This is a genomic window from Brevibacterium metallidurans, from assembly GCF_037101285.1.
Taxonomy (GTDB): Bacteria; Actinomycetota; Actinomycetes; order Actinomycetales; family Brevibacteriaceae; genus Brevibacterium; species Brevibacterium metallidurans.
Window position 1 is genome coordinate 1 of record NZ_BAAAAF010000010.1, and the last position, 115,343, is coordinate 115,343.

The window sequence follows — 115,343 nt, forward strand, 5'->3', positions numbered from 1 at the left end:
CTCACCACCATCGCCGAGGAGATCAACAATCGACCCCGCCGCCGACTGGGCTATCTCACGCCCACCGAGGCATTCGCTCGACTGCTCGCCGGCGAGCCCCATGTTGCTTCGACGCCTTGACATCGCCGTGTTCCTGTTAGCTCGTGTGAGCTGGCCAGAGAACTACTTCGACAGCTCTCGTAGAGTCACGCACTGGTTCTTAGACGCACCAATGAAGGTGGTGATCTGGAGGACAGTGCCCTATTTCCTGTGTGCGCTTCTCCTTGTTGCTCTTGCTGAGGCGTGGAAAATGAATACAACCGTCTCACTATGGACGTTTTTGACGGCTCATCTAGTCACAACTAATCTATATTCTATCGTGACTTCTGGGTCGAAGCGGGCAAGTTATTCGGCACAGTTTCTGTACTTCTTAGTCATGGCCATCATTCTTGCTGGTTTAACCTTTTTCGTATCTATTAATTCGAAATATGTTGTCTATTTCACTCCGGACGCCAGGGGAGTGGTTTTGGGAATCTGGACGGCGATATTCACCGGAATCGCATTCGCTGGATTTCAGGCTATTACGAATGCTGGTGGTTCTTCTGCGGGAGCAAACTCCACGCTTGGTGGTCTCAAGATTAAGGATTTTTATGTCGGCGCCGCAGCTGAGAGTGCATTGAGGCACAATGCAAATCTGCCGTTGATGCTGGCTGTGATTGAAGTAGAGTCAAGAAATCGTCCTACGCCATTACGGCGCATCGAATTGTGGCTATTTCGGGTCATGCCTGATGGTATCGGTCCGAAGAGTTTAGGGATTGCCCAGGCTGACGACTTTGAGAAATCTTTAAAATCTTCAGAGCGAGGAATGTCTGAAGATGGCCAAAATGTCTCGCTAGGTGAGGTTGATGTGAAGTCAATAGAACTGCTTGCGAAGAAACTGTCAGGGACTGCGGGTGAACAGTTCGGAGAGCGGCTTGGTCCGTTCGAAATTAAGTCGTACGCCAATAGGGTTAACAAAACTCCCCAATACCTGAGCGCCGTCGCACGAATCTACGACGGTATGCACGACGGAGAGTTCGGATTCATGCAGAATCTATCTCTGAAGCCCCAGCGTTCAACTGAAGACGACATGACGATGAATGACTCTGGAGTCGCGATCTCTGATGCAATTCCTATTGAAGAGTCGGAAACAATTCAAGATATAGAGCAATTCGATGCTAACGATTCTCCGATTGACAGTGGAGATGATTGGATCATATTAGAGGAAATAGAATTGATTGCACCGTGGGCTGTGCGTTACGGCGACAAAGTTTACGTTCAGATGAAAATTTCCGTTGATGCGATTCAGGAAGTTAAATTTGAAATGTTGGGTGATTTTGATGGTCGGTTCGTGGTGGATTGGTTGAAAGTTTCAAAAGAGCGCGAATGTTTCAAGCAGGGTCTTTTTGAGCTGAGTGCTAAAGGTGTCGGCTTGCGAGTGAGTCTATTAAGCGCCGATGGGGCTGTTTACGTCATGCCACCGCTTGAGTACTCCGCCGACCGTGACTTTAGCACCGTAGAAAGCAGTGACGGTTAGCTGATCGGTGGTGCAGTCTCCATATGTCTTGAACCCTGTTATTGAAGTTTGTGCGGTTGCGTCGACGTTCGGCGAGGTCTTTCGCAATCACCCCAGCGTGAACGACGCGGACTTGAGCTTCAGCGAGCTGCGCAGCTGCGCGCCCGTGCGCGTAGCAGTCTTGCCCTTCGTCGAGGTGGCCTTCGCGGATGTCACGAGCCCCGAGGACGAGCGGGTGAGGTCGACACGGGCGACGTCGGGCAGACCGAACGCCTTCGCCATCGCGGCCTGTGAGGGCTTCACCGTCCACGAGGCGTTCGGATTGCGGGCGGCCGCGGTCTTCGAGGCCGCATCGTCACGGGAGCGCAGGTAGGGGATGTCGCTGCCCCATACCTCGGCGGCGGAGTTCGTCTTCCCACCCGAGGACGAGGAGTACACGGCGTCGATGAGCCCGCCCTTGTACATGACGACCTTCGCGTTCCTCACACTCGCCCCCGACCCGGACTGCGTGTCCTGTACGGCCCGGCGCCACGGCCCGCTGTCCTTCGCGTTCTCATGCGCCCAGCCCTTGAAGTGCTGCGAGGTGACCTCGTCGTAGACGTTGCACGCGCACGCAGCTTTGAGCGGTCCGAGGTTGCGGTACGCGTACGTCCGGGCGGCGATCGCCTGCGCCTGGAGGGCCGCCGGCTTCCACGAGGTGGGCACCTCGGCGATGCCGGGCAGGTATTCGCTGTTCGTCCTCATGATGCCGAGCACGTTGAGTGCGTTCTTCAGCTGCCGGATCTCGATCCTCCCGTGCCGGTAGGTCCCCGTCGACCCGCTCTGCGCCTTGGAGACCGCGACCGTCGTCTTCTGCGACCCCGACCAGTACCGGGTGCCCTGCCATTCGACGGTCAGCCACGTCGACTCGTACGACTTCGACCCGACCTTCGCCCTGACTGTGCCTGCCGAGGTGCGCTCGACGGTGATCGTCGACCCCGACTCGATCGTCCTGCCGGAGACCTTGACGCGCAGCCTGCCCGCTGACGGGGTGAGCGTCACCGACTTCTGCCCGGCGAGCAGTTGGACGGTGATGTCCGCGTTCGCGTTCGACGCGGTCTGCGTCACCGTCGCGGGATTGTAGTAGTGCTCGAGGATCTGGGTGGCGCTCTTTCCCTGGGCAGCCATGCCCTGGGCGCCGTACTGGCTCATGCCGACCCCGTGCCCGAACCCCGAGCCCTTGAGCGTGAATGTCGACGGTGCCGTCGTCACTTGGACCTTTGCTCCCGATTTCGCCGTCCACGTGATGCGCCCGTTCTGGAAGTCCTGACGGGTCTCGGAGCCGGACCGGTACTCGTTGCTCGTCGGGTAGCCGAGCTTCCCGTTCTCCCATCCGGATTTCTGCCACGCGGAGCGGATGGCGCCCCACGTCGCCCGCGCCCCGGTCGCCTTCGTCCAGTGGATCGTGCCGGAGCGGAACGTCTGATAGCAGCCCTTGTCCTTGAGCGTGCATCGTTCGGGACCGACCGCGGGACCGAGCCGCCCCTTGTCTCCGCCGAGCGAGCGGTGCATCGACCCGATCGCCCCCTTCGTCGGATAGGCGGCCGCTGCCGGGGTCAGTGACCCGGTGAAGACGACGAGAACGGCGATGAGCAGGCAGGATACGAGGCCGGACGCAGTACGCCCGGGGGAAGAAGCACGCATGGCATGATCTTATGCGCACGTGTCAATACCAGCGGACAGACAGCAGGTGACGACGAGGCGAACTCCCCGGACCGCACCGATCCGGGGAGTTCGTCGATCGTGCTCAGTCTCAGCTGAGCTTCTCGGCGATCGCCTGGTTGAACGCGGCGAGATCGCCGGGGTTGCGGGAGGTGATGAGGTTGCCGTCGACGACCACCTCGGCGTCGGTCCATTCCGCCCCCGCGTTCTCGAGATCGACCTTCGTCGACTCGAACGAGGTGAGCGACCGACCCTTGGCCACGCCCGCCTCGGCGAGGATCCACGGGGCATGGCAGATCGCGGCCACCGGCTTGTCGGCGTCGAAGAACGCCTTGACGAACGCCACCGCGTCCCCGTCGGTGCGCAGGGTGTCGGCGTTGATCGTGCCGCCGGGCAGGACGAGGGCGTCGTAGTCGGCGGCGTTCGCCTCCGCGAGCGGCACATCGACGTCGAAGGTGTCCGCGTGGTCCCAATCGCCCTCCATCGCCTGGAGCGTGCCCTCGGAGGGGGAGATGAGCACCGTCGTCGCCCCGGCCTCGTCGAGGGCCGCGCGCGGGCTGGTCAGCTCGACCTGCTCGACGCCGCGGGTGAGGAGGAAGGCGATCGTCTTGTCTGAAACGGCCATGGTCGTTCTCCTTCGGATCTGCGAATTCGGATCTGCGAGTTCTCGGTTGCGCAATGACGGCAACGTGCATTGCCATATCAGAGTGCCATCGAATGCCCGCGATGTCGAGACCCCGGGAGGCCGGAGGGCCGTCTGTGCGTGGTGTGGGCTCAGTCCCCGAGGCCGACGATCGCCTGCGCCGAGGCGGCCACCGCGTCGTCGACCCAGGCCGGCACCTCACCGCCGATGAAGGGGCGGACGATGCCGTAGGGCGCCAAGCGGGTGCCCATCGACAGCAGCTCCCGGCGGTGCGGCGTCGGGTCGGGAAAGCGCCGGAGAAGCAGGTCGTCCATCGCCGCATCGATGTCGTCGTTGATGTGCGCCGCCTCGTCGCGCACGCCCGCTGGGCCCTCGGCGGCCAGCGTCGACTGCCGGTGGAGGAGCATCGAGCGGGCTGCGAGCGGATCGTCCCGGCAGAACGCGGAGACGTGCCGCGCCGAGGCGGCCACCGCCTCCCGCGGATCCGGCAGGCCGTACGCAGCGAGGAGTCCTGCGTGGAAGCGACCGATCGAGCGCAGCCACAGCCGGGCGAACACCTCGTCGCGGGAGGCGAAGCGGTGATAGATCGAGCCGGTCGGCCCACCGATCGCGGCCGCGACATCGGCGATCGTCGCCCGCGGGCCGTGCTCGGCGAGTGCCGACGCGGCCCCGTCGAGGATGTCGTCATCGGAGAAGCGCGCAGGTCTTGCCATGGCTCACCATCATAGCTAGTTTTAGAGCATGAGTTTTAGAACAAGAGATTTAAAACCGTTGACCGCCTCCCCGAACCCCTTGCCGAGGTGGGTGCGCGTCGCCGGGTGGGGGAGTCTGCTGCTGCCGCTGCCGAGCGTGGCCTGGCGCATCGCCATGCTCGCCGGACTCGACGTCGGGTTCGGGATGAGCAGTGAGTTCCGGTCCTCGGGCGAGGCGATCGGCTACGTCCTCGGCCTCGAGGTGCTCACCCTCGTCGTCGCCGTCCTCGGTTTCGGACTCATCCGGCCGTGGGGCGAGGTCGTGCCGGACTGGGTGCCCCGCCTCGGCGGGAGGACGATCCCGACCGGACTCGTCCTCATCGTCGGCGGCATCGGGTGCGCTGTGCTGCTCATCCTCATTGGCTCCGTGCTGGTGAAGTTCGTCCTCGTGTGGACGGGCGCCGAGGCGGGATGGACTCCCGACATCGGCATGAGTCCCGGTCAACGGACGCTGCTGCTGACCTGCTACATTCCGTTCTTCGCGTGGCCGCTCGCGATCGCCGCAGCCCTTATCGGCTATGGGCGCAGACGACTCGGGACCCGACGCAGCGGTGATGCTGCCGTGCGGGTCCCGGTCGCGTGAGTCCAGGCGCTGCCCGAGCAGGACGTCGTCAGCTGGTGAGGAAGGTCCGCTGCTCCTCGGTGAAGGGCTTCGGCGCCATCTTCAGCAGCACCTTGCCGATCGGGTGGCCGGCGCGGAGGAACCGGTAGGCGTCCTGGACCTCGGTGAGCGGGAAGACGCCGCCGATGGGCACGAAGACGTGACCGTAGGCGATCGCCTTGGCCAGCCACGCGAGGTCACCGCGCTGAGCGACGGCCTCGCCGGAGGTGTGGACGCCGAACTTCTCGGCGACCTCGGGGCCTGCGGCGATCGAGTTGATCCGATCAGCAGGCACACCGAGTCCGAGCAGCAGTGCGATCTCGTCCTCGCCGCGCGTCGAGTAGGCGGCCTGGATGCCGTTCGGGGCGGCCGCCCGCAGCCGGTCCTCGAGACCGTCGCCGTATTCGATCGCGTCGATGCCGAGCGCCCGGAGCAGCTGGAGGTTGTCCGCGCTCGCGGTGCCGATGACCCGGGCGCCGAGACCGAGGGCGAGCTGGGCGGCGATGATGCCGACCCCGCCTGAGGCACCGGAGACGAACACGGTCTCCCCGGCAGCAGGGGCGATGGCGCGGATGCCGGAGATCGCGGTGCGCCCGGCGATGTAGAGGCCGCCGGCGACATCGGTGCCCAGTCCCTTGGGGATCGCATCGAGGCGCTTCTCGGGGTCCTTGATGAGCAGGGTCTCGGCCTGCGAATGGTTGGGGTAGCCGCCGAAGACGAGCTGGCCGGGGGAGAAGTCCTCGACGCCCTCACCCACCTCGGCGACGATCCCGGAGAAGTCCATGCCCACACCCCGGGTGCCCTTCGCGGGCCCGAAGCCGCCGGAGAGGATCGTCAGGTCGACGGGATTGAGGCCGGCGTAGAGCACCTGCACCCTCACCTGCCCGGGCCCGGTCTCGGGAACCTCGACCTCGGCGGTATGGAGTTCGTCGATGTCTCCGTTGCGATCGAATTGGACGCGTGTGGTCATGGTGCGCTCCTCGCTGTCGATGTGAGGCGGTCGTGGGGCCGGCCGTCACTGGATCAACGACGGCGGCGGCCGCATTGTTCCATGGGTGCGGATGCTCTCACCAGTGCGGGGAGTGCGGGCAGGGATTATTCTGAGGAGGATCTCGCCGAGGATGTCGAGAATCCGATCACAGCTCCGTCTCAGGGGTGTCAGCGGCCACCACCCGGTGAGCGGCGGCACCGAACAAGGAGAATGTCATGGCCAAGTACCTCATGCTCAAGCACTACCGCGGGCACCCGGACTACATCGACTTCGTGCCGATGGACAAGTGGACTCCTGCGGAGATCGACGCCCACATGCAGTACATGAACGACTTCGCCGACCGACTGCGGGAGACCGGCGAGTTCGTCGATGCGCAGGCGCTCTCACCCGACGGCGTCTTCGTCCGTGCCGACGGTGCGGGCAGGCCCCCGGTCACCGACGGTCCGTTCCCTGAGACGAAGGACCTCATCGCCGGCTGGATGGCCATCGACGTCGAGTCCTATGACCGGGCTCTCGAGCTCGCCGCGGAACTCTCCGCGGCCCCCGGCTACCAGGGCAAGCCGATCAACGAATGGCTCGAACTGCGCCCCTTCCTCGACAACACGCCCGGCTCCGACGGCTGGGAGGGCTGAGGGGAACGGGTCACGATGAGCGGACAGCGGCGAGCGGGTTGATCGACGATGACGGCGGACGTCGACGAGGAGGCGCTGCGCGATCTCGTGCCCGCCGTCATCGGCGTCCTCTGCGCTCGGGGAGCGGAGTTCTCCGACGCCGAGGATGCCGTGCAGGAGGCGCTCATCGCCGCCCTGAGTGCGTGGTCGGCCTCGCCGCCCGATGATCCACGGGCCTGGCTGATCACGGTGGCCTGGCGCAGGCACCTCGACCTCGTTCGGTCACGGAGCGCCCGCACCGACCGTGAGTTCAGGGCGGCACGGGAAGAGCTCGGCCCCGCGGACGGGGCGGTCGCCTCGGCGAGGGAGGACACCCTCGACCTCTTCATCCTCTGCGCCCATCCCGATCTCAGCCCCGCCTCGGCGGTGGCCCTGACCCTGCGGGCCGTCGGGGGACTGACGACGACGCAGATCGCGGCGGCGTTCCTCGTCCCCGAAGCGACGATGGCGCAGCGGATCTCACGGGCCAAACGGGCGATCGCGGGCACCCGCCTCAACCGGCCCGGCGACCTCGGGGCGGTGCTCACGGTCCTCTACCTCGTCTTCAACGAGGGCTACACCGGTGAGATCGACCTCGCCGTCGAAGCCATCCGACTGACGCGGCGGCTCACCGACCTCACCGACGACGCCAAGGCGGCCGGCCTGCTCGCCCTCATGCTCATCCACCATGCGCGACGTCCGGCGCGGTTCGGGCCCGGTGGGCGTCTCGTGCCGCTTGCCGAACAGGATCGTCGGCTGTGGGACACGGACTCCATCGCCGAGGGCATCGGCCTCCTCCAGGCGGCGCTGGCTCGGGACCGCCTCGGCGAGTTCCAGGCGCAGGCGGCGATCGCCGCCGTCCATGCCGACGCACTGCGGTTCGAGGACACCGACTGGCCGCAGATCGTGAGCTGGTACGACGAACTGCTCGCCCTGCGCGAGAACCCGGTCGCGCGGCTGGCCCGGGCGGTCGCCGTGGGGGAGGCAGACGGTGCGCAGGCGGGGCTGGCGGACCTCGCGGACTGCGATGAGACGCTGCCGCGCTTCGACGCGGCCCATGCGCATCTGCGCGAACTCGCCGGGGACGACGCGGCGGCCGTGGAACTCTATGCGCAGGCGGCGGAGAAGGCGACGACAGTCGGCGAACGCGACCATCTCCTCCGGCAGGCGGCGCGGCTGAACGCCGGCGCTAGGTCAGGAGAGGGGCTCGGGCCGGTGGAAGGCTGAGGCTGCCGACGGCCCAGTCACGACGAACCCGGGCGCTATCATCGAGCCAGGCAGGAGCACGGGTAGGGGCCCGGGCAGCGGAGACCGAGATCGAGGGGGAATCAATGGTCGAGGCAACGGTGGAGAGCGTGACGGCGGCGCTCGCGGAACTCGAGGATCCCAAGGCGCGGGCGGTCAACGAGAAGCATGGGGATGACCACGGGGTCAATCTCACGAAGCTGCGGGCGATCGCGAAGGAGCTGAAGAAGAACGACGAGCTCGCCCTCGACCTCTGGGCGACCGGTGACACGGCGGCCCGACTCGTGGCGATCCTCATCATGCGGCCGAAGTCCTACGACGAGGACCAGCTCGATGCGATGCTCCGTGAATCCCGCGTGCCCAAGGTCCACGGCTGGCTGGTCAACTACATCGTCAAGAAGTCACCGCACGCCGAGGCGCTGCGACAGCGGTGGATGGCCGATCCCGATCCCGTCGTCGCCTCGGCCGGGTGGGCGCTGACCTCGGAGCGGGTGAACAGGTCGCCCGAGGGGCTCGACCTGCCGGGCCTCCTCGACGTCATCGAAGCGGAGATGAAGGACGCACCCGAGCGACTCCAATGGGCGATGAACGAGACGTTGGCCTCGATCGGCATCGAGAACCCCGACCTGCGCGACCGCGCGCTCGACATCGGCGAACGCCTCGAGGTCCTCAAGGACTATCCGACCCCGCCGAACTGCACCTCGCCGTTCGCGCCGATCTGGATCACCGAGATCGTCCGCCGCCGCGAGGAGGGCTGACACCCGCCCAGTGCGGATGCCAGCCCTCGTCTGCAGGCGATCTCCTGCATGTCCTTGCCCGTGGATCCTCAACCGCCGGCGATCTCCCGCAGGGCCTGGACGTGGCCGTCGAGGCGGCGGATCCCGTCCTTCGTGATCGAGACCCACGTGCGGGGTCGTTTGCCGACATAGCCCTTCGCGACGGAGACCAGCCCGGCCTTCTCGAGCGCGGTCACATGCCGTGAGAGCACGGAGTCGGAGATCCCGAGGGAATCGCGCAGCAGCTTGAACTCCGCGCGGTCCCGGTTCTTCAGGCTCGCGACGAGTCCGAGCCGGGTGGGATTGCCGAGGTCCGGATCGATCCGGGCCAGGGATTCGCCGAGGTGGGGGATCGTCTCATCCGCATCGTTGCTTGAAGCGGCTGGGGTGGCATTCATCATGACTCCTGTCTCACTCGTCCACCCTGGCCTCAGCGGCGCAGGCCGAGGAGGGCGAAGACCAGCGAGGCCACCCAGATGACTCCGGCCGCGGCGAAGGTCACCCACGAGCCCGGAGTCATCGAGTCGGCGACGACGCCGGCGATGAAGGCGAGGGCGGTGACCGGCAGCCACGTGACGAGGAGGAACGTCGAACGGCGGCTCCAGCTCAGCGCCGAGGTGAGGTAGACGGCGAACGCGGGGATCATCCACGCCGCAGCGGCGCCGAGGATGACGAGCTGCGTCGTCGGATCGTCGATGACGGCCATCGCGAAGAGGCCGATCGAGGCGGCGGCGCTGATGACGATGAGGAGGATGACGAGCGGCCATGCGTCGGTGCTGCGGGCCTGCTTCTGGGTCGAATCGATCTGCGCGAGGAGGTCGGTGGCTTGCTGCGGGGTGGGCGTGGTCATGGCTGCTCCTTCGGAGGGATCCTGGGAAAGCTCGCTTCCGGGGTGGAAGTGATTTCAGCCTAGCAACTACTTTCCAAATTGGAAAGTAGTTTCGCAAAACTTTCTCACAGTGCCGAAGCGGCCACCGTCGCCGCGAGGTCCGTGGCCGTCTCGAGGTCGGCCTCGGTGACCTCTCCCGTGCGGATGAGCGGGTCGAAGACGAGCGACCAGCCCAGCCCCGTCGTGATCTGACCCATCGCCGTCTCGGCCCCCGTCGTGTCATAGCCGCCGTGGATCCAATACGAGAACGGACGTCCCGCGGTCGGCTCGCGCACCGCGTAGTACGTGGTGTCGAAGAAGTGCTTGAGCGCCCCGGAGATGTAGCCGAAGTTCACCGTCGTCCCGAGCACATAGGCATCGGCGGCGAGCACATCGTCGACCGTGGCCTCAAGCGCCGGCCGGATGACAACATCGACCTCGCCGAGCTCGGGCAGACGCAGACCGGCCTCAGCCGCCTCGGCGATTCTCTTCGTGGCAGGTGACGGAGAGTGATGAACGAGCAGTACGCTGACCATGGGACCACCCTAGACCGTGGCCCTGGGAAGGGGTGGCGCGCACACGGCCGACCGGGGGAGCCCATGAGCGAGGAACCAGAGGAGACCATGGCAGTCATCGTCGATCCGCTGCGCGGCCGGACCCGGCCCGTGGCCAGCCACCCCGACGCCGAGATCATCGACGTCCTCACCGGGGACCACGACGCCTCCGACTGGGCGGTGCTCACCGGGGCAGGGATGAGCACGGATTCCGGGATCCCCGACTACCGCGGTCCCGACGCCGCCCCGCGGCAGCCGATGACGATCCAGACCTTCCTCTCCACCCCCGAACAGCGCGCCCGCTACTGGGCCCGGTCCTGGGTGGGCTGGCCCCGGATGCGGTGGGCGAAGCCGAACGCCGGACACCTCGCCCTGGCCTCCCTGCCGGTCGCGGGCATCATCACCCAGAACGTCGATGGCCTCCATCAGGCCGCCGCCGAGGAGGTCGGCAGTCCCAGCCCCGTCGTCGACCTCCACGGCAGCCTCGACCGGGTCGTGTGCCTGAGGAACGGCCACACCTTCGACCGCGACTGGGTGCAGGAGCAGCTCACCGAACTCAACCCGGACTTCGCGGCGCTGACCGGTCTCGACCCCATCGACGTCGAGACCGCCCCCGACGGCGACGTCGACCTCGAGGAGACCGCGCACTTCCGCGTCCTCGACTGTCCGATCTGCGGGGGACTGCTCAAACCCGACGTCGTCTACTTCGGCGACGCCGTCCCGCCGGCCCGGGTGGACGCGGCCAACCGGATCTGCGAGGCGGCCTCCGGGCTCGTCGTCCTCGGCTCCTCCCTCGCGGTGCTCTCGGGCCTGCGATTCGTCCGCGCCAGCGCCAAGGCCGGAAAGCCCGTCGTCATCGTCACCGACGGCCCCACCAGGGGCGATGATCTCGCAACCTATCGTTCGACCTCCCGCGTCGGGGACTTCCTCGCACAGTGGGCGTCCAGAGGAATCCAAGGCGACACTGAGAGACTGCTTCCATGACCAGTCTTGCTCGCACCGAACGACTGCGCCTCGTCGCCGCCGCCCGCGCCGCCGGTGAGGACGCCCCCACCCTCTGCGAAGGATGGACGACACGGGACCTCGCGACCCACCTCGTCATCCGCGAACGCGAACCCGTCGCCGCCCTCGGCATCGCACTGCCCGCGTTCGCCGGGCGCCTGGCGGACAAGGAACGCGACTACGCGTCGCTGCCGTATTCGGAGCTCCTCGGGCTCGTCGGCGCCCCACCGAAATGGACGCCCGGCGCCTGGCCCGGGGTGGGTGCGGTGATGAACACGACCGAATATCTCGTCCACCACGAGGACATCCGCCGCGCGCAGCTCGAATGGTTCCCCCGGCGGCTGAGCCGCAAGGACAACGAGACCGTGTGGGCGCAGTGCCGCATGGCGCTCGTGCCGGCAGCGGCGAAGGCGAAGGGACGCACCGAGATCGTCAGCCCGGGCTTCGGCCGCCACGGTGCCGGACGCGGGGAGACGACGACGGTGACCGGTGAGCCCGTGGAGATCCTGCTCTGGCTCCTCGGCCGGAAGGACCATGCCCTCGTCGACGTGCGCTGAGCGCAATGTGCGGTCGGCAGTGCGCTGTTGGCGGTGCACTGAGGGCAGTTCGGGGTTCGCAGTGCGCGGTCGGGGTGGGGTAAACCTCCGCCGAGGTCGATGGTTACGTCCATTCCGCTCGCTCGTGCCGATTCCTAGGCTGAGGGCATCAGCCGGATCACAGAGAAGGGCACGACGATGAGCACTCCACTCGCACCGCAGGGCAACCAGCACACAGGCCAGTCGCAGTTCGACCAGCCGCAGTTCGACCAGCACAGGGACCCGTACACCGGCCCGCAGCCGCTCTACGCACCGCAGACCCAGATGCAGGCTCGCACGAGCGAGGATCCCGGGAAGGTGCTCGGCATCATCTCGCTCGTCGCCACGCTCTCGACGTTCCTCGGCTTCAACTTCCTCGGCCCCGCCGTCGGCATCGTCACCGGCTACATGGCCCGCCGCGCCTCGAAGGAGGGCGGCTTCGGTGACAACGAGATGGGCAAATGGGGATTCATCCTGGGCATCGTCTTCATCGGCATCGCCGTCGTCGGTGCGATCCTCGGCATCTCGATCAGCGCGATCGCCGCGATGATGGGCTACTTCTGAGCGGTCCGGCTCAATAGCCGACCCACGCCCCGCGTTCCTGATCGAGGACGCGCGGGCGCAGGAGCGTCGAGGGTTCGACCTGGCCGACGGAGGCGCGGTTGCGGTCGGGAGGGAACGTCGTCGAGGCGGCGAGCACCTCGGCGGTGGCGAACTTCAGCCCCGACGGAGCGTCGGCGGGCATCGTCACGACGGGCCCGCCGTCCTTCGTCGTCGTCACGGCCGGGTCACCCGGAGCAGCGGCGAGGAAGTACCCCCAGTCGCCGAAGCTCGGCACATCGACGTGGTAGGGCGTGGTCGTCATTCCCGCCTCGGCGACGGCCTCCCCGATGCCCCAGTACGCGGCCGGGGCGAAGTACGGTGAGCCTGCCTGGACGACGAGGCGGGCGCCGGGGGCCATGACCTGGCGGATGAGCCCGTAGAACTCGATGCTGTAGAGCTTCGAGGTCGCGACGTCGTCAGGGTCGGGCAGGTCGGCGATGATCGCATCGTAGGCCGGGTGCTTGGCCTCCCGCAGCCAGGTGAACGCGTCGGCGGCGATCGTTCTCACCCGCGGATCGTCGAGCGAATCCTTGTTGAACTCCGTGAAGCGCTCCGAGGTGCGGGCGAGTTCGAGGATCCGGGGGTCGAGGTCGACGAGGGTGACCGATTCGACGTCGGGGTACTTGAGGATCTCCCGCACCGCGAGCCCATCCCCGCCGCCGAGGACGAGGACGTTGCGCTTCGAGCCGTTCATCAACGGTGTGACCAGTGATTCGTGATAGCGGTACTCGTCGGCCGAGGCGAACTGGAGGTCCCCGTTGAGGTAGAGGCGGGTGTCCCCGGTCAGCGGTGCCTCGGTGACGACGATCTCCTGATAGTCGGTGCGCTCGGAGATGACGATGGGGTCGCGGTAGAGGCGCTGCCGGGCGGTGACCTCGATGTCGTCGGTGAAGACCCAGACCACGGTGAGGCCTGAGACGATGAGGACGAGGAGGCCCGCGAGGATGACCTGCGTGCGACGGCGCACCTCGGCGCGGAAGAGCCACAGGACGATGAGGATGCCGACGACGGTGTTCGTGATCCCCACCGCGAGCGCCCCGCGGGTGAGCCCGAAGACGGGCAGGAGGACGAACGGGAACGCGAGCCCGCCGACGAGCCCGCCCACATAGTCGGCGGCGAAGAGGTCAGCGACCGCGCTCGAGGCCCGCTGGGCGCGGATGCGCTGGACGAGCTCCATGAGCAGGGGGATCTCCGCGCCGATGAGCGCGCCGATGACGAACGCGAGGGCGACCATCGCGACGGTGTAGACGTCGGCGAAGGCGAACGCGAGGTAGAGGAGGATGACGGAGAGACCGCCGATGACGCCCAGGGCCGCCTCGATGAGGGCGAAGGCGACGGCCGCGAAATGGGTCAGCCGCTTCGTCGCGAGCGACCCGATGCCCATCGCGAAGACCATGACGGCGAGCACGATCGAGGCCTGGACGATCGTGTCGCCGAGCAGGTACGAGCCCAGGGCGACGAGCGCGAGTTCGTAGACCATGCCGCAGCTCGCGCAGATGAAGACGGCGAGGAGGACGAAGAAGCGGGCGGGGCCGGGGCTGAGCGGAAGGGTCAGCGGCGCGCCCGCGGTCACAGCGCCGGAGTCGGTGGGCCCGGGGTCGGTGGGCACCGGCGCGGTCACAGTGCGAGGCTCACAGTGCGGGGCTCACAGCAGTGCGGCCGCCATGATGCCGGCGATGCCGATGTGGGCCGAGGCGTTGACCCACACCTCGGGGTGGAGCTGGTCGGAGTGGACGATGTCCCCGCGCTTGCCCGGGGTGAGCGCGTCGATGAGGAGGAAGCTCACGGCCATGAGCGCGATGCCGATGAGACCGAAGATCAGGGTGGTGAGGATGCCGGCGACGAGGTCGTCCGCGCTCGCCCGGATCGCGGCGATGACGATGATCGCGACGCCGATGAGGTCGGAGGCGACGAGGACCGCGGCATTGCGCGACTTCTGCTCCCAGAGGACGATGTGGAGTTTGCCGGGGGTGAGGAGGTCGACGACGAAGTAGCCGACGAACATGAGGACGACGCCGCTCACCGCGTAGGAGAGGACGACCCCGATCTCAATGAGGAGTTGTATCAACATGACTGCCTTTCCTGGTGCTGGTCGTCCGCCTGGTCATGTGCGCTCGGATTCTTCCGTGTGTTCGGGCCGCGCTGTGCGCTCGGGTCCTGTCATCGCTCATTTGCCCGATCCCGGTCCGCCGCCGCGGAAGCCCGAGCCGTCCCCGTAGTTCGAGCCGGTCCCGCCTCCTCCGCCGCCGAAGAAGAACGGGAAGAAGAAGAATCCGCCGCCGCCGGAACGGGAGGTGTCGCAGCCGACGTAGTCGTAGCTGTCGCCGTTCTTCTCGTAGTCGCCGGCGTTCGGGGCCGAGACGTACTGTCCGTTCTCGAGGTTGTAGTCCCCGCAGTCGGCATTGCCCGAACCGCCCGAGCAGCTCTGGATGAGCAGACCGATGAGGAGGAGGACGACGACGAGGGCGACGATCGTCCCACACCCGAACTTCCGACCCGACCGGCCCGAGCCGCCGCCCGGCCGACCGGGTCCGCCCGGGCCGCCGGGGCCGTTCGGTCCGCGCCCGCCGGGGCCGTTGTTCCACGGCCCACCCGGGCCTCCCGGTCCACCGGGGCCTCCTGGTCCTCCGGGGCGGCCCGGCCCTCCGGGACGGTTGCCGCCGGGGCCACCAGGTCTGCTGGGGCCGTTCGGTCCGCCTCGGCGATGTTCGGCGTCGAAGTCGAAGCTGCCGCCGCCCATCGAGACGTTCGGATCGTTCGACATCAGCGCTCACCCCTCGCCGAGGCGGCCGTGAGTTGGCTTCTGCTGTGGACGATCTCGTGGTGCTGGGGGTAGGCGTGCCACGTCTGCCAGGCCACGTCACCGGGACCCGCCGAGGTGAGCGCGAGTGCGGTGAGCGCATCCGGGTCGCCGGGGAACCCGACGAGGAGATGACGGTCGTGGGAGCGGACCGAGTCGAGCGCCTCGGCGAGGCGGGAGCGGAACGTCGCGGGATCGGCCGAGCGGTGGGCGCGGAACTCATGCCGGCTCAGCCCTGCCCAGACGCCGGTCGTGCTCACCGTCTCGTCCCACCGGGGAGCCTCGGTGGGGACGGTGGCACCGGTCTCGGGCAGGCACGCGAAGGTCTCGATGAGGAGGTCGCGGTCCGCCTCGGCGAGGACGACCTGGTGGGAGGACCCGATGACGTGGAGTTCGAGGCGCAGACCGGGCAGGGCGAGGTCGACGATCTCCGTGGCCAGGGGCGCGATGCGGGGACGGGACAGGGAGAAGCGGAGCTCTGCGGAGCTCGTGTCGGCGAAGGCGACGTCGAGGGGAAGGGCGAGGCTCATCAGCTGCTCGAGTAGATCGTGAAGGAGCCGACGGGGATCGACTCTCCCGTGCTCACTTCCCAGCGGCCGTGGTCGAAGCGCTCGAAGGCGAGCATCTTCCCGTTGGGGGCTTCGTAGTCGACGTAGTCGAGGCCGCCCTTCTCGTTCAGTCCTGTCGTGCCCTCGGAGCGGTAGGAGGCGGTGCCGTGCTCGACGATCTCATAGTCGGTGCCGTCGATCGTGATCGACTTGCTCGTCGGTTCGATGTCGAGGTCGGGGCGGTCGCGCCAGCGGGAGACCTGCAGGTCCGGGTCGTGTTCGACGGTCAGCCACAGGCGGGTCGCGGAGTCGTCGGACTGGAAGAAGTGCTCGGCCCAGTCGTAGCCGCCCTCGGAGATGCGCAGGGTGCCGCGGACGAAGAACTTCTCGTTGCCGAACTCGAGGAGGTCACCGGCCTTGATCTGGGCAGGGTCCCCGCCGGTGTTCTGATCGGCGGCGAACGGGTCGCGGGGAGTCGCAGGGGCCGCCTGGGCCTCCCTCTCCCGTTTCGCCTTCGCGGCCCGGCCGCGCACGATGAGGATCGTCACGAGCGCGACGACGACGAATACGACGATCATGATGATGACGTTGGAGGACACGGTAGCCTGCTTCGCTTCGTTGCCGGTGCGGTCACTGGTCAGTGTAGTCGAGAACGGGGCCTTCGAGGGCGGTCATCGTGTCCGCGACGACGAAGCCGAGGTCATCGTTGAGGGCAAGCATCGCTGTGTTGTCGACGGCGGTGTAGGTCTGCAGCCAGCGGGACCCGCCGGCTTCGGGAACATCGTGGAGTTGACGCATGTTCGCGACCTTGAGCGCACGGCCGATGCCCTGGCCGCGATGGGCGCGATCGACGAGGGTATCCTCCTGGATCGCGAACGTCGGATCGTGCCGGGAGACCATGATCTCCGTGTAGCCGACGGCAAGCGGCCCGGACTCGGCGCCGGATTCGGCCGTGTCGATCTGCGCCAGCGAACTCACGAGCACCCAGCCCTGCTCGTCCATCCGCTCCTCGTGCGTGCGGATCGCCGCGACGTCGGCATGGTGGTCCGGGCGGGTGAGGTCGCCCAAGGGGACGTCCTCGTCCATCTGCGTCCGCAGCCTCGCCCACGCCTCGACGAGGTCCTCCGGGCACATCCCGATCCACGAGGTGATCGTCCAGTCGGGGTCCGGTCGCACCGTCGTCGGGTCGGCCGGACCGACCGGCGGGGCGGGGGTGCGCGGGCGTTTGTACCGGTTCGCATCGGCGTCGAGGTAGGCGGGCAGGTCGAGGAGGAGACGCTGCTCCCGGTTGCCCACGTGCATGCCCCGCGCCTCGGCGAAGGCGATGCCCGCAGGCGTGTACGTCTCGGTCTGGACGACCTCGGCGGGGGAGTCGCGGAGGATCTGCTCGACCGCCTCGGCGAGGGCCGTGCCATGACCCCGACGTCGGTGCGGCGGGAGGACGGTGAGTTCGACGTCGGCGGGGGAGTCGGCGATGAGGGTGACCTCCGCGGCCGCGATGGGCTCCTCGCCGAGGCGGGCGATGAGCGCGATATCGGTCTTGTCCCGGCGGGGCAGGGCGAACTGGGTGAGCATCGCCGCCTCGCTCAGCCACCAGGGTGTGGTGCGGTCGGCACCGTAGCCCTCGCGCATGACCGCATGCCACTGCTTGAGGCCGCGGACATCGTCGGACGTCACACGGGTGATCCGGAGCTCGGCCATGGGAGCAGTGCATCACGCGCCGACCCGGTTTTTCAAGGTGTGCGATCGTCAGGGTCGCCGGTCCCGGCGTTCGGGTCAGCGCTTGGGATCCCCGCCGAGGTGGTCGTCCCCGTCGTCCTGGTCGGGTCCCTCGTCAGGGTCGTCGCGGGGGTCGCGGGGGCCGAGGTCGCGGTCGCGGTCGGGGTCGTGTTTGGGCAGGCGGGAGCCGATGTGCATGCCCGGTTTCGTCATCACCGTGTAGACGAGGAAGAACCCGACGGAGAAGACGACGATGATCGCGAGGGTGAGGAAGATGATCGCCCCGAGTCCGGGAGGCATCACTTGGCCATTCGCCGGCGATCGAAGTAGTTCGCGAAGCGGGCGCGGAACGAGCCCATGCCCACCGAGCCGCTGACGATGACGGTGGGGGCGCCGCCCGCAGGCACGGCACTGACGGCCGAGCGCACGCTGCCCCACGACTTCGAGAGCTCGGCGACGTCGACGCCCCAGTCGTCGGGGACCACGACGACGACGGTGCCGGCACCGGCGATGACGTCGATGTCGATGGTCTCCAGATCGGTCTCGACCTCGAGGAAGTTGAGTTCGATCGTCGACATCGAGGGTTCGCAGCGGATGTAGGGCGGGACGTTCCACCGGCCGCGGCGGTGCTCGGACTCCCAGCCGGCCCTGACGACGAGCGGGTCGATGGGGTTCCAGCCGCGGGCCTGCTGGGCGGGAGGCAGGTTGCGGACCACCTCGGCGCGCGGGCGGTAGCGGTCAGAGGGCAGGTCCGTGGTGAGGTCGGCGAGGACGGCGTCGAGGTCGACGGGATGCTTCGCCTTCTGCACGGCCTCCATGCGTTCGTCGAGTTCGTCGACGGTGATGCGGCCGTCGCCGGCGGCCTCGCGGAGTATCTCGATCGCCTCGTCGCGCTCCTTGTGGCCGATGCGGAACGTGCGGGCGGGATCGGAGTCCTCGGGTCGGGGGTCGGCGTCGCTCATACCGACTATCGTGCCCGAAACGAGTGTGCGGTCACAACGACCTGTGTCGTGTCAGAGGGTGGCATTAGGCTAGGGGCGTGTCCACCGCACTGTACAGACGATACCGCCCAGAGACCTTCGATGAGGTCATCGGTCAGGAGCATGTGACCGAGCCGCTCAAGGCCGCGATCGAACGTGGTCGCATCAACCATGCCTACCTGTTCTCCGGGCCCCGCGGCTGCGGCAAGACCACCTCGGCGCGCATCCTCGCCCGGTGCCTCAACTGTGAGAAGGGACCCACCCCGGTGCCCTGCGGGGAGTGCCCGAGCTGCCTCGACCTCGCCAACGGCGGACCTGGCTCGCTCGACGTCGTCGAGATCGACGCGGCCAGCCACAACGGCGTCGACGATGCCCGTGACCTGCGTGAACGCGCGATCTACGCGCCGGCCCGCGACCGTTACAAGGTGTTCATCCTCGACGAGGCGCACATGGTCACCTCGCAGGGCTTCAACGCTCTGCTCAAGATCGTCGAAGAGCCCCCGCCGCACATCAAGTTCATCTTCGCGACGACCGAACCCGAGAAGGTCATCGGCACGATCCGGTCGCGCACCCACCATTATCCGTTCCGGCTCGTCCCGCCCGAGGCGCTGGGCAACTACTTAGAAGAGCTGTGCCGTCGTGAGGACGTCCAGGTCGACAAGGGCGTGCTCCCGCTCGTCGTGCGCGCCGGCGGGGGATCGGTCCGCGACACCCTCTCCGTGCTCGATCAGCTCATCGCCGGTTCGGGTCCCGGCGGAGTCGACTACTCCACGGCTGTGGCCCTGCTCGGCTACACGCCGGATTCCCTGCTCAGCGACATCGTCGATGCGTTCTCCGCCGGCGACGGTGCCGGGGTCTACCGCGCGATCGAGCGGGTCATCGAATCGGGGCAGGATCCGCGGCGTTTCGTCGAGGACCTCCTCGAGCGGATGCGCGACCTCATCGTCATCCATGCCGCCCCCGAGGCGGCGCACGCCTTCCTGCCGGAAGTTCCCCCGGATCGCCTCGAGCGCCTCACCCTGCAGGCGCGCGGATTCGGTCAGGCCGAACTCTCCCGGGCCGCTGACATCCTCAATCAGGGGCTGACGGAGATGTCGGGGGCGACCTCGCCGAGGCTGCAGCTCGAACTCATCGCCGCCCGCATCCTCCTCCCCGCTTCGGGTCGCAGTCGCGATGCCGTGCTCAGCCGCGTCGAGCGGATGGAACGGCGCATCGGCATGTCCGCCTCCGGGTCGGGCGGCACGGTGCCCGCGCAGGCCGGTCCCGAGGCGACGGGGGCTGGGTCGACCGGTGCTGGGTCTATGGGCGCTGGGCAGACGGGTGCTGGTCAGGGCAGCGGCGCTGGTCAGGCCGGCGGTCAGCCTGGTGGTGGTCAGCACGGAGGCGCGGGTCAGCCTGCTGGTGCGGGGTCGCAGGGCTCGGCGCAGTCCGCGCAGTCCGGCGGGCAGTCGTCAGCCGCGGCACAGGCGCCGTCTGGTGGGCAGTCGTCGGCTCCCGATGACTTCGACGAACTCACCGCGATCGCGGCCGCCGCCGAATCGATGCTCAACGACACCCCTGCCGCAGAACCTCGCGGTGCTGCTCAGCCCGGCGGTCCGCAGCCGGGCGCAGGACAGCAGTCTGATGCACGTCAGCGGCCTGATGGCCGATCCGGTGGTGCCCAGCAGGGCGAGCCCTCGTCGCGCGAAACCTCCTCGCGCGATTCCCTGCCGCGCGAATCTCGGCCCGATTCCGAACCCGGCCCATCGCGGCACGATTCCTCGCAGCGAGAAGCCCGGCCTGCTCCCGAGCCCGACCGTTCTCAGCAGCAGGCCACCTCCGGACCAGAACGAGATTCTCGGCCCGCGGCAGACCCGCGACCGGAGACGGGCTCGGGGCCAGCACAGTCGTCCAGTCAGCGCTCGGATCAGCGCGGTGGCGATCGTGCCGACGGCAGCCGCAATCACGCTGACGGCCGCGCTCATAGTGCGGCTGGTGATCGTAACGGGGCACCGAATCAGACGCGCACCGAGGAATCGCCCTTGGCGCAGGCTGCGCAGCGCGGCAACGGGAACGGGTCGTCCGATTCCCGTGACCGCAGTACCGGACCTCAGACTTCGACCGCGGCTGACGAGCCCACCTCGGCGGCCGCACCGGCATCCTCTGCCTCACAGTCATCAGAAGGCACGGGCACCGGCAGCACGGACGGTGCAGGGGCCGGTGGCATCGGCGGAGAGATCGAAGCGATCCGCCGAGCCTGGCCGAACATCCTCGCCGCCGTCGAGAAGCGCAGCCGTCTGACCAGGGCGATCATCGCCGCAAATGCGATTCCGCAGTCGTTCTCCGACGGGGTCGTCTACCTCGGCTTCAACAATGCCGGGTCCGTGCAGGGCTTCCAGCAGCGGGACCATGCGGCGAAGCTTGCCATGGCGATCAACGACGTCCTCGGCATCGAGGCGCGCATCGACATCGGCGACGTCGGCCGCATCGGCGGCAACTCGGGCGGACCTGTGGCCTCTGGCGGTTCGGCACCCTCCAGTGGTCAGGGATCACCGGCGTCGCAACAGAATCGGGGACCCGGGTCGGACTTCCGCCGACCGAGTCCCGAAGAGGTCGCCGCGGTCGTCGGCACCCGAGAGGTCGACAAGCCGCAGGTTGATCGGGAGAAGTTCTGGGAGACCGGCGACGTACCCCAGGGGCCCTGGTCCTCCGACGACGAGGAGGGAGAAACAGGCCCTCGCCCCGAACCGGCGGACGATTCTGCCCTGACCGCCCCGACTCCCGATGAAACCGAGGTCGAAACCGACAGGGACGTTGCACAGGGCGTAGACGGCGAGGCTACGGGCGTCGATGGCGTGGCATCGAGCGTCCCCGATGCGGCCTCGAACGTTGAGGACGCGTCTGCACGCGAGGCCGTGCAGGCGGCGGCTGGCACTGAGCCAGTGGTCGCCGGCGACTCTGACGATGCCGGACCAGGCGTCGACGGCTCGGGAGCCGCCCACCGGAATGCGGATTCCGCCGCGTCGAGCGACGACGGCCTCGTCGTGCCCGACCTCTCCGATGAGGACTTCTTCGGACCGTCGACCGGAAGCGGCCACGCGACCACCTCCGAACCACCGGCATCGCAACGGGACGCCTCCGACTCGGTTCCAGCGCGTGATGCACAGTCGACAGATGCCGAGTCGGCGATGGGACAGCCGCCGCAGTCAGCTGACCCGGGGTCCGCGAGTGACGCATCGACACATCGCGCAGACGAGGTCGGCGACGAGCCGATGGAGTACGTCCAACCGCGGTGGGAAGAGCCCGTCTGGCATGACGCTCCGCAACAGTCCGACCCAATGGGCGGGGAGACGGATTCGACGAGCGCCGGCAGCGGCGCGGTCGACGTCGGCGCCGTCGTCGTCCCACCGCCCGAAGACGACGATCTCGACTACCTCGGCGCATATGCAGATCCCGACGCCGACTTCACCGGTCAGGGTGGTGCCGCACCCGGGGCAGGTCAGGCCGACGCCGCGCCGGGCAGCGATGGCGCGTCGAACCGGACGGGGAACCAGCCCTCAAGTCAGCCCGCAGGTGGTGGCGCGAAGCCGTTCAAATCGCGGTTCGCCGCGATCGCCGAACGCCACGGCATGGACACGGGAGCCTACTCGGCCCCGAGCGCGCCGCCGCGGAACCCGGCACCGGCACCCGCCTCGGCGAGTGAGGCCCCCGGTTCGGGACCGGTCGAGGACGAGTATGATCCGGAGACGGACCTCGACATCACCGACGCACCACAGGTCGGCGTCGCCGTGATCGCCAAGGTCCTCGGCGGAGAGATCATCGATGAAAGAGACGTATGAGCGCAGTGTATGAAGGTGCCCTCCAGGACCTCGTCGAGGAATTCGGCAAGCTCCCGGGCATCGGGCCGAAATCGGCCCAACGACTCGCGTTCCACATCCTCCAGGCCGATTCCGGTGATGTGAACGCGCTGGCTCAGGCTCTGAGCAACGTCAAGAAGCGTGTGCGCTTCTGCGAGATCTGCGGCAACGTCTCCGAAGAGGCCGAGTGCACCGTCTGTCAGGACCCGCGCCGCGACCGGACGATGATCTGCGTCGTCGAGGAGCCCAAGGACGTCGTTGCCATCGAACGCACCCGTGAGTACCGGGGTCTCTACCACGTCCTCGGTGGGGCGATCGACCCGATGGCCGGCATCGGCCCCGACAATCTGCGGATCAAGGAGCTCATGCCCCGCCTGCAGAATGGGGAAGTCGCCGAGATTGTCATCGCCACCGACCCCAACCTCGAAGGCGAGGCCACGGCAACGTACCTCGTGCGGCTGCTCAGCACCCTCGGGGTGACCGTCACCCGTCTGGCCTCCGGACTGCCGGTGGGCGGAGACCTCGAATACGCCGACGAGGTGACGCTCGGTCGGGCGTTCTCCGGTCGACGCGAGATCGACTGAGCGCAGATCTACCGAGCAGAGATCGACTGAGCACAGATCGACTGAGCAGAGATCGACTGAGCGGAGATCCACCGCGCAGAGATCGAACGAGCAGATAAGGACGCCGATGGATCGCACGAGGATCTCGAGCACGGACAGGCAGAAATCGACGCGCCTCGCGCGCTGGCAGACCATCGTCGCGATCGTGCTCGTCGTCTGCGGGTGGATCGTCGCCGCAGTGTTCGTGCGCCTGGCCCTCGACTGGTCCGACTCTCAACCGTATGAGGGCCAGACGACCGAGCAGCGCTACCTCATCATCGCGGCGATCGGCATCGGCATCGGACTGAGCAGCACGGTCGGTGCGGGCCTGTGGTGGTGGACCATGAGGCGCCTCGGACGCAGGCGCTGAGCCGCCCGCTGACGTCGCGCTCAGCCGCAACGCAGCTCAGCTCACCGCATCGACGGCACTGTCATCGATCTTCTCTCCAGAACCCGTTGACACCTTATCGATTATCGTGAAAGATATTGTTTATCGATATATCGATAGTCGATAAACGCTGACGGCTCGTCGCAGCCGAGAGCGGTGGAGACACCGACTCCGCCCTTGGGAGGAAGCCATGAATATGAACAAGGACAGGGAAGTTCAGGCCACCAACGTCGAGAAGAGTGTGTGGGGGCCGGCCTCTGGCTGGGGAGTGATGATCGGAGTGGCACTCGCGTTCTATGGACTGTACTCAATCGTGCTGCTCGTGAAGGGACTGATCTGGGGAGAGGTCAGCGTGCGCTTCGATTTCCTCGATTCGGGTGTCTCCTCTCTCGACCTCGGCGGAACATCGGCCTCACTCAGCGGGATCACAGAGGTCACCGTTCCGACTGCAGCGCTCTCACCTGAGGCGATGACGTTTCTCATCATTGCGAAGCTGGTGTTCGCGCTCACTCTCATCGGGTCGGCGATCGTGCTCGTGCCCGTCATCAAAGGCATCTCCAAAGGTGACCCCTTCACTGATCGATCACTCAAGACGTTCTCGATCCTCTCGTGGGTCGTTTCGATCGGGTTCGTCATCTTCGTCATTGCGACTGTGCTGGGATCGAATCTGGCGTCTCGTGATCTCGGCATCGCCGATGAGGTCGGGGCGAGCACCTCGCTTGCCCAGCTGTATCTGTATCTCGGCATCTCCGGAGGCATCGAACTTCTCCGACGCAGCTTCGTCTCCGGACGCCGGGCGCAGGAAGAGCTCGAGGGGCTCGTCTGATGCCGGCCGATCTCGGAGAGGGGCGAGTGATCTGCCATCTCGACGCACTCCTCACCCAGAGGGAGATGACGCTCACCGAGCTGTCGGCCGCCGTAGGCGTCTCGCTCGCCAACCTCTCCGTGCTCAAGAACAACAGGGCCAAAGCGATCCGGTACTCGACGCTCGTCGCCCTCTGCACCGCGCTCGACTGCCAGCCGGGAGATCTCTTCACAGTCACCTCGGCGCAGGACTGATCGGGACTAGCCGGCGCCTCGATCAAGCCGGCCACCACTTTTCGATGCGAGGAACTCTCGAAAAGTGGCGGTCGGCTTGAACGAAGGCGCGAGACACACCCCTGCAACCGTGAGACAGGTGTCTGTATGACGGGCACCCCCTCGGCCGCCGAGGCCCACCTCCTACAATGGATGGGACGCCGGTCCGCCGACGCCGCCTGCACCGTGAGCACCACCGCGGGCTTCGGCACTGCGAGAGCACACGACCGGCACTGTCCGCATACGCGACCAGGAAGAGACTTCAGTGAGCATAGTCGTCCAGAAGTTCGGCGGGTCCTCCGTCGCCGACGCCGAATCCGTCAAACGGGTGGCCCAGCGCATCGTCGAATACCGGCAGGCCGGGCACGAGGTCGTCGTCGTGGTCTCCGCCATGGGTGACAGCACGGACGATCTCATCGACCTCGCCCAGCAGGTCTCCCCTCTGCCGCCGGCCCGCGAACTCGACATGCTGCTCACCGCCGGTGAGCGGATCTCGATGGCCGTGCTCGCCATGGCGATCGCCAACCTCGGCTTCGAAGCCCAGTCGTTCACCGGCTCCCAGGCCGGCGTCATCACCGACGAGCAGTTCGGCAAGGCCCGGATCATCGACGTCACCCCCGGCCGCATCCGCTCAGCTCTCGACGACGGCAACATCGCCATCGTCGCCGGCTTCCAGGGCGTGAGCCAGACCGCGAAGAACATCACGACGCTCGGCCGCGGCGGCTCGGACACCACCGCCGTCGCGCTCGCCGCAGCCCTCGGCGCCGACGTCTGCGAGATCTACACCGACGTCGACGGCGTCTTCACCGCCGACCCCCGTATCGTCTCGACCGCGCGCAAGATCGACGAGATCGGCTTCGAGGAGATGATGGAGATGGCGGCCTCCGGCGCCAAGGTCCTCATGCTCCGCTGCGTCGAGTACGCTCGGCGCTACAACGTCCCGGTCCATGTGCGCTCGTCCTTCTCCCGCAAACAGGGCACCTGGGTGACCGACTCGGCCATCCCCGAAGCATTTCTGCCCGCACGCAGTGCGAAGGCAGCGGAATCAGAAACGGAGTCCACCATGGAACAGGCAATCATCTCCGGAGTCGCCCACGACCGCTCCGAGGCCAAGGTCACGATCGTCGGCGTCCCCGACATCCCCGGCAAGGCCGCCGAGATCTTCAAGACGATCGCGGCCCAGGAGATCGACATCGACATGATCGTCCAGAACATCTCCACCCGCGAACCGGGCAAGACCGACATCTCCTTCACCCTGCCGAAGACCGACGGTTCGAAGGCCATCGAGGCCCTCGACTCGGCGAAGGCGAAGATCGGCTTCGACCAGGTCCGCTACGACGACCAGATCGGCAAGCTCTCCGTCGTCGGCGCCGGCATGCGCTCCCACCCGGGCGTGACCGCCACGCTCTTCGAAGCGCTCAGCGACGCCCAGGTCAACATCGACATGATCTCCACCTCGGAGATCCGCATCAGCGTCGTCACCCGGGCAGACCTGCTCGACGACGCCGTCCGCGCCGCCCACGCGGCCTACGGACTCGACACAGAGGACAACGAAGCAGTGGTCTACGGAGGGACAGGACGATGAGCGTTTCAATCGGAGTGGTCGGAGCCACCGGCCAGGTCGGCGGCGTCATGCTCGACCTCCTCGCCGAGGATCCCGGCTTCGAGATCGAGAACCTGCGCCTCTTCGCCTCGGCGCGCTCAGCCGGCAAGGTCGTCGAATTCCAGGGCCGTGAGATCGTCGTCGAGGATGCCGCCGAGGCGGACCCGAGCGGACTCGACATCGCCCTGTTCTCCGCCGGCGGGGCGACCTCGCGTGCCCAGGCCGAACGGTTCGCCGCGGCCGGGGTCATCGTCGTCGACAACTCCTCGGCCTGGCGTTCGGACCCCGAGGTTCCCCTCGTCGTCAGCGAGGTCAACCCCGAGGCGCTCGACACTGTGCCCAAGGGCATCATCGCCAACCCCAACTGCACGACGATGGCCGCCATGCCCGTGCTCAAGGCCCTCGACGCCGAGGCGGGACTGACCCGCCTCATCGTCTCGACCTACCAGGCCGTGTCCGGATCGGGGCTGAGCGGCGTCGAGGAGCTCGCCTCCCAGCTCGAAGCCGGTATCGCCGATGCCCGGGCGCTCACCCGCGACGGATCCGCCGTCGACTTGCCCGCACCGGACAACTACGTCGAACCCATCGCCTTCAACGTCCTGCCCCTGGCCGGCAGCATCGTCGACGACGGTGAGTCCGAGACCGACGAGGAGAAGAAGCTGCGCAACGAGAGCCGGAAGATCCTCGGACTCCCGGACCTCCTCGTCGCCGGCACCTGCGTGCGCGTTCCCGTCTTCACCGGGCACAGCCTGAGCATCCACGCCGAGTTCGGCTCCGACATCAGCCCGGAGAGGGCCACGGAGATCCTCGCCGAGGCGCCCGGCGTCGTCCTCGACGAGGTGCCCACCCCGCTCAAGGCCGCCGGCACCGATCCCAGCTACGTCGGCCGCATCCGCGCCGACCAGTCCGCACCCGCAGGCAAGGGGCTCGTCCTCTTCGTCTCCAACGACAACCTGCGCAAAGGGGCCGCACTCAACACCGTGCAGATCGCGGCCCTGCTCGCCGCGAAGCTTGAAGCGCAGGCCGCCTGAGCGCGGGCAGAGCTGAGCGCAGAGCAACCTGAGCGCAGGGATGCCTGCACCTATAAACAGGTTGCTATATATAAATATTTATATTAGTGGCGGGCCTTTCGGCTGAGTAGGGTGATCGAGGAGATCACCGACTCGAGCAGAAAGGCCCGCCATGCATGTGCCCCGACCGACCCTCGCCTTCGGGGCAGCCGCGGCCCTGAGCCTCGTGCTCACCGGCTGCACCGGGCCCACCGCCTCGGGGTCGGCCGAACTCTCGATCGTCACCTCGACGAACGTCTACGCCGACATCATCTCCCAGGTCGCCGGGGACACCGCGAAGGTCACCGCGATCATCGACGACCCCAACCAGGACCCGCACGCGTACGAGGCGACGACGCGGGATCGGCTCCGACTCTCCAAGGCCGACCTCGTCGTCATCAACGGCGGCGGCTACGACTCCTTCATGACGACGATGCTCGAGGCCTCCGATGCGAAGCCCGAGGTCATCGACGTCGCTGCGATCTCCGGGCTGCCCGGCTCCGAGACCGCCGGCGCGGACGCGCAGGGAGGCGACGGCGACCAGGGCCACGGGGACGACCACAGCCACGAGGACGACCACGAAGGTGCGGCGGGCGACCATGCCGGGCACGACCACGGCGAGTTCAACGAGCATCTCTGGTACTCCGTGCCGACGATGGGCAGGCTCGTCGACGACGTCGCCGACCACCTCGGCGAGGCGATGCCCGAGCAGAAAGCGAAGATCACCGCCGACGCGGAGGCCTACAAGGGCGAGCTCGCGGGACTCGAGGAGACGATCGGGACGGTGAAGGCCGAACACGGCGGGGAGAAGGTCGCGACGACCGAACCCGTGCCGCTGTGGCTCTTCGACGACATGGGGCTGGAGAACATCACGAGCCCCGAGTTCCTCGCCGCCGTCGAGGAGGGCAACGACGTTCCGCCGCTCGCCCTGCGGGACGCCGACGCCCAGATCAGCTCCGGTGAAGCGGTGCTGCTGGCCTACAACACCCAGGCCGCAGGCCCGCAGGCCGAGCAGCTGCGAGCCACCGCGGAGGAATCGGGGGTCCCCGTCGTCGACCTCGCGGAGACGATGCCCGCGGATGAGCAGTACACGGAGTGGATGGGCGGCAGCATCGACCGGATCGCCACGGCACTGAAAGGGCACGGACACTGATGGACGCCACGACCGACACCGCAACGACGGACACCGCGGCACCGCTGACCGAAACACACCCCGATGGCTCGCCCCAGCCCGGCCAAGCGCCGGTCATCGAGCTGCGGGACGCGCAGCTGCGCTTCGGCGACCGCGTCCTCTGGCACGATCTCGACCTGCAGGTCGCCCCGGGGGAGTTCCTCGCCGTCCTCGGCCCCAACGGCACGGGCAAGACCTCGCTGCTCAAGGTCCTCCTCGGCCAGCACCACCTCTTCGCCGGCAGCGCCGAGATCGACGGCAGACCCATCCATGCGGGCAACCCCGCCATCGGCTACATTCCGCAGCAGCGCGGCATCGACCTGCACACGCCGATGCGCGGGCGCGACATCGTGCGCATGGGCATCGACGGGTACCGCTGGGGTCCCGGCTGGCCGTCGCGGCGGCGACGCCAGCACGTCGACGAACTCCTCGCCGCCGTCGGGGCGAGCTCCTACGCCGATGCTCCCGCCGGCACCCTCTCCGGCGGTGAACTCCAGCGGCTGCGCGTCGCCCAGGCGCTCGCGAGCAACCCGAAGGTGCTGCTCTGCGACGAACCCCTGCTCTCCCTCGACATGCGCCACCAGCAGGTCGTCGCCGCCCTCATCGACGAACAGCGACGCGCCCGCGACGCCGCAGTCCTCTTCGTCACCCATGAGATCAACCCGATCCTGCCCTACGTCGACCGGATCCTCTACATCGTCGGCGGGCATTTCCTCATCGGCACCCCCGCCGAGGTGATGACGACGGAATCGCTCACCCGCCTCTACGGTTCCCCGGTCGAGGTCGTCCGGGTGGGTGGGCGTCTCATCGTCGTCGGCGGTGAGGACGAATGCACCGACCACCACGTCCACCACGGTCGCGACGCCCACGCGGACGTTGCGCCCACCGATCCGGAACGAGGTGCCATCTGATGTCGGCCGCAGAGATATTCGGCAGCCTGTTCACCTTCGAGGACTACGGCGAACTCGTCGCCCTGCTCACGAACTCCCTCATCGCCGCGGGCCTCCTCGGCGTCGTCGGCGGGCTCATCAGCGTCTTCGTCATGGCCCGGGACATCCCGTTCGCCGTGCACGGAGTCTCCGAGCTCTCCTTCGCCGGGGCCGCGTTCGCCCTCCTCGTCGGCTTCGACGTCGTCACCGGGTCGATCGTCGGCTCCATCCTCGCAGCCCTCATCATCGGCGTCGGCGGGGCCAGGGCTTCGGAGAAGAACGCGATCATCGGCGTCCTCATGCCCTTCGGGCTCGGGCTCGCGATCCTCTTCCTCGCCCTCTACGACGGACGTTCGGCGAGCAAGTTCGGCCTTCTCACCGGGCAGATCGTCGCGATCACCCCCGCCCAGATCACGACCCTGGTCGTCTGCGCGTTCATCGTCCTCATCGTGCTCGCGATCGTGTGGCGGCCGCTGCTCTTCGCCAGTCTCGACCCGGAGGTCGCCCGCGCCAAGGGCGTGCCTGTCTCGGTGCTCACGATCGTCTTCATGCTCGTCCTCGGTCTCGCCGTGGCGCTGAGCGTCCAGATCGTCGGGGTGCTCCTCGTCCTCGCCCTCCTCATCACCCCGGCCGCCGCGGCCACCCAGGTCTCGGCCTCACCGCTGTGGGTGCCGATCCTCAGCGTGATCTTCGCCGTCACCGCCTCGGTGGGCGGTATCCTCATCGCGCTGGGATCACCCGTCGTGCCCATCAGCCCGTTCGTCACGACGATCTCCTTCCTCATCTACCTCGTCTGCCGGGTCATCGGCCACCGTCGGCTGTCCTCCCTCCACCGGCATCGGGCGGCCCGGGCCGAGCACCAACAGCAGCCCACCGCCACGTCATGACTCAGGCTCACGGCAAGGTCGGTTGGTGCATCGGTGGTCCCGGCACCGACTAAACTGGGTCGAATGAAGAAACGCGCACTCGCCGCCGGCGCCCTCGCCGTGCCCGCCGCCGCCGGCATCTGGGCGGCGGGGATCGAACCCCACCTCTTCGCGATCCGCCGGCACACTCTGCCCGTGCTGCCGGCCGGTCATGAGCCCATCCGCGTCCTCCACGTCGCCGACCTCCACCTCACCTCGTGGCAGAAGCATCGCGCGGCGTGGGTGAGCGGACTCACCCGCCTCGAACCCGACCTCGTCGTCAACACCGGCGACAACCTCTCGGCCGACATCGTCCCCGAAGTTCTCGAGGTCTTCGACGGGCTCCTCGACGTCCTCGGAGTCTTCGTCCTCGGGTCGAACGACTTCTTCTCCCCGCAGGCGAAGAACCCCGCGAAGTATCTGCGCTCGCCCTCGCAGGTCAAGCACCGGACGACGCCCGACCTCGACGTCGACGGCCTCATCCGCGGTTTCACCGACCGCGGGTGGGTCTTCCTCGACAACGCCGAGACGCAGTTGACCATCAAGGGGACCAGGATCGACTTCTCCGGCCTCGGGGATGCCCACATCGATCGCGACCGGATCCGCTGGAGCGAGGACGGCGACCTCGTCCATCCGCGCTTCGACTCCGCAGTCGACCTCAAGGTGGGCGTCACCCATGCGCCGTATTCGCGCACCCTGGAGGCGTTCGCCTCGGCGGGGGCGGATCTCATCATGGCCGGGCACACGCACGGCGGGCAGATCCGGGTGCCGTTCTGGGGTGCGCCGGTGACGAACTGCGACCTCGATCGGACACGCGCACGCGGCGTGTTCGGCTACCGGGAATCGCTTGTCGAGATCTCCGCCGGACTCGGATTCTCACCGTTCTCACCTGTGCGTTTCGCCGCTCGCCCCGAGGTGGCCCTGCTCACCCTGGTGCCGAAGGGCTAGCGCTTTCACCGTTCTCTGAGACGACGCTCAACTCGAGTTGGTTAAACTTGGTTTCATGGTGTCTCCTGAGTCAAATCCCGAACCGACCAAGATGGCAGCCTTCCTCCAGTTCGTCGCGGTCAGCGCGGTGGCTGGAATCGTGGCTGCCGGACTTGCCATCCCCGGAGTCGGTGTCGCCACAGCCAGCGCGAACAGCGCCGTCGAGATCTTCAACGCCCTTCCCGCGACCCTGGAGGAGCGCGACCTCGGCGAGAAGTCGACGATGCTCGCCGCCGACGGGTCGAAGATCGCCGACTTCTACTGGCAGAACCGCGTCGAGGTGCCCCTCGACCAGATCTCACAGGAGATGCAGGACGCCACGATCTCCGTCGAGGACTACCGGTTCTTCGAACACGGCGGTATCGACCTGGAGGGCATCGCCCGTGCCGCGGTGCACAATATGGTCTCCTCGACGACGCAGGGCGGATCGACGCTGACTCAGCAGTACGTGAAGAACGTGCTGGCGGAGAACGCCAATGCGGAGGCGAACAAGGAAGGCGTCGAGGCAGCCAAGGAATCCGAGGGAACAGCCGGTTACGCGCGCAAGCTGCGTGAGGCCAAACTCGCCGTAGCGGTGGAGAAGAAGTACGACAAGAAGGAGATCCTCAACCGCTACCTCAACATCAACAACTACTCGGGGTCGCCCAACGTCTACGGCGTGCAGGCCGCGGCCTACCGGTACTGGGGCATCGACGCGAAGGATCTCAACATCCAGCAGTCCGCGATGCTCGCCGGCATCGTCCAGAACCCGGCCGCGTTCAACCCCGAGCGGTTCCCCGACGCCACGCTCAAGCGCCGCAACACCGTGCTCGGGCAGATGCTCAAGTACGGTCACATCACGCAGAAGCAGTACGACGAGGCGATCAAGACGGGCCTCGACCTCAAGATCAACCGGACGCCCAACGGCTGCTCGGCAGCGGACAACGGTGCGGGATTCTTCTGCAACTACGTCGTCAACGTCATCAAGAACGATGAGACCTTCGGCAAGACCGTCGAGGACCGCATCGCGACCCTGCAGCGCGGCGGTCTGACGATCAAGACCAGCCTCAACCCCGACATCCAGAAGGTCGCGGACAAAGAGGTCAAGAAGCGCGTTCCCGTCGGTGACCCCTCGGGTGCCGGTCATGCCCTCGTGACGGTCGAACCCGGTACGGGTGAGGTCGTCGCCATGGCCCAGAACCGTGAGTACACGGAGGGCGAGGTCAGCAAGAAGGACAAGAACAAGAAGACGAACATCAACTACACCGTCGACAAGAAGCACAACGGCGGCAACGGGTTCCAGGTCGGTTCGACATGGAAGCCCTTCGTGCTCGCCACATGGCTGAAATCGGGCAGAAGCCTCAACGCCACGGTGAATGCGACGAAGCGGAACTTCCCGGCCAGTTCGTGGAAGTACAGCGGCTGTCCGAACATGGGCGGCGACTGGGATCCGAACAACGCCGGCGACGGTTCGGGCAACGGGTCGATGACCGTGCTCAATGCCACGAAGAACTCGGTCAACACCGGGTACGCGGCGATCGGCAACCAGCTCAACATGTGCAAGATCATGGACACGGCGATGGACCTGGGCATCCGCTACGGCAGCGGAGAGAAGCTGGACACCGCCGACAGTCAGGGCTTCATCCAGGCGCTCTCGCCGTCGTCGATCCTCGGTACGACCGAGACGACGCCGATCGCCATGGCCGCCGCATTCGCGACGTTCGCCAACGACGGGGAGTTCTGCGGACCGCGGCCGATCACCGAGATCAAGGACCGCAACGGCAAGAAGATGGACGTTCCCGGCGAGGCCTGCAAACAGGTCCTCGACAAGCAGGTGGCGCGCGGTGTCGCGTACGCTCTGACGCAGACGTTCAACGGCGGTACGACCAGCGGTCTGGGCATCGGAGTCCCGGCCGGTGCGAAGACCGGTACGACGAACTTCGAGGTCGGCCACACCTGGCTGCTCGGCTTCACCAAGACCCTGTCGACAGCCGTGTGGACCGGTGACCCGCGAGGCACCCGCGACTGGCGCCGCAACGGCAAGGGCAAGGTCAGCGGATCGATCTACGGTGCGACGATCTCCGGTAAGACCTGGCAGGCGTACATGAGCAAGGCCGTGAAGTTCACCAAGGGCAACACCGGCTTCCCGAAGCCGAGCTCGAAGTACTTCCAGGGCGGCGGCTCCGGCGGCAGCGGCGGTTCCTCGTCGACCGACACCAACCGCGGAGGCGGTGGCGGCGGCAACGGCGGCGGAGGATCCTCCAACGGCGGTGGCAACGGCGGTGGCGGTAACGGCGGCGGTGTCGGCGGCGGAAACGGCGGTGGCGGCGACGGCGGAAACGGCGGCGGAGACAACGGCGGCGGTGGGGGAGACGACGCTCCCGGCCTCGGCGGGAACTGACCGCACGCCGAACAGCTCGTACTGACAGTCTCTGACTGACAGTCTCGGACCGACAAACGGGGCGGAACGATCTTCAGGATCGTTCCCCCCCGATTGCATTCAGCACTCGGCGACCCGACACCGATCGCCCGTCGCCACGCGTCGCCCATCTCCGCTAGTGTGGGATCGGGCAGCCGCCGACGCTCCGTGCTGCCAGCCCGCCCGGTTCCGCCGGGCGCCGACGACCGAAGTAGGAGAGACATGACCAAGTGGGAATACGTCACCGTTCCGCTCATCGTTCACGCGACGAAGCAGATCCTCGATCAGTGGGGTGAGGACGGCTACGAACTCGTCCAGGTCGTCCCGGGACCCGACAACAACGGCCTCGTCGCCTACCTCAAGCGCCCCAAGGCCTGAGGCTCGGGGCCGGATCGGCCCCAGCGCCAGCAGCACCTCACCTATCACGACTCTCGTAGGAGACCACCCATGTCGACCGTTCTCGACCGCATCAGCGAACTCGGCCTCGAACTGCCGAAGGTCGCAGCCCCCGCCGGCGTCTACGTCCCTGCCCTGCGCACCGGCAACTACGTCTACACCTCCGGTCAGCTGCCGGTCGTCGACGGTGCCCTGCCGACGACGGGCCACCTCGGCGCCGAGGTCGACGTCGACACCGGATACCAGCTGGCCAGGATCGCTGGACTCAACGCGCTCGCAGCCATCGCCTCGGTGATCGGAGACCTCGATAGGATCGTGCGCGTCGTCAAGGTCACCGGTTTCGTCAACTCCACCGACGACTTCACCCAGCAGCCTGCGGTGATCAACGGCGTCTCCGAACTCTACGGGGAGATCTTCGGCGACAAGGGCCAGCACGCCCGCAGCGCGGTGGGCGTGAACACCCTGCCGCTGGGCACGCCCGTCGAGGTCGAGGTCGTCGTCGAGGTCGAGGACGATGCCGCTTAGCGGACGCTCTCTGCCGGTCTCGGACGAACTGACCTGGCTGCTCGACCTCTGGCATTCGGAGGGCCGGCAGCCGGTTCCCGAACCCCCGCGACCTGCCTCGGCGATCATCCTCGTCAGGGACACTCGTGCGGGGCTCGAGACGTTCGTGACCCGTCAGCTCGACGCCCGCGGCGTCGAGGACCGCAACCGCTGGGCCTACCCGGTCGGCGATCTGCGGCCCAGCGACCTGCGCAAACTGCCCGTCACCGGATGGAAGTCCTCGCGCTGCGCGATGACGCTGAGCATCGAGAACAAGTCCCGGGCGCTCCAGCAGTTCTCGGCGGCCGCCCGGGTCGCGTTCGCCTCGACGGGGGTGCTGCTGGCCGAGAACGTCGACCACGACCTCGTCGCCACCCCGCAGACCGAATGGCAGTCGACCCGCTACCGCCTCCTGTCGAACGAGGTGTCGTGGTCCCAGGTCCTGCGTGAGCGCGACCTGCGCCTGCGGCCGGACCTGCTCAAACCGTGGCTGCGGTGGATCAACACGGCCACCCAGCTTCACCGCTTCGACACCACGTACTTCCTGGCGGCCGTTCCCTTCGGTCAGGACGTCGACTTCCTGTCCTCGAACGAGAGCTCCGGCGGGTGGAAGCGGCCCGAGGAGATCCTCGCCGACGCCGAGGACGACCCCAACCGGATCAGTGCGAGCACTCGGCTCATCGTCGAGAGCCTGCTCACCGTGCCCACCGTCGGTGCTGCGATGGCCCAGGTCCGCGACGTCCACCCGCTGCGTCCGGAGATCGTCGACGAGGACGGACAGTGGCGCCTCGTCATCCATCCCCGCCGCGACTTCCACCGGAAGGGCACGCTGCGCGACCGCGATGTGGCCGTGGGCGATGACGAAGAGGACGATCGCACCGGGCTGATGAGCCTGGGCGTCGACGACGATGACGACGCTGTGGACGAGGACACCGACGACTCATGAGGATCCGCGCGAACAACCCCTCCCCGATGACCCTGACCGGGACGAACACGTATGTGCTCGCCTCCCGGGACGACTCTGCGGCCGTGCTCATCGACCCGGGCCCGGAACTGGCGGAGCATCGAGAGAACTTCCTCGCCGAGGTGGGGGAGAGGCGGCTTGCCGCCGTCGTCCTCACCCACCAGCACGCCGATCACTCCGAGATGCTCGGCAGTATCGAGCAGTGGGCGCCGGATGTGCCCGTCTACGCCGTGCTCGACCGGTTCGCCCGCCACACCCCGCCGGTGGCCGACGGGGACCGCATCGTCTTCGGCGATGATCCGACCGATGTCCTCGAGGTCGTCGCCACGCCCGGGCACACGAGCGACAGCATCAGCCTCATCCATGACGGCGTCCTCTTCAGCGGGGACACGATCCTCGGGGAGGGGACGACGATCGTCACCTACCCGGAGGGGTCGCTCGGGGACTACCTGGCCAGCCTCGACCGGCTGCGGGAGCTCTGTGACGCGGGTGCGTTCACCCGGATCGAACCGGCCCACGGGCCGACGATCGAGTCACCCGCCGAGGTGATCGACCACTACCGCAGTCACCGTCGTGAGCGCATCGCCCAGGTCCGGGCCGCACTCGACCAGGGTGCGACGACGGCGGCCGAGGTCTGTGACATCGTCTACCACGACGTCGACCCCCGGGTCCGCGGGGCAGCCGAGCAGATCGTCCGCGCACAGTTGGCCTACCTCGGCGCGCTGTCCCCGGACGACGCATAGGGTCAGGGCACTCGGCAGCACAGACGCACTGACTCGTCCGACCATACGACGAACGCCCCGACAGTCACTGTCGGGGCGTTCCTCGTGCGGTCGGCAGTGAACCTGCCGGGTGCGGTCAGCGGGCGCGGTTGCGCATGCGCTCCATGTCGAGGATGACGACTGAGCGCGCCTCGAGGCGGATGAAGCCGCGGGCGGCGAAGTCGGCGAGTGCCTTGTTCACGGTCTCACGGGAGGCGCCGACGAGCTGTGCCAGCTCCTCCTGCGTGAGGTCGTGGGCGACGAGGACGCCGTCGGGTGCCGGCTTCGAGAAGCGGGCGGCGAGGTCGAGCAGAGCCTTGGCGACACGACCGGGGACATCGGAGAACACGAGGTCGCCGACGGTCTCATTCGTCCGACGCAGACGCTGCGCGAGAGCCTTGAGGAGGTTGAGTCCCGCCTGTGGGCGGTCCTTGAGCCATGTGGTGAGGTCTTCGTGCTTGAGGCTGAGGAGCTCGGACTGCGAGACCGCGGTGACGGAGGAGGAGCGCGGGCCCGGATCGAAGAGGCTGAGCTCGCCGATGATCTCACCCGGACCGACGACGGAGAGGAGGTTCTCACGGCCGTCGGAGGACTCGCGGCCGATCTTGAGCTTTCCGGTGGAGACGATGTAGAGCTCGTCACCGGCGTCGCCCTCGTGGAAGAGCACGGTTCCCCGGCGGAGGCTCCGCGGCTTCATGAACTTCATCAATGCGCTCGTCGATTCGTCGTCGAGCCCGGCGAAAAGCGTTGCGCCCCTGACAACTTCAATATCCACAGTGTCCTCCTTGTGATGGTCTCCACACATAAATCTACCTGCTCAAGGGTACCTGTACCACCGACTACGCGCGGGTTGCGGGAATTGGAGTCTCCTGGTGTCGTTTCCTCGACGCTCGCCGAGGTGGGTCCCGGTTGCGTTCGCACGCTGTGAGCCGGACAACTGCGGTGACGGCTCCCGCGGATTAGAATCGGCAGTTGTGTTGACGGTGGCAGAGAAGAGCGCGCGGAAGTTCGCGAAGGAAACCCCTCTGGGGAAGAAGCGGCGTGCGCGCAGGATCAACCGGATCCTCGCCGAGGTGTACCCCAACGCGAAGTGCGAACTCGACTTCGAGACCCCGTTCCAGCTGCTCATCGCCACCGTACTCTCCGCGCAGACGACCGACATCCGGGTCAACGCGACCACCCCGGGACTCTTCGCCGCGTTCCCCGACGCGCACGCGCTTGCGGTCGCCAACCTCGGCGAGGTCGAGGAGCTCATCCGCTCGACCGGCTTCTACCGGGCGAAGGCCCGCAACATCGTCAAGCTCGCCAACGACCTCGTCGAGGACTACGACGGTGAGGTGCCGCAGACGATGGAGGAGCTCGTCAAGCTCGCCGGGGTGGGGCGCAAGACCGCCAACGTCGTCCTCGGCAACGCCTTCGACACCCCGGGGATCACGGTCGATACCCACATGGGGCGGCTGGCCAGGCGGTTCGGGTGGACGAAGGAGACGGACCCGGTCAAGGCCGAGGAGGACATCGCCGCGCTCTTCCCGACGAAGGACCTCACCCTGCTCTCGCACCGGGTGATCTTCCACGGTCGCCGCATCTGCCACTCCCGGAAGCCCGCGTGCGGGGCCTGCCCGCTGATGACCCTGTGCCCGTCGTTCGGCATCGGCGAACTCGACCCGGACAAGGCTCGGGCGATGTTCAAGTACGAGATGGCGCCCTTGGCATGAGCGACTTCCTCGACGGGCTCGCAGGTGCCGGCAAGCACGCTTCGCAGGAACCGGCTCCCGTCGCGGCGGGTCAGGGCGAGGGCAGCGACGACACCGAGCTGCGCGACCAGCTCACTCGGCTGGCCGCCTCGACGGGGTCACCACTGTGGCTGCGCCGGGCGAAGGCGCCCGGGGACGCCGTTGTCCGTGACGCCGCGGTTCTCATGCTCTTCGGCCGCGGGGGCACCCCGCGCACCGACGCCGGACGTCAGGCGCTGCCCCACCTCGAGGCCAAAGGTGTCGCCGACGTCGACATCGTCCTCCTGCAGAGGGCGAGCACCCTGCGCCTCCACCCGGGACAGGTCGCGTTCCCCGGTGGGGGACGCGATCCCGAGGACGACTCGATGGTCGCCGCGGCCCTGCGCGAGGCCGAAGAGGAGGCCGGAATCGTGCCCGCCAGCGTCGACGTCCTCGGTGAGCTCGAACCTCTCTACATCCCGGTGAGCAAGTTCCAGGTCACCCCTGTCGTCGGGTACTGGGCGGTGCCAGGTGTCGTCACCGTCATGGACGAAGCCGAATCGTACTCCGTCTACCGGGTCGCGATCGCCGACCTCGTCGCCCCGGCAAACCGGGGCAGCTTCTCCCGCCCGGATCTCGCGATCACGACCCCGGCCTTCGACGTCGGCGTGCTCAAGGTGTGGGGCTTCACGGCAGGCATCCTCGACTTCGCCCTCGACGAACTCGGCTGGGCGCTCGACTGGGACCGGAAAGCACCCATCGACATCGACTTCTGAGCGGCCTCCCCGCGACGGGTCACTGCCGGCAGGTCAGGGCCGAGCCGACCGTGGCGGGCGCACCGGGTCCGGCGTCCCCGCGGGGACGCCGTGGATGCGAAAGGCGCCGAGCCCCGCGAAGGGACTCGGCGCCTGAGCTGTCGAAGCTGGTCCGTCAGTACCTCGGTCCCGACGGGTTGGTCAGGGCTCGCTTGACGGCGGCGATGATCGACTGCGCCGAGGCGATCGCACCGCCGGGCACCGGGTTGCCCTTCTTCAGTATCGGCACCGCGATGAGCACGAGGATGACCGCGATGACCGCGAGGATGCCGAAGATGATGAGGAAGCTCGCCCACCACGGCCAGCCGAGGCCCTCACGGAACGCGGCAGCGCCCGCGAAGATCACCATGAACGAGCCCAGGAACAGGAAGAACAGGGCCGCGAGCGCCAGCGCCGAACCGATCCCCAGGTTCTTCGCCCCGGCGGTGGCCTCGGCCTTCGCCAGCGCGAGCTCCTCCTCGGCGATCGCCTTGGAATCGTCGCCGATGTCCTTGATCAGTTCGCTGATCGACCTCTCGGCCATGAGTGCTCCTATCGACAGAACGGGGTGACAATTCTTCCTCAAGAGTAGTCCGAACGTTCCCCCTCACCAAAGACGTGCGGACTCAGTGTCGGGTCACGACTTCGCCACCGATGCTTCGATGAGCTCCATCACCGAGGAGTCGGCGAGGGTCGTCGAATCTCCGACCGCACGGTTCTCGGCGACGTCCTTGAGCAGCCGACGCATGATCTTGCCCGACCGCGTCTTCGGCAGCTCGGAGACGATGTGCACCCGCTTCGGCTTCGCGATCGGCCCGATCTCCTTGCCGACGTGCTGACGCAGCTCCTCTGCGACCTCGGGGGAGTTCTCGACGCCGTCGACGACGATGACGAAGGCGATGACCGCCTGCCCGGAGGTGTCGTCGGCGGCACCGACGACGGCCGCCTCGGCGACGGAGGGATGGGCGACGAGCGCGGACTCGATCTCGGCGGTGGAGAGGCGGTGGCCGGAGACGTTCATGACGTCGTCGACGCGGCCGAGGAACCAGATGTCGCCGTCCTCGTCGCGACGGGCGCCGTCACCGGCGAAGTACGTGTCCTCGAACCGGGACCAGTAGGTCTCCTTGAAGCGCTCCGGGTCCTTCCAGATTCCGCGCAGCATCGACGGCCACGGCTGCCGGATGACGAGGAGGCCGCCCTCGGGTCCGGCCGGGTTCTCCCCGGTCTCGTCGACGACGTCGACGGAGATGCCGGGGATCGGACGCTGCGCCGAACCGGGCTTCGTCGCGAGCACACCGGGCAGCGGGGCGATCATATGGGACCCGGTCTCCGTCTGCCACCACGTGTCGACGATGGGGCACCGTCCGCCGCCGATGACGCGGTGGTACCAGCGCCAGGCCTCGGGATTGATCGGCTCGCCGACGCTGCCGAGCAGGCGCAGGCTGGACAGGTCGTACTTCGCGGGGATGTCCTCGCCCCACTTCATGAACGTCCGGATCGCCGTCGGTGCCGCGTAGAGGGTCGTCACCTTGTTCTTCTCGACGATCTCCCACCACCGGCCCTGGTCGGGGGTGTCGGGGGTGCCTTCGTAGATGACCTGCGACATCCCGGCGGCCAAGGGACCGTAGGCGACGTAGGAGTGTCCGGTGACCCAGCCGACGTCGGCGGTGCACCAGAAGACGTCGGTCTCCGGCTTCGCATCGAAGACGGCCTTCATCGTGTAGAGGACCTGCGTGAGGTAGCCGCCGGAGGTGTGGAGGATGCCCTTGGGCTTGCCCGTGGTGCCGGAGGTGTAGAGGATGAACAGCGGGTTCTCGGCGTCGAAGAACTCGGCCTCATGCTCGGGGCTGGCATTGTCGACGGTGTCGTGCCACCACTGGTCCCGGCCCTCGGTCATGTCGACGTCCTGCCCGGTGCGGCGGACGACGAGGACGGATTCGACGGGGGTGTCCCCGTGGGAGAGTGCTTCGTCGACGGCCGGCTTGAGGCTCGTCTCCTTGCCGCGGCGGTAGCTGCCGTCGGCGGTGATGACGACGCGGGCTTCGGCGTCGATGATCCGGGAGCGCAGGGCATCGGCGGAGAAACCGCCGAAGACGACGGAATGGGCGGCGCCGAGGCGGGCGCACGCGAGCATCGAGATCACCGCTTCGGGGATCATCGGCAGGTAGATGGCCACCCGATCCCCGGCCTCGACGCCGAGCTCGGTGAGCATGTTCGCCGCCTTCGACACCTCGGCGAGGAGCTCTGCATAGGTCAGCGACCGAGAGTCACCGGGCTCGCCTTCGAAGTTGATGGCCACCCGATCGCCGTTGCCGGCGAGGACGTGCCGGTCGAGGCAGTTGTACGCGACGTTGAGCTTGCCGTCGGCGAACCACTTCGCAAACGGCGGGTTCGACCAGTCGAGCACCTCGGTGAAATCCTCGTTCCAGTCGACGAGATCACGGGACTGCTCGGCCCAGAAACCCTCGAAATCGGCTGCACCGCGCTCGTACGCGTCTTCTTTGACATTGGCGGCGGCCGCGAACTCCGGTGGCGGGGCGAAGGTCTCGGTCGCCTCGGTGCTGTCGGTCATGTTTCCCTCCGGCTTCTTTGGTGGAACGAAGATTCCCTCCGACTGTATACCCGGACAGGTGACGCCGGTCACCCTCGTTCACCCCAGTGGCGGGGGCGTGCGGGGGTAGTCATCGCGGGCCCCGTGTGCTATTGCCGCTGGGTGTGCGGCCGGGGGTTCGGATCGGGCAGCGCCGAGGTTTCGGCCGGGGAACGCCGAGGATTCGGCCCGGGAGCGCCGAGGTTTCGGCCCGGGACAAGGCAACTGGCGGTGAGGATTGCGTGCACAGGAGCGCCGAGGTCTGCGAGGATGGCCATAGGTCTGCCGGCATGGTCCCGCAGACAGGACAGTGTCCCTACGATCGACTGGAGCCCGCGATGAGTTCGCCGCACCATCCCACGCCGCAGTGGCGTGACCAGCCCGGACCGAACAGCCAGCCGCCCGCCGGTGGACCCGGCCCCTACGGTGGAGGCCCCTATGGCGGAGGCCAGGGCGCGTACGGTCCTGGCCCCGGTCAGCCGAGCCCGCAGGGTCCAGGACCTCAGGGGCCGGGAGCGCAGGGACCGGGACCCCAGGGACCCGGGGGAGCGCCGATGTCCGGACCCAGCGGTCAGTACGGCCAGGGGCAGTACGGTTCTGCGCCCGGCGGTCAGTACGGCCAGGGCCAGTACGGGTCGGGGCCCGCACAGCAGTACGGCTCCGGGCCGGGCCAACAGTACGGGTCCGGACCGGGACAGTACGGTTCAGGACCTGGACCCTACGGTTCGGGACAGTTCGGTCCGGGCGGACCGGTGCCGCAGCGACCGCGGCGCACAGGGCCCGGTCTGCTGGGGCCGTTGACCCTGCGCGATCTCTTCCTCCTCTTCGCCGGGCTGCTGGCACTCATCGTGCTCTTCGTGCCCTACAAGACCTACGACATCATCTCCATCCCACTGTGGGCGTGGAACATCGATTCGATGGGCACGTTCGTCTTCATCGTCCTCACGATCCTGCTCATCGTCGCCGCGGTGCTCGTCAACAAGCTGGGCAGCGGCAGCATGCGCGTCGGTTCGCTCGGGCTCGACCAGTTCATCTCGGTCCTCGCCTCGATCGCCTTCGCCTACGCGTTCGTCCAGCTCGTCACCTCGGTGCCGTACTGGAGCGTGGGAGCGTACCTGGCCTTCTTCGCCGCACTCATCGCCTTCTTCGCCGGTGTCTTCACGATGCTGCCGTTCTTCGCCGGTGAGTTCGCCAACCGCGCCGAGGTGCCCGCCCATGCCAAGGCCCGCCCGGTGACCAAGTCCGCTCAGCATCCTGCTCCGCAGGCCAATGTGCCCGGCGGCTTCGGTGATGCGTCCATGCAGTCCGGTCACCCGGGTTCCCAGGGACAGTTCGGCCAGGGCCAGCCGGGCCAGGGACAGTTCGGCCAGGGACAACCGGGTCCGGGACAGTCCCAGGGTTCCGGCCAGGGTCAGTTCGGCTCCGCGCAGTTCGGTGCCCCGCAGGGCGGGTTCGGTCAGTCGGATCAGGGCCAGCCCGGTTTCGGCGGCTCCGCGGAAACGCAGGCGCCGTACGCAGGCGGCCAGCCGAACCTCAACAGCGGTGACGCCGGTCAGCAGCAGTCCGGCTACGCACCCGAGCAGTCCGGCTACGCACCCCAGAATGCTCCTGCCGAGCAGTCCGGTGCCGGACGACACTCCTATCCCGCGACCGAGGCCAACACCTACGACGGTGCCGGCGCCCGCCCCGATGCGTCGTTCGCCCCGCCGGCCGAGGATCGGTCGTCGGGCATGGACGACGCCTCCGGGCAGTCGGTGCAGAGCACCGGGTCGGGACAGACCTACCTCGGCGATCAGCATCCGCGCGATCCCAAGCATTCGCAGAGCGAACCGACGCAGACCTTCGGGCTCGGCACCGAACAGTGGCAGTCGGAGGAATCCGCGCCGACCGATTCCGACGTTGCGCCCTCGTCCACTGAGGCAGCCGGCGCACCGGCGGCACCGAGTGCGCCGGAGTCGTCCCGTGCGCCGGAATCCCGGGAGGCGGACTCTGCACAGACCCAGGGAGGGGGCCGACACTCCGCGCCCGCGCCTGCGGACGGTCAGCCGTTCGACCGCACCCGATCGGGCGAGGACTCCGACGCACCCGGTGACACCCGATCGACCGAGGACTCCCGCTCCGGCGATGACACAAGGTCGGCCGATGACACGGTGGCGATCAGCAAGACCGTCGTCGACGGTGCGTCCGTGACCGAGGGGGAGACGATCATCTCGGTCTCCGAACGTCGTCGGGGCCGTCACGCCGCCCCGGACACCCCGGCCAATGACACCTCGTCCGATAGTTCGTCGTCCGACGGCACCTCGCGTGCTGACGCGGTCTCGAGCGGCGATCCGCGACCTGATGTGCGCAGCGGCTCGGGTTCGAGCAGCGACTCGGGCATGGTCGCCTCCTCGACCGTGACCTCCGCCGACGAACCCGGACCGGGACCCCTCGGAATCTTCGAGGGCGGAACCAAGTCGGCAACGACGGACGACGAGTCCGCCTCGGCGTCATCGGAATCGGGCTCCGACAGGGACTCGACCGCGGACTCCGCTCCGACCGACAGGGACTCCGTCGCTGCTGCAGACACGATTTCTGCGGCTGACACGAGCCCTACCGCTGAGACCAGTTCCGACTCCGCGGACTCGAGGGATCGCGACTGGGCGGCGAGCACCGCTGCCGACGGTGCCCGGGAGAGCAATATCCGCTCGACCGAGGCGACGGTCGTCACCGCCGACGGGGTCATCGACGACGACCCCGGCGCCGACCCGACGGGCACGGACACCGCGGCCGCTGAGTCGCGTCGCGAGGACTCCGACCGGTCCGCGGCCGTGAACGAGAACGGCGCGAGCGAGAACTCGGTGAGCGAGGAGACCGTCAAGGTCGAGGCCGTCGGTTCCCCCGAGAACGGCGAGGAGACGACCGAGAGGACGACTCCGCCGGACTCCGACGAACCGACCCAGTACGTTCCCATGGCGAACTACCGGGACTCGTCGGAGCGCGGCGACTCCTCGGATCAGGCACGCACCGGAGGCGCGGATGGGCAGCGCTCGGATTCGGCGGACTCCCCGGAGACCTCCGAGGAGAAGGCCGTCATCCAGGCGTTCTGGTTCGCGGTTCCCGAACCGCGGGAGGCCGTCGACGCGAAGACGGGGATGCCCGTGTTCACGATCTACCCCGGCGACTGGTTCCTTGCGCTCGAGGACAAGGGCTCGTCCTTCACGGTCCGCGACTCCGACGGCAAGGAAGGCGTGCTGCGCAACCTCGACGGCATCCAGCGCGGCTGACTCGTGTGCTGAGCCTGTGGACGCCGCAGCCAGCTGAGGTTGCGGCGGACACCGCGCCGACACCGACCTGAGCGCAGCCGACCGGTTCTCACCGGGAGCGACGCACGACCGACCGGACGAAGGGCGGTTCCTGTGACTTGAGTGCACAGGAACCGCCCTTTCGCATCCCTGTCCACAGGCGCCGTCTCGGCCCTGGTCTCCGCTGGGCCCGCGGGGGCACTGTGGGCCCATGCAGATCGCACTCATCACCGACCTCGGCGCCATCACGGAGGAATGCGCCCGTGTCGCCGAAAGCATCGGCATCGACCTCAAGGTCCTCCCACCCGATTCGGGCGGCTGGCAGAACGCCTCGCTCATCCTCCTCGGCGAGGACGTCCACGAGATCCCCGCCGCCGAAGGCACCGACCGGATCCTTGTCGTCCTCGACGGCGACGAGACCGCCTCGGCGTGGAGGAAGGCGGCGAGCCTCGGCGTCGAACAGCTCGCGATGCTCCCCTCGGCCGCGGAATGGCTGAGCCAGCGGATCATCGCCGCCGTCGAACCCCCGGTCGCCCCAGGCGTCACCGTCGGAGTCGTCGCCGGCTGCGGCGGCGCCGGTGCCTCGGTGCTCGCGTGCGCGCTCGCCCGCCGGGCCGGCGGCGATGTGCCCACGGTCCTCGTCGACGCCGATCCCCTCGGGGGAGGTCTCGACCTCGTCCTCGGCGCCGAACAGGTGCCCGGCCCCCGCTGGTCGGACCTCAGCGCCTCCCGCGGACAGCTGCGACCCTCCGTGCTGCGTCAGGCGCTGCCCGTCCACGACGGTCTCGCGATCCTCTCGTGGGGACGCGACGACACCCTCGACCTCGACCCTGAGGTCTTCGACGACGTGCTCTCCGCAGCCGGTCAGGCCTTCGACCTCGTCATCGTCGACCTGCCCCGCCATGCCCCACCGCAGTGGACACGCCGTTGCCATCACGTCCTCCTCGTCGCCCCCGCCCGCGTCCGTTCGGCCGTCGCCGCCTCCCAGGTCGCCAAACGGCTCTCCCACTCCCACCCCGACGTCCGCCTCGTCGTCCGCGAGACCGGGGCGGGGGGACTCGACGCGGACCTGCTCGCCGACTCGATCGGCCTCGGTCTGGCCGGCAGCATCCGCGACGACCGGGGCCTGTCTGCCGCCGTCGACCGCGGGGAGGGCATTCCCGGCGGCGCCCGCCTCGGCCGCCTCGTCGACCGCCTGCTCGGGGAGTGGGTGGGATGAGCGAATGGCTCGACGCGTCCCTCGTCGCCGAGGTGCGCAAGACCCTCCTCGACAACCCGGGCCCCGTGACCACGGCCGCCGTCGCCGAGGCGGTCCAATGCACCGGCCGGGTGCTCGGTTCCGCGGCCCTCCTCGACCTCGTCACCAGGCTCTCCGCGCAGCTCTCCGGCGCCGGACCCCTCCAGGCGGTCCTCGAAGTGCCGGGGACGACCGACGTCTTCGTCAACGGTCCCCGGGAGGTCTTCGCCGACACCGGCACCGGTCCGACCCGGCTCGACCTCTCCCTCGGCTCCGAGGACGAGGTGCGTTCCCTCGCCGTCCGGCTGGCCGCTCTCGGCGGGCGACGGCTGGACGATTCGAGCCCGTTCGTCGACGTCCGCCTGCCCGACGGAGTGCGGATGAACGCGATCGTCCCGCCGATCTCCGGGGAGCATACGACGATCTCCTTCCGCGTGCCCCGACGCAGCGGGTTCAGCATCTCCGACCTCCGGGCCGACGGCTTCATCCCCGCCGAGGTGTCCGACCTGCTCACCGCGGCCGTGGAGTCCCGGGCGAACATCCTCATCTCCGGCGGAACGGGCACCGGGAAGACCGTCCTCCTCGGCGCACTCCTCGGCCTCGTCGACCCGGCCCACCGGATCGTCGTCGTCGAGGACTCCCGGGAGCTCATCATCGGCCACGGCCACGTCGTCCAGCTCGCCGCCCGGCAGGCCAACGTCGAAGGCGGCGGCGAGGTCACCCTGACTGACCTCGTCCGCAACGCCCTGCGGATGCGCCCCGACCGCCTCGTCGTCGGGGAGTGCCGCGGACCCGAGGTCCGGGACATGCTCACCGCGCTCAACACCGGTCATGAGGGCGGGTGTGCGACGATCCACGCGAACACCGCCGAGGCGGTCCCCAGCCGCCTCGCCGCCCTCGGAGCGCTGGCCGGGATGAGTCCGCAGGCCGTGCATTCGCAGTTCGCCACCGCGATCGACCTCGTCATTCACCTGCGGCGGGTGGGGACCGATCGGGGACTGACGGAACTGGCGATCCCGACCCGGGACACCGGGGAGTCGCTGACGATGGAACCCGTGTGGGGGCGGGCCTCCCCGCTGACCGGTGGGGAATTCAACCGGCGTGCGCTCGCCCGCCTCGAAGCCGTGCTCGAGCAGAGGGCGCCATGACCGTCGTCCTCGCCGTCCTCATCGCCGCGGGCATTCTCCTCGCCGCCCCGCCCGATCCCGTGTCCCGTCTGCGGGAGCTGCTCTCCGGTGCCCGCGAGGGCCGCGGACGCGCACGACGGCAGCGGCCGCGGGCACGCGATGACGAAGCCGAACGGCTGTGGGCGATCGGGGCCGTGGAGAACTGTGCGCACCTGCTCAAGGTCGGTATGACTCCGCAGGCGGTGATGGCGACGCTGAGCAGGCAGGATGATCGTCTGCAGCCGATCTCCCGGGCGATCGCCCTGGGTGAGGAGCCGGGGCAGGCGATCGCGTCCCGTGGGCAGTCCCTGCCGCCGGCGGCCGCCGAGGTGTTCGCCGGCATGGCGTCGGTGTGGACTGTCTCGGAGCGGTCGGGAGCTCCGGCCGCGGACATGATCCTCCGGTATGCGGCCGCCCGCCGCGATGCTCTCGACGCCGACCGGGAGCGTCGAATCGCCATGGCCGGCCCCCGCGCGACCGTTCGGGTGCTCAGCTGGCTTCCCCTCATCGGGATGGGCCTGGGCCTGCTCATCGGGGTGCGGCCCCTCGACCTCGTCTCCGGACTGCCCGGGCAGCTGAGCATCGGCGGTGGGCTCGTCCTCTACCTGCTCGGGAGATGGTGGATGAGGCGGATGATGATGCGGGCGGAGCGCTGACCATGGCCGCGCTCATCGTCGGCCTCCTCGTCGGTGCGGCGGTCCTGCTGTGGGCAGGACAGTCCTCGACCCGGCTGCGCAGCCTGCTCGGGCAGGAACCGGAGGTGTGTGGTTCGCCCGGGGCCGCCTCGGTGCGGGCGGGGGTGACCGATGAGGAACTCGCGTTCGATCTCGACCTCGTCGCGATCTGCCTCACCGCGGGTCTGCCGATCCCCGTGGCGCTCACCCTCACCGCCGAGGCGACCGGCGACCGGTCGGGGCTGCTGCGGATCGCGAGGGCGAAGACGATCGGGGGAGAGGATCTCGCCGAGGACGACCGGCTGCGACCCGTCCTCGACGTGTTCGTCTTCTCCGAGCACACCGGTGTCGGTCCCGCACCGCTCATCGAATCCGTCGCCGGGGAGCTGCGCGCGGCCTCCCGGAGGCGGCGTCAGGAGGCGGCAGCGGCACTGGGCGTGCGTCTCGTCATCCCGCTCGGGGTGTGCATCCTGCCCGCGTTCCTCCTGCTCTCCGTCGTCCCCGTCGTCATCTCCCTGCTCACCGACCTCACGACCGTGTTCTCCTGAGTGGAGGGCTCGGCTGCGGTTGATAGGGTCGGGCCATGTCTGCTGCGACACCGACTTCCGTGACACCGTTCCAACGACTCACCGACGTCGACGAAGCCGAGCGCTACGCCGAGAACCTCTTCGTCGGCACCTCCGTGCGGTTGCGCCCCCTCCAGTCCGTTGACCTTCCCTACCTCGAGCAGTGGTGGTTCGACCCCTCGATCGTCGTCCTCCAGAACAGCACCGTGCTGCCGCGTCCCGAAGGCGGTGTGTCCGAGCAGTTCACGCAGTGGAGTGCGAACACCGACTCGAGTTCTGTGGGCCTGAGCATCGAACTGCTCGAGACCGAGGAGTTCGTCGGACACGTCACCCTTTTCGGACGCGACACGATCAATCAGTCGGCGACGCTGGCGATCATCCTCGGACCGGAGTTCCACGGGCACGGCTTCGGAGCCGACGCCGTGCGCCTGGCGCTGCGCTACGGGTTCCTCCAGCTTGGCCTCAACCGCATCGAACTGCGCACCTGGGCGTTCAACACCCGCGGCATCGCTGCGTACTCGAAGGCCGGCTTCGTCGAGGAGGGCAGGCGGCGCGAAGCGGTGTTCTTCAACGGTCGTCGCCACGACGAGGTGATCATGGCGGTGCTCAGGGACGACTGGGCCGGTTGAGGACCTGAGCGGACTCCTGCACGCACTCCTGTCGAGTGCCGCGGGGCTCATGTGCATCGACCCTGTGGACGCTCAGCCGATATCAACAGCCTCGGGTCCGCCCCTCGACCCGGTCCGTGTGCCTCCTCCGCAGTGGAGGACCGTTCGCAGATCGCGCACGGTCACCTCTTCGAGGAGGAGAGCATGAGCACTGACACCTTGACGACGGAGTACGCGATCACCACTCTCGCAGCGAGCGGAGCCCTGCGCTCTCCTGAGGGATCGTAGGAGCAGTGCGATGGTCGCGGGCCGACGCCGGTAACTGGTGCGTGCTGCTCAGGTGAGTGCGAGGGCTCCGAGGTCGGTGCGTGCCTCGGCAAGGTAGTGGCGGCGTTCCTGGGCGGGCACCATGGCGCCCCCGGTCAGCCACACGAGGTGCTTCGTCGACTCGTCCATCGGCCAGGGCGGGACAGAGACGGTTCCCCGCCACGGGACGGTGAGGCCGGCGGTCGCCGAGGGTTCGGCCTCGATGCCCTCGGTGTCGGCGAGGACGGCGACCCCGGCAGAGATGATGTCGTCGCTGACGCCGGCGAACCCTGAGATCAGCGGTCCGATACGGGGACCGATGAAGCGGGAGGGACGGGCCACGGCCAGACCGTCGGCGTTCGTCCGACCGCTCAGTCTGATGTCCTGGACGCTGATATCGCTGTGGAGCCCGGTGCGCACGCCGAGGAACATCGCGGGCGCGGTCGCGGGTTCGACGAAGACGCAGTGGACGTTGTCGCCGAAGAGACGTTTGAGGCCGTAGGTGACCCCACCGGGGCCGCCGCCGATCCCGCACGGCAGGTAGACGACGAGCTGGTGGTCGGCATCGATGGGTTCGCCGAGGGCTGCGAACTGGTCGCGAAGGCGCAGGGCGGCCACGGAGTAGCCGGCGAAGAGGCTCACGGAGTCCTCGTCGTCGACGAAGTGCGCCCGTAGATCCGCTGCCGCGCTCTCCCGCCCGGCGGAGACCGCGGCGACGAAGTCGCCGGAGTGTTCGATGACCTCGACGCCGTGGGAGCGCAGCTTCACCTTCTTCCACTCCCTGGCGTCGGCGGACATGTGGACCGTGCACGCGAAGCCGAGGCTCGCACCGAGGATCCCGATCGAGAGACCGAGGTTCCCCGTCGATCCGACGACGATCTTGTGCTCAGCAGCCTGTGCACGGAACGCGTCGCCGGAGTACGTGCGGGCATCCTGCGGATCGAGGCCGGCCTCGGCGGCGATCGTCTCGGCATGTTCGAGGACCTCGTGGAAGCCGCCGCGGGCTTTGATCGAGCCGCTCACCGGCAGGGTGTCGTCGCGTTTGAGCCAGAGCCTGCCGGGCAGGGTCTGGCCGAGGCGGCCGTCGAGGTCCGCCTGGGCTGCGGGGGCGGCGACGAGCGGGGATTCGATGACGCCGGTTCCGGTCTCGGGGAACGTCGAAGCGAACCACGGGGCGAAGCGGTCGAACCGGGCAGCCGCGTCGTCCATGACCTGGGGGTCGACGTCGATGCTGTCCAGCACCGATGCGCTCGGCGGCAGCTCGGGGCGGAACCATGTCGTCTGGCCGCCAGCGGCGAGATCGGCGACGACCTCGTCATCGGCGAAGTCACTGCCCTGCAGAGCGCCTGTGGTCATAGTGTCGTCCTTCCCGGAGTCCTCGATCCCTGCCGTCACCGTCCCCATTGTCCGTCATCGGAGAGTCCCGCGGTGTGACTGCCTGCTGGTTCGGGGATCAGGTCTGCCGGTGCGAGGATCTGCTGGGTCGCAGGCCGCGGCAGGCGAGGTGCACTCGTGTGCAGCCGACTGTGGACGGCGCCCTCACTCATGCTCCCGGGGCCTGTGGAGGCTCGACCGGTATCCACAGGCTCTCATTCGACTCTCGACACCGAACGCGGGGCGCGCCCACGCTGGAGGCCCTCACGCACAGCGTGCGGTTCCGATTCCGAGGAGGAGAACATGAGCACAGACACCCCGACCGACACCACCGCGGTGACCGAGAACGCTGCACCGGGCGACGGAGCAGACCCGCCGAACGCGATCGAACCCGATTGGGGCCCGGACACGGGAGCGACGACCGCCGAGTACGCGATCACCACGTTGGCCGCCTGCGGCTTCGCCGCCCTGCTCGTCGTCATCCTCAAGTCCGAACCGATCAAGGAACTCGTCACCGGCGTCATCCAGACGGCCCTCGGCCTCGGGAGCTGAGATGCGCTCCCGCGAGCACGACGGCGCAGAGCCGGGGGACAGAGGGACTGCGACGGCGGAGTTCGCCGTCGTGCTGCCGGCCCTCGTGCTGCTCATCGTCGTGCTCGTCGGGGCCGCAGGCATCGGCTTCGCTCAGCTGCGGGCCTTCGACGCAGCCCGCTCGGCCGCCCGGGAGATCGCCAGAGGCGAACCGCGGGCCGCCGTCGTCGATGAGGCGAAGAAGCATGCGGGCAAGGCTGCGACAGTGCGCGTGGGCACCGACGGCGGCTACGCGAGAGTCACGGTCACGATCCGTCTGCCCGAGGCGATCTTCTTCCTCGACGAGGTCGAAGCGGCAGCGACCGCGCGCACCGAAGGAGGACGCTCGGATGAGGGAGGCGATCCGGGATGACGAACATCGTCATCGGACTGTGTGCGCTCATCCTGTCCCTCGTCACCGCGATCGGGGCGCTCTCACAGGCCTTCGCCGCGCACAGCACGGCACAGGCGGCCGCGGATCTCGCAGCACTTGCCGCTGCGGACGCGGTGCGGGGAACGGCGCCCGGCGACCCGTGCGAGATCGCGAAGGAGGTGAGCAGACGCAACGGAGCCACGATGCGCGACTGTCGTGCCTCGGCATCCGAGCAGAGCGCCTTCGTCGAAGTCTCCGTCGACATCCCCGGCCCGCTGCCGGCAGTCAAGGAGAAGGCCGTCGCCGGGAAGTGAGAACGCGCTCACCCGAGGACGGTGCGCAGCAGCCGCAGGGCCGCCTCCTTGTCCAGGGGTTCGTTGCCGTTGCCGCACTTCGGTGACTGCACGCACGACGGGCACCCGTCGACGCATTCGCAGGCCGCGATCGCATCCCGGGTGGCGCCGAGCCATTCCTCGATGACCTCGCTGCCGCGTTCGGCGAAACCGGCGCCGCCGGGCAGCCCGTCGTAGACGAACACCGTGGCCATGCCGGTGTCCGCATGCAGTGCCGTCGAGACCCCGCCGATGTCCCAGCGGTCGCAGCCGGCGAAGAGCGGCAGCAGCCCGATCGAGGCGTGCTCGGCGGCATGGACGGCTCCGGGCAGGTCCGGGCGGAGGATCTCCGCGGCTTCGAGGAGGGACTGCGGAACGGTCCACCACACGGCCGAGGTGCGCAGGGTCCTCTCCGGCAGGTCGAGATCATGTTCGGCGATGATCGCCCCGCCCCGCTTCGCCCGCATCCGGTAGGCGACGACATGATCGGTGACATCGACGGTGCCACTGGCCACGCTCACCCCCGACGGCAGAGTGCGCTGGGCTGCGGTGTCGACGATGGCGATCTCAGTGGTCGAGCGCGGCTGCGTCGTGTAGTCGACGTCCGCCCGTTCGACCAGGGCGATGCGCTCCTCGAGGTCGAGGTCGGCGACGAGGAAGTCCGTGCCTTGATGGGTGTAGACGGCTCCCGGATGCGCGCCCGTATGCGCCCCCGACTCGTCGACCGTGCCGAGCAGGGTGCCGGTGGAGGCTTCGACGAGCCGGAAGAGTCCGCCCCCGCCACCGCGGATGTCCGAGAGCTCGGTGGCCGGTTCGTCCTTCGCCCAGAACCACCCGGTCGGTCGGGACCGCAGCAGTCTGCGGTCGACGAGGTCGGCGACCACCTCGGCGGCATTGTCGGGGAAGTGGACGAGATCGGCGGGAGTGAGCGGCACCTCGGCCGCGGCCGCACACAGGTGTCCGCCGAGCACATGAGGGTTGCCGGGATTGATGACCCCGGCGTCGACGGGGGCGTCGAAGATGACCTCGGGATGGTGGACGACGTAGATGTCGAGCGGATCGTCGCGGGCGATGAAGACCGCCATCCAGCGCTGCCCGGCACGCCCGGCCCGACCGGCCTGCTGCCACAGGGAGGCCAGCGTGCCCGGCCAGCCGGAGATGATGACGAGGTCGAGACCGGAGATGTCGACGCCGAGCTCGAGCGCATTCGTCGACGCCACGGCCAGCAGCTGCCCCGAACGCAGCGACGACTCGAGCATCCGCCGCTCCTCGGCCAGGTACCCGCCCCGATAGGCCGCGACCTTGCCGGTCAGCGACTCGTCGACCCGACCCACCTGCTCGCGCACGGTCGCAGCGAGGGTCTCCGTGCCGCGGCGGGAGGCGATGAAGGTGATCGACCGGTAGCCGGCGCACATCGCATCGGTGATGACGTCGGCGGCTTCGGCCATGCCCCCGCGACGATCCCCGGCAGCCGAGAGCGGCGGCTCCCACAATGCGAAGCTGCCGGCGGCGCGTGGGGAGGCGTCCTCGGTCACCGGGTGGGCGGGCCGTCCGGTGAGCCGGGCGAAGGCGATATCGGGTTCGGCCATCGTCGCTGACGCCCCGATGACGACCGGATGCGCCCCGTAGTGGGCGGCGATGCGCAGCAGCCTGCGGAGGATGAGGGCGACGTGGGAGCCGAAGACTCCCCGGTACCGGTGCGCTTCGTCGACGACGATGTAGCGCAGCGATTTGAACAGGCGGGCGAACCGTTCGTGCTGCGGCAGGATCGAGCGGTGGAGCATGTCGGGGTTGGTGAAGATGATGTTCGCATGCCGTCTCGCCCAGTCCTTGGCCGCCTGCGACGTGTCACCGTCGTAGGCGGCGGGACGGACCCCGCGCACAATGAGCTTCTCGAGCTTCGTCAGCTGATCGGCCGCGAGCGCCTTCGTCGGGGCGATGTAGATCGCCGAGGCGGTGCGCAGACCGTCCCGGGTCGCCTGGATCGATTCGATCACCGGCAGCCAGAATCCCAACGACTTGCCCGACGCGGTGGGGGTCGCGATGACGACGTCCTCGCCGTCGCGGGCGGCCTGGGCCGCCTCGACCTGGTGGCGCCACGGTGTGTCGACCCCGATCGCATGGGTCGCTTGCCGCAGCTCCTCATCGACCCAGTCGGGCCAATCCGCGTCCTCCTCGACGCGCTGCGGGATGTCGCGAAGATGGACGATCCGATCATCGCGGACACCGAATCCCGAGACGATGTCGTGAAGAGCGGAGGAGGACATGGATCGATTATCTCCCACCGGCCTCTGGCTAGGATTCAACTGTGACCGATCAGACGCGAGAACTCACCGACGCCCAGTTCGCCGCCGCCGAAGCGCTCGGCGCCCGGCTCTATGCCGCCGGGTACACCGAACCGTACCTGCGGCAGTTCTGGGGCGGACCCGTCTCCGATGCGCTCGCCCGCAACAATTCCGCCCCGGCCCTCCATCACTGCCGCCGGGTCCTCGATGAGCGAGTTCGCGAAGTGCTCGGTGCCGGCGGAACCGCAGGCATCCGCGTCACCGCAGACACCGGCGTCACCGCCTCCGACCCTCAGTTCCCCGAACTCAGCGCCGAGGAACGACTCGCCGCCATCGCCGTGACCTTCTGGCTCAAGGAGGCACTGCCGGCCGTCGTCCTCGCCGCGGCCTTGGGCGATGATTCCTATGCCGCGGCCCGCGACCTCGGCCTCGTCGAGGAGGTGCGCCCCGACGGCGTCAACCTCAGGGCCCGCGCCCCGTTCGCCCTCACCCCCTACGACCTGCCCGTCGGCGTCCCGCGCGGTCTGCGCCCCGGCGATGAGAACCTCTACCTCGTCGCCGACCACGGCACCCTGACCTCGCCCGAGGTCCTCGACGGCGACTTCGTCCTCGGCCTCGGCGGTGCCGGCCGCACGCTCGTCACCCTCACCCCTCGGGAACATGTGAGCGTGGCCTGCGACATCGGCACCGGCTGCGGCATCCAGGCCCTCCTGCTCGCCCGCCACGCCGACCGCGTCATCGCCACCGACATCTCCGCCCGGGCCCTGCACCTGACCGCGCTGAGCGCCGGCCTGGCCGGCGTGCGCACGATCGAGCTGCGGCAGGGCTCGCTGCTCGACCCCATCGACGAACCCGTCGACCTGCTCGTGTCCAACCCGCCGTTCGTCATCACACCCCGCACCACCGCCGCCGAGGCGGTCATCCCCGACTTCGAGTACCGTGACGGCGGCATGAGCGGGGACCGCCTCGTCCGTGAGCTCTTCGCCGCCGTCCCCGGCGTGCTCGCCCCCGGAGGTCGAGCCGTGTGCCTGGGCAACTGGGAGACGACCGCCGATTCGGCCGACGGGCCGGAGGTCTGGGTGGAGGACCCAGAGACCTCGGTGCTCGTCATCGAACGCGAAGCCCTCGACCCGGTCGCCTACGCCGAGACGTGGATCCGCGACGGCGGCATCCCGCGGGCGAGTGCCGACTGGGATGCCGCGACCGCGGAATGGCTCGACGACTTCGCCTCCCGCAACGTCACCGGAATCGTCTTCGGCTACGTCCTCCTGCACCGGGCAGATAACGATTCCTCATCGCTTTCGCCCGCCGAGGCGGAACCCCGCCCCGATGCCCGGCCCGCGGTGCGCGAGAGGGTGAGGATCACCTCGGCGACGGCGACCAATCCCCACGGAATCAGCGCCTTCCTCACCACGGTCGAGGCCCTGCGCACGTGGCTCGCGGCCACCGGCGACGAGGAGTTCGCGACGACCGCGTTCACCCGCTCACCCGACCTCGTCGAGCACCGCCACCACGTGCCGGGGGAGTCCGACCCGAGCTCGATCACGCTCGAGCAGGGCATCGGCTTCGGGCAGGTCTTCGACCTCGACACCGCGCTCGCCGGCTTCGTCTCCGTCGCCGACGGAACGCTGACCCTGCGCCAGACGGCCGCGGCACTGGCCCAGCTCCTCGACGTCGATCCCACCGCGCTGGAAGCCCAGCTCACTGCGCAGGTGAGAACCCTCGTCGCCGCCGGTGCGCTGCTGCCGGGCGACTCCTGAGCGGGCCTCCTCCCGGTCTCCCCGCCGAGGCGGCGGGACCGATGCGCTTGCGTGGCCCGATGAAGATGGCAAGCGAACAACAGTGTTACATTGGGCCGGATCGTCCAATCCGTCGATCATCTCAGCGCCGCAGACGGCGCAGCGCCATGGAAGGAATGAGTGAACGTGGCCACAACCGAGAAGAAGCCCCGTCGTCTCGTCATCGTCGAGTCCCCGACGAAGGCGCGCACGATCGTGGGGTACCTCGGCGACGGTTATGACGTCGAAGCATCCGTCGGACACATCCGCGATCTGCCGACGCCTTCGGAGCTGCCGGCCGACATGAAGAAGGGGCCCTACGGCAAGTTCGCCGTCGACGTCGACAACGGCTTCGACCCCTACTACCGCGTCGACCCCGGCAAGAAGAAGAAGGTCACCGAACTCAAGCGCCTGCTCAAGGACGCCGACGAACTCTATCTGGCAACGGATGAGGACCGCGAGGGCGAAGCCATCGCGTGGCACCTGCTCGAGGTGCTCAAGCCGAAGATCCCCGTCAAGCGCATGGTCTTCCACGAGATCACCCCCGAGGCGATCGCCCGGGCGCTCGAGAACACCCGCGAGATCGACATCGACCTGGTCGACGCCCAGGAGACCCGCCGGGTCCTCGACCGCCTCTACGGCTATGAGGTCTCCCCGGTGCTGTGGCGCAAGATCCGTGCGGGACTCTCCGCCGGCCGCGTCCAGTCGGTGGCGACCCGCCTCGTCGTCGAACGCGAACGTGAGCGCATGGCCTTCGTCTCCGCCGACTACTGGGATCTCGACATCGACCTCGGTCTGCCCGACGGGTCGAACCCGTTCGCGGCGAACCTCACCACCCTCGACGGCTCCCGCGTGGCCAGCGGCCGCGACTTCGACGACAAGGGACAGCTGAAGACGAAGTCGGCGGTCGTCGTCGACCAGGCCCGCGCCGAAGAGCTCGCGACCCTGCTCTCGGGTCCGGCGAAGAACGCTCTGACCGTCACCGCCGTCGAATCCAAGCCGTACTCGCGGCGGCCCGCGGCCCCGTTCACGACGTCGACGATGCAGCAGGAGGCCGGCCGCAAGCTGCGCATGAGCGCCCGCCAGGCGATGCGCACGGCACAGTCGCTCTACGAGCACGGCTACATCACCTATATGCGCACCGACTCCTCGGCGCTGTCCGGTCAGGCCATCTCAGCCGCCCGCCGGCAGGTCACCGAACTCTACGGTCCCGAGTTCGTCCCCGAAGCGCCCCGCCAGTACTCGGGCAAGCAGAAGTCGGCGCAGGAGGCCCACGAGGCGATCCGGCCCGCCGGTGACTCGTTCCGCACCCCCGCCCAGGTCGCGAAGTCGCTCAACGGCGACGAGTTCCGGCTCTACGACCTCATCTGGAAGCGCACCGTCGCCAGTCAGATGGCCGACGCGAAGGGCAAGACCGCGACGATCCGGGTCGGTGCCGACCTCGGCGACGGCCATGAGGCGGGCTTCAGCGCCTCGGGCACCGTCATCACCTTCCGCGGCTTCCTCGCCGCCTACGAGGAGGGTCAGGACGCGAGCCGGTACGACACGAAGTCCGGCGAATCCCGCCTGCCGCAGGTCGAGGAGGGCCAGAAGCTCTCCGTCGTCTCCGTCGAAGCCGACGGTCACACCACGGCACCGCCTCCGCGCTTCACCGAGGCGAGCCTGGTCAAGCAGCTCGAGGAGCTCGGCATCGGCCGTCCCTCGACGTACGCTTCGATCATCTCCGTCATCCAGGACCGCGGCTACGTCACCTCACGCGGGAATGCGCTCGTGCCCAGTTGGCTCGCGTTCTCCGTCGTCCGCCTCCTCGAGGAGCACTTCACGGAGCTCGTCGACTACGAGTTCACCGCCGACCTCGAATCCGAGCTCGACCGGATCGCGATGGGCGAGGAGGACCGCAAGGCCTGGCTCGCACGCTTCTACTTCGGCGCCGAGGGCTACGACCGGGAAGGGCTCAAGGAGATCGTCGACGACCTCGGCGACATCGACGCCCGTGAGGTCAACACGGTTCCCATCAGCGAGGGCGTGGCGCTGCGGGTGGGCCGGTACGGTCCCTACCTCGAGGTCGCCTCGGCGGTCGAGGGCGAGGACCCCAAGCGGGTGTCCCTGCCCGACGACCTCGCCCCGGACGAGCTCACCGCAGCCAAGGCTGCCGAGCTCATCGAGACCCAGGGTGACGGTGACCGTGAACTCGGCGTCGACCCGGAGACCGGGCACACGATCGTGGCGAAGAACGGCCGGTTCGGCCCCTACGTCACCGAGGTGCTGCCGGAGCCGGAGGAGAAGCCCAAGCGCGGTGCGAAGAAGCCCAAACCGCGCACGGGTTCCCTGTTCAAGTCCATGGACGTCGGCACGATCGACCTCGAGACCGCGCTCAAGCTCCTCAGCCTGCCCCGCATCGTCGGCCAGGACGAGGAGGGCACGGACATCACGGTGCAGAACGGCCGCTACGGCCCGTACCTGAAGAAGGGCACGGATTCGCGGTCGCTGACCGATGAGGAGCAGATCTTCACGATCACCCTCGACGAGGCCCTGGCGATCTACGCCCAGCCCAAGCAGCGGGGCGGACGGACGGCGAAGCCGCCGCTCAAGGAGCTCGGCGAGGACCCGGAGACGAAGAAGCCGATGGTCGTCAAGGACGGTCGCTTCGGTCCCTACGTCACCGACGGGGAGACGAACGCGACCCTGCGCAAGGACGACGACGTCGAGACGATCACGCCTGCCCGCGGGGCCGAACTCCTCGCGGAGAAGCGTGCGAAGGGACCGGCGAAGAAGAAGGCACCGGCCAAGAAGGCGCCCGCGAAGAAGACGTCGGCGAAGAAGACCACTGCGGCCAAGACCACGGCTGCGAAGAAGACGACGGCTGCGAAGAAGACGACGGCGAAGCCGAAGACTCCCTGAGGATCGGCGTGTGCGCCCACGCTGCGGCGATTGTCCGCCCACTCGCGGGTGAACCTCGCCCGGGTCTCACCCGCGAGTGGGCGCTCAATCCTGGGCGCGCCGGCAAAAGGGCGCAGGAACCCGAGGGATCAGGTGCGGAGCAGTGTGCTCAGCGGTGTGATCGGGGCAGGTCGCCGTCGGCGCTGATGCTCACAGCACGTGCTTGGCAGCCTGCTCGGGCAGGGCGGTGAGCTCCTCGGGGGTCGGTGAACTCGGCGTGAGCGTGTGTGCACGGCCGTAGTAGGAGGCGAACGCCTCGGCGACGGCATCCACGGTGATCTCCGGATGGATCTCGCTGATCGCCCCACCCGTGGCCGGATCCCAGTCGACCCCGAGGGCGGCTTCGACGTCGGTGAGCACGGCCCGGATCGGGTCGGGGTCGGTGACGACGACCGAGGACGAGAACAGCCATGCCCCGGAGACGACGCGCTGCGCGGTGCCGATGGCCTTGATCCGCCCGGCGACGTTGACGCTGTACTCGCCCGGGCAGTATTCGCCGGGGATCTCGCCGAGGCGGGCGTCGACACCCAGGCTCCGCAGCACCTGCGCGTAGTCGGCTCCGAAGGAGCTGAAGCGCTTCGTCGTGTCGGTGATGAAGGAATCGCTGGGTTCGATGTGGTCGATGACGAGGGACCCGGGATGGTAGGCGGCGGCGCGGCCGCCGAGACTGCGCAGGGCCGGGGTGAACCCGTGGGCGCGAGCGGCCTCGACAGCGGCGGGGAACCCGGGGAGGAAGCGGTCCCTGGCCCCGAAGGCGAGCGTCGGGGCAGGACGGTAGAGGCGCAGGGTCGGACCTCTGCGACCGGTCTTGACGGAATCGAGGAGGACACGCGCGAAGGCGAGTTCGTCGATCGCCGACATGCCCGCTGAGTCGACGAGGTCCATCGTCGGGGTCTGGGGTGAGCTCTCAACTGCCACGGCTCCAGAGTAGAGGATGGGCGTACGCGAAACCGGGTGGCGGGCGGACAGGCGAGGCCTTCCAAGAGATATGTCAGAAGCTGCGGATAGGGTAGTGGCGTGAGCATGTTGACGACTACAGGACATCGACTTCCCGGCGCTCCTGGCCGGTTGGTCACCGAAACCGCGGTCTGGGGCGCTCTCATCGTCCTCGCTGCGATCAGCTACGTCGTGGCCGGCACCAGCGGGTACCTCACGACCGTCAGCGGTCGCGGGTTCACGATGATCGGGGAGATGATCGGGGCCGGCGAGTTCGACAACCAGGCCGGCAGCCTCTCCCTCCTCATCGTCTTCGTCCTCGCCGGTGCCGGGCTCTTCATCCCGGCCAAGGTCTTCGCCCGCCGCGGTCCCGCCGTGCGCAAGCTCGCCCTGAGCCTGTCCACCGTCGCCGAGGCTGTCCTCCTCATCGTCCTCAGCCTCGCCCCGAGCGCGTGGCTGAGCTGGGTGGCGGCCCTCGTCCTCGGTGCTGTCGTCGGCCTGCTCATGAGCCTGACCCCGTTCACGAACGAGAAGCCGTGGCGCCGTGTCGGGGTGCCCGCCACCGTGCTCCTCTTCCTCGCCTGCTCGTTCCAGATCATGGGCGGTGCGGCCGCGGGCACACAGGCGCTGGGCTGGATGAGTCTGCTCGTCGGCGTCGCCCTCGTCATCGGTGCCGTGATGATCTACCTCACCCCCGAACGCGCCCTCCACGCGGAGACGGCGACGACCGGGGCCTTCCCGATCGCGAAGGCCCGCGTGGCCAGGCCCCCGGCGTCGATCGAGAAGCCGTGGGTGCCGATCGCGCTCTTCGGGGTCCTCGGCGCCGCGTTCATCCTCGCCCAGCCCACCGCCGTCGAGCACAGCTTCGGTCAGGCCGGGTACGCGCTCATCCTCGTCGTCGCCCTCCTCGGCTGGGCGATCGGCTTCGAGATGGGACCGACGTTCGCCCCCGGCATGTCCCGGCCCCGCGTCTCCGCGTTCGCCCTCGCCGTCTCCGGGCTCCTCCTCGTCGCCACCGGTGCGATCGACGAACTCTCCGGCAAGGTCGTGCTCACCGGGGTCGTCGCGTTCCTCGTCGGCATCGGCGTGCGCTCACAGGTCTACGACTTCTCCCGCCGCATCGGCGCCGTCGGCGGCGGTCTCATCGCGCTGCTCATCAACGCCGTGAACATCACCGTCGACCCGATCGGCACCGCCCCGATCTGGGCGCTGCCCCCGGCCGACGTCGCCTTCGTCCTCATCGGGCTCGCAGCCCTCGTCGCCGGCATCGTCGGACTCTTCGTCTTCGACCCGCACGGCATGCAGGGACTGTCCGTCGACATCGTCCACGGCTTCCGCCCCCACGCGCAGTCCGAGGATGCGAGCAAGGACGGCGTCGGCGCACTCGCCGACCGCTTCGGTCCCGGATTCTTCATCGCCATCGAAGGCGGCGACGGTTCGGGCAAGAGCACCCAGATCGCCCGCCTCTCCCGAGCGCTGGCCGACGAAGGCTACAGCGTCGAATCGACGCGTGAACCCGGCGGCACCGAGCTCGGCCGGCAGATCCGGTCCGTGCTCTTCGACTCCGACCCCCCGAGCCCCCGCACCGAGGCGCTCCTCTTCGCCGCCGACCGCGCCCACCATGTCGCCTCCCTCGTCGACCCGGGTCTCGACGCGGGCAGCATCGTCATCACCGACCGCTACATCGACTCGACGGTCGCCTACCAGGCCGCCGGCCGCGAATTCGATCCGACGACGATCCTCGCGCTCAGCCGCTGGGCGACCGAGGGCCTCATCCCGCACCTGACGATCGTCCTCGACATCGACCCTGAGGTCGCCGCTGAGCGGATGAGCGCCCGCGGAGAGAACAACTACCTCGACGAGGAGAACCAGCCGTTCCACCAGCGGGTGCGCCAGACCTACCTCTCCCGCGCGCAGAAGGACCCGGAGCGCTACATCGTCCTCGACGCCGCCGTGCCCGCTGATCAGCTCTCCGCTGAGATCCTCACCGCCGTCCATGCCCGCCTCCCGCACACCCTGACCAAGGGACGTTCCCTCGCCGAGGCGGACCGGGCGTCCCAGCCCACCCGCCGGTCCGCCGCGGAGCCGGTGCCTCCGGTCGCCGAAGCGGAACCGCAGACGGATGTCGTATCCGAGGAGTCCGAGACCATCGTCTTCGGGACGCCTGGCCCGGTCGATGGCGCCGCCCCGCTCACCGGTGCCTCCGCCGAGGCGGCCGGTCGCGAGTCGAGTGCGACCCCAGCTGCGAGCACCGGTGAGCTCGAGGATGACGACGAGCCGCGAGCGCGTTTCATTCCGGTCTCTGATGAGCGCATCACTCCGAGCGCGGGACCCGATGCCGATGATGACGGGGACGCGACCGATCGTGTTGACCTCGGCGCCGACCTCAGGGACGAGGAGGACAACGAGGCTGTTGTCGTCGAACGTGAGGAGATCGAGGAGGACTCGACGACCGCTGCGCCGGATGCTGCCTCTGCCGATGACGGAGCCGCGTCCGATGACACTCCGATCGAGGACGACTCGGTGTCCGAGAACTCCGCGGAGGAGGCCGCGACGACGGTTCTGCCGGCTGGACGATTCACTCCGAGCGCACCGATGACCGACGAGGACGACCCCGATGAGGCGCCGACGACGGTCATCGACACTTCGGGTGCCGAAGGCTCGGCGGACGACGCCTCGGCGGCAGGCGAAGCCGAGACCACGGTGCTGCCGGCCCCCAGCGCCCGGCAGATGAGCCGCGAGCGGCTGCAGGCGCAGGCCGAGATCGAACGCCAAGCCCGTGAGCGGGTCCGCCGGCAGCGTGAGCGCAACCGGAGCCGGGGACGCGGACCGGAGGGGACGCGGTGAGCGTCTTCGACGAACTCGTCGGCCAGGACGACGTCGTCCGTCAGCTCGAGTACGCGCTCCACTCGCCCGGGGCGATGACGCACGCATGGCTGTTCACGGGCCCTCCCGGGTCAGGGCGGTCGAATGCCGCCCGCGCCTTCGCGGCCGCGCTCATCTCCGGCGGTGAGGCACCCAACGAGGTCACCGACCGGGTGCTCAAAGGCCACCACGAGTCGCTGACGATCATGTCGACGCAGAAGTCCGTCATCGCCATCGACGAGGTGCGCGAACTCGTCGGCCGGGCGCAGTCCGCGCCGGTGAACTCGCCGTGGCGGGTCGTCATCATCGAAGACGCCGACCGGATGACCGAACGCACTGCCAACGTCCTGCTCAAGGCGATCGAGGAACCGCCGCCGGCGACCGTGTGGCTGCTCTGCGCGCCGAGCCCGATCGACGTGCTTACGACGATCCGCTCCCGGTGCCGTCCGGTGCGGTTGCGGATCCCTTCGCGCGAAGCGGTCGCGAGTCTCCTCATCGACCGCGACCACGTCGATCCCGAACGTGCGAGGTGGGCGGCCGCGGTGGCCCAGAACCACATCGGGCGTGCGAAGTACATGGCGCTGAGCGAGTCGGCCGCCGACGAGCGACGGAAGATCCTCAAGATCCCCGGTCAGCTCACCTCGGTGGGGGCGACGATCCGCTTGGCCGGTCGCATCGTCGAGGAGGCCGCGGAGACGGCGAAGGCACGCGTCGAGGAGCGCAACGCGAAGGAGCGCAGCGACCTCATGGACACGCTGGGCATCGCCGGAGAGAAGACGATCCCGCCGACGGCTCGGGCGCAGATCCGCAAGCTCGAGGAGGAGCAGAAGCGGCGGTCGGTGCGTGCCCGCAACGACGAACTCGACCGGATCTTCCTCGAGCTCATGAGCCTCTACCGGGACATCCTCATGTTCCAGCTGGGCATGCGCGATGGGTGGATCAACGCCGGTGAGGACGATCTCATCGCCGAGCAGGGCAACAAGGACACAGCGGACACGACGCTGCTGCGCATCGATGCGATCGCCGAGGCGCGGCGGCGTCTGCAGACGAACATGTCTCCGGTGCTCATCGTCGAATCGGCGTTCGTCCTGCTCTCGAACCCGTGGCTCGCGCAGAACCGCGACGGCGCCGCCTGAGTGCACCGGCGGTGTCTTGAAGCAGTCCGAGCGCTGAGGCCGGCCGAGCGCTGAGGTCAGCGGGGTGCGGGGTGCTCAGTCTTCGTCGAGGAGTTCGCCGACGAGGGCGGCGGTGAGTTCAACGCGGCGGGGTATCCACACCTGAAGGGCGTGTTCGGTCCGGGCGTGGGATCCGCCGCCCACGGTGCCCAGCCCGTCGAGGGTCGGGGTGCCGACTCCTGCCGTGAAGTTCCCGTCCGAGCCCCCGCCGACGGCGACCGAACGCAGCGGCGGATGACCGAGGCCTGCCGCCAGGCGCTGGGCGCGGGCGTAGAGGCCCATCGCCATCTCCTCTTCGAGCGGTGCCCGGTTGATGCCGCCGCGCAGGTGGAGCTTCGCTCCGGCCACGGTCGGGGTCAGGGAGCGCAGCTCCGCGTCGATGCGCTCCTGTTCGTAAATGGTGGCCGCGCGGGAGTCGATGCCGACGACCGCCTCGGCGGGGACGGTGTTCGTCGTCGATCCGCTGCGCATGACGGTGGGTACGACGGAGGTGCCGACGGCGGGGGAGTGGAGGGCGGCGATGCTCACGACCTGGTTGGCGATCTCGACGGTCGCGTTGATGCCCTTCTCGGGTTCGACTCCGGCGTGGGCGGCGAGGCCGTCGACTTCGAGTTGGTAGATGGCGACGCCTTTGCGGGCGATCTTGACCGAGCCGTCGGGGGCGCCGCTTTCGAAGACGAGGGCGGCCTTGGCGCCGCGGGCTTCGTTCTCGATGATCTCGCGTGAACCCGGGGAACCGAGTTCCTCGTCGGAGGTGATGAGGACGCTCACCCCGTCGAGGCTGCCGCGTTCGGCGCGCAGCTGGGCCATGGCGTAGAGGGCGATGAGGATGCCGCCCTTCATGTCGTCGGCGCCCGGGCCGCGGACGACGCCGTCGGCGGCGGAGAACGGGAACGACTTCAGCGTTCCGGTCGGCCAGACGGTGTCGTGGTGGCCAATGAGGACGACTTCGCGGTCGCCGGTGCCGAAGCGCCAGAGCAGGTGCGGGTGCCCGTCGGTCTCGATGACGTGCGGGGCGGCGCCGAGGAGGCCGGTGCCGATACGGGAGATGAGGCGGGCGCTGCGGGCCAGCGACTCCGGGTCGTGGGAGAACGATTCGCATTCGATGAGCGCTCGGAAATCGCTCATGAACTCGGTGGAATCGAACTCTCTCACGGATGCGGTCCTCTCGGCAGGGTGGTGGTGTCCTCCCAAGGTTAGCGAGTCCGGGCGGTGTGACACGTGTCGCACCCGCGCTGACCAGGGAACGAGGCGGTTCGCCGAGGTGCGGGGAGGGGATCCGTTCGGTCGGTGAACGTGCTGGTGAGCGTACCGTGGAGGTTATCGGTGGGCCCCGGAGGCGTCCCCGCGGGGACGCGATCGCCGTTTTGACCGGTGGCGCACCCATTGGCTAGAGTTGGTGCGGTTGCCGCCTTAGCTCAGTCGGCAGAGCGATTCACTCGTAATGAATAGGTCGCGGGTTCGATTCCCGCAGGCGGCTCGGTGACCAGGCCGGATACTCAGGTATCCGGCCTTTGTCATATCCGGATGACACGATTACGACACGCATTAGGGGTTATAGGGGGTTACAGGACAAAAAGTGTGTCTTTCCCGGGCGCGTCACCCGCTTCGTCCTCCCCACCCCTTCTGGATCCCGATGCCGTCTTCCCACGAGAACCCTGTCCCGTACTCCACCGGTCCGACCGGCTCCTCACGAGGAGCACGCACACGCTTCGGCGGTGCCCAATGCTCCGGCCCGACCAAGGACCACCCCGTCCCGGCCTGATGAGACCTCTCGAAGAGGAACCAGTCCACCCCACGCCGGGCATGCCCCTCACTCAACCCGCGGTGTGCCCGCAGCAGTCCTTTGATGCCCGCATTGATCCCGCCTTCTAACGCGTTCGTCGTCCGCGCGAGCTCGATACCCTCGTCAGCGGCATCCAACCAGGTGAACAAGTGCCCTTTCGCGATGATTCGTGAGAGGAAGAAATACGCTCGACGGGTCCGCAGATGCGTGTACCACCACGACTGTCCACGACGCACATGCGCCGGCCTCGCACCGGCGTCCTTGGCCCTGGTGCGATGTTTGAGGAACCGTGACCACTTCGCCTCCCACGACGCGAACGCCGCCAACCAGGCTGCTGCGTGATCGCGGGAGTCAACCCGCGGCAGCGCTTGATAGAAGCGCAGTAGTTCCTGGTTGGCCGGCAAGCTCGGATTCCGGGTCAGGTGCCGGTGTCCGGCCTGCCGGATATGGAAGAAACACCGTTGGATGCGGGTATCTGGCCACAGTGTCTCGATCACGGTGGTCAAGGGACCGTTGCCATCGACGACGGCGTATCTCGGGGCAGGGATACGGGCGATCAACGCCGTCCAGGACGCGGTCTTCTCCCGATCACACCACAGCCAGTGAATGACCTTCTCCCCGGTGTAGGCGATGAGGACGCACCACCCGTTGAAATAGGTGCCATCGAGCATGATCTGGTCATGGATCTCCCCAGTCGCTGACACGGTCGGGGCGACTCGCCAGCACCATTGGGTGCGGCGGCGGAAGGTCCGGGTCGACCCGAAGTGATCGGCAGCCGGGGACCGAGTAGCCAGTCGAGGAAGACCCTCAGCTCGGTTCTTCGTGTCGATACGGCCCGGGCACCGGTGCTGCTGGCCCCGCAGTTCGGGCACCGGTACCTCGGTGTTCCAGCACTGGTCGTACCGTTCTTCTTCAGCCTTGTTTGACAGATCACGCATGTACGTCGATTGCAAGCACCCCATCGATGCTAAGCCCGATCAGCTAAGCAAACCCCGTGTTGCCATTGGGATTGCTGGGCAAGACCCTGATCCGAGACACACTTTCTGTCCTATAGCCCGGGGCGGGGCGTTTTGTCTCCGCCTGACCACGGCGAGCAATGTGTGCCCATCAAATGCTCTTGCCGCAAGCATTGATTCGACATGCTTGCATAGGCACGATCTCCGCCTTAGGATGCAAGCATGGATGACAAGATGCATGCAGAAAGCGATGACGAGCACGTTGACGGAAAGGCTGCTGGCGGCAGAGCCAGAGCAGAGAAGCTCACTCCTCAGCGACGTACAGAGATCAGCCGAGCAGCGGCAAAGAAGCGATGGGAGTCAGTGGACAAGGTTGCAATCTGCGGATCGACAGATAAGCCGTTGGTCATCGGCGATATTGAGCTCACCTGCTACGTCCTCGATGACGGCACACGAGTCCTTACCCAGTCCAGCTTTCTCCATGCGCTCGGCCGACACCGAAGGGCGAACACTAGAGCCAGCAGTGGTGTCCCTCCGATTCTCCAAGGCCAAGCGATAGCTCCGTTTATCCCAGACGAGGTACTGGCGAAAGCTGAACCGATTACCTTTCGACCGCCCTCAGGCGGAAAAGCGAGTGGGTATAACGCGGAGCTGCTCCCTGACGTCTGCGAAATCTACCTCGAAGCAAGGGAGTCGGGAGCGCTCCCGTGGCAGCAGGAGCATGTTGCCCGGCAGGCGGAGATCATTATCCGCGGGCTTGCCAGAGTGGGGATCATTGCGCTCGTTGACGAAGCTACTGGGTATCAGGAGATCCGACAGCGTGATGCACTCGCCCTGATTCTCGAGGAGTTTGTCGCAAAGGAGCTGCAGCCTTGGGTGAAGACGTTCCCTCCGGAATTCTACGAGCAGATGTTTCGCTTGCGGGGCCTTGACTATCAGAGTGGGCAGGTTCAACGGCCCCAGTATTTTGGGAAACTCACCAACGACGTCATCTACGATCGCCTCGCTCCAGGAGTGCTAAATGAGCTGAAACGCAAGGTAGAAAGAGACCGATCGGGCCGTCCAAGGGAGCGCTTGCACCAGCACTTGACATCCGATTCTGGGCACCCGCGACTTAGGGAACATCTGGCATCAGTCATCTCGATCATGAAACTCAGTACGGATTGGGAAGACTTCAAGACCAAGATTGACACCATTCACCCAAAGTATGGGCACACACTGCCCTTGTCGCTCGAGGTCTAACGATGCCAGCCCCCACCGTCACCGCGGTGGGGGGCCTTCCGTCATGTCCGCTTCTGGTAAGCCAGCCGTGTTGGTCGCCAAATTGGTACCGTTCGATCGCTCAACAGGCTTCGGTGGTCAGCTGTGAATCTGCGTGTCGGTTCGCGACTTTCCCCTGCTGCCAAGGAGAAGAGCTGTCCAGATCACCGAGCCGAGGATGAACGGTGCGCTCACTAACCAGCTCATCAACATTATGGCGGTGACTGTTATCCAACCGTCCTCAACGGCGGCCGCCCACACCGTCATGACGACACATCCCGCTAACATTAATACTGCCACGCTAAGCAATGACAAATAGGAAATCTTTCGAATTCTATTTTTCGGGATCACCAGGGGTTGCCCTTTCCTTTGTAATGCTTTTTACCGCCGATGCGCACTGCTTCGAAGTAGACTACTGCAACGGTCTTGCAAATGAAGACTTCCTTCTTTCTCTTGTTGCAGAGGCTTTTCATGTTCTCACGGAATCTGGCGTCACACACGTTTCTATTGGTCCTGGAGTTCTTTCCGTAACACAAGTCGTGCTTATCGCAGGCAGATTTAAATATTTTGTTCCACTTCGCCGCTGCCTTCTTCAACTGCTTCGGTGTTGAGCATCCGTTAGGCTTCGCATAAGGTTGCAAGATTATCGGACCGAGCGAGTCCGAACTGTAGTAGTCCTCGATAAGTGCGTCCTCGGAAATGTCGCCATCGATCTCGACGCCCTCGTCCTTCAGGATCTGCAACGCCTTGCCAAGTTCCGATATGGCTTCCCTGTCGACATTGGCAGGCTCGGTAGCACTCGCAGGGGCACCGGTAAGTGCTGCGGCGAGAGCGACTGCGACCAGCGAGGTAATCGCAACTCGAAGATGGACAAATTTGAACTCCATGAAAAACTCTCCGTCCTTGGCGCTAGATGCAAGGACACCCTCCCAGAGAACTTCAGTGCGCGCATCGCACGAAAGTATGAAATCTGTGGAGCGTTCATATGCACTGGAGTGCCGCAACGGACCGATCTTCTTCGTGGGCTTCGATGCCGATGGCTCGCACTCTCTGCACGGTTCTAATTATATCTCTGCGCCTCCGATTCGCGATGTTTCGTGAGGTCCGTGCGCGCCCCCTGCTCAAGCAGGTCGGCTTCCCAGGCGTCGATCGTCTCGGGTAGCCAGCCCCGTGTTGAGCCGACCATCGCGTTCGGTTCGAAGTCCCGGAAGTCGACACCACCCCACCCGGCGACGACTACACACCCCGCCACTGACACCCGGCCCAGTCCCTCACGCCGAGGGGCGGGGCCTTCCGTCATGTCCTGGGGTCGTGCGGCGAGACAGACTAGAGCCGTGGTTAACTAGATCCTGAAATCCAGTTTCCGAAGAGAGATGACAGTGGGACTCACCAGCGGCTGCAGATGCGTCATCGACCCCTACTACTGCCTCCAGTCCGAGGAATACGTCACTCAGCTCAACGATGAAGATGGCAGATTCAGGAGCGCACCCCAACCCCACCGCGAGAACGAGTTGTCCGTGTTCCGTGGAAGAAGTACTCTTGAGGAGGCCCTGGCGCGCAGGATCCGATCCGTGAGGCCTCCATTCGACGCGGATCTTCTCGACGGTCGGGTGGTCAGGTTCGCTTCCGTGAGAGACTTGCGAGATGCTGGATTCGGGGTCGTCCACACCCCGGCCAAGAAGATCAAGAACGACATCCACTGCTCGATCGTTCTTCCGCCATTACCAGACGACGAAGTGTTGGCAGAGTGGCCGACCCTCCCCATAGACTTTCCAGCACTACTTGATAGCCTGTTCGAAGTACAAGTCACCCAGGAGGTGAAGAAGTGAATATCGAAGACGCGATCTACCGCGGGTATCTCGCGTGGTCACCATCGCCCAGCACAACAAACTTGGATGTGTGGGTGGACGATCATGTCCCAATGGCCGGGACGCTCATGATCGAGGGGGCTACAATCGCGTTCAGCGCAATCCTGGAACCGACTGAGGCAGTTTCGGTCTGGATCTATGCCGAACTGAACCCCGCCGAGGTGGCATTCCTCGGCGACCATGTGTTCGAAGACGTCCACGATGCCGACGATTACCTGAATTCCGTCTTCTCAAGCCGCCCGGTGGCCTACGCAACCACAAGAGACTACCGTATTCGTCAGTTCAGCCTTTGCGACCTCAAGGGTAGATCTCCTGTGAAGGGCGCACTCGACTTCCTGAGAATGGTTAGTGACGCACTGACTCTCATGGCTCCAAAGAGCTCGGACGGCAGTGTCGTCGCGAAGTCCTCCGAGGTCGAACAAATTGACGTTGAGGCCGAGAAGTTCAAGCGACTCGTCTCAGCCTGACCCCCTCATACGACGAGGCCCCCACCGCATCACACGGTGGGGGCCTTCCTTCATGTCTGTTCAGGGACGCACGATGTACCATTAACTCACCCCTGCCTTTCCTCGGAGTGAGAGTTTGGTGATCAGGACTTAGCCCCGCCAACATTGCAGATTTTGGCATTGCGGCGGGGCTAAGCGGTTCAGGAGTGGAGGTGGATCGTCCCCTCCAAGTAGCCGGAGTCTCTCGTCTCGCCCGGCTTTAGTGAGGGGCGATGGTCGTACCTCGCGATTCTAACGCTATCCTTTTGTCTCCCGAAGGTGACGACTGCGAACACCTCAACTACTCGAGGGGATGGGCTTTGCGATCGTTTAGCCCATTCCAGAGTCTCGTCAAGGCCCGCCCCGGAAGATTCGTACACCGCGACGGACGTGAGATCTTGCGGATCAGATTCGTCACCATGCCAGAACGCAACGCGAAAGGCGTCGACTACGTCTTCGCGTCGGACATCTCGTTCGTCGATTAGGTGAAACGCTTGGTCGTTCATCGATGCCTCAATTGGTAGTGTCGGCGCAGACTCGAGTCACGCAAGAGTTGCTGTTTCAGATCTTCTTCCAGACGGTCTTCGACAGTGAGCCTGATCTCTTGCCCGAAAGAGACGGGTGGCTTGTGACTATCCATGTGCTCGTGCCGTTCCAGAAGCCCGTACCTCTACCGCCATTCGACCCCACTACTGGAGTATAGTACGGGGAAGAGTACTTTCCGGTATTGGCCGTGACTGTAATTCGCGCGTCACTTCGAGCCCGTGTCTGAGCTTTGCCAGGCCTTGCGCTTGAGCTGGCAGCAGGGTACAAGCTCAGCAATCCTTTGACTCGCAATTTGATCTTAGTGCTCACTCCTTTCGACTCGCATTTGTAACGAGTCTTGTATATAGCACCGCCCGCACCGCTAGAGTAATGGGGATAATCAACCCTGATGTCGCATTTCACAAAGCCAGCATTTGCCTCTTCCGATGATTCGGAACTTCGAGAAGCGACCTGGCCCCCGAGCGTTACGGTCGTCTCAACGTAGTCCCGGGTGTCGCCGGCTTGTCGAAGGATCTCCGCTTCCGACATATTGAGTGCGTCCGTCTCGACTCGTTCGGACCACGCTTCGTACTGCTGCATGGCGAAGGAGCTGATTTGTGCGTCTTCCTCTACTTCTGCGCCGGCAGGGGAGGAGGTACCCGCTGCGAGTAGGATCGATAGGCTTATCGCCAAAACTACCTTGAGTGGCTTCATTGCGGTTCCCATTCTGTTAAATCCGCCTCGAAAGCGAAGATGCAACCGAGCGTCGGAGTATGGTGAGCTGATACTAAGCAGTAGGAACCTCTACTTGGTCGGAGGAAGTGGGCCACTGTCAAAACTGTGGCCAAAATGAGATGCTAACTCACGCTCGGGACTGTCGTCTTCGTCAAGACATCGCGCATGCCGCATCGTTCGACGTGCGCCCCTATGTGTGAAGCCACTGAGTCGTGTTCAGCTCGTTCTGAATTGGTGACAGTTCCAAGGGTCGTGTCCGTGCCATCATTCAAGGTTGGAAGAGACAGCACAGAAGAACAACCAGGAGGATCCGCGTGTCTATCTACGAGGAAGCAGTTCGGCCTGCTGGTCGAACTCTCGCCGAAGGCGTCCGCCGCTTTCAAAAAGGAGTGGTCTGTGAAGTCCCGGAATGCGCCTACACCCTCGACGGTCTGAGCGTCGGCGACTTTGAAGGCTCTTCGTAAACGAGAGTGTAGGTCGGTGATCCCAGGACACGGCGAGTCTTTGCCCGGATAGAGGTCGAGGTCTTCCGATGATGGAAGTTCCTACACAGTCCATCCGAAAGACCTCGACATGGCCAAGCCTACTTTCTCGACCCCCGACCTCACGACCTTCGCCCGCCTCGACTCCCTCGACCTCACCTGCATCGGCCAACACATCACCGGTCACACAGCCATTCTCGAATGCCGGCCCAACACTGCTGATGACTGGTGCCGACAGTGCGGGGGCCACGGGGTCGTTCGCGATACCGTTGTCCGTCGCCTCGCCCATGAACCCTTCGGCCACCGACCGACCACGCTTCATATTCGCCTCCGCCGGTACAAATGCGTCGAGTGCGGCCGTGTGTGGCGTCAAGACACCAATGCTGCGGCACCACCACGAGGCAAGATCTCTCGAACCGGACTCGACTGGGCACTGCGGGCCCTCGTCATCGATCACGACACCATCTCCGTGATCGCTGCGAAGCTCGCCGTGTCCTGGCACACCGCGAACTCCGCGATCCTCGCCGAAGGCCGGCGCCTGCTCATCGATGATCCGACCCGTTTCGACGGGGTCAGCGTTATTGGTGTCGACGACTCCCCCGCGCGCTGCGCTCTCAAACGGGAGGTACCCCCACTTGTATGGCGGCACACCCGGCATGGCGACAGATACGTCACCGTCATCATCGACCTCACCCCGATTAGCCAGGCAACAGACCCAGCACGTCTGCTCGACATGATGCCCGGACGCTCGAAGCAGATGTTCAAGCAATGGTTGAGAGCCCGTCCGAAAGCCTGGCGTGATGGCATCGACGTCGTCTCCATGGATGGATTCTCCGGGTTCAAAACCGCCTCGGTTGAGGAACTGCCCGATGCGGTGGAAGTCATGGACCCGTTCCATGTCGTCAAGCTCGCCGGTGATGCTCTCGATGATGTTCGTCGTCGTATTCAGCAGGAGACAACTGGCCATCGTGGACGAGCGAAAGCCCCCCTGTATCGGGCGAGGAGGACTCTGCACACCGGAGCTGATCTGCTCACGACTAAGCAGCAGGAGAGACTCGCGGGCCTGTTCACCGATTCGAGCTTCACCGAAGTCGAAGTCACCTGGGCTGGTTGAGCTCAGACGGTTGGGACCGACTCTGAAGCGTCGAGCTGCTGATGTGCTCGCGTTCTTCACCCGGCCGGGAACGTCGAATGGTCCGACTGAGGCGATCAACGGCAGGCTCGAGCATCTGCGGGGATCGGCGTTGGGGTTCCGTAACCTCACGCACTACATCGCGAGATGTCTGCTCGAGTCCGGTGGATTCAGACCGGTTCTACACTCACGTTTACGATGAGCCACGTTAGCGGCGGCAGTCCCCGCAAGATCATTCGTGGGAATCATGGTGAAAGCGTGCGCGAGAATCTTCATAACTCGGCTCAAATTTTGCTGAACGGGGACTCGCCATTGTCTTCGAAGTCCTCAAAGCGCACTGTAGCGCGTTTCGATGTTGCGACACTGGTACCTCCAGTCTGCCGCCTGCGATCACCCCAGGGTGCTACTTTTGGTGAGATCCCTCATACTCGATGAACTGCGCATCGTCGTTGACCGAAGTTCCCCGATATTCCACCTGCTGTTCACTGGGCACAAGATCTTGGTAGTAGCCGAGCCGATTACCCCACGGGTCGGAGAAGTCGACAAACGCAACAACTCCAGGCAGCTGCGAGGGTTCGGAATGCTCAATTCCTGACGAGTCGAGAAAGTCCAGTGCAGCACGGAGGTCGAGCACACGGAATCGCATTCTATTGTGCATAGGCGCTGCGTCTGCTTTGCCTCCGACCTGAACCCAGCATTCTTGGCCTGAAATCGGAGACCACTCGAAGAAATCATCATGCGGTTCGAACTCCGGTTCGCGCCCGAATAGCGTGCTGTAGAACGATCGTGCTGTGGCAGTCTCGTTGGTCGGCACGTACACCTGCACAGTGACGCCCGCGGTAATAGGAGCAGAGTTCATCGAACCGTCACTCATAGCTATATCCTCCATATCACTAGCCTCGATTTTTCATGAGTCAGTGCTCGGGCATGGTTGCAGCCCCATTGCTGTCCACTGACTCTGATTCTCGCATGCGGGTAGGACACGACACCGTGTGACGCCACGATTGCCGCGGGGACTCCTGATCCCGGCGTTCCTTCTCGATCGTTCGGATACGGGCACCAACCACTTCAGCCCGGTGCTGGTCCCGGCAGTGTCCGTACATTGCCCAGTCCGGCGAGGATGGCCTCAGCCCAGGTGGCAATCGCCTTGATATGAACCACCACTCAACGAGCAGTGCGCGCGATCGTCGCGGACACCGAGTAAATGTGCATGCGCAGCTTCTTCGGTTCCCACCGGCGGATCTCGTGAGTCGGGAACGCCAGCAGGGACATCCAGGCCTCGATCTCTCCGGCCAGGGCGACAACAGCCAACCAGAATGGGTTCTGGTCGAACCCTTTCAAGGGGAAGTTCCGCAGCCCGGAGTCCTTGCAGACTCTGGGGTCTTGCCACCAGGGCAAGAACCACGCGATGAGAGCAGTTGCGTTGTGTCGTCAGCCGTCGAGCTGGCTGACTCTCCCTCGAGAGATCTCGAGGATGGCAGCGACATCGGAGACGCTGAGATGGCGCGCGCGGAGATCGCGAACGACCTCCCGGGACAGCCGCGCAGCCTCGACTTGGAGATCTGCTGCGTGTGCGGTTGCGCGTTTGCTCTCGGCGATCCTTTTGGTGAGCTCCCCCAGGTCGGGGATGACGTGGATCTCCCAGGTGCTGTGATCGACATCGGGGTTGACGGTGTCGAGGTAGTCGATGACCTGGTCGCTGGCATTGGCGAGGGTCCGCACCTGAGTGATGTTGTCCTCGTCGATCTCGAGTTCCCAGCCGCCTGACCGCTGTCGGGCGGTGACGTTGATGGTGCTCACTTCTCGTGGTCTCCCTTGCCTTGGGTCATCGTAAACCCTGATCGCTGGAGGAGTTTCACCAGCTCGCGATACTTCATCGGTTTCGTCATAACGAAATTTATCCCCCTATACAGGCACTATCAAGAGGGGGTAAGCACCGCGCGGAAATCGCCCACGCAAGCGCCGCCGAGATGGCCGCCGGCGCTCCACTCGCGCTGAGAGCGATCAAGGAGGTGGGCACAGCGGTCGAGACGGTCGGAATCAAGGAGGGATTCGCACTACTGCGATCGGGTGAGCTCCCAGGCTATATCCGCATGCTCGAATCGGAACATGCGGCGGAGGGGCCGAGAGCCTTCGCGGAGAAGAGTGATCCTCGCTGGCGGTGTCGCTGACTTCGTCGGACACGCCGTGGCCGCGAGCGCTGCCTGTGGTCTGCCCGACGCACAGTCTCGACCGGGCTCCTTGCCGCGGCAGGCGAAAGTGGTCAGCACGGCTGTCTCAGTTGTTGAACAAACACAGATGTTGTGATGAACGATCCTGCTACAGTGCAACACGTACTTGTGTTGTGAACCACATTGGCGTGGTGCCGGACTCAGGCATCCGATCGTTGAAAGCTGAACATGAAACCCCTGACGAAACGAACTCTTGCCCTGCCCGCAGTCGCGGCCGTCGTCGCCTCGACACTGTCCATCGGCGCCCCCGCGGCGGCGACGGAACAGACGTTCACCCCAACGTGCGTGGAGGATCCCACCGCACTCGGAGTCGAAGAGGCGCTCGTCTACGAACCGGCCCCGCGCGAACTGCTCAGTGCAAGCGGACTCGACCGGGTCGCCACCGATTTCGCCGCCGAGCTGTGCTCACTCACCGGCACGGATGGGCTGTCTGCCCTCGTCGAGGAACGCGCCCGAGGTCTATGGCAGAAAGGCATCCTCGCCGCCCGGGCGATGGGAGCCGACGGCGAACTCGACGCGGACGATCGGCCCCTCTACTGGGCGCGCCTGGCGATGACGGGTGCACTGCGCCAGTGGTCGGCGGCCAACGACGTGCCGCAGAAGACCCTCGAAGCGGAACTGGCGAAGCTGGATGCGCTCTCCCGCGGACAGGACACGCTCGATCCGGACGCCAGTGAGCGTGATGTCGTCGTGCTCACCGGCTTCGACCCGTTCTTCCTCAACCGTGACGCGCGGATCTCCAACCCCTCCGGTGCCATCGTCCTCGCTCTCGACGGCGAGATCGTTCAGGGTCCGAACGGACCGGTCGAGATCCAGGCGGCTCTGTTCCCCGTGAGGTGGCGCGACTTCGGCGACGGCATGGTCGAGAAGGCGCTGACGCCGGCGTTCTCGGCGAAGAACCGGCCGCAGCTGTTCTTCACGATCAGCCAGGGCAGCCCGAAGTCATTCGACCTCGAAGCGTTCAACGGAGCCTGGCGAGGCGGAACGGTCGACAACGAACAGGTCTGCTCCCAGGGGACGACCCCCATCCCGGCTGGGGTGGCGACGGTGAGCCCGCAGCCGCAGTGGACGGAATCGACCCTGCCCAGGCAGGCCATGGTCGACGACGTCGACGGGCAGCCGTTCGCCGTCAACGACCGCCGTTCCGTGGTCGAACTCCCCGCCGGTACCCCGAGCATCGCTGCGCGCCAGGGCTGCCCCGCGGATCGCTCGCTCAATGAGGGAACAAAGCGTGAAGACGGCCCGAGCGAAGGGTCCGTTGCGCGAGCCGGCGGCGGGGGCACCTACCTGTCGAACGAGATCGCCTACCGGGCCACCCTGCTGCGCGACGCGCTGGGCGAGAAGGACCTGCCCGGAGGCCACGTGCACACTCCGGTGCTCGAAGGCGTTCAGAACACCGCGTCGGAGGTGAGCAATCCGGAGTTCGAACGCAATCGTCAGCAGATCATCGCGCAGACGAAGTCGCTGCTCGAAAGCGCCCTGGCCCACGGAACGGTCGGCAGCGACGAGCCCACCGAGACCCCGACCGATACACCCACCGACGAGCCCACGGAGTCACCCACCGACGCTCCCACGGAAGAGCCGACGACCGGCGCGGACACCTCCGCCTCGGCGAACGGGTCCGACGATGGTGCGGACTCCGGAAACGATGCGACAGCGGCCGGAAACAGCGATTCCGCTGAAGCGGGCGCCGACGGCACCGCGAAGAACTCCGCCTCGGACAGCACCGCCTCGGACGGCGCGAACAGCTCAGACGCTGCTGACGAAGCCGGCCGACTGCCGCGCACCGGTGGTCTGCCGCTGTCGACGGCGGGGATCGGAGCACTCCTCATCGCCGCCGGAGCCGCGCTCGTCATCGGGGTCCGACGCCGCCGGAGCAGGTGAGGTCCGCTCAGCCGAGGTCGATCTTCGTGCTCCGGGCCCGGTCGTAGACGTATGTGGCCGTGAGGCCGACGACGAGCGCGAGGACAAGCGCGAAGATCAGACCCACGGCCGTCGGCAGGGCATAGGAGAGGACCGTCCACCGATTGCCCTGACCGAGGAGCAGCTCGGTGACCATGCCGAGATCGGCGTCGCTTCCGGAGAGGGAGAACGCCCTGGTCGCCCCTGACTGGGCGATGACCCAGATGAGGGCGGCGACCGCGGCGAGAGCCCCGAAGAGGGTGCCGACCGCATCGTTGACGGTGAGGACGATGCTCACGAGCACTGCTGCCAGCAGTGTGAGGAAGCAGAGGACCGCGAGGATCCTCAGCAGCGGAAAGGCCCCGACGCCGAAGAATCCCAGCCCGGTGACGGCGATCGTCGCGACGAGACCAAGCACCGCGACGCCGACGACTCCGATGAGGAGTTTGACCGAGAGCAGCGCCTGTCGGGGGAACGGCCGCTGCGTGCGCATCGACCGCCACGGACCGACGAGGACGAGGCTGAGCCCGGCGGCACGATTGACGACGAACGAGGCCGTCAGCGCCACCGTCACCGCACCGAATCCGAGGGCGATGAGCACGGCCGGCACCCACGTGTGCCCGAACCAGATCGGTGAGCCGTGGGAGGACTCCTCCGCCGAGGCGGCCGCAGGGTCAGTCGCCTCAGCTGTCGGCGCGGCCGTCGGCTCGGGCTGGGCTGTCGGTTGTCCCATCCCCTCCGCCGGTGCCGACGGGGACGTGAACGTGTCGACCGGAGCGGGGCCGGAGACTTCCTCGACCGCCGTTGTGAAGGGGCGTTCGAAGGCCTTCGCGGTCTCACTCGGCGACCGTGGGCAGTCGGAGGCACCGGAGGGGTCGCAGGTGAGCTTTCCGGCGACGGTGCGGATCTGGTTCGACACGTACTCGCCCGCCTGCCGCATGACTTGGTCTTCGTACTTCCTGACCACGAATCGGTCCTCGCTCAGCGCCTGAGGTCCGGCGACGATGGTGATCGTGTAGGTCGGAGCTCTGTCGAGCGTCCCCGCGGAGTAGGCGCGGATGTCGTCGATCACCGTGGGCGTGAGCTGCTTCGGCAGGATCACTGCGAGCACCGAGGTGCCGTCCTCGACCTGCGCGCGGGCGCCGTCGGGTGAGAGCGTGCGCTCCTCGGTGCCGAACTCGTCGACGACCGCACCGGTTTTGAGCTGTGTGAAGTACTCCTCGGAGAAGGAGAGGAAGTCGACCTTGGCGCTCTGGATCGCCGGCATCTCCGTGATCTCATCGTCGATGCCGACGGCGACGGAGTAGCTCGGCTTGGAGTCGACCGGCGGTGGGGGAGCACTCTGGTCAGCGGGTTCGGTGACGGTGGTGAGGGATTTCTCGAACTGGGCGAGTGCCGGCGCGAGGATCACCAGGGAGAGGACGAAGACGCTGAGGCCGGCCAGCAGCGGCCAGAGGAGGAGCCGGCGGGGACGACCGCCGCTCAGGGCCGAGGCGGCGAAGAGAAGTGAGCGCACCCGCCCATTGTCGCATCGTCAGCTGTGGCCGTCGCCACAGAGCGGATGAACCTCAGAGCATCTTCCCCTGGACGTTCCACCCCTGAGTCCTGACCAGGCTGAGGGCCTTCATGCGGCGGAAGCCGACGGCGTGACCGGAGAGGAAGTTCGACAGTCGCAGCCAGAACCCGTTCTTGTGGCGGTCGACCGAGCGGATGTAGGCCTCGGTGTCGACCTTCCCGGCGAGGTTCTTGCCGGCGAAGAGGGCGATGAGCTTCATCGCATCCTGCGGAGCGTAGAACGAGGCGGTGCGATCGGCGGTGTACTCCTGGGCGCGGGAGAGTGTCGGTGAGAGGCGCAGCAGGGTGAGGATCGGCTGGATCCCGTTGCGCCACAGATTGACGTGACCGCACTTGATGTGGCCGAGTTCGTGGGCCATGATGAAGCGCAGCGCTCCGAAGTCCCCGTAGACGTAGGCGAGATCGACGATGTCGCTGTAGACGACGACGTAGCCGCGCTGGAGCTGGCACTTCGAGGCATACGCGTTCATCATGCCGTTGCCGTTGATGACATAGATCTGAGGGATCTCCGACATCGGTCCGGTACCGGAGCCGAATCCCATCTGCACGGCGAGGTCGTAGTAGACGCGGTGGAGCTCGGGAAACTGCTCAGGGGTGATCTCGACGCCGTTGGAGATCTTCGACCAGAACAGGTAGCGGATGTAGACGAAGCTGATGACGGGCAGGAAGAGGCCGACGAGCACGGCGGTCGCCCACGAATCCACCGGGATGCCCGAGAGGAGCAGCGCGAGAGCTGCGAGGGCGATGATCCCGGTGAGGACGATGCCGAGGACGAGCATCGGCATCTCCGCACGATGCCGAAGCTGGCTGACCGTGGGGCCGTAGGGTCGGACCGGGGCGGGGGACTGGCTGGCGGTCATCTCTGTTCCTCTGCGTATTGGGGATGGGACAGTTCTGTGGGGACTGCCTTGTGGGGGACTGCTCTGCGGGGATGGACTCGTCGGTGTCGTTCGGGATCGGCGAGGTCGCCGAGCCGCGGGGATGACGCCGAGCGGAAAGCCTGCGAAACACTAGCACGGGTCACCGTCCCGCGTGCCTCGACCAGCACTGCCGTCACGCCCGGCGAGCCGGATTGCCGAACTCTCTCAGCGCGGCTCCACACCGAGGAGTTCGTAAGCGCGCCGATACTTCTCGCGCAGCCGTGACCGGGTCTCCTCGTCGAGGAGGGCCTGCCTGGCCGGGTCGGTGTTGTCAGCAAGATCGGCGGTCTTGACGAGGACAGCGAACCGGTTCGCCCGCACTCGGGCGAAGTAGTCCACGACATCCTCCCCGGATCGCTTCGTCACGGCGATGACGGCGTCGACCACCTCGGCGGGGAAGTCACGGCGCAGATCCGATTCGGTGACCGCAGTGTCCTCGACGACGTCGTGGAGCCAGGCTGCGGCGATCACCCAGGCCGCCTCGTCGTCTTCGAGGCCGTCGGCCGCCACGGCCGAGCGAGCGTTCGCCGCGACCCTGCGCGGATGCTCGATGTAGTCCCGGCCGGCCTTGTCGACCTGTCCGCGGTGCGCCTCGGTGGCGACCGACTCGGCGCGACTGGTGAGATCATCGGGGGATTCCATGGCTCTCCTCGGGGTCGGAGCGGGAGTGGTTCAGCGCCAGCGCTGCCACGCCGCCTGACGGCTGACGTCGGCGAGTTCGGCGACTCGGGCCCACGAGTTGTGCTCGGCCAGCAGGCGGGCACTGGTACCCAATGCCTCCCCGACCTCGGAGGACAGGGAGATGAGCGCCGAGAACGCGGCAGGATCGGGGGAATGGGCGAGGCCGGTGATCGCCTCACGCGCGGAGGCGACGAGTTCGGTCACGGCGGCCTCGGCGGCACTCGGGTCGGGGACCTCTCCTGTGCCCGAACCGGAACCGGAACCGGTGTTCGTTCCCGGAGCGCCGAGATCCACAGGTTCGGTGCTGTCGTCGTCGAGAGTCACAACGATCATCTCCTCTGGAGAGTTGAGGCTGCGGGTCCAACTCCGGGAGTGCCAGCGGTATTCGACCTCGCCCCTCAGGGGCCGATAGACGGCAGTGTACAGGGTGCCGAATGCGTTGTCGTAGTCGCTGCTGAAGACCCCCGGTCCGAGCATCGCCTCGGCCATCCCATCGACTCCGCGGCCGTCCTCCAGGGCGTCGGTGAGCAGGTCCTGACGTTCGACGCTGCGGAAGCGGCGGGCGTGGTCGGGGTACTCCGGGCTCCTGCCGCGGTGGTTGGTCGCGACCGGATCCTCGATGATCTCGGGAGCCATGCCGGGGCCGACGTAGGCGGTGACGCTCCTGCCGGTCGCATCGACCATGGTGAGGTTGTAGTACATCGACACCGGGATCGTCGCGAGCCGACGCAGTGCTTCGGGAACGTCTCCGGCGACTTCGAGGAGGAAGCGCACGACCAGGGGCGCGGCGAAGCCGTCCCCGTCGCCGGGGCGACCGCCGAAGGCGAGGGACACCGCCAGGCCGTCCTCGTTGAGACCGTCGAGCAGTCCCCACAGGCAGTCCGAGGTGCCGATCACCCGACGGGAGGCGTACCGGGTCGAGGCGTGGACCTGTTCGAAGAGTTCGAGCCCGTAGTCGTAGTTGCGCAGCAGAGCGGGTTCGGGAGAGGACATGGCGACCTGCGAGCAGCCGGGCAGGAAGCGCGGCGGATTCCAGAGGGTGAGCATCCGCGCGGCCGTCTCATCGCCGCCGGCAAGGTCGACGAGTCGCTGCCAGGTGGGCACGAGCTCGGGCATGTGCTCGCGCAGTTTCGCCTCGGCGGTGGCCAGATCGGGGCGGGCCAGGTCGCCGTCGCGGAGGTACCAGGCACGGTAGGCGGGCCAGACGGCGTCGAAGAGCGCCTTCCAGCGGGTCGAGGGACGGTCTTCGGTGATTCCGTAGAATGTGAAAGAAGTCATGTGTCAAGGTTAGGTTGACAAGCGATCGAATGTCAAGAAATTCTTGACAACTTGTGTGGGGCATCGGTTCGACATGGGGGCCTGTGTACTCTGAGATCACGCGGATCGTCGAGGCGAACGGAGAATCCCATGTCGACGCTGCTCCACCTCATCGCCTTGGGCGTGCTGCTCTTCGTCATGGGCTACCTCACCGCGCAGCCGGGCCGCCGCAGCTGGCGGAAGATGGCCGGATTCATCGGCGCGACCGCCCTGGCCGTGGGGATGACGGTGCTCGGCATGATCCTCGTCATCGTCATCCTCGGCCTCTACATCGGTTCGATCGCCCTGCTCAACCTCGAGCTCGGGCTCTTCCTCGGCATCATCTCCGTGGCTGTGGCCGCAGGCATCCTCATCTTCCTCATCGTGTGGCCGATCGTCACGCGCACCGGCATCTCGGTGGAACTGCTGACGATCACCGAGTACTACATCCAATGGATGCTCATCTACGTCACCGTCTACCAGGTCGTCTTCGACCAGCTCAAAGGCTTCGGGAAGGCGATCGGCGAGATCGAGGTGTCCCAAGAGCTCAATTCCTACCTCTCCACCGTCCTCAATCCGACCGCGCTCATCGCGATCCTCCTGCCCGTCCTCCTCGCCGTATGGGTGGCCGTGGCGATCGCGAAGTTCCGGCTCGAGGCGCTCGAGCGCGACGATGCCGACTCCTCCCAGCCCGCGAGTATGCAGTCCGCATCGGTCCAGGTTCCATCCTCACCCGCCGAGGTGGTCGACCGTCCCGAGGCGACTGTCCGCCCGGATGAGGCTGCCCGTCCGCGGGAGGCTGATCTTCCGGATGCGGCTGTCCGCCCGGATGAGACTGGAGTTTCGGGGACGGCAGGCGTTTCGGAGACGACGAAACGCCCCGCCGAGGCGGATCGTCCCGAAGGGGGCGACCCGCCCGACGAGGCGCGTCATCCGAAGCACTGAGCTCTGGCCGCAGCGCAGGAGTGTGCTCGGCGTCGAGAGCTGAGCGTTCAGTGCTGCAGCGCTCAGGCGGTCACTTGCGCTTGGGCGTGAACGAGGTCGAGCATGACCACGTCGTCTTGCCCTTCTTCGCCGTCACCGTGACCTTGACCTTCTTGCCCGGGGTTGCACCCGAGATCCGGTAATTGAGATTCGCGGTGCCCTTCTTCGAGGCGGTTGCGGACTTCTTCGTCTTCGTCGTCTTGTAGTGCGCGGTCGTCGTCACCTTCGCCTTCGATCCGACCTTCGAGACCTTGACCGTCGTGTTCGAGTACTGCTTCGGCTTCGAGTTCGACATCGACACCTTGCACGACTTCGATGCCGCCTCGGCGGGGGCCGCATCGACGACGACGGGACCGGCGAGCAGGCCGGCGGCGAGGACGAGTGCGAGGCCCGGACGCAGGCGGGCAGGGGTGATCACGGACATGATTCTCCTGGAGGATCGAGGGGTGAGGTGACGGCTCGGGAAGTGAGGTCGACTCATCTTAATCACTGCGGCTGTTGTCGCGAAAGTCCCCGGTGAGGGGATCGATCGAGACCTTCGTCACAGCATCCTCGGTGAGTGTCGGGGCCTCGCCGAGGCGGTCGGGCGGGACGGGATTTCGTGGCCGAGTGCGGTGTGTTGACCATCACAGCGAAGCGGTGTTCAATGGGAGCGACAGCATTAGTGAACGATCGATCAGCTTTGGTCGACGTCGTCACGCCGGTCGGCTGTCGCCGTCAGGCACGAGTGACCATCATTGCGGGGACCAGCGAGTGATCGCACGCGTCCCTGAGGACTGTGAGGAACACATGAGCGAAGCGTTCATCTACGACGCAGTGCGCACTCCGCGCGGCAAGAACCGCGGCGGTGCCCTGCACGGCACCAAACCCATCGACCTGGTCGTCGGCCTCATCGACGCCCTGCGCGAACGCAACCCCGACCTCGACGATGCCGCGATCGACGACATCGTCCTGGGCGTCGTCTCCCCGGTCGGTGAGCAGGGGTCGGACATCGCCCGCACCGCAGCCCTGGTCGCCGGTCTCGACGAATCCGTCGCCGGAGTCCAGGTCAACCGGTTCTGCGCCTCGGGCCTCGAAGCCGTCAACCTCGCCGCGCAGAAGGTCGGCAGCGGCTTCGAATCGCTCGTCCTCGCCGGCGGGGTCGAATCGATGTCGCGCATCCCGCTCGGCTCCGACGGCGGCGCCTGGGCGCAGGACCCGACGACGAACTTCGACACGTACTTCGTCCCGCAGGGCATCGGCGCCGACCTCATCGCCACCACCGAAGGCTTCACCCGGGCCGATGTCGACGCCTATGCCGCCGAATCCCAGCGAAGGGCCGCCGAGGCGTGGGAGGACGGCCGCTTCGACGACTCCGTCATCCCGGTCAAGGACCTCAACGGCGTGACGATCCTCGACCGCGACGAGCACATGCGTCCCGGCTCGACCGTCGAATCGCTGGCCCAGCTGCCGCCCGCGTTCGCCAAGCTCGCCGCCCAGACCGGCTTCGACGATGTCGCCCTGCAGAAGTACCACTGGGTCGAGGAGATCGACCACGTGCACACGGCGGCGAACTCCTCGGGCATCGTCGACGGCGCCGCTCTCGTCGTCATCGGCGACAAGGAGGTCGGCGAGCGGATGGGCATGACCCCGCGCGCCCGCATCGTCGCCACCGCCGTCGTCGGCTCCGAACCGACGATCATGCTCACCGGGCCCACTCCGGCCACGCAGAAGGTCCTCGACAAGGCCGGACTCACCGTCGACGACATCGACCTCTTCGAACTCAACGAGGCCTTCGCCGCCGTCGTCCTCAAATGGATGAAGGATCTCGACATTCCGCACGAGAAGGTCAACGTCAACGGGGGAGCGATCGCCATGGGCCACCCCCTCGGAGCGACCGGTGCGATGATCCTCGGCACCGTCCTCGACGAACTCGAACGCCGCGACCTCCAGCGCGGCCTGGTCACCCTGTGCATCGGCGCAGGCATGGGCATCGCGACGATCATCGAAAGGGTCTGAACATGACTGACGCGCTCTACTCCCGCACCACCGATGCCGACGGCATCGTCACGATCGTCCTCGACGATCCGGACTCCTCGGTCAACACGATGAACGAGCACTTCGAGGCGGCTCTGACCGAGACCGTCGACTGGCTCGAGGCCAACGTCGACGACATCACCGGCGTGATCATCACCTCGGCGAAGAAGACGTTCTTCGCCGGCGGCGACCTCGACAAGCTGCGGCGGGCGGACCCGAACAACTCCGAGGCCGAGACCGCGCAGGTCGAAGCCGTCAAGGCTCTGCTGCGTCGCTTGGAGAAGCTCGGCAAGCCCGTCGTCGCCGCGATGAACGGTGCGGCCCTCGGCGGCGGCCTCGAGATCGCGCTCGCCACCCACCACCGGATCGCCGCTGACGACGTGAAATCCGCGCGCTTCGGTCTGCCCGAGGTCACCCTCGGCCTGCTGCCCGGCGGCGGCGGAGTCTCCAGGGTCGTGCGGATGATCGGCCTCCAGGCCGCCCTGCAGAAGGTCATCCTCCCGGGCACGAAGTTCACCGCAGCCGACGCCCAGTCCATCGGCCTCATCGATGAGCTCGCCCCCGCCGCCGAACTCGAGGACCGGGCGAAGGCGTGGATCAAGGCCAACCCCGAGGCGGTCCAGCCGTGGGACGTCAAGGGCTTCAAGATCCCCGGCGGAGCCCCGAGCTCACCGAAGATCGCTGCGATGCTGCCCGCTCTGCCGTCCACCCTGCGTCGCCAGACGAAGGGCGCGCCGATGCCGGCACCGCGCGCGGCCATGGCTGCCGCCGTCGAAGGCGCGCTCGTCGACATCGACACCGCCCTGACCGTCGAGACCCGCTACTTCGTCAGCCTCACCCACACGGCGGTGGCGAAGAACATGATCAAGGCGTTCTTCTTCGACCTCGGACACATCAACTCCGGCGGCTCACGGCCCGACGGGTACGCACCGCGGCCGGTGACGAAGCTCGGCGTCCTCGGCGCCGGGATGATGGGGGCCGCGATCGCCTACACGGCGGCCCGAGCCGGCATCGAGGTCGTCCTCAAGGACGTCGAACTCGCCGCCGCGGAGAAGGGCAAGGACTACGCTCGCAAGCGCGAGGAATCCGCCCTGGCCAAGGGTAAGACCACTCAGGAGAAGTCCGAGGCCGTGCTCGCCCGCATCCACCCGAGCGCCTCGGTCGAGGACTTCGCCGGCGTCGACTTCGTCGTCGAAGCCGTCTTCGAGTCCGTGCCCGTAAAGCAGCAGGTCTTCGGCGAGATCCAGGGCGTCGTCGACGCCGATGCGGTGCTCGGCTCGAACACCTCGACCCTGCCGATCACGGAACTGGCCACCGGCGTCGACCGCCAAGCCGACTTCATCGGCGTCCACTTCTTCTCACCCGCGGACAAGATGCCGCTCGTCGAGATCATCCGGGGAGAGAAGACCTCGGACGAGACGCTGGCCCGGACCTTCGACTTCGTCCAGCAGATCAGGAAGACCCCGATCGTCGTCACCGACTCACGCGGATTCTTCACCTCCCGAGTCATCGGGACCTTCATCGCCGAGGCGGTCGCCGCCGTCGGTGAAGGAGTCGAACCCTCCAGCGTCGAGCAGGCGGCCCTCCAGGCCGGGTATCCGACAGGTGCCCTGCAGCTCCTCGACGAACTCACACTGACCCTGTCTCAGAAGATTCGCCAGGAGACGCGGGCGGCCGTAGAGGCCGCCGGCGGCACGTGGGACGAACACCCCTCCGAGGCGGTCATCGACTGGATGGTCGAGCAGGGGCGGACCGGGCGCAAGGACGGTGCCGGCTTCTACGAGTACGACGAGGCGGGAAAGCGCACGCACCTGTGGCCGGGAGTGCGCGAGCACTTCGACTCCGGGTCGACGTCGGAGCCGTTCGCCGACCTCCAGGAGCGGATGCTCTTCGCCGAGGCGATCGAGACGATCAAATGCCTCGACGAGGGGGTACTCACCTCGGTGCCGGACGCCAACATCGGGTCGATCTACGGCATCGGGTTCCCCGCGTGGACCGGTGGCGTCCTCCAGTACGTCAACCAGTACGAGGGCGGCCTGGCCGGGTTCGTCGAGCGCGCGAACGAGCTCGCCGCGACCTACGGGGAGCGCTTCACCCCGCCTGCCTCGCTCGTCGAACGGGCGAAGACCGGCGAGACGTACGAGTGAGCTGACGCTCGCGCTGCTCGAACGGAGGCTCGGACGAAGCGATTCGTCCGGGCCTCCGCCGTGCACTGGCCCGGGGTCAGGCCGGACGGTCGCCCGCCGACCTGCGAGTGCTCAGACGGTTCGACGTCCGGGCCCCTCTGTGGGACTGTGATCCTTGTCCTCACTCGTACCAATTGACGTTCAAAGCGGGGCCGCGTGCCTGACGACCAGTAGCGGCCCATTTGACCCGAGATTTCTATGACTCTTGCTGTTAACATCAAGGCTACAGAAGCTACTCTTCTAGTCGTGAAAAGAGAACAGTATGAGCTCCGACCGTCAGCAAGAGCACGAGCAAGCCGGAACCGGTGGGGACGAAATTCCGGGTGACGAGTATCTGAGTGACGAGCCAGGAGATGAACTGGATGAGTTTCTCGATTCAGACGATAGAAGTCGCAAGTTCTTGACGACCTATGTACTCGAGTGCTTTGGTAGGGAGCGGCGAGGAGCTGCGGTCAATAGGCACATCAACGAGTGGCTGGTCACCCACTCGCTCGAAATGTTTCCTTCAATCGCGGACGCCGATTATTACGGAGAAGTGCTGGTTCGCAAGTTGTCCGACGAGAGCGATGCTGCGGACGAAGGTGATAAGGAGCAGCGAACCCAGCGCGCAGAAGCTTCGCTTCCAGGAGACGACGGATGGGTGCTCTCATCGCTCAAAGACGATGCGGAAGAACTCGATTTCCTGCAGCATGGGGCCACCGTCGAGGATGCTGTCACGTTGATGAAGGAGAAGAATCGGACCAAACTCCCGCTCTTCTTTTCCGAGAACGATAGGTCGACGCTCATAGGGACTGTCACTCTCTCGTCGCTTACCTTCGAGCAAACCGATGCTACTTCGAAACTGGTGGAAAAAGCTACGGTTCGGGTTCCGGTTGTGGGAACAGACGAGAAGCTCTTTGACTGGATCCCGTCCATACTGAGCCATGGATTCATCTATGGGAAGAATCAATCCGGCGAGATCGTGCAGATTTACACCATCTACGACGTTGCAACCCATCTGAATACGATCGCAGCCATGTTCCTCCGCGCAAACGAAATAGAGGAATTGCTTAGACAGATTCTTTCACGGGTTCCAGATCCAGAGTTGAAGCGGGCGCGATCGAATGCAAAAAATTTGAAGTCAATCCCTCTGGATCAGGAAGGGAAGAAGTTTCTTGCTGATAGCGACTTGTCTTCAGGCGGGGAGCCTGACGTCGTTCAGCGTTTAGTGGACTCCATGATGTTTGCTGATTATATGAAGTGCATTGGTGACCGTGAAATTTGGGAGAAATTCTTTACTAGTCCTCAATTGATGGGAGCTTCGAAGGAGTCGTGTATTAGGAGTCTGAACGATGCTCGCCTGGCCAGGAACTCGGTGATGCATTTCAAACGTGAGAATTCAATTGAGAAATTGATTCCCTCGTTCGAGGCCCTTGCGGTGTGGCTGAGGAAGGTCGCAAAACACGCTTCAGCAAGCTGAAGGATTGCATGCAAGTCAAACGCAGTGGACTTTAGCTGAGCTTCCGTCGCGCAAGCCGCAGTCGTCGAGGCACGGCTCTGCAAGCTCCCCAGGAGTCGCTGACCTGGCGCGACGTCGGGGGCGACGTGCGGGTGAGCTGACGTCAGCGATTCGGTTAGCTTTAGACAGCGCCCATAGACCGGATGCCCGGACGACGCGAATCTTTCGGGCCTCCGGCATGCTCGATCCAGGGTCAGACCGGCCGGTCGACCGCAGTGCGTTCGGCCAGTTGCGGGTAGTCGATGACGAGGCCGTCCTCGTCGACGGTGAGCTCGGCGGTGAAGTCCCTGGTCCCGCTTGTGTACCGGACGTAGTCGGCGTCGATGCCCGTATAGATCTGCGGGCCGGCGATGACCTCGAGCGAGGGCATGTCGATCCACGCCATGGTCAGCGAGTGCTCGGCGGCAGTGTCCGTCTGCACGCCGAGGCGCCTGATCGGCATCGTGTTCGTCAGCGGACACATCCCGAGATCGCAGTCGAGTGCCTCGTCGAGAGCGTCGGCGTCAACGATTCCGGGTCGGGGCAACGAGGTCGGCGGCGCTCCGCGCTCGTGCGTCGCACTGGTCCACCGACCGGTGTCGGAGTCGCGGTTGAGGATGAGCGTGCGCGCCCAGCCGCGGCCCTGGACGGCGACCGCGACCGTCCTCGTGATCCACCCGTCGCGCGCATCGACCGTCCACGCCGCCGCATAGTCGTCGGTGACCTGACGACCGAATGCGCGCAGTCCGTCGTCGAGCAGCACATCTGCCGAGTCACGCCGGACCGGGTCGTCGACACCCACCCAGGACACCTGGCGTGAACGGGCACCAGCGGCACCCGCCTCGAACGCGAGCAGGGGCTGGTCGTAGTACTTCGTCGTCCCCCCGAGCGCGGTCATGCCGATGCGTCGGCACACCGCCTGCGAGGCGACGTTCTCCGCGTCGACGACGGCGATGACCCGGTCGAGGCCGCTCGCCAGACAGGCGGCGAGGATGAGTTCCCCTGCCTCGGTGGCATAGCCGCGACCGCCGAAGTCGAGATGGAAGCGCCAGCCGATCTCGACCTCCTCGCCCGACTCGCCGGCGCTGTAGGGAATCGGTTTGGCGATGACCGCACCGATGGGTGTGCCGTCGTGGAGGGTCACGCACCACCGTCCACGAGCGTGGCCGCTCATCTTCTGCGCCGCGGCGATCCAGACCTGGGCATCCTCGGTTCCCGACATCACGGCTGAGGGAATGAAGCGGGCGATGCCGGGATGCGCGTGGAGTCCGAGGACGAACTCGACATCATCGTCGTCGAAGCGACGGAGGATGAGGCGGTCGCTGACGTACTCGGGCGGGGGAGCGACGTGGGAGGCCATGGCACGAGGCTACGCCAGGTCACTGACACGACCTCGGTGTGAAGGAGCCGATCGGTGATCTCAATCGCGGGCCGCGCGATCGGAATAGCGGGTGGGCCGGGGACGTTGTGCGTCGCGTGGACGCACAACACGGTGCGGCCCGACATCTCACTCCACACCCTGCCTGAGGAGACACCATGCGCGCAGCCGTCTACGATCGGTTCACGAACGACTTCGACGACATCACGGTCCGCGAGATCGAGGACCCGAAGGTGCCCCCGGCGTCCGTCCTCATCGAGGTCAAGGCCGCCGGCGTCAATCCCGTCGACTGGAAGCTCGTCGGCGGCGGGCTCGATAAGTTCCTGCCCACCCAGTTCCCCGTCATCCCGGGCTGGGACGTCGCCGGCACCGTCATCGGCCTCGGCTTCGACACCCCTGAATTCGCGATCGGCGACGAGGTCGTCGCCTACGCCCGCAAGGACGTGCTCGGCGGCGGCACCTTCGCCGAGAAGGTCGCCGTCCCCGTCCACGCCGTGACGAAGAAGCCCGCGGGACTGACCTGGGAGCAGGCCGGCGGTCTGCCCTTGGCCGGCAATACCGCTCTGCGCACCCTCGACGCCCTCGGCGACCTCGACGGGAAGACCCTGCTCATCCACGGCGCCGCCGGCGGGGTCGGCAGCATGGCCGTGCAGATCGCCAAGGCCGCCGGTGCGCGCGTCATCGGCACCGCCTCCGAACGCAACCATCACTACCTGCGCGGCCTCGGCGCCGAACCGATCACGTACGGCGACGGCCTGGTCGAGCGCGTCCGCGAACTCGCCGGCGGTCCCGTCGACGCCGTCGCCGACTTCGTCGGGGGCCAGCTCGAAACTACGCTCGCCGTCCTCGCCGAGACCGGCCCCCACGCCTCGATCGCCGACCCCACCGTGACCGAGCACGGCGGCCGCTACATCTGGGTCCGCCCCGATGGGGCGACGACGGCGCGGCTGACCGAGCTCGTCGACGCGGGTAAGCTCACCGTCGACGTCGACCAGATCTTCCCCCTCGCCGAGGTGGCCGACGCCTTCCGCTCGAGCGCTGAGGGTCACACCCGGGGCAAGCTCGTCATCGTCCCCTGAGGTCGTCGACCTCCGCCGGGAGCCCCAGCGCCGCCGCGGCGGCGGCCCGCAGCTCCCGGCGGACCACCTCGGCGGCGGATCCCCTCGCCTGATACGGCGTCGAATTCATCATCCCGAACGCCGCATGCACCCGCACCGTCGCGGCCTCGAGACTCCACTGCGGGTGCACGAGCACGGCGACCTGCGCCCACCGGCTGACGTACGCCCGCTGCAGTCTGCGCACAGCCCGCCGCGAGGCCTCAGGCAGGGCCGCGAAGTCACGGTCCTGAATGCGGATGAGGTCGGGCTCGGCCATCGCGAACGCGATGTGGAAGTCGATGAGCGCGCTCAGCGTTGAGTCCGCGTCGGCGGGAGACAGGTGGGTCGGGCTCACCTCGGCGGGGGAGTCGTTCGACTGCGTCACGGACGCGCCTCCGCCGACCTCCGCGTCGCCGCCGACCTCCGCGTCGCCGACGATCTCCGCGCCCCCTGACTGCAGGTACTCCGAGATCCCGACGAGCAGCTCCTCGAGCACCGCCTCCTTCGAGGAGAAATGCCGGTAGACCGCAGGCGCGGAGATGCCTGCCCCCTTCGCAAGGTCGTCGAGTCGGACACCGTGGAAGCCGTGCCGAGCGAAGAGCGTCTTCGCGACCTCGAGCAGCTGCTCGCGCCGGGCGGCCTTCGCCTCGGCGCGCGTCGACGTCGTCACTGCCATCCTCGCTCCTCCCTGCCGTCTGCCTCGGTGCAGTCTGCGTGGGCGTTGTCACATCCGCCCTGTGGGCAGTATCATAGCAGTCAGTTAACGACGATTAACTGAATCTGCAGCAAGGGGACATGGAATGAGAGCAGTGGGAACTGCGGTCGATCCGGCGAAGGGCCAGGCCAACGCCGAGGCGCACGCCGCACTCATCGCCGAACTCCGGGAGCGCATCGGCGCCACCGCCCAGGGCGGTTCGGAGAAGGCCAGGCAGAAGCACCTCGACCGCGGCAAGCTGCTGCCCCGCGACCGCGTCGAAGCCCTCCTCGACCCGGGCTCCCCGTTCATCGAACTCTCCCCGCTGGCCGCGAACGGCATGTACGGCGACGCCAGCCCGGGCGCCGGGATCATCACCGGCATCGGCCGGGTCTCCGGCCGCGAATGCGTCATCGTCGCCAACGACGCGACCGTCAAGGGCGGCACCTACTATCCGATGACGGTGAAGAAGCACCTGCGGGCGCAGGAGATCGCGAAGGACAACCGACTCCCGTGCATCTACCTCGTCGACTCGGGCGGGGCGAACCTGCCCAACCAGGACGAGGTCTTCCCCGACCGCGAGCACTTCGGGCGGATCTTCTACAACCAGGCCACCCTGTCTGCCGCAGGCATCCCGCAGCTCGCCGCCGTCCTCGGCTCCTCGACCGCCGGCGGCGCCTACGTGCCGGCGATGGCCGATGAGACGATCATCGTCTCCGAACAGGGCACGATCTTCCTCGGCGGCCCACCCCTGGTCAAGGCCGCGACCGGTGAGGTCGTCAGCGCCGAGGACCTCGGCGGCGGTGCCCTGCACTCCCGCACCTCGGGCGTCACCGACCACCTCGCCGCCAACGACTCCCACGCGCTGGAGATCATGCGCGACATCGTCACCACCCTCGGCCCGCAGCCGGCCCCTAACTGGGACGTCATCGAGTCGGAGGAGCCGCTGCACTCCCCGGACGAGCTCACCGCGGTCGTGCCCGTCGACTCGAAGGTCCCCTACGACGTCCACGAGGTCATCGCCCGCCTCGTCGACGGATCGAAGTTCCACGAATTCAAGGCCGAATACGGCACGAGCCTCGTCACCGGGTTCGCGCACATCGACGGCCATCCGGTCGGAATCATCGCGAACAACGGCATCCTCTTCGGCGAATCTGCGCAGAAGGGTGCACACTTCATCGAACTCTGCGACCAGCGCACGATCCCGCTCGTCTTCCTCCAGAACATCTCCGGCTTCATGGTCGGCCGCGACTACGAAGCCGGCGGCATCGCCAAGCACGGGGCGAAGATGGTCAACGCCGTGGCCACCGCGCGCGTGCCGAAGTTCACCGTCGTCATCGGCGGGTCCTTCGGCGCCGGCAACTACTCGATGTGCGGCCGCGCGTACTCACCGCGCTTCCTGTGGATGTGGCCCAACGCCCGCATCTCCGTCATGGGCGGCGAACAGGCCGCGAGCGTGCTCTCGACCGTCAAACGCGACCAGCTCGAAGCCCACGGCGAGACGTGGTCGGCCGAGGCCGAGGACGAGTTCAAGCAGCCCATCCGCGACCAGTACGAAGCCCAGGGCAACCCGTACTACTCGACCGCCCGGCTCTGGGACGACGGGATCATCGAACCCGCCGACACCCGAGAGATCCTCGCCCTCGCCCTTGACCTCGCCCGCTTCTCGCCCCTGGCCCGGCCGCTCAATGCCGACGGCTACGGCGTCTTCCGAATGTGAGCCGGAGACCACTATGACAGCACTGTTCGACACCATCCTCATCGCCAACCGCGGCGAGATCGCCCTGCGCGTCATCCGCACCGCGAAGCGCCTGGGCATCCGCACCGTCGCCGTCTACTCCGACGCCGACGCCCACGCAGCGCACGTGAAAGCCGCCGACACGGCCGTGCGCCTCGGCCCAGCCCAGGCGAGCGAGTCCTACCTCGACATCGACAAGGTCATCGCCGCCGCGAAGGCGACCGGCGCGCAGGCCATCCACCCCGGCTACGGGTTCCTCTCCGAGAACGCCGACTTCTCCGCCGCGTGCGAAGCCGCCGGCATCGTCTTCCTCGGCCCCCGCCCCGAGGCGATCCGGACGATGGGCGACAAGATCACCGCGAAGCAGGCCGTCTCCGCCCGCGGAGTCCCGCTCGTGCCCGGCACGAAGGACGCCGCGATGAGCGATGCGGACCTCATCGCCGCCGCCGAGGACATCGGCTACCCCGTCCTCATCAAACCCTCGGCAGGCGGCGGCGGCAAAGGCATGCACGCCGTGTTCGAGCCCGCCGACCTCCCGGCAGCGCTCACAACCGCCCGCCGCGAGGCCGCGAACTCCTTCGGCGACGACACGCTCTTCCTCGAACGCCTCGTCGCCACCCCGCGCCACATCGAAGTCCAGGTCATGGCCGATGAGCACGGCAACGTCATCCACTTAGGCGAACGCGAGTGCTCCCTCCAGCGCCGCCACCAGAAGGTCATCGAGGAAGCCCCCTCGGCCCTCCTCGACGAGGCGAACCGGGAACGGATCGGGCAGGCGGCGATCGAGACCGCGCGCTCGGTGGGCTACCGGGGCGCCGGCACCGTCGAATTCATCGTCGGCGCCGACCGCCCCGACGAGTTCTTCTTCATGGAGATGAACACCCGCCTCCAGGTCGAACACCCCGTCACCGAGGAGGTCACCGGGGTCGACCTCGTCGAACTCCAGCTGCGCGTCGGCGCCGGCGAAGAGCTGCCGCTGAGCCAGGACGACATCACCCTGAGCGGCCACTCGATCGAGGCCCGCATCTACGCCGAGGATCCCGCCCGCGGGTTCCTGCCCACCGGTGGTCGCGCGATCGACGTCGTCTTCCCGACCGGGGAGGGCATCCGCGTCGACGCCGGCCTCGAGGCCGGACAGCAGGTCGCCTCCGACTACGACCCGATGATCGCCAAGCTCATCGCCACGGGCCCCGACCGGGCCACCGCCCTCGACCGGCTCGAGGCCGCACTCGCCGCCTCCGCGGTGCCGGGGATCGTGACGAACATCGACTTCCTCCGCACCCTCATCACCCTGCCCGAGGTGGCCGCCGGTGACCTCGACACCTCGCTCATCGACCGCCTCGGCGAGGATGAGCTCGCGCACACGGCAACCGAGGTCGACCGGCAGTTCGCTGCCGCCGCGGTCCTCTGCACCCAGGGCAGGGCGGGCACCGAGACGACGGGGGCGCTGACCGCGGAGGCGCTCGCCGGCTCCGGCACCGCCTCGGCATGGGCAAAACCCCGCGCCTTCCGCACCTCCCGTCCCGACTTCCGGCCCACGGTCTCCCTCACCGTCGACGGGGAGACGGTGGAGGTGACCGGCACGGTCGACGACGTCGACATCGACGACCACGGGATCTGGCACGTCACCACCGACGGCACCCAGCACACCGGCCGGATCTTCTCCGACGCCCGGGACCGGACGATCTGGGTGACCGGGGAGCGCGGCATCCACGTCTTCACCCGACCCCAGGCCGACACCTCGCTCACCCCGGGAGACGGCGGCGCCGAGGTGCTCGCCCCCATGCCCGGATCCGTCGTCGAGATCCGCGTCGAGACCGGCGACCACGTCGAGGCCGGTGACCCCATCGTCGTCGTCGAGGCGATGAAGATGGAGCACGTGCTCACCGCACCGGCCGCCGGCACAGTCACGATCAGCGCCGTCCCCGGAGCCCAGGTGGCGCTCGACGAGGTGCTCGCCACCGTCGTCGACGACACCACCGCCGACGGTGCTGTCGACGACACCGAGGCCGCCCCCGAGAACACCGACCGATGACCCCCGCATCAGAGACCAAGGAGACGACCATGAGCACTTTCGTTCCGGGCATGCTGCCCGAAGAGTACGAGGACCTGCGCGCCGGAGTCGCGAAGTTCGCCGACGAAGAGGTCGCGCCCGTCAGCGCCGAACTCGACGCGAAGCACGAATTCCCCTACGACCTCGTGGCCAAGATGGGCCAGATGGGCCTCTTCGGGCTGCCCTTCGACGAGGAGTACGGCGGCATGGGCGGAGACTACTTCGCCCTGTGCCTGGCCATCGAGGAGATCGCCCGGGTCAACCAGTCCCTGGCCATCACGCTCGAAGCCGGCGTCTCCCTCGGCGCGATGCCGATCTACCGGTTCGGCACCGAAGAGCAGAAGCGCCAGTGGCTGCCGAAGCTCACCGACGCCTCCGGGCTCGCCGCCTTCGGACTCACCGAACCCGAAGCCGGCTCCGACGCCGGCGGCACCCGGACGAAGGCGACGCTGTCCGACGGCACATGGACGATCAACGGCTCGAAGTCGTTCATCACGAACTCCGGCACCGACATCACCCGCCTCGTCACCGCCACCGCCGTGACCGGGACGAAGACCTCGAAGTCCGGCCGTGAGGTGCCGGAGATCTCGACGATCATCATCCCCGCCGGCACCCCCGGCTTCTCCGCCGAACCGGCGTATGACAAGGTCGGCTGGAACTCCTCGGACACCCACCCGCTCACCTTCGACAACGTGCAGGTTCCCGAGGAGAACCTGCTCGGCGAGCGCGGCCGCGGGTACGCGAACTTCCTGCGCATCCTCGACGAAGGACGCATCGCGGTGGCCGCACTGTCTGTCGGCGCCGCCCAGGGCTGCGTCGACGAATCGGTCAAGTACGCCAAGGACCGGAAGGCGTTCGGCCACCCGATCGCCGACTTCCAGGGCATCGCGTTCAAGATCGCCCGCATGGAGGCCCGCGTCGTCGCCGCCCGCTCCGCGTACTACCTCGCCGCCTCCCGCATGCTCGCGGGCCTGCCGTTCAAGAAGGAAGCGGCGATCGCGAAGATGGTCGCCGGCGATGCCGCGATGGACAACGCCCGCGACGCCACACAGATCCACGGCGGCTACGGCTTCATGAACGAATACCTCGTCGCCCGCCACTACCGCGACTCGAAGATCCTCGAGATCGGCGAAGGCACCACCGAGGTCCAGCTCATGCTCATCGCCCGCGAACTCGGGCTCTGAGGTCCGTGAGCGAATCAGTGACCCAGAGGTGACGTGAGCGTCTGACGAAGCCGTCCGTCCCACCCCATCCGCCCGCCGAGGCGGTCCCGACCCTCCGTACGAGAGGTCGGGACCGCCTCGGCGGGCGTTTCTGCGGTTAATGTTGACCTCAACCTAGGGAGCGGAGGCCGTGGATGGACCCCATCAACTGGACGACGGTGCTGTCGGTGACCTGGATCGTCATCGAATACATCGTCAAGATCATCGCGATCGGCGTGGTGCCGGAGAACCGGCGCCCATCGTCGTCATCGGCATGGCTGCTGCTCATCCTCTTCCTGCCCATCGTCGGCATCCCGCTCTTCCTCCTCATCGGCTCCCCGTACATCAACCGTCGGCGGGCCCGGATCCAGGCGATGGCGAACGAGCTCATGCACAAGGGCGCCGACGACCTGCCTGATGTCCCGCCCACGCTCGAGGCTCCGCACGACTTCGATCTCATCGCCGAACTCGGGCGCAACCTCACCGCCCTGCCCATGGTCACCGGCACCAACCACGGCATCACGATGGACTACGACAGGACGATCGAGCGGATGGCCGAACTCGTCGACGGGGCGCAGAAGTACGTCCACGTGCAGATCTACATCATGGCCTGGGACGACACGACCGATGTGTTCTTCGAAGCGCTCAAGCGGGCGGCCGCCCGTGGGGTGACGGTGAGGGTCCTCTACGACCACATCGGGTCCAGGAAGTACCCGGGATTCCACACGCTGGGCAAGCGGCTGACGGCCGCGGGAATCCAATGGCACCTCATGCTCCCGTTCATCCCCTGGCAGGGCAAGGCCCGCCGAATCGATCTGCGCAACCACCGCAAACTCCTCGTCGTCGACGGCAACCGGGCGATGATGGGGTCGCAGAACATGATCGACTCGACGTACGACATGAAGGAGAACATCAAGGTCGGGCGGCACTGGCACGACATCATGGTCGAGGTCAGCGGGGAGATCGTCGCCTCGATCGAAGCGGTCTTCGCCACCGACTGGTACTCCGAATGCGGGGAGGAGCTGGGCATCCGCGACTACGTGTGGGAGAAGACGATCCCCGAGATCAGGGGAGACGTGTGCGGGATGCAGCTCGTGCCCTCGGGCCCCGGGTTCACCACCGAACCGAACCTCAAGGTCTTCAACTCCCTGTTCTACCTCGCGCAGAAGAAGCTCTCGATCGTCAGCCCCTACTTCATCCCCGACGAATCGCTGCTCTCCGCCATCAACACCGCCTCCTACCGGGGCGTCGACGTCGAACTCTTCGTCAGCGAAGAGGCTGACCAGTACGTCGTCGGCCGCGCTCAGGCCTCGTACTATCAGGCGCTGCTCGAAGCGGGGGTGCGCATCTACCTCTATCCGAAGCCCGCGGTGCTCCACACGAAGTGCTTCGTCGTCGACGGCGAGTACGGGGTCATGGGCTCGTCGAACATGGACATGCGCTCGTTCGGACTCAACTACGAGATCAGCCTGCTCACCACCGGCGGGGACCTCGTCGACGACATCTCGGCCGTCATCGACGACTACCGGGAGAAGAGCCACGAACTCACCATCGAGGAATGGGAGAAGCGGCCGTGGACGCGCAAGTACATGGAGTCGGCGATGCGTCTGATGTCGGCGCTCGCGTAGAGGCCGCTGCCGCCCGGGAGCGGCGCAGGCTGGAGGCCGGTCCTCTCAGTTGAGTTCGGCGCCGCCGATGCCCTCGGGGTCGGCGACGACGGCGAGGCGCCGGTCGAACGGGTCGGTCCACCAGCGGTCGGTGCCGCGGTCGAGGACGGCCATGCGCTCGCTCAGCGCCGTCTGCTGGGAGGGCGGGCAGACCTCGGAGAGAGCGGTGAGGAACGCTCGCAGCCGCCGTTGGATCTGCACCGAGGTGGTCCCGAACTGTCGGATCTCGTCGACGGCCGCGGCCACGTATTCCTCCCAGCTGCGCGTCCAATCGCGGAGCACGGAGTCCTCGGGGTGACCGGCGAGCTCACGCTCCTGCTCGGCGACGAGCGGGGAGAGGCGGATGAGGATGACCTCGAGCTGGTCGAGGGCCTGCACGGCGCGACTGGGGTCGTTGACGGCGGGGGAGAGCGCCTTGAGGGCGATGTCGGAGATCGTGCGGATCGCCCCGAAGGGCCCGGTCGCCGCCGACTGCATGTCCCCGAAGGCCACCGCCTTCTCCAGCTTCTCCACCTGCTTGGGGTCCAGGGCGATGCTCGTCCGGAACAGCAGAGTGCCCACGGGCACGGGGTCGCCGACCTTCGGGACGAGTTCGATCGTCACGCCCCATGCGTCCTCGAAGTCGAGCAGGCGGGCCGTGTTGACCGCGAGGAGGGCGTCCCCGCTGGCATCGGGGCGCTGCCTGCGGACCCGGTGGCCGTCGGGCACCGAACGCTGGGAGACGGCGACGGCATCGGTGTGGAACCGCCTCGGCGAGTAGCGGGTGGCCCTCCACCCGTCACGGGTGAGCTGCCGCAGCAGGACTCCGGAGTTGAGGAGCTGGCAGACCCGGACGACGAAGGCGAAGAACATCACCGCGCACGCCAGGGTGACGGCCACGGCTGCCAGGGTGCCCGTCCACGGTTTGTAACTGTCCTCGCCGAGGGCGATGCTCAACGCGATGAGCAGCGAGTACGCGAAGGTCGCGACGAACGATCCGAGCGCCCATTGGACGACGCGGTCGCTCTGCAGCAGGGGTGCCAGGCGCACCGACATCGACGTGATGCCCAGGCTCATCGCCGTGGTCAGTGCGGTGAAGGCCAGACCGGCGAGGGTGACCATGGCCCCGGAGATGATCCCGAGGAGGGAGGCGACGCTGCCGGAGTCGAGATCCGGGTACGGGGCGAAGACGTTCGCCAGGCCGCGGTCGACGAACGGTGTGAGCAGGCCGACGACGACGGCGATGATGAGGAGCCGGAACGGCAGACCCCACATCGTCGTCGGTCGGATGTGGCGGAGCATTCGCCGCCATTCCCGGCGGACCGTGACGCTCTCCCTCTTCGACGGGTGCGCGCCGGTCGATCCGTCCGGGTTCGTCCGGGCCTGCGGCATCGGAGGCCTCCTTCGTTCGTCACCACGCGAGCCTGAAGTGGTGCGAGTCTATCGCTGCTTCGGGGCGGTCGAGGGCCGGCGTGGCGGGTGCCGGCTCAGTCCTCCCGCTCAGCGGCTCACGCGGAGCCGGTGACGTCGGCGCCGAGGCTGTTCTGCGTCTCGAGCGGGACATCGAGGAGTTCGTAGACCCCGTCGAGGATCTCGTCGGGACGGAACGGGTAGCGGCGGACATCCTCGGCGGTGGAGATCCCCGAGAGGACGAGCACGGTGTGCATACCCGCCTCCATGCCTGCGATGATGTCGGTGTCCATGCGGTCGCCGATCATCGCGGTGCTGATCGAATGCGCACCGATCTTGTTCAGCGCCGACCGGAACATCATCGGATTGGGTTTGCCGACGACGTAGGGTTCGCGGTTCGTCGCCTTCGTGATCAGTGCCGCGATCGCGCCGGTGGCCGGCAGCACCCCTTCGGGACTCGGGCCGGTGGCGTCGGGGTTGGTGACGATGAAGCGGGAGCCCGCGTCGATGAGGCGGATCGCCTTCGTGATCGCCTCGAACGAGTAGTTGTGGGTCTCGCCGACGACGACGAAGTCGGGGTCGCGTTCGGTCATGATGAACCCGGCCTCGTGGATGGCCGTCGTCAGTCCCGCCTCGCCGACGACGTAGGCCGTGCCGTGTTCGACCTGGTGGGAGAGGAAGTCCGCGGTGGCCATCGCCGAGGTCCAGATGTTCGCCTCGGGCACGTCGAGGCCGTTCGAACGCAGCCGCGCGGAGAGGTCGCGGGCGGTGTAGATCGAATTGTTCGTGAGCACGAGGAACGGGATGCCGTCCCGCCGCCACTGGGCCAGCAGTTCCGCTGCACCCGGCAGGGCGTTGTTCTCCCTGACCAGGACGCCGTCCATGTCGGTCAGCCAGCAGTCGATCGATTCGCGATCCATGTCTCTCCTCGAGCTCGTCCGGGGCGGTAGCGCCTGCCTCCCAGCCTAGTCGGGAATGGCCCCATCAGTCGCGCACCGAGGTGAATCCTCCCTGACCACGGGGAATCGTCACCGCTTTCGTCAGCACGAAGTAGAGGAGACCGGCCACGGCCATCGACGGCAGGGACGCGGTGAGCCAGCGGAACGCCTCGGCGGGGACATAGTCGACAGGGTTGAGCAGGAGGGCGTAGACGAGGGCCCCGGCGGCCATCGAGACGAAGGCGACGAGGTTGAACCCGCCGGTGAAGTGGTACGGGGAACCGGGTCGGTTGTCGTACATCGCGCGGACGTCGAAGCGCTGGCGTCGGAGGACGAAGAAGTCGACGAGCTGGATCGCGCACAGCGGGCCGAGGACGATCGCACCCCAGGAGACGAATCGGCCGTAGTTGTTGTACGTGACGTCGGGGAAGAAGACGAGGACGACGGAGGGGATGAGGATCAGCGCACCGAGGACCGGCCACGGCAGTCGGCGTCCGAGGTTGCCGGTGCCGCCGCGCACGGCGACGAGGGCCGCATAGCCCTGCGCGACGATCGAGGTGATGTTGGCGAAGCCGACGAAGACCAGGGCGAGGCCGCCGAGGACGAAGCCGCCGAGGGGGATCATCCACTGCGTCGGATCGTCGGAGCCGAGTGCGAGGGCGGAGAACGCTCCGACGACCGCGGCGATGACGGAGGCGAGGAAGAGGCCGATCATGTTCGGCCAGTAGGCGGCACGGGAGCTCCTCGTCAGTCGGGCGAGGTTGCCGACATTGGGCCACCAGGCGAGGCCGCCGGCGATGTTGAGCTCGATCGCGAGCATGAACGCCATCTGCTTGTCGACGTCCGCGGCCAGGGGCGGCAGGGTCAGCAGTTCGGTCCAGCCGACCTGGGTGAAGATGAGCACGAGCATGACGAGGGTGACGACGACGAGGCCGGGGGCGACGATCTTGTTGACCGTCTCGATCGATGTCGGGCCGCGCATGAGGATGATCCACGAGACGACGACGGCGGTGAGCCCCATGAGCTTGACGGTGAGGCTGTCGGTGGCGAAATTCGTGCCGAAGAGCGCATTCCACACATTGGCGAAGGCGTGCCCGCACATGATCGCGAGCACAGCCGCCCAGGCCGCGGCGAGCAGAGCTGAGAGGACGAGCATGATCACCCGCCCGCGGTGCCGAACGCGGCGCGGAGGGAGACGAACTGTTCGATGCCGTAGCGGACGGCGGGAATGCACGGGGCCAGGGCGACGAGGACGATCGAGATCCCGTATCCGATGACGATGCTCGCCACGGCCTCCTTCGCCCCGACGTAGTAGGCGACGGCGCCGCCCTGGAGGAACGCCCACGTCGCGATCGCGAGGCCGATGTTCGCGGCCGAGAAGTCCCAGAAGCTCCAGATCCGATCCTTCTTCAGCAGCGGCAGGTCGCTCGTCGAACCGGCATCGGTCAGGGCGGTGCGCTGGAAGCGGCGGCTCACAGGAAGCACCAGGCCAGGAGGGCGAGCGAGAGGACGGCGAGCACGGCGAGGGTGATGCCGAGGTCGCGCCACGGCAGCGGGTCGAGCACCCCCTCCTCGCTGGCGGGATCCTCGTAGAGGTCGAGGCGGCGGTCGAGTTCGGAGCGGAAGTCGCTGTCCATCATCGGCATGGTCTCCTTTGACCGGGTTCGGTGGCCGCGCTGTCGGTCCGGCGACCGCGAGGGTCGGGGAACGAGGCGCTGGCGCGACTCTATACCGTCTGGACGGTTACGGGGAAGGGGGTGTCACGGGATGACACACGAGGGGACACACGAGAGACGGTGCCGGACTCAGTCGGACGCCCGGTCCTCGCCGAGGAGGTCCTCGACCATGGCGCGGGCTGCGACCAGGCGGTGATCGTCGTCGTCGATGCCACGGTGGACGACGGCGCCCTCGAGGAGGAGGAAGACGTGCTCGGCCAGGGCCGCATGGTCGGTGGTGGGTGCAGCGTCCTCGGACAGGAGCTCGCCGAGGAGGTCGACGACGGCCTGCTTGTGAGCGCGGACGACGGCGCGTCCCGGATGCTCGGCCGGAAGTTCCGCGGCGGCGTTGACGAAGGCGCAGCCGCGCTCGGTCGACGCGGAGTCGAGAGTGTAGGAGTCGAAGACCGCAAGCACCCTCTCCTGAGCGCTCGCACCGGTGGGAAGGTCGGCCAGCCTCGCCTCGAGGCGCTCCCACCATTCGCCGTGCCTGACCTGGAGGTAGGCCGCGGCCAGGGCATCCTTCGACCCGAAGCGGTCGTAGAGGGTCCGCTTCGTCAGACCCGACTCCTCGGCGATCGTGTCGACGCCGACGGCATGGATGCCGTGGGAGTAGAAGAGTCGGGCCGCCGTGTCGAGGATGCGCCTGGCGCCGTCCGTGAGCGGCGGGGGAGTGAGAAGACTCGCTGTCGTCATCGCCCGCTCCTCTCGCTCTATGCCGATGGCCGTCCTGTGGCCTCGGCAACACACTTTACAGATCAGTGTACCTCGTTGCACACTGATTCACAGATCTGTGAAGTTGAGTGACGGCCCGTCCGAGGCCGGGCGGGCGGGGCAGTCCGCCACCGGCTGTGCCGTCAGGGAGGGGATGAGCGATGACCGCGAACAGCACGACATTCCTCAGCCGCCGACGCACCCTGTCGCTGACCGCGGCGGGCCTCAGCCTCATCGCCGTCTGCTACGGACTGGCCCGATTCGCGTACGGCATGTTCCTGCCCTCCTTCCGCGCCGAGTTCGGTCTCGATGCCCAGCTCGCCGGAGCCATCGCCTCCGGCTCGTACGTCGCCTACTGTGCGGCGATCGTCGTCTCCACGATCCTCACGCCCCGCCTCGGCGCTCGCCGCGTCGCCGCCAGTGCCGGTGTCATCGCCACGCTCGGCATTGTGATCGTCGCCCTGGCGCCGAATGCGATCGTCCTCGCGGCAGGTGTCCTCATCGCCGGCTCGAGCACCGGGGTCGCCTCCCCGCCGCTCGCCCATGCTGTCGCCCGTGCCGTGAGAGCCCCCGTTCGCGGCCGCACGCAGACGATCATCAACGCAGGCACCGGCGCCGGCGTCGCCCTTGCCGGACCGGTTGCGCTGCTCACCGTCGATCAATGGCGACTGGCCTGGCTCGCGTTCGCGATCATCGCTTCGGCAGTCACTGTCTGGGCCTCGCGTGCGGTGCCGCGCGAAGGATCAGGAGAGCCGTCCGCTGACCATGAGCCGACCCGGCAGCGGACCGTCCTCCCACAGCCGGTGCTGCGACCTGGCAGTGCCCGACTCATCGCGGCCGCCACACTCATGGGGCTCGGCAGCTCAGCGGTGTGGACGTTCGGTCGCGACCTCCTCGGCGGGACGGGCGGAATCGGTCCGACCGCCTCGGCGATCGCCTGGATCCTCCTGGGAGCCTGCGGCCTCCTCGGCGCGGTCACCGGAGACGCTGTGAGCCGGGCGGGGCTGGCTCGGGCATGGGCCGTGTCCATGATCGGCCTCGCGGCCGCCACCCTCGTCCTCGCTCTCATGCCCGGCAGCGTCGTCGTGGCATGGACGGCGGCCGCCGTCTTCGGCGCCGTCTACATCGTGCTCACCGGCCTCCTGCTCCTCTGGGGCGCACAGATCTGGGCCGACGCACCCGCCGCCGGGGTCGGACTCGGATTCCTCGTCCTCGCTCTCGGTCAGGCTCTCGGTGCCCCGCTCGTCGGTGCCCTCATCACGCAGGCCGGACCGGTCCCGGCGTTCTCCGTCGCCGCCGGCTGCGCCGTTCTCGGCGCGTTCGTCCTCCCGCGGCGGTCCCGAGCCTGACTATGCCGAGCCTGACGACTCTGAGTCGTCGGCCCGGATCTCCCACCGGGCGTCGGCCGTGTCATGGGCGAACGGTAAGGTGAACACCATCACAGCGAAGGAGCGAGGAATGGCAGAGAGCAAGGTCGTCGAGCAGCGCGGACTGTGGCTCGATGAGATGGAAGTCGGCACCGTGTACAAGCATGCGCCGGGCCGGACCATCACCGAGGCGGACAACACGTGGTTCACGGCGGTGACGATGAACACCCAGGCCCTCCACCTCGACGCCGCCTTCGCCGAGACCGAGCCCTTCGGCCAGCGCCTCGTCAACTCGATGTTCACCCTCGCCACCCTCATCGGCCTCTCCGTCTCCCAGCTCACGCAGGGCACGATCGTCGGCAACCTCGGCTTCTCCGAGGTCAGCTTCCCGGCCCCGCTCTTCCACGGCGACACCCTCTACGCGGAGACGACGATCCTCGACAAGCGCGCCTCGAAGTCGCGTCCCGGGCAGGGCATCGTCACCCTCGAGCACCGCGGATACAACCAGAACGGTCAGCTCGTGGCCAAGGCCGTGCGGCAGACGATGATGTTCGACTCCAGCCATGCGAAGCCGACCCCCGCCGAGGCGACCCCCGAAACCGCCCCGACCGTGCCGTCCGAGACCGCGCCGTCCGAGACGGGAGAGTGAGGCGACCCATGGCCCTCGACTTCGCCCCCGCGTGGCTCTTCGTCCCCGGTGACCGTCCCGATCGGTTCCAGAAGGCAGCCGAACGCTCCGACATCGTCATCCTCGACCTCGAGGACGCCGTCAACGACGCCGACAAAGCCGATGCCCGCGAAGCGATCATCGACTACCCGCTCGACCCCACCCGCACCGTCGTCCGGGTCAACGCCCGCGACTCCGACCACCTCGGCGAGGATCTGCGGATGCTCGCGCGGACCGACTACACGACGGTCATGCTGTCGAAGTCCGAATCCGCCTCCGACCTCACGATCCTCTCCGGCTTCGACGTCATCGCGCTCATCGAGACCGCGCGGGGGGCGCTCGGCGCCGCCGAGATCGCCGCAGCGACCAACGTGTACGGGCTCATGTGGGGATCGGAGGATCTCATCGCCGACCTCGGCGGGGGTTCCTCCCGCCGCGCCGACGGGTCGTGGAGGGATGTCGTCTCCCACGTCCGCAGCTCGACGCTGCTCGCCGCCCGCGCCCACGGCAAGCATGCCCTCGACTCGATCTGGGCCGACATCCCCGACCTCGACGGCCTGCGCGAGGAAGCCGAGGACGCCGTCGAATCCGGGTTCAGCGGCAAGGTCTCCATCCACCCCAACCACGTGCCCGTCGTCCGCGAGGCCTTCCGCCCCAGCGACGACCAGCTGGCGTGGGCGCGCGCCGTCCTCGACCTCGCCGCCACCGAGAAGGGCGCGTTCGCCTTTGAGGGGAAGATGATCGACGCACCGCTGCTCAAGCACGCCGAACTCATCGTCGCCCGCGCCCGCTGACCGACCCCACCAGGAGACCCCACCACGAGGAGTTCGACGTGCACCTCACCGACGCAGTCGTCGCCGCCCAGATCGACGACGTCCTCACCAGGGCCGATGCCCATGACGGCGTCGCCCCGATCGTCTCGGCCGGAGATCCGATCCTCCGCACCCCGGTGCTGCCATTCTCCGGTCAGGTCGACGACGCAACCCTGACCCGCCTCGCCGAGGTGATGGCCCGGACGATGCGCGCAGCACCCGGAGTGGGTCTCGCCGGCCCCCAGGTGGGTGTCGGTCTCTCGATCTTCGTCGCCGAGGACCCCGCGGCCGTGAGATCCGAGATCGCGACCGTCCGCGAACGTGAGCCCCTGCCGCTGCGCACCGTGCTCAATGCCGAGTACACCCCGGCGACCGGCGAGCACGTCGCCTTCTTCGAAGGGTGCCTGTCGATCCCCGGCTACCAGGCCGTCGTCGCCCGCCCCCGGACGATCGAACTGCGCGGGGCCGCCCTCGACGGCACGCCCATCGCCGAGGAGGTCACCGGCTGGTCGGCGCGCATCGTCGCCCACGAGACCGACCACCTCGGCGGCATCCTCTTCCTCGACAAGGCGGAGATGCGCTCACTGTCGACGCATGCCTCCGTCGCGAGACTGTGGAACGAGCCTTCGACCCAGCGGGCGGCGGCCGAACTCGGGTTCACCCTGCCCAGCGGGCCGCTGCTCTGACCGCGGCGGGCACGCCTGCCCGGTTCGGGCCGGCCGGAGCGGTTCGGGCACGCAAGAGCGGCGGGCGACTCACACGCGCGCTTCAGGTGCGCATGATTCGATGAGGGCATGCGCCTTCCCGACATTCCCCGACGTCACCGTCTCCTCGTCCGCACCGTCTCGACCATCGGTTCCGGTGCCCTGAGCATCGTCCGCCGCCGCGACTTCGCACCCGAACACCGGACCGCGGCCCGCGCCGCCTACGCCGTGGCCACCGCGGCTCTGACCTGGCTGGGCGGGACGAAGGCGTTCGCGAATACCGACACGGACCTCTTCGACTTCGGCGGCGGCGAGGCCGGAGAACCCGCACGTTATGCCGAGGATGAGGCGTTCGCCTTCGTCGGCGAGGATCCCGACGCGTGGTGGGTCGAGGATGCGACCTGGAAGTCGCAGGCCTTCCTCAACCTCGTCGCCTCCCTCGGGGCCGGAGCCGCCGGCTGGTTCCTCTGGACCCCGATCCAGAACCTCAAGGACACCGTCGATGCGCGGCTACCCGACGGTGTCGGGCGCGGCCTCAACGCCGCGCTCAACTCCTCGGTCATGGCCGGCACCGCGTTCGCCCTCGACAAAGCCGAGGAGTTCATCGCCGGCGAGGCGATCGACGGCCACATCGACTTCGGCGACGTCGAGATCGACCTGCCCGCCCGCATCCGCGCCTCCCTCGATGCGCTCCTCGACCAGCCGCACCCGCAGTCGCAGGACGTCGCCGAGGTGGTCCGCGCCCAACTCGATCACGCGCGCTTCTTCGTCAGCGTGACCTACTCCCGCAAGCAGTTCCCCGGCAGCGAGCCGATCGAGCTCTCCGACGCCGACCTCGCGACCATGCTGGCCGAGGAGGAGGTGTCGACGATCGACGTCCATCTCGACTCCGAGGCACCGCGGACGATCCCGGCGAACCAGACGTACCCGGTGAGCGGACTCTTCGCACCGAGCACCGATGACGATGCTGAGCGTTCGGGTGAGCCTGGAGTGTACGAACTCAGTCTCGACATCCGCGACGGACTGCTGGGCAGCATCAACCTCTACAGCGTCGATGCCGACCTCGACGCTGAGGTCGCCGCGATGACGGCCGACCACCTCGGCGCCTCCGCACCGGGCACCTTCCACCCCGAAGGCGTCGCAGGCTGGCTCGAGACCGAGCACATCGACGAGGACGAGGTCGATCTCGCTGAGGAGCCCGCCGATCCGCCGCTCACCCTCGCCGACTGGCCGGCGCCTGCCGACCTCACCTTCCGCACCGACGGTGCGTGAGGAGAGCGGGAATAAGGACGGACGCACGCCGTTGTACTTGTCATGAGCGATCTCCGCACTCTCACCCTCGGCGCCGGCTGCTTCTGGTGCCTCGACGCCGTCTACCAGCGCACCACGGGCGTGACCTCGGTGATCTCCGGCTACACCGGCGGTCACACCACGGACCCGCACTACCGTGAGGTGTGCTCGGGCACGACCGGTCACGCCGAAGCCCTCCAGGTCACCTTCGACGCCGACATCGTCCCCGAGAGCATCATCCTCGGCCTCTTCTTCACCGGGCACGACCCGACGAGCCTCAACCGGCAGGGCTACGACGTCGGCACCCAGTACCGCTCGGCGATGTTCTACCGCGACGAGGAGGAGAAGGCCCGGTTCGCCGAGGCGATCGAGCAGGCTCAGGAGTACTTCGACAAGCCGATCGTCACGACCCTCGAACCGCTCGGGATCTTCTACCCCGCCGAGACCGTCCACCAGGACTTCTACTCGAACAACCCCGACAACGGCTACTGCCGCGTCATCATCGACCCCAAGCTCTCGCAGGCACGGAAGGCCTATGCGAACTGGGTGAGCTGAATGGGGAAGAAGAAGTCCGGATGTGAGAAGGACAAGCACCGGAAGAAGCGACGCAGGCCCGACCACGAACGGGAGCTCACGCGCGCGTACTTCCTCGACGGTGAGACCGGTCCGTGGGCGATGAAGCTCGCGGCCAAGGAATCTCTCGCCCGCCTCGGCGCCGATTCCGTCGATGTCCTCGAAGCCGGCGCTGAAGGAGTGCGGACAGGCACCGGCACCGAGGCGGTTGCGGCGGGCCCTGAGACGGTCGCGACCAGCACCGGTGCCGGCGACCGGCAGCACCGGGGCCCCGACTATTCGCAGCCGAGCTCGATCGACCCGCTCACCGACCCCGTCCTCCATGCCCTGGCCACCCGGCGCTCGATCTCGAAGGTCGGCCCGGAGACACCGAGCGACGCCGATCTGCGCGAACTCATCCGCGTCGTCTCCTCCGTCGCCGACCACAAAGCGCTGCGGCCCTGGCGCTTCCTCATCATCCGCGGAGACGACCGGCTCCGCCTCGGCGCAGCCCTCGACGAAGCGGCAGGGGAGACCCGTCGGCCCGGGGAGGTCAACACGAAGCCGTTGCGGGCCGAGCTCCTCCTCGCCCTCGTCGCCTCCCCGACGCCGCATCCGAAGGTCCCCGACTGGGAGCAGCATGCCACCGCCGCCGGGGCCGGGCACCTCCTCGAACTGGCCCTCTGGCAGGCCGGGTGGGGCGTCATGTGGCGCACGGGCACCCTGACGAACGCGCCCGCCGTGCGTCGTCTCCACGGCCTGGACGACACCGAACTCCTCATGGGCTGGCTCTACATCGGCTCGGTCCCCGAGCGCTACCGCAGCCGTCTGGCCACCGGCACTCGTCCGCTGCCGAACCCCGACCAGTTCCTCGACACCCTGTGAAGGGCGAGGGCCCGGCGCAGGGCGAGGAGACGGCGGCCGCGATGAGAACCTCGCGTCGACTGCCCAAGGAGATCTACGTCCTCGTCGCCGCGGCGTTCATCGTCGCCCTCGGCTACGGCATCATCGCCCCGGTCCTCCCGCAGTTCGCGGCGAGCTTCGACTTCGGGGTGACGGCTGCGACGATCGTCGTCTCCTCCTTCGCGTTCTTCCGCTTCGTCTTCTCACCGACCTCGGGCCGGCTCGTCGACGCCTTCGGTGAACGCCGCATCTACATCACAGGCCTCCTCATCGTCGCCGCCTCCACCGCCGCCGTGGCCTTCGCCCAGGACTACTGGCAGCTGCTGATCTTCCGCGGACTCGGGGGCATCGGGTCGACGATGTTCACCGTCTCCGCGATGGCGCTCATCATCCGCCTCGCCCCCGTCGACGCCAGAGCCAAGGCCTCGAGCACGTACGCCACGGCGTTCCTCGTCGGCAACATCGCCGGCCCCGTCCTCGGCGGTCTCATGGCCGGGTGGGGGATGCGCATCCCGTTCCTCATCTACGCCGTCGGACTCGTCATCGCCGCAGCCGTCGTCCGGGTGTTCCTCGGGTCGACCGCCTCGGCGGGATCGAAGACGAAGCTCGGCCGTGCCCGTCTCGCCGAGGCGGCCGCCGAGCCCGCGCAGGAGGTGATGACCTTCCGGCAGGCCTGGAAGGACTCAGCCTACCGGGCGGCGCTGGTCTCCGCGTTCGTCCAGGGCTGGTCGGCGATGGGCATCCGGGTGGCCATCTACCCGCTCTTCGCCCTCCAGGCCCTGCACGCCGACGCCGCCGCAGCCGGTCTGGCGCTGACGATGTTCGCGCTCGGCAACGCCTCCGCGGTCGCCCTCGTCGGCCGCTTCGCCGACACGCTGGGACGCAAGCCGTTCATCATCTGGGGCCTGCTCACCCTCGGACTCTCGACCGCGGCCCTGGCGTTCACCGACGCCCTCTGGCTCTTCTTCGTCCTCTCGGTCCTCGCGGGCATCGGATCCGGTCTGGCCAATCCCGCCCAGCAGGCCACGGTCGCCGATGTCGTCGGCCGTGACCGCAAGGGCGGGCGGGTGCTCGCGAAGTACCAGATGGCCCTCGACGGCGGTGCGATCCTCGGGCCCATCCTCGCCGGCGTCATCGTCGACCACTTCAGCTATGCGTGGGCGTTCGCGCTCACCGGGGCGCTGGCCATCCTCGCCGCCGCGTACTGGCTCACCGGCCGCGAGACCCGGCCGCCGGCGCTGCGCGACGATGCGTAGAGGCGCCGGTCCCGGGTGCGGACTCCGGGCGCTTGGCGGACTCCGGCACGGTGATCCGACACCAGCACGGTGGTCCGACACGGGCACGGTTCGCAGACCGTGCTGGTGTCGGAGGACCGTGCTGGTGCGATTTCGCCGCGTGGGCGGGACGCCGCCGCAGTGCCCAAGCGCGGCCTGCCGTTTCGCAGAACCTGCACAGGGTGCACTGAGAAGAATGCGCGCCGCGGGGTCACTAAGATGAGCGTGGTGTCGCCTCATGGCCGCGGCCGCCTGCCGACACACCGCGTGCCGGCGCACCAGCCACCGACACACCGGCCACCCGAGCAGAAAGAGCCCCTGTGAGTTTTCTGACCCGTCTGAGTCTGAAGAACCGAGCGCTCATCGCGCTCATTTCCGTCGTCGCGGTGATCTTCGGCGTCATCGGCGCCGGGGCGCTCAAGCAGGAGCTCTTCCCCTCACTCGACAACCCGCAGGCCACGGTCACCGCGACCTACGAGGGTGCGACCCCGCAGGCCGTCGAGAGCGAGGTCACCGACCCGCTCGAAGGCGCACTGGCACCCCTGTCCGAGGTCGAGGACATGACCTCAGTGTCCTCGGCGGGCAGTTCGACGATCACCGTGAGCACGAAGTACGGGGTCAACTCCGACGACATCGTCCGCTCGCTGCAGCGCGCGGTCTCCCAGGTGCAGTCCCAGCTGCCCGACGGCGTCGAACCGAACGTGCTCACCCTGAGCACCGACGACATCCCCGTCCTCGCCCTCTCGGTGACCTCCGACGCGAACGAGGACAAGCTCGCCGCCCAGCTGACCGACATCGTCGAACCCGAACTGAAGAAGGTCGACGGCGTCTCCCAGGTCCAGATCGCCGGGGCGAAGACGAAGCAGGTGGAGATCCGCATCCGGCAGAACGACCTCGAGGACGAAGGCGTGAGCCTCGACGAGGTGGCCGGTCTGCTCCAGTCCAACGGGATCCCCACCTCGGCGGGCGACCTCGAATCCGGCAGCGGATCGGCACCGGTCGAAGTCGGCGCCCGCCTGCGCTCGGTCGACGCGATCAAGGCCCTGGCGCTGGGCGGCACCGACGGGCCGGTGAAGCTCTCCGACGTCGCCGACGTGTCGATCGCCGACGCCCCAGTCCAGTCGATCTCCCGCACCAACGGCAAACCCTCCCTGTCGCTGTCGGTGATGAAGGAATCGGACGCGAACACCGTCGACGTCTCCCATGCGGTCTCTGCGAAGCTGCCGGGTCTGGCGAAGACGATGGGGGAGAACACCGAGTTCGTCTCCGCCTTCGATCAGGCCCCGTTCATCGAGCAGTCCATCGACGACCTCCTCAAGGAGGGCATGCTCGGCCTCGTCTTCGCCGTCCTCGTCATCCTCGTCTTCCTCCTGTCGGTGCGGGCGACGATCATCACCGCGATCTCCATCCCGCTCTCCCTCCTCATCGCCCTCATCGGCCTGTGGATGGGTGGGGAGACGCTCAACATGCTCACCCTCGGCGCCCTGACGATCTCCGTGGGTCGCGTCGTCGACGACTCGATCGTCGTCATCGAGGCGATCAGACGACGGCATGCGGCAGGGGGCGACAAGTTCGCGAACATCCTCTCCGCCGTCGCCGAGGTGGCCGGAGCCATCACCGCCTCGACCCTGACGACGGTGGCCGTGTTCCTCCCGCTCGCCTTCGTCACCGGCCAGACCGGGGAGATGTTCCGACCCTTCGCGCTCACCGCGACGATCGCACTGCTCTCGAGCCTCTTCGTCGCGCTGACGATCGTGCCCGTCCTCGCGTACTGGTTCCTCCGCCAACGTGAGGCGAAGGTCAAGCTCACCGCCGAGGAGAAGGCGGAGATCCGCCGCAGCCGCCGGCAGATGCTCACCGAGTGGCGCACGGAGAAGAAGGCGGCGAAGAAGGCCGCGAAGAGGCAGAGCATCGTCGCAGCCGCCCGCCACGATGCCGGCGGCGACGTCGAGACCGACGAGGGCATCGTCCCCGCCGGCCGCGCGGCGCGGACCACCGGGGGTGGGGCACGGACTGCAGAGGCCGCCGAGGTCGACGAACTCGCGGCCCTGCACTCTCCGGTGACCCGGCTGCAGAAGACGTACCTCCCGGTCATCGCGTTCTCCACGAAGCACCCGGTGCTCATGATCCTCGCAGCGCTCATCATCCTCGTCGGCACCGGGGCGATGGTCCCGCAGCTGAAGACGGAGCTCTTCGGCGACACCGGTCAGGAGCAGCTCGAGGTCTCGCAGACCTTCGACCCGGGCACCGACCTCGACGAGGCCTCCGAGCAGTCGAAGCAGGTCGAGGACATCCTCGCCGCCGACGATCGCATCGAGTCCTACCAGGTCTCGATCGGCGGTTCGGACTTCGGCTTCGCCACGGATGCGGGGCTCAACGGCACGTTCATCGTCAACGCGAAGTCCGGGGTCTCCGCACAGTCGATCAGCACGGAGCTGCAGAAGAAGTTCGACGCGCTCACCGGAGTCGGCCAGGTCGAACTCCGCGACCAGAGTTCGACCCCGGGTGCGCAGACCATCGACGTCACCCTGACCTCGAGCAACACGAAGGTGCTCGAGGACACCACCCAGAAGGTCGCCGACCGTCTCGAGTCGGTGCCCGGGGCGCAGTCGGTGACCAGCGACGTCGAAGCCGTCCAGCCCGTCATCGAGGTCAAGGTCGATTCCGAGAAGGCGGCCGAGGAGAACCTCACCGAGGCGGCGATCGGCCAGTACGTCCAGCGGGCGATGCGCGGACAGAACATCGGGCAGGTCGTCATCGACGACGTCACCCAGTCCGTCCTCCTCTTCGACCGGGAGGCGAAGACCGCCGAGGAGCTGCGCAAGCTCAAGATCCCCGGCAAGCCCGAGAGCCCGTCCGCCGCGGCGGGTGCCGGGGCAGCTGGGGCCGGCGCAGCGGGTGCTGGAGCGGGGGCCGGCGCGGGGGCTGCCGGCGCTGGTACGGGCGCTGGGGCCGCTGCGGCGCCGACGCCGGAACCGCGCTACATCAGGCTCGACGACGTCGCGGACGTCGAGGAGATCACGACAGCCCCGAACATCCGGCACACGAACAGTCAGCGCTCGACGACGGTGTCGGTCACGCCCGAGGGCGATGACCTCGGTTCGGTGTCGGCGGCAGTCCAGTCGGCGCTCGGCGATGTCGACATCCCCGACGTCGTCAGCGTCGACACCGGCGGGGCGACAGAGGAGCAGCAGGACGCGTTCTCGCAGCTGGGCCTGGCGATGCTCGCGGCGATCCTCATCGTCTTCGTGATCATGGTCGCGACCTTCAAGTCCCTCCTCCAGCCGCTCATCCTCCTCGTCTCGATCCCGTTCGCCGCCACCGGTTCGGTCGCACTCCTCCTGCTCACCGACACCGCGATGGGGCTGACGGCGATGATCGGCCTGCTCATGCTCATCGGCATCGTCGTGACGAACGCGATCGTCCTCATCGACCTCATCAACCACTTCCGGGCGCGCGGGGTCGAACTGCGCCCGGCGATCGTCGGCGGTGCCCGACTCCGCTACCGGCCGATCCTCATGACCGCGGCCGCGACGATCTTCGCGCTCGTGCCGATGGCCCTCGGGCTCACCGGCGGGGGAGTCTTCATCTCCAAGCCGCTGGCGATCGTCGTCATCGGCGGCCTGGTCAGTTCGACGATCCTCACCCTCATCCTCGTCCCCGTCCTCTACCTCCTCCTCGAAGGGGCCAAGGAGCGCCGGGCCGAGAAGCGGCATGTGAAGAATATGGCCCGCGGGCAGGTCCTCGATGCCGCCGAGGCGCGCGCCGCCGAACGTGAGACGGCGAGCGTGGGCGCGCCGAACGCGGGTGCTGCCGGCGTGAGTGCTGCAGAGGGAACCGACGCCGCGGGTGCACCGGACACTGGTAACGTGCGCGCCGACGGCGCGGGCCGCTCCGTGTCACCCGACGAGCCGAAGCACTGAGCGGCCAGCGGGGCGAGCCGTACAGTATGAGCATGGACACCGAGCTCGAGCCGCGGGAGCGCCGGCGCCTGTGGTTCGAGCTCGGGCTCGTCGCGGCCCTCTCCCTCGGTCAGTCGGCGGTCTACGCCGTCGTCAAACTCCTCGACATCGTCACCCGCGGTCCGATCAGCGATGCGCAGGCGAAGCTCAACACCTCACTCAACCCGAGGCCGGTCTTCGACTTGGTCTACCAGCTCCTCGACATCGGGTTCAGCCTTGTGCCCGTTGCCCTCGCCCTCTACCTGCTCAGCCGCGATCCCGACCCGGAGCCGCTGAGCCGCCGCCTCGGCGTCCACGGCAGACCCGTGCGGGACTTCGGCTACGGGGTGCTGCTCTTCGGGATCATCGGCATCGGCACGCTCGGCGTCTATGCGGGCGGCAGGGCACTCGGGATCACGGCCGAGGTGCAGCCGGCCAACCTCGGCGACTACTGGTGGACGATCCCCGTCCTCCTGCTCTCGGCGGCGAAGAACGGGGTCCTCGAGGAGGTCCTCATCTTCGGGTTCGGGGCCGAGCGGCTGCGCCGGCTCGGCTACGGGCCGTGGACGATCATCGCAGCCCTCGCGCTCTTCCGCGGCAGCTACCACCTGTACCAGGGGATCGGGCCGTTCATCGGCAACGTCGCGATGGGCATCATCTTCGGCTGGTTCTACCTGCGCACGCGCCGGCTCATGCCGATCGTGTGGGCGCACACCCTCATCGACGTCGTCGGCTTCCTCGCCCCCGGTGTGCTCTCCCTCGTCGACACCCGCTGAGATCCCGCCGAGGCAGAGCCTCAGATCGTGACGAGACCGTTCTTCTCGGTCGCGAACGTCACGGACATGATGCCGGGAGCGCCGTGGGGTGCGGACCAGTCGATGTGGATCTCCGGGATCGGCTTGGCATCATCGGTGCCGAGCCAGTCGCGCAGACGGTCGCGGTCGCCCGCGATCTGCAGGGTGTCGATGGAGACGTCGTCGTTGGTCTTGTACGACGAGGGGTGCTGGGACGAATCGGCTGACCACTTGATGAAGA

The 115,343-nt window shown here is 67.2% G+C and carries 100 protein-coding genes, 1 tRNA gene and 6 pseudogenes (1 of these 107 running past the window's edge); 65 read left to right on the top strand and 42 right to left on the bottom strand.

What is annotated here, in order from left to right; all coding sequences use genetic code 11:
- Together AACX88_RS17675 and AACX88_RS12270 are read left to right on the top strand one after the other, a co-directional pair.
- Window positions 1-120, top strand: a pseudogene (locus AACX88_RS17675) (IS30 family transposase); the annotation flags it as partial.
- Window positions 121-415: 295 nt separating this feature from the next.
- Window positions 416-1,555, top strand: coding sequence for a hypothetical protein (locus AACX88_RS12270; protein ID WP_339393229.1), 1,140 nt, complete (start codon window positions 416-418; stop codon window positions 1,553-1,555).
- A gap of 87 nt (window positions 1,556-1,642) precedes the next feature.
- On the opposite strand, the gene AACX88_RS12275 is transcribed toward AACX88_RS12270, so the two are convergent.
- From AACX88_RS12275 to AACX88_RS12285, 3 genes are all read right to left on the bottom strand, one after another.
- On the bottom strand, window positions 1,643-3,217 hold the full coding sequence (locus AACX88_RS12275; protein WP_339393230.1) for a SpoIID/LytB domain-containing protein: 1,575 nt from the start codon (window positions 3,215-3,217) through the stop codon (window positions 1,643-1,645).
- Between the two features lie 109 nt (window positions 3,218-3,326).
- Window positions 3,327-3,860, bottom strand: coding sequence for a type 1 glutamine amidotransferase domain-containing protein (locus AACX88_RS12280; protein WP_339393231.1), 534 nt, complete (start codon window positions 3,858-3,860; stop codon window positions 3,327-3,329).
- Between the two features lie 149 nt (window positions 3,861-4,009).
- Window positions 4,010-4,591 (bottom strand): TetR/AcrR family transcriptional regulator, encoded by a 582-nt coding sequence (locus AACX88_RS12285; RefSeq protein WP_339393232.1) that lies wholly within the window; start codon window positions 4,589-4,591, stop codon window positions 4,010-4,012.
- 58 nt (window positions 4,592-4,649) lie between these two features.
- On the opposite strand from AACX88_RS12285, the gene AACX88_RS12290 reads away from it, so the two are divergent.
- Entirely contained in the window at window positions 4,650-5,213 is a 564-nt protein-coding gene (locus tag AACX88_RS12290) for a hypothetical protein (RefSeq protein ID WP_339393233.1), read from the top strand.
- Between the two features lie 28 nt (window positions 5,214-5,241).
- On the opposite strand, the gene AACX88_RS12295 is transcribed toward AACX88_RS12290, so the two are convergent.
- Entirely contained in the window at window positions 5,242-6,201 is a 960-nt protein-coding gene (locus tag AACX88_RS12295) for an NADP-dependent oxidoreductase (RefSeq protein WP_339393234.1), read from the bottom strand.
- A gap of 236 nt (window positions 6,202-6,437) precedes the next feature.
- On the opposite strand from AACX88_RS12295, the gene AACX88_RS12300 reads away from it, so the two are divergent.
- From AACX88_RS12300 to AACX88_RS12310, 3 genes are all read left to right on the top strand, one after another.
- Complete coding sequence (locus tag AACX88_RS12300; RefSeq protein WP_259801386.1) at window positions 6,438-6,854, top strand: YciI family protein; 417 nt, start codon at window positions 6,438-6,440, stop codon at window positions 6,852-6,854.
- Between the two features lie 48 nt (window positions 6,855-6,902).
- A complete protein-coding gene (locus AACX88_RS12305) occupies window positions 6,903-8,099 on the top strand; it encodes an RNA polymerase sigma factor (RefSeq protein ID WP_339393235.1) in 1,197 nt (398 codons plus the stop codon).
- Window positions 8,100-8,203: 104 nt separating this feature from the next.
- On the top strand, window positions 8,204-8,875 hold the full coding sequence (locus AACX88_RS12310) for a DNA alkylation repair protein (RefSeq protein ID WP_259801390.1): 672 nt from the start codon (window positions 8,204-8,206) through the stop codon (window positions 8,873-8,875).
- 68 nt (window positions 8,876-8,943) lie between these two features.
- On the opposite strand, the gene AACX88_RS12315 is transcribed toward AACX88_RS12310, so the two are convergent.
- From AACX88_RS12315 to AACX88_RS12325, 3 genes are all read right to left on the bottom strand, one after another.
- Window positions 8,944-9,291: a winged helix-turn-helix domain-containing protein gene (locus AACX88_RS12315; RefSeq protein ID WP_259801392.1), complete on the bottom strand. Its 348-nt coding sequence runs from the start codon at window positions 9,289-9,291 to the stop codon at window positions 8,944-8,946.
- A 32-nt stretch (window positions 9,292-9,323) separates the two neighbouring features.
- Window positions 9,324-9,743 (bottom strand): hypothetical protein, encoded by a 420-nt coding sequence (locus AACX88_RS12320; protein WP_259801394.1) that lies wholly within the window; start codon window positions 9,741-9,743, stop codon window positions 9,324-9,326.
- Between the two features lie 104 nt (window positions 9,744-9,847).
- A complete protein-coding gene (locus AACX88_RS12325; protein ID WP_259801396.1) occupies window positions 9,848-10,297 on the bottom strand; it encodes a flavodoxin family protein in 450 nt (149 codons plus the stop codon).
- 63 nt (window positions 10,298-10,360) lie between these two features.
- Here AACX88_RS12325 and AACX88_RS12330 point away from each other — a divergent pair, with 63 nt between their 5' ends.
- The 3 genes from AACX88_RS12330 to AACX88_RS12340 all read left to right on the top strand — a co-directional run bounded on the left by AACX88_RS12330 (window position 10,361) and on the right by AACX88_RS12340 (window position 12,456).
- Complete coding sequence (locus tag AACX88_RS12330; RefSeq protein ID WP_259801398.1) at window positions 10,361-11,299, top strand: Sir2 family NAD-dependent protein deacetylase; 939 nt, start codon at window positions 10,361-10,363, stop codon at window positions 11,297-11,299.
- Complete coding sequence (locus AACX88_RS12335) at window positions 11,296-11,874, top strand: TIGR03085 family metal-binding protein (protein ID WP_259801400.1); 579 nt, start codon at window positions 11,296-11,298, stop codon at window positions 11,872-11,874. The genes AACX88_RS12330 and AACX88_RS12335 overlap by 4 nt, the downstream gene beginning before the upstream one ends.
- Window positions 11,875-12,051: 177 nt before the next feature.
- Window positions 12,052-12,456: a DUF4190 domain-containing protein gene (locus AACX88_RS12340; RefSeq protein WP_339393237.1), complete on the top strand. Its 405-nt coding sequence runs from the start codon at window positions 12,052-12,054 to the stop codon at window positions 12,454-12,456.
- 10 nt (window positions 12,457-12,466) lie between these two features.
- Here AACX88_RS12340 and AACX88_RS12345 read toward each other — a convergent pair whose 3' ends face one another.
- The 8 genes and pseudogenes from AACX88_RS12345 to AACX88_RS12380 all read right to left on the bottom strand — a co-directional run bounded on the left by AACX88_RS12345 (window position 12,467) and on the right by AACX88_RS12380 (window position 18,524).
- The gene (locus AACX88_RS12345; protein ID WP_339393238.1) at window positions 12,467-14,116 is read right to left on the bottom strand and encodes a polyamine aminopropyltransferase; all 1,650 of its coding nucleotides are present in this window, start codon (window positions 14,114-14,116) and stop codon (window positions 12,467-12,469) included.
- 24 nt (window positions 14,117-14,140) lie between these two features.
- A complete protein-coding gene (locus tag AACX88_RS12350; protein ID WP_259801404.1) occupies window positions 14,141-14,566 on the bottom strand; it encodes a DUF350 domain-containing protein in 426 nt (141 codons plus the stop codon).
- A gap of 96 nt (window positions 14,567-14,662) precedes the next feature.
- Entirely contained in the window at window positions 14,663-15,259 is a 597-nt protein-coding gene (locus AACX88_RS12355) for a hypothetical protein (RefSeq protein ID WP_339393239.1), read from the bottom strand.
- Window positions 15,259-15,825 (bottom strand): DUF2617 family protein, encoded by a 567-nt coding sequence (locus AACX88_RS12360; RefSeq protein WP_339393240.1) that lies wholly within the window; start codon window positions 15,823-15,825, stop codon window positions 15,259-15,261. Before AACX88_RS12360 ends, AACX88_RS12355 begins: the two co-directional genes overlap by 1 nt.
- The gene (locus AACX88_RS12365; RefSeq protein WP_339393241.1) at window positions 15,825-16,442 is read right to left on the bottom strand and encodes a DUF4178 domain-containing protein; all 618 of its coding nucleotides are present in this window, start codon (window positions 16,440-16,442) and stop codon (window positions 15,825-15,827) included. The genes AACX88_RS12360 and AACX88_RS12365 overlap by 1 nt, the downstream gene beginning before the upstream one ends.
- Before the next feature lie 715 nt (window positions 16,443-17,157).
- Window positions 17,158-17,544: pseudogene (locus tag AACX88_RS17680) on the bottom strand (GNAT family N-acetyltransferase); the annotation flags it as partial.
- Window positions 17,545-17,619: 75 nt separating this feature from the next.
- Entirely contained in the window at window positions 17,620-17,862 is a 243-nt protein-coding gene (locus tag AACX88_RS12375) for a hypothetical protein (RefSeq protein WP_339393243.1), read from the bottom strand.
- Window positions 17,862-18,524: a DUF1707 SHOCT-like domain-containing protein gene (locus AACX88_RS12380; RefSeq protein WP_339393244.1), complete on the bottom strand. Its 663-nt coding sequence runs from the start codon at window positions 18,522-18,524 to the stop codon at window positions 17,862-17,864. The genes AACX88_RS12375 and AACX88_RS12380 overlap by 1 nt, the downstream gene beginning before the upstream one ends.
- Window positions 18,525-18,601: 77 nt before the next feature.
- Here AACX88_RS12380 and AACX88_RS12385 point away from each other — a divergent pair, with 77 nt between their 5' ends.
- The 16 genes from AACX88_RS12385 to AACX88_RS12460 all read left to right on the top strand — a co-directional run bounded on the left by AACX88_RS12385 (window position 18,602) and on the right by AACX88_RS12460 (window position 36,133).
- Window positions 18,602-22,360 (top strand): DNA polymerase III subunit gamma and tau, encoded by a 3,759-nt coding sequence (locus AACX88_RS12385; protein ID WP_339393245.1) that lies wholly within the window; start codon window positions 18,602-18,604, stop codon window positions 22,358-22,360.
- A gap of 5 nt (window positions 22,361-22,365) precedes the next feature.
- On the top strand, window positions 22,366-22,962 hold the full coding sequence (gene recR, locus AACX88_RS12390) for a recombination mediator RecR (protein WP_339393345.1): 597 nt from the start codon (window positions 22,366-22,368) through the stop codon (window positions 22,960-22,962).
- A 106-nt stretch (window positions 22,963-23,068) separates the two neighbouring features.
- Window positions 23,069-23,350, top strand: coding sequence for a hypothetical protein (locus AACX88_RS12395; protein WP_339393246.1), 282 nt, complete (start codon window positions 23,069-23,071; stop codon window positions 23,348-23,350).
- Window positions 23,351-23,558: 208 nt separating this feature from the next.
- On the top strand, window positions 23,559-24,194 hold the full coding sequence (locus AACX88_RS12400) for a hypothetical protein (protein WP_339393247.1): 636 nt from the start codon (window positions 23,559-23,561) through the stop codon (window positions 24,192-24,194).
- Entirely contained in the window at window positions 24,194-24,427 is a 234-nt protein-coding gene (locus AACX88_RS12405; RefSeq protein ID WP_339393248.1) for a helix-turn-helix domain-containing protein, read from the top strand. Before AACX88_RS12400 ends, AACX88_RS12405 begins: the two co-directional genes overlap by 1 nt.
- 283 nt (window positions 24,428-24,710) lie before the next feature.
- A complete protein-coding gene (locus AACX88_RS12410; protein ID WP_339393249.1) occupies window positions 24,711-26,030 on the top strand; it encodes an aspartate kinase in 1,320 nt (439 codons plus the stop codon).
- A complete protein-coding gene (locus AACX88_RS12415) occupies window positions 26,027-27,079 on the top strand; it encodes an aspartate-semialdehyde dehydrogenase (protein WP_339393250.1) in 1,053 nt (350 codons plus the stop codon). Before AACX88_RS12410 ends, AACX88_RS12415 begins: the two co-directional genes overlap by 4 nt.
- A gap of 151 nt (window positions 27,080-27,230) precedes the next feature.
- Window positions 27,231-28,250, top strand: coding sequence for a metal ABC transporter substrate-binding protein (locus tag AACX88_RS12420; RefSeq protein ID WP_339393251.1), 1,020 nt, complete (start codon window positions 27,231-27,233; stop codon window positions 28,248-28,250).
- A complete protein-coding gene (locus AACX88_RS12425) occupies window positions 28,250-29,179 on the top strand; it encodes a metal ABC transporter ATP-binding protein (protein WP_339393252.1) in 930 nt (309 codons plus the stop codon). The genes AACX88_RS12420 and AACX88_RS12425 overlap by 1 nt, the downstream gene beginning before the upstream one ends.
- Window positions 29,179-30,084 (top strand): metal ABC transporter permease, encoded by a 906-nt coding sequence (locus tag AACX88_RS12430; protein WP_339393253.1) that lies wholly within the window; start codon window positions 29,179-29,181, stop codon window positions 30,082-30,084. Before AACX88_RS12425 ends, AACX88_RS12430 begins: the two co-directional genes overlap by 1 nt.
- A gap of 63 nt (window positions 30,085-30,147) precedes the next feature.
- A complete protein-coding gene (locus tag AACX88_RS12435) occupies window positions 30,148-31,050 on the top strand; it encodes a metallophosphoesterase (RefSeq protein ID WP_339393254.1) in 903 nt (300 codons plus the stop codon).
- A 55-nt stretch (window positions 31,051-31,105) separates the two neighbouring features.
- Window positions 31,106-33,469, top strand: a complete 2,364-nt coding sequence (locus tag AACX88_RS12440) for a transglycosylase domain-containing protein (RefSeq protein WP_339393255.1) — start codon at window positions 31,106-31,108, stop codon at window positions 33,467-33,469.
- 240 nt (window positions 33,470-33,709) lie between these two features.
- A complete protein-coding gene (locus AACX88_RS12445; protein WP_096158366.1) occupies window positions 33,710-33,865 on the top strand; it encodes a Sp36 family protein in 156 nt (51 codons plus the stop codon).
- A 69-nt stretch (window positions 33,866-33,934) separates the two neighbouring features.
- Window positions 33,935-34,408 carry a RidA family protein gene (locus tag AACX88_RS12450; RefSeq protein ID WP_339393258.1) on the top strand — a complete coding sequence of 158 codons (474 nt, stop codon included), beginning with the start codon at window positions 33,935-33,937 and terminating at the stop codon, window positions 34,406-34,408.
- Window positions 34,398-35,372 (top strand): NUDIX hydrolase, encoded by a 975-nt coding sequence (locus tag AACX88_RS12455; RefSeq protein WP_339393259.1) that lies wholly within the window; start codon window positions 34,398-34,400, stop codon window positions 35,370-35,372. The genes AACX88_RS12450 and AACX88_RS12455 overlap by 11 nt, the downstream gene beginning before the upstream one ends.
- A complete protein-coding gene (locus AACX88_RS12460; protein WP_339393261.1) occupies window positions 35,369-36,133 on the top strand; it encodes an MBL fold metallo-hydrolase in 765 nt (254 codons plus the stop codon). The genes AACX88_RS12455 and AACX88_RS12460 overlap by 4 nt, the downstream gene beginning before the upstream one ends.
- A 115-nt stretch (window positions 36,134-36,248) precedes the next feature.
- On the opposite strand, the gene AACX88_RS12465 is transcribed toward AACX88_RS12460, so the two are convergent.
- Entirely contained in the window at window positions 36,249-36,926 is a 678-nt protein-coding gene (locus AACX88_RS12465) for a Crp/Fnr family transcriptional regulator (RefSeq protein WP_040342444.1), read from the bottom strand.
- Window positions 36,927-37,125: 199 nt separating this feature from the next.
- Between AACX88_RS12465 and nth the strand changes: the two genes are divergently transcribed.
- Window positions 37,126-37,866: an endonuclease III gene (gene nth / locus AACX88_RS12470; RefSeq protein WP_422614442.1), complete on the top strand. Its 741-nt coding sequence runs from the start codon at window positions 37,126-37,128 to the stop codon at window positions 37,864-37,866.
- Window positions 37,863-38,639: an NUDIX hydrolase gene (locus AACX88_RS12475; protein ID WP_339393262.1), complete on the top strand. Its 777-nt coding sequence runs from the start codon at window positions 37,863-37,865 to the stop codon at window positions 38,637-38,639. The genes nth and AACX88_RS12475 overlap by 4 nt, the downstream gene beginning before the upstream one ends.
- A gap of 154 nt (window positions 38,640-38,793) precedes the next feature.
- Here the strand turns inward: AACX88_RS12475 and AACX88_RS12480 are convergent, their stop codons facing one another.
- Together AACX88_RS12480 and acs are read right to left on the bottom strand one after the other, a co-directional pair.
- The gene (locus tag AACX88_RS12480; protein ID WP_339393263.1) at window positions 38,794-39,201 is read right to left on the bottom strand and encodes a phage holin family protein; all 408 of its coding nucleotides are present in this window, start codon (window positions 39,199-39,201) and stop codon (window positions 38,794-38,796) included.
- 93 nt (window positions 39,202-39,294) lie between these two features.
- A complete protein-coding gene (gene acs, locus AACX88_RS12485; RefSeq protein ID WP_339393264.1) occupies window positions 39,295-41,229 on the bottom strand; it encodes an acetate--CoA ligase in 1,935 nt (644 codons plus the stop codon).
- Window positions 41,230-41,801: 572 nt separating this feature from the next.
- On the opposite strand from acs, the gene AACX88_RS12490 reads away from it, so the two are divergent.
- The 6 genes from AACX88_RS12490 to AACX88_RS12515 all read left to right on the top strand — a co-directional run bounded on the left by AACX88_RS12490 (window position 41,802) and on the right by AACX88_RS12515 (window position 48,803).
- Window positions 41,802-44,513: a hypothetical protein gene (locus tag AACX88_RS12490; protein ID WP_339393265.1), complete on the top strand. Its 2,712-nt coding sequence runs from the start codon at window positions 41,802-41,804 to the stop codon at window positions 44,511-44,513.
- A 229-nt stretch (window positions 44,514-44,742) separates the two neighbouring features.
- Entirely contained in the window at window positions 44,743-45,750 is a 1,008-nt protein-coding gene (ssd, locus tag AACX88_RS12495) for a septum site-determining protein Ssd (RefSeq protein WP_339393266.1), read from the top strand.
- The gene (locus AACX88_RS12500; RefSeq protein WP_339393267.1) at window positions 45,747-46,916 is read left to right on the top strand and encodes a TadA family conjugal transfer-associated ATPase; all 1,170 of its coding nucleotides are present in this window, start codon (window positions 45,747-45,749) and stop codon (window positions 46,914-46,916) included. The genes ssd and AACX88_RS12500 overlap by 4 nt, the downstream gene beginning before the upstream one ends.
- A complete protein-coding gene (locus tag AACX88_RS12505) occupies window positions 46,913-47,590 on the top strand; it encodes a type II secretion system F family protein (RefSeq protein WP_339393268.1) in 678 nt (225 codons plus the stop codon). The genes AACX88_RS12500 and AACX88_RS12505 overlap by 4 nt, the downstream gene beginning before the upstream one ends.
- 2 nt (window positions 47,591-47,592) lie before the next feature.
- Window positions 47,593-48,156 (top strand): type II secretion system F family protein, encoded by a 564-nt coding sequence (locus tag AACX88_RS12510; protein ID WP_339393269.1) that lies wholly within the window; start codon window positions 47,593-47,595, stop codon window positions 48,154-48,156.
- A 35-nt stretch (window positions 48,157-48,191) separates the two neighbouring features.
- Entirely contained in the window at window positions 48,192-48,803 is a 612-nt protein-coding gene (locus AACX88_RS12515) for a GNAT family N-acetyltransferase (protein ID WP_339393270.1), read from the top strand.
- Between the two features lie 315 nt (window positions 48,804-49,118).
- On the opposite strand, the gene AACX88_RS12520 is transcribed toward AACX88_RS12515, so the two are convergent.
- Window positions 49,119-50,444, bottom strand: coding sequence for a D-serine ammonia-lyase (locus AACX88_RS12520; protein WP_339393271.1), 1,326 nt, complete (start codon window positions 50,442-50,444; stop codon window positions 49,119-49,121).
- A 321-nt stretch (window positions 50,445-50,765) separates the two neighbouring features.
- Here AACX88_RS12520 and AACX88_RS12525 point away from each other — a divergent pair, with 321 nt between their 5' ends.
- From AACX88_RS12525 to AACX88_RS12535, 3 genes are read left to right on the top strand one after another with little or no spacing between them, the layout of a single operon-like run.
- Window positions 50,766-51,014 (top strand): DUF4244 domain-containing protein, encoded by a 249-nt coding sequence (locus AACX88_RS12525; RefSeq protein WP_339393272.1) that lies wholly within the window; start codon window positions 50,766-50,768, stop codon window positions 51,012-51,014.
- A gap of 1 nt (window position 51,015) precedes the next feature.
- Window positions 51,016-51,405, top strand: coding sequence for a TadE family type IV pilus minor pilin (locus AACX88_RS12530; RefSeq protein WP_339393273.1), 390 nt, complete (start codon window positions 51,016-51,018; stop codon window positions 51,403-51,405).
- Window positions 51,402-51,719 (top strand): Rv3654c family TadE-like protein, encoded by a 318-nt coding sequence (locus AACX88_RS12535; protein ID WP_339393274.1) that lies wholly within the window; start codon window positions 51,402-51,404, stop codon window positions 51,717-51,719. The genes AACX88_RS12530 and AACX88_RS12535 overlap by 4 nt, the downstream gene beginning before the upstream one ends.
- An 8-nt stretch (window positions 51,720-51,727) precedes the next feature.
- Here AACX88_RS12535 and AACX88_RS12540 read toward each other — a convergent pair whose 3' ends face one another.
- Complete coding sequence (locus AACX88_RS12540) at window positions 51,728-54,004, bottom strand: DEAD/DEAH box helicase (protein ID WP_339393275.1); 2,277 nt, start codon at window positions 54,002-54,004, stop codon at window positions 51,728-51,730.
- A 41-nt stretch (window positions 54,005-54,045) separates the two neighbouring features.
- Here AACX88_RS12540 and AACX88_RS12545 point away from each other — a divergent pair, with 41 nt between their 5' ends.
- The gene (locus AACX88_RS12545; RefSeq protein WP_339393276.1) at window positions 54,046-55,782 is read left to right on the top strand and encodes a methyltransferase; all 1,737 of its coding nucleotides are present in this window, start codon (window positions 54,046-54,048) and stop codon (window positions 55,780-55,782) included.
- A 165-nt stretch (window positions 55,783-55,947) separates the two neighbouring features.
- Window positions 55,948-58,701: a type I DNA topoisomerase gene (topA, locus tag AACX88_RS12550; RefSeq protein WP_339393277.1), complete on the top strand. Its 2,754-nt coding sequence runs from the start codon at window positions 55,948-55,950 to the stop codon at window positions 58,699-58,701.
- A gap of 189 nt (window positions 58,702-58,890) precedes the next feature.
- Here topA and AACX88_RS12555 read toward each other — a convergent pair whose 3' ends face one another.
- Window positions 58,891-59,625 (bottom strand): lipoate--protein ligase family protein, encoded by a 735-nt coding sequence (locus AACX88_RS12555; RefSeq protein WP_422614443.1) that lies wholly within the window; start codon window positions 59,623-59,625, stop codon window positions 58,891-58,893.
- A 183-nt stretch (window positions 59,626-59,808) separates the two neighbouring features.
- On the opposite strand from AACX88_RS12555, the gene tmk reads away from it, so the two are divergent.
- Both tmk and AACX88_RS12565 read left to right on the top strand, forming a co-directional pair.
- A complete protein-coding gene (tmk, locus tag AACX88_RS12560) occupies window positions 59,809-62,523 on the top strand; it encodes a dTMP kinase (RefSeq protein WP_339393278.1) in 2,715 nt (904 codons plus the stop codon).
- A complete protein-coding gene (locus AACX88_RS12565; RefSeq protein ID WP_339393279.1) occupies window positions 62,520-63,677 on the top strand; it encodes a DNA polymerase III subunit delta' in 1,158 nt (385 codons plus the stop codon). Before tmk ends, AACX88_RS12565 begins: the two co-directional genes overlap by 4 nt.
- 75 nt (window positions 63,678-63,752) lie before the next feature.
- Here the strand turns inward: AACX88_RS12565 and AACX88_RS12570 are convergent, their stop codons facing one another.
- On the bottom strand, window positions 63,753-64,871 hold the full coding sequence (locus AACX88_RS12570; RefSeq protein WP_339393281.1) for a M20/M25/M40 family metallo-hydrolase: 1,119 nt from the start codon (window positions 64,869-64,871) through the stop codon (window positions 63,753-63,755).
- A 252-nt stretch (window positions 64,872-65,123) separates the two neighbouring features.
- Between AACX88_RS12570 and AACX88_RS12575 the strand changes: the two genes are divergently transcribed.
- Window positions 65,124-65,196: transfer RNA gene (locus AACX88_RS12575), tRNA-Thr, on the top strand.
- 119 nt (window positions 65,197-65,315) lie between these two features.
- Here the strand turns inward: AACX88_RS12575 and AACX88_RS12580 are convergent.
- Complete coding sequence (locus AACX88_RS12580) at window positions 65,316-66,374, bottom strand: IS1249 family transposase (protein WP_422614444.1); 1,059 nt, start codon at window positions 66,372-66,374, stop codon at window positions 65,316-65,318.
- Window positions 66,359-66,436: pseudogene (locus tag AACX88_RS17685) on the bottom strand (transposase-like zinc-binding domain-containing protein); the annotation flags it as partial. The pseudogene AACX88_RS17685 and the gene AACX88_RS12580, both read right to left, overlap by 16 nt.
- Before the next feature lie 244 nt (window positions 66,437-66,680).
- On the opposite strand from AACX88_RS17685, the gene AACX88_RS12585 reads away from it, so the two are divergent.
- Window positions 66,681-67,700 (top strand): P63C domain-containing protein, encoded by a 1,020-nt coding sequence (locus AACX88_RS12585; RefSeq protein ID WP_339393283.1) that lies wholly within the window; start codon window positions 66,681-66,683, stop codon window positions 67,698-67,700.
- 365 nt (window positions 67,701-68,065) lie between these two features.
- On the opposite strand, the gene AACX88_RS12590 is transcribed toward AACX88_RS12585, so the two are convergent.
- On the bottom strand, window positions 68,066-68,605 hold the full coding sequence (locus AACX88_RS12590; protein ID WP_339393284.1) for a phospholipase A2: 540 nt from the start codon (window positions 68,603-68,605) through the stop codon (window positions 68,066-68,068).
- A gap of 486 nt (window positions 68,606-69,091) precedes the next feature.
- On the opposite strand from AACX88_RS12590, the gene AACX88_RS12595 reads away from it, so the two are divergent.
- Together AACX88_RS12595 and AACX88_RS12600 are read left to right on the top strand one after the other, a co-directional pair.
- Window positions 69,092-69,547, top strand: coding sequence for a hypothetical protein (locus AACX88_RS12595; RefSeq protein WP_339393285.1), 456 nt, complete (start codon window positions 69,092-69,094; stop codon window positions 69,545-69,547).
- Window positions 69,544-70,053, top strand: coding sequence for a hypothetical protein (locus AACX88_RS12600; RefSeq protein WP_339393286.1), 510 nt, complete (start codon window positions 69,544-69,546; stop codon window positions 70,051-70,053). Before AACX88_RS12595 ends, AACX88_RS12600 begins: the two co-directional genes overlap by 4 nt.
- Window positions 70,054-70,632: 579 nt before the next feature.
- On the opposite strand, the gene AACX88_RS12605 is transcribed toward AACX88_RS12600, so the two are convergent.
- Complete coding sequence (locus AACX88_RS12605; RefSeq protein WP_339393287.1) at window positions 70,633-71,310, bottom strand: hypothetical protein; 678 nt, start codon at window positions 71,308-71,310, stop codon at window positions 70,633-70,635.
- 594 nt (window positions 71,311-71,904) lie between these two features.
- Here AACX88_RS12605 and AACX88_RS12610 point away from each other — a divergent pair.
- A pseudogene (locus AACX88_RS12610) lies at window positions 71,905-73,147 on the top strand (ISL3 family transposase).
- A 201-nt stretch (window positions 73,148-73,348) separates the two neighbouring features.
- Here AACX88_RS12610 and AACX88_RS12615 read toward each other — a convergent pair.
- The 3 genes and pseudogenes from AACX88_RS12615 to AACX88_RS12625 form a co-directional block, all read right to left on the bottom strand.
- Window positions 73,349-73,819: a VOC family protein gene (locus AACX88_RS12615; RefSeq protein ID WP_339393288.1), complete on the bottom strand. Its 471-nt coding sequence runs from the start codon at window positions 73,817-73,819 to the stop codon at window positions 73,349-73,351.
- A gap of 194 nt (window positions 73,820-74,013) precedes the next feature.
- Window positions 74,014-74,322, bottom strand: a pseudogene (locus AACX88_RS12620) (transposase); the annotation flags it as partial.
- A 54-nt stretch (window positions 74,323-74,376) separates the two neighbouring features.
- Window positions 74,377-74,745, bottom strand: coding sequence for an antitoxin HicB (locus tag AACX88_RS12625; protein WP_339393289.1), 369 nt, complete (start codon window positions 74,743-74,745; stop codon window positions 74,377-74,379).
- A 599-nt stretch (window positions 74,746-75,344) separates the two neighbouring features.
- On the opposite strand from AACX88_RS12625, the gene AACX88_RS12630 reads away from it, so the two are divergent.
- Window positions 75,345-77,060 (top strand): pyroglutamyl peptidase, encoded by a 1,716-nt coding sequence (locus AACX88_RS12630; RefSeq protein WP_339393290.1) that lies wholly within the window; start codon window positions 75,345-75,347, stop codon window positions 77,058-77,060.
- 7 nt (window positions 77,061-77,067) lie between these two features.
- Here AACX88_RS12630 and AACX88_RS12635 read toward each other — a convergent pair whose 3' ends face one another.
- The 4 genes from AACX88_RS12635 to AACX88_RS12650 form a co-directional block, all read right to left on the bottom strand.
- Window positions 77,068-78,594 (bottom strand): hypothetical protein, encoded by a 1,527-nt coding sequence (locus AACX88_RS12635; protein WP_339393291.1) that lies wholly within the window; start codon window positions 78,592-78,594, stop codon window positions 77,068-77,070.
- Between the two features lie 52 nt (window positions 78,595-78,646).
- Window positions 78,647-79,513, bottom strand: a complete 867-nt coding sequence (locus tag AACX88_RS12640; RefSeq protein ID WP_339393292.1) for a M48 family metallopeptidase — start codon at window positions 79,511-79,513, stop codon at window positions 78,647-78,649.
- Window positions 79,514-79,738: 225 nt separating this feature from the next.
- On the bottom strand, window positions 79,739-80,215 hold the full coding sequence (locus tag AACX88_RS12645; RefSeq protein WP_339393293.1) for an HD domain-containing protein: 477 nt from the start codon (window positions 80,213-80,215) through the stop codon (window positions 79,739-79,741).
- Window positions 80,216-80,245: 30 nt separating this feature from the next.
- Window positions 80,246-81,532: a C45 family autoproteolytic acyltransferase/hydrolase gene (locus AACX88_RS12650; RefSeq protein WP_339393294.1), complete on the bottom strand. Its 1,287-nt coding sequence runs from the start codon at window positions 81,530-81,532 to the stop codon at window positions 80,246-80,248.
- Between the two features lie 129 nt (window positions 81,533-81,661).
- Here AACX88_RS12650 and AACX88_RS12655 point away from each other — a divergent pair, with 129 nt between their 5' ends.
- Window positions 81,662-82,495, top strand: a complete 834-nt coding sequence (locus AACX88_RS12655; RefSeq protein WP_339393295.1) for an SA1002 family membrane protein — start codon at window positions 81,662-81,664, stop codon at window positions 82,493-82,495.
- 70 nt (window positions 82,496-82,565) lie between these two features.
- Here the strand turns inward: AACX88_RS12655 and AACX88_RS12660 are convergent, their stop codons facing one another.
- The gene (locus AACX88_RS12660; protein WP_339393296.1) at window positions 82,566-82,958 is read right to left on the bottom strand and encodes a hypothetical protein; all 393 of its coding nucleotides are present in this window, start codon (window positions 82,956-82,958) and stop codon (window positions 82,566-82,568) included.
- A gap of 365 nt (window positions 82,959-83,323) precedes the next feature.
- Here AACX88_RS12660 and AACX88_RS12665 point away from each other — a divergent pair, with 365 nt between their 5' ends.
- From AACX88_RS12665 to AACX88_RS12675, 3 genes are all read left to right on the top strand, one after another.
- Window positions 83,324-84,532 (top strand): acetyl-CoA C-acetyltransferase, encoded by a 1,209-nt coding sequence (locus AACX88_RS12665; RefSeq protein ID WP_339393297.1) that lies wholly within the window; start codon window positions 83,324-83,326, stop codon window positions 84,530-84,532.
- A gap of 2 nt (window positions 84,533-84,534) precedes the next feature.
- A complete protein-coding gene (locus AACX88_RS12670; RefSeq protein WP_339393298.1) occupies window positions 84,535-86,697 on the top strand; it encodes a 3-hydroxyacyl-CoA dehydrogenase NAD-binding domain-containing protein in 2,163 nt (720 codons plus the stop codon).
- A 301-nt stretch (window positions 86,698-86,998) separates the two neighbouring features.
- Entirely contained in the window at window positions 86,999-88,195 is a 1,197-nt protein-coding gene (locus tag AACX88_RS12675) for a CBS domain-containing protein (RefSeq protein WP_339393299.1), read from the top strand.
- A gap of 232 nt (window positions 88,196-88,427) precedes the next feature.
- On the opposite strand, the gene AACX88_RS12680 is transcribed toward AACX88_RS12675, so the two are convergent.
- Window positions 88,428-89,573: a putative glycolipid-binding domain-containing protein gene (locus AACX88_RS12680; protein ID WP_339393300.1), complete on the bottom strand. Its 1,146-nt coding sequence runs from the start codon at window positions 89,571-89,573 to the stop codon at window positions 88,428-88,430.
- Between the two features lie 176 nt (window positions 89,574-89,749).
- Here AACX88_RS12680 and AACX88_RS12685 point away from each other — a divergent pair, with 176 nt between their 5' ends.
- Window positions 89,750-90,670: an NADP-dependent oxidoreductase gene (locus AACX88_RS12685; RefSeq protein ID WP_339393301.1), complete on the top strand. Its 921-nt coding sequence runs from the start codon at window positions 89,750-89,752 to the stop codon at window positions 90,668-90,670.
- On the opposite strand, the gene AACX88_RS12690 is transcribed toward AACX88_RS12685, so the two are convergent.
- Window positions 90,657-91,364, bottom strand: a complete 708-nt coding sequence (locus AACX88_RS12690; RefSeq protein ID WP_339393302.1) for a TetR/AcrR family transcriptional regulator — start codon at window positions 91,362-91,364, stop codon at window positions 90,657-90,659. The genes AACX88_RS12685 and AACX88_RS12690 overlap by 14 nt on opposite strands.
- Window positions 91,365-91,488: 124 nt before the next feature.
- Between AACX88_RS12690 and AACX88_RS12695 the strand changes: the two genes are divergently transcribed.
- From AACX88_RS12695 to cls, 4 genes are all read left to right on the top strand, one after another.
- On the top strand, window positions 91,489-93,102 hold the full coding sequence (locus AACX88_RS12695; RefSeq protein WP_339393303.1) for a carboxyl transferase domain-containing protein: 1,614 nt from the start codon (window positions 91,489-91,491) through the stop codon (window positions 93,100-93,102).
- Window positions 93,103-93,115: 13 nt separating this feature from the next.
- On the top strand, window positions 93,116-95,155 hold the full coding sequence (locus AACX88_RS12700) for an acetyl-CoA carboxylase biotin carboxylase subunit (protein ID WP_339393304.1): 2,040 nt from the start codon (window positions 93,116-93,118) through the stop codon (window positions 95,153-95,155).
- A gap of 29 nt (window positions 95,156-95,184) precedes the next feature.
- Entirely contained in the window at window positions 95,185-96,357 is a 1,173-nt protein-coding gene (locus AACX88_RS12705) for an acyl-CoA dehydrogenase family protein (protein ID WP_339393305.1), read from the top strand.
- 173 nt (window positions 96,358-96,530) lie between these two features.
- Entirely contained in the window at window positions 96,531-98,003 is a 1,473-nt protein-coding gene (gene cls, locus AACX88_RS12710; protein ID WP_339393306.1) for a cardiolipin synthase, read from the top strand.
- Window positions 98,004-98,048: 45 nt separating this feature from the next.
- Here the strand turns inward: cls and AACX88_RS12715 are convergent, their stop codons facing one another.
- The 5 genes and pseudogenes from AACX88_RS12715 to AACX88_RS12740 all read right to left on the bottom strand — a co-directional run bounded on the left by AACX88_RS12715 (window position 98,049) and on the right by AACX88_RS12740 (window position 102,780).
- A complete protein-coding gene (locus AACX88_RS12715) occupies window positions 98,049-99,413 on the bottom strand; it encodes a DUF2254 family protein (protein ID WP_339393307.1) in 1,365 nt (454 codons plus the stop codon).
- 116 nt (window positions 99,414-99,529) lie between these two features.
- Window positions 99,530-100,351, bottom strand: a complete 822-nt coding sequence (locus AACX88_RS12720; protein ID WP_339393308.1) for an HAD-IIA family hydrolase — start codon at window positions 100,349-100,351, stop codon at window positions 99,530-99,532.
- A 64-nt stretch (window positions 100,352-100,415) separates the two neighbouring features.
- A pseudogene (locus AACX88_RS12725) lies at window positions 100,416-101,917 on the bottom strand (purine-cytosine permease family protein).
- Window positions 101,842-102,015, bottom strand: a complete 174-nt coding sequence (locus AACX88_RS12735) for a hypothetical protein (protein WP_339393311.1) — start codon at window positions 102,013-102,015, stop codon at window positions 101,842-101,844. The pseudogene AACX88_RS12725 and the gene AACX88_RS12735 overlap by 76 nt, the downstream one beginning before the upstream one ends.
- A gap of 159 nt (window positions 102,016-102,174) precedes the next feature.
- Window positions 102,175-102,780 (bottom strand): TetR/AcrR family transcriptional regulator, encoded by a 606-nt coding sequence (locus AACX88_RS12740; RefSeq protein ID WP_339393312.1) that lies wholly within the window; start codon window positions 102,778-102,780, stop codon window positions 102,175-102,177.
- A gap of 179 nt (window positions 102,781-102,959) precedes the next feature.
- On the opposite strand from AACX88_RS12740, the gene AACX88_RS12745 reads away from it, so the two are divergent.
- The 10 genes from AACX88_RS12745 to AACX88_RS12790 all read left to right on the top strand — a co-directional run bounded on the left by AACX88_RS12745 (window position 102,960) and on the right by AACX88_RS12790 (window position 115,084).
- On the top strand, window positions 102,960-104,147 hold the full coding sequence (locus AACX88_RS12745; RefSeq protein ID WP_339393313.1) for an MFS transporter: 1,188 nt from the start codon (window positions 102,960-102,962) through the stop codon (window positions 104,145-104,147).
- Between the two features lie 109 nt (window positions 104,148-104,256).
- Window positions 104,257-104,814 (top strand): MaoC family dehydratase, encoded by a 558-nt coding sequence (locus AACX88_RS12750; RefSeq protein WP_339393314.1) that lies wholly within the window; start codon window positions 104,257-104,259, stop codon window positions 104,812-104,814.
- An 8-nt stretch (window positions 104,815-104,822) separates the two neighbouring features.
- Window positions 104,823-105,626 carry an HpcH/HpaI aldolase/citrate lyase family protein gene (locus tag AACX88_RS12755; RefSeq protein WP_339393315.1) on the top strand — a complete coding sequence of 268 codons (804 nt, stop codon included), beginning with the start codon at window positions 104,823-104,825 and terminating at the stop codon, window positions 105,624-105,626.
- 38 nt (window positions 105,627-105,664) lie between these two features.
- Window positions 105,665-106,330 (top strand): peptide deformylase, encoded by a 666-nt coding sequence (locus AACX88_RS12760; protein ID WP_339393316.1) that lies wholly within the window; start codon window positions 105,665-105,667, stop codon window positions 106,328-106,330.
- 108 nt (window positions 106,331-106,438) lie between these two features.
- Window positions 106,439-107,620 (top strand): hypothetical protein, encoded by a 1,182-nt coding sequence (locus tag AACX88_RS12765; RefSeq protein ID WP_339393317.1) that lies wholly within the window; start codon window positions 106,439-106,441, stop codon window positions 107,618-107,620.
- Between the two features lie 42 nt (window positions 107,621-107,662).
- Window positions 107,663-108,193 (top strand): peptide-methionine (S)-S-oxide reductase MsrA, encoded by a 531-nt coding sequence (gene msrA, locus AACX88_RS12770; RefSeq protein WP_339393318.1) that lies wholly within the window; start codon window positions 107,663-107,665, stop codon window positions 108,191-108,193.
- Window positions 108,194-109,075 carry a nitroreductase family protein gene (locus AACX88_RS12775; RefSeq protein ID WP_339393319.1) on the top strand — a complete coding sequence of 294 codons (882 nt, stop codon included), beginning with the start codon at window positions 108,194-108,196 and terminating at the stop codon, window positions 109,073-109,075.
- Between the two features lie 41 nt (window positions 109,076-109,116).
- A complete protein-coding gene (locus AACX88_RS12780) occupies window positions 109,117-110,349 on the top strand; it encodes an MFS transporter (RefSeq protein WP_339393320.1) in 1,233 nt (410 codons plus the stop codon).
- Between the two features lie 338 nt (window positions 110,350-110,687).
- Window positions 110,688-114,290 (top strand): efflux RND transporter permease subunit, encoded by a 3,603-nt coding sequence (locus tag AACX88_RS12785; RefSeq protein WP_339393321.1) that lies wholly within the window; start codon window positions 110,688-110,690, stop codon window positions 114,288-114,290.
- A gap of 26 nt (window positions 114,291-114,316) precedes the next feature.
- Window positions 114,317-115,084, top strand: coding sequence for a CPBP family intramembrane glutamic endopeptidase (locus AACX88_RS12790; RefSeq protein WP_339393322.1), 768 nt, complete (start codon window positions 114,317-114,319; stop codon window positions 115,082-115,084).
- Window positions 115,085-115,104: 20 nt separating this feature from the next.
- Here the strand turns inward: AACX88_RS12790 and AACX88_RS12795 are convergent, their stop codons facing one another.
- Window positions 115,105-115,343 carry the final stretch of a VOC family protein gene (locus AACX88_RS12795; protein ID WP_339393323.1) on the bottom strand. It continues 406 nt past the right edge of the window, so 239 of the gene's 645 nt are visible here — the last part of the coding sequence; the start codon falls outside the window, past its right edge; the stop codon is at window positions 115,105-115,107.

Coding starts and splice junctions, on each gene's coding strand:
- ssd (WP_339393266.1), top strand. CDS start 44,743: ATGCAGATCGCACTCATCACCGACCTCGGCGCCATCACGGAGGAATGC.
- AACX88_RS12275 (WP_339393230.1), bottom strand. CDS start 3,217: ATGCGTGCTTCTTCCCCCGGGCGTACTGCGTCCGGCCTCGTATCCTGC.
- AACX88_RS12455 (WP_339393259.1), top strand. CDS start 34,398: ATGCCGCTTAGCGGACGCTCTCTGCCGGTCTCGGACGAACTGACCTGG.
- AACX88_RS12295 (WP_339393234.1), bottom strand. CDS start 6,201: ATGACCACACGCGTCCAATTCGATCGCAACGGAGACATCGACGAACTC.
- AACX88_RS12700 (WP_339393304.1), top strand. CDS start 93,116: ATGACAGCACTGTTCGACACCATCCTCATCGCCAACCGCGGCGAGATC.
- AACX88_RS12790 (WP_339393322.1), top strand. CDS start 114,317: ATGAGCATGGACACCGAGCTCGAGCCGCGGGAGCGCCGGCGCCTGTGG.
- AACX88_RS12690 (WP_339393302.1), bottom strand. CDS start 91,364: ATGGCAGTGACGACGTCGACGCGCGCCGAGGCGAAGGCCGCCCGGCGC.
- AACX88_RS12405 (WP_339393248.1), top strand. CDS start 24,194: ATGCCGGCCGATCTCGGAGAGGGGCGAGTGATCTGCCATCTCGACGCA.
- AACX88_RS12540 (WP_339393275.1), bottom strand. CDS start 54,004: ATGTCCTCCTCCGCTCTTCACGACATCGTCTCGGGATTCGGTGTCCGC.
- AACX88_RS12440 (WP_339393255.1), top strand. CDS start 31,106: ATGGTGTCTCCTGAGTCAAATCCCGAACCGACCAAGATGGCAGCCTTC.
- AACX88_RS12460 (WP_339393261.1), top strand. CDS start 35,369: ATGAGGATCCGCGCGAACAACCCCTCCCCGATGACCCTGACCGGGACG.
- AACX88_RS12355 (WP_339393239.1), bottom strand. CDS start 15,259: ATGTCGAACGATCCGAACGTCTCGATGGGCGGCGGCAGCTTCGACTTC.
- AACX88_RS12685 (WP_339393301.1), top strand. CDS start 89,750: ATGCGCGCAGCCGTCTACGATCGGTTCACGAACGACTTCGACGACATC.
- AACX88_RS12330 (WP_259801398.1), top strand. CDS start 10,361: ATGAGCGAGGAACCAGAGGAGACCATGGCAGTCATCGTCGATCCGCTG.
- AACX88_RS12535 (WP_339393274.1), top strand. CDS start 51,402: ATGACGAACATCGTCATCGGACTGTGTGCGCTCATCCTGTCCCTCGTC.
- AACX88_RS12480 (WP_339393263.1), bottom strand. CDS start 39,201: ATGGCCGAGAGGTCGATCAGCGAACTGATCAAGGACATCGGCGACGAT.
- AACX88_RS12705 (WP_339393305.1), top strand. CDS start 95,185: ATGAGCACTTTCGTTCCGGGCATGCTGCCCGAAGAGTACGAGGACCTG.
- AACX88_RS12335 (WP_259801400.1), top strand. CDS start 11,296: ATGACCAGTCTTGCTCGCACCGAACGACTGCGCCTCGTCGCCGCCGCC.
- AACX88_RS12615 (WP_339393288.1), bottom strand. CDS start 73,819: ATGAGTGACGGTTCGATGAACTCTGCTCCTATTACCGCGGGCGTCACT.
- AACX88_RS12780 (WP_339393320.1), top strand. CDS start 109,117: ATGAGAACCTCGCGTCGACTGCCCAAGGAGATCTACGTCCTCGTCGCC.
- AACX88_RS12595 (WP_339393285.1), top strand. CDS start 69,092: ATGACAGTGGGACTCACCAGCGGCTGCAGATGCGTCATCGACCCCTAC.
- AACX88_RS12660 (WP_339393296.1), bottom strand. CDS start 82,958: ATGTCCGTGATCACCCCTGCCCGCCTGCGTCCGGGCCTCGCACTCGTC.
- AACX88_RS12320 (WP_259801394.1), bottom strand. CDS start 9,743: ATGACCACGCCCACCCCGCAGCAAGCCACCGACCTCCTCGCGCAGATC.
- AACX88_RS12280 (WP_339393231.1), bottom strand. CDS start 3,860: ATGGCCGTTTCAGACAAGACGATCGCCTTCCTCCTCACCCGCGGCGTC.
- AACX88_RS12300 (WP_259801386.1), top strand. CDS start 6,438: ATGGCCAAGTACCTCATGCTCAAGCACTACCGCGGGCACCCGGACTAC.
- AACX88_RS12505 (WP_339393268.1), top strand. CDS start 46,913: ATGACCGTCGTCCTCGCCGTCCTCATCGCCGCGGGCATTCTCCTCGCC.
- AACX88_RS12665 (WP_339393297.1), top strand. CDS start 83,324: ATGAGCGAAGCGTTCATCTACGACGCAGTGCGCACTCCGCGCGGCAAG.
- AACX88_RS12585 (WP_339393283.1), top strand. CDS start 66,681: ATGGATGACAAGATGCATGCAGAAAGCGATGACGAGCACGTTGACGGA.
- AACX88_RS12445 (WP_096158366.1), top strand. CDS start 33,710: ATGACCAAGTGGGAATACGTCACCGTTCCGCTCATCGTTCACGCGACG.
- AACX88_RS12435 (WP_339393254.1), top strand. CDS start 30,148: ATGAAGAAACGCGCACTCGCCGCCGGCGCCCTCGCCGTGCCCGCCGCC.
- AACX88_RS12590 (WP_339393284.1), bottom strand. CDS start 68,605: ATGGAGTTCAAATTTGTCCATCTTCGAGTTGCGATTACCTCGCTGGTC.
- AACX88_RS12375 (WP_339393243.1), bottom strand. CDS start 17,862: ATGCCTCCCGGACTCGGGGCGATCATCTTCCTCACCCTCGCGATCATC.
- AACX88_RS12510 (WP_339393269.1), top strand. CDS start 47,593: ATGGCCGCGCTCATCGTCGGCCTCCTCGTCGGTGCGGCGGTCCTGCTG.
- AACX88_RS12270 (WP_339393229.1), top strand. CDS start 416: ATGGCCATCATTCTTGCTGGTTTAACCTTTTTCGTATCTATTAATTCG.
- AACX88_RS12420 (WP_339393251.1), top strand. CDS start 27,231: ATGCATGTGCCCCGACCGACCCTCGCCTTCGGGGCAGCCGCGGCCCTG.
- AACX88_RS12400 (WP_339393247.1), top strand. CDS start 23,559: ATGAATATGAACAAGGACAGGGAAGTTCAGGCCACCAACGTCGAGAAG.
- AACX88_RS12525 (WP_339393272.1), top strand. CDS start 50,766: ATGAGCACAGACACCCCGACCGACACCACCGCGGTGACCGAGAACGCT.
- AACX88_RS12755 (WP_339393315.1), top strand. CDS start 104,823: ATGGCCCTCGACTTCGCCCCCGCGTGGCTCTTCGTCCCCGGTGACCGT.
- AACX88_RS12675 (WP_339393299.1), top strand. CDS start 86,999: ATGAGCTCCGACCGTCAGCAAGAGCACGAGCAAGCCGGAACCGGTGGG.
- AACX88_RS12695 (WP_339393303.1), top strand. CDS start 91,489: ATGAGAGCAGTGGGAACTGCGGTCGATCCGGCGAAGGGCCAGGCCAAC.
- AACX88_RS12395 (WP_339393246.1), top strand. CDS start 23,069: ATGGATCGCACGAGGATCTCGAGCACGGACAGGCAGAAATCGACGCGC.
- AACX88_RS12425 (WP_339393252.1), top strand. CDS start 28,250: ATGGACGCCACGACCGACACCGCAACGACGGACACCGCGGCACCGCTG.
- AACX88_RS12645 (WP_339393293.1), bottom strand. CDS start 80,215: ATGGAATCCCCCGATGATCTCACCAGTCGCGCCGAGTCGGTCGCCACC.
- msrA (WP_339393318.1), top strand. CDS start 107,663: ATGAGCGATCTCCGCACTCTCACCCTCGGCGCCGGCTGCTTCTGGTGC.
- AACX88_RS12680 (WP_339393300.1), bottom strand. CDS start 89,573: ATGGCCTCCCACGTCGCTCCCCCGCCCGAGTACGTCAGCGACCGCCTC.
- AACX88_RS12430 (WP_339393253.1), top strand. CDS start 29,179: ATGTCGGCCGCAGAGATATTCGGCAGCCTGTTCACCTTCGAGGACTAC.
- AACX88_RS12310 (WP_259801390.1), top strand. CDS start 8,204: ATGGTCGAGGCAACGGTGGAGAGCGTGACGGCGGCGCTCGCGGAACTC.
- AACX88_RS12765 (WP_339393317.1), top strand. CDS start 106,439: ATGCGCCTTCCCGACATTCCCCGACGTCACCGTCTCCTCGTCCGCACC.
- AACX88_RS12650 (WP_339393294.1), bottom strand. CDS start 81,532: ATGACTTCTTTCACATTCTACGGAATCACCGAAGACCGTCCCTCGACC.
- AACX88_RS12640 (WP_339393292.1), bottom strand. CDS start 79,513: ATGACCGCCAGCCAGTCCCCCGCCCCGGTCCGACCCTACGGCCCCACG.
- AACX88_RS12315 (WP_259801392.1), bottom strand. CDS start 9,291: ATGAATGCCACCCCAGCCGCTTCAAGCAACGATGCGGATGAGACGATC.
- AACX88_RS12605 (WP_339393287.1), bottom strand. CDS start 71,310: ATGAAGCCACTCAAGGTAGTTTTGGCGATAAGCCTATCGATCCTACTC.
- AACX88_RS12775 (WP_339393319.1), top strand. CDS start 108,194: ATGGGGAAGAAGAAGTCCGGATGTGAGAAGGACAAGCACCGGAAGAAG.
- AACX88_RS12655 (WP_339393295.1), top strand. CDS start 81,662: ATGTCGACGCTGCTCCACCTCATCGCCTTGGGCGTGCTGCTCTTCGTC.
- AACX88_RS12745 (WP_339393313.1), top strand. CDS start 102,960: ATGACCGCGAACAGCACGACATTCCTCAGCCGCCGACGCACCCTGTCG.
- AACX88_RS12305 (WP_339393235.1), top strand. CDS start 6,903: ATGACGGCGGACGTCGACGAGGAGGCGCTGCGCGATCTCGTGCCCGCC.
- AACX88_RS12325 (WP_259801396.1), bottom strand. CDS start 10,297: ATGGTCAGCGTACTGCTCGTTCATCACTCTCCGTCACCTGCCACGAAG.
- AACX88_RS12340 (WP_339393237.1), top strand. CDS start 12,052: ATGAGCACTCCACTCGCACCGCAGGGCAACCAGCACACAGGCCAGTCG.
- AACX88_RS12415 (WP_339393250.1), top strand. CDS start 26,027: ATGAGCGTTTCAATCGGAGTGGTCGGAGCCACCGGCCAGGTCGGCGGC.
- AACX88_RS12715 (WP_339393307.1), bottom strand. CDS start 99,413: ATGCCGCAGGCCCGGACGAACCCGGACGGATCGACCGGCGCGCACCCG.
- AACX88_RS12735 (WP_339393311.1), bottom strand. CDS start 102,015: ATGCCGATGATGGACAGCGACTTCCGCTCCGAACTCGACCGCCGCCTC.
- AACX88_RS12740 (WP_339393312.1), bottom strand. CDS start 102,780: ATGACGACAGCGAGTCTTCTCACTCCCCCGCCGCTCACGGACGGCGCC.
- AACX88_RS12490 (WP_339393265.1), top strand. CDS start 41,802: ATGTCCGGACCCAGCGGTCAGTACGGCCAGGGGCAGTACGGTTCTGCG.
- AACX88_RS12500 (WP_339393267.1), top strand. CDS start 45,747: ATGAGCGAATGGCTCGACGCGTCCCTCGTCGCCGAGGTGCGCAAGACC.
- AACX88_RS12555 (WP_422614443.1), bottom strand. CDS start 59,625: ATGGACCTCGTCGACTCAGCGGGCATGTCGGCGATCGACGAACTCGCC.
- AACX88_RS12720 (WP_339393308.1), bottom strand. CDS start 100,351: ATGGATCGCGAATCGATCGACTGCTGGCTGACCGACATGGACGGCGTC.
- AACX88_RS12475 (WP_339393262.1), top strand. CDS start 37,863: ATGAGCGACTTCCTCGACGGGCTCGCAGGTGCCGGCAAGCACGCTTCG.
- AACX88_RS12380 (WP_339393244.1), bottom strand. CDS start 18,524: ATGAGCGACGCCGACCCCCGACCCGAGGACTCCGATCCCGCCCGCACG.
- AACX88_RS12520 (WP_339393271.1), bottom strand. CDS start 50,444: ATGACCACAGGCGCTCTGCAGGGCAGTGACTTCGCCGATGACGAGGTC.
- cls (WP_339393306.1), top strand. CDS start 96,531: ATGGACCCCATCAACTGGACGACGGTGCTGTCGGTGACCTGGATCGTC.
- AACX88_RS12350 (WP_259801404.1), bottom strand. CDS start 14,566: ATGTTGATACAACTCCTCATTGAGATCGGGGTCGTCCTCTCCTACGCG.
- AACX88_RS12360 (WP_339393240.1), bottom strand. CDS start 15,825: ATGAGCCTCGCCCTTCCCCTCGACGTCGCCTTCGCCGACACGAGCTCC.
- AACX88_RS12285 (WP_339393232.1), bottom strand. CDS start 4,591: ATGGCAAGACCTGCGCGCTTCTCCGATGACGACATCCTCGACGGGGCC.
- acs (WP_339393264.1), bottom strand. CDS start 41,229: ATGACCGACAGCACCGAGGCGACCGAGACCTTCGCCCCGCCACCGGAG.
- AACX88_RS12630 (WP_339393290.1), top strand. CDS start 75,345: ATGAAACCCCTGACGAAACGAACTCTTGCCCTGCCCGCAGTCGCGGCC.
- AACX88_RS12750 (WP_339393314.1), top strand. CDS start 104,257: ATGGCAGAGAGCAAGGTCGTCGAGCAGCGCGGACTGTGGCTCGATGAG.
- AACX88_RS12515 (WP_339393270.1), top strand. CDS start 48,192: ATGTCTGCTGCGACACCGACTTCCGTGACACCGTTCCAACGACTCACC.
- AACX88_RS12530 (WP_339393273.1), top strand. CDS start 51,016: ATGCGCTCCCGCGAGCACGACGGCGCAGAGCCGGGGGACAGAGGGACT.
- AACX88_RS12450 (WP_339393258.1), top strand. CDS start 33,935: ATGTCGACCGTTCTCGACCGCATCAGCGAACTCGGCCTCGAACTGCCG.
- AACX88_RS12670 (WP_339393298.1), top strand. CDS start 84,535: ATGACTGACGCGCTCTACTCCCGCACCACCGATGCCGACGGCATCGTC.